General features: G+C 67.2%; 113 protein-coding genes (2 of these 113 cut by a window edge). 54 read left to right on the top strand and 59 right to left on the bottom strand.

Annotated features, from left to right (window positions below; genetic code table 11):
• The 3 genes from FSV73_RS16050 to trmA form a co-directional block, all read left to right on the top strand.
• On the top strand, window positions 1-529 hold the 3' end of the coding sequence (locus FSV73_RS16050) for an MFS transporter (RefSeq protein ID WP_145008841.1). It extends 863 nt beyond the left edge of the window; the window shows 529 of its 1,392 coding nt (coding positions 864-1,392); its start codon lies off the left edge, out of view; its stop codon occupies window positions 527-529.
• Window positions 530-653: 124 nt separating this feature from the next.
• Window positions 654-1,949: an NCS2 family permease gene (locus tag FSV73_RS16045; RefSeq protein WP_145008840.1), complete on the top strand. Its 1,296-nt coding sequence runs from the start codon at window positions 654-656 to the stop codon at window positions 1,947-1,949.
• Window positions 1,950-2,191: 242 nt separating this feature from the next.
• The gene (gene trmA / locus FSV73_RS16040; protein WP_145008839.1) at window positions 2,192-3,280 is read left to right on the top strand and encodes a tRNA (uridine(54)-C5)-methyltransferase TrmA; all 1,089 of its coding nucleotides are present in this window, start codon (window positions 2,192-2,194) and stop codon (window positions 3,278-3,280) included.
• 993 nt (window positions 3,281-4,273) lie between these two features.
• Here trmA and FSV73_RS16035 read toward each other — a convergent pair.
• Both FSV73_RS16035 and ptrR read right to left on the bottom strand, forming a co-directional pair.
• Complete coding sequence (locus FSV73_RS16035) at window positions 4,274-5,194, bottom strand: Gfo/Idh/MocA family protein (RefSeq protein WP_145008838.1); 921 nt, start codon at window positions 5,192-5,194, stop codon at window positions 4,274-4,276.
• A gap of 50 nt (window positions 5,195-5,244) precedes the next feature.
• Complete coding sequence (gene ptrR, locus FSV73_RS16030) at window positions 5,245-6,129, bottom strand: putrescine utilization regulator PtrR (protein WP_145008837.1); 885 nt, start codon at window positions 6,127-6,129, stop codon at window positions 5,245-5,247.
• Between the two features lie 110 nt (window positions 6,130-6,239).
• Between ptrR and FSV73_RS16025 the strand changes: the two genes are divergently transcribed.
• The 3 genes from FSV73_RS16025 to FSV73_RS16015 all read left to right on the top strand — a co-directional run bounded on the left by FSV73_RS16025 (window position 6,240) and on the right by FSV73_RS16015 (window position 10,031).
• Window positions 6,240-7,388, top strand: coding sequence for a YbfB/YjiJ family MFS transporter (locus FSV73_RS16025; RefSeq protein WP_145008836.1), 1,149 nt, complete (start codon window positions 6,240-6,242; stop codon window positions 7,386-7,388).
• A 153-nt stretch (window positions 7,389-7,541) separates the two neighbouring features.
• A complete protein-coding gene (locus tag FSV73_RS16020; protein ID WP_145008835.1) occupies window positions 7,542-9,188 on the top strand; it encodes an acetolactate synthase large subunit in 1,647 nt (548 codons plus the stop codon).
• 282 nt (window positions 9,189-9,470) lie between these two features.
• Complete coding sequence (locus FSV73_RS16015) at window positions 9,471-10,031, top strand: hypothetical protein (protein WP_145008834.1); 561 nt, start codon at window positions 9,471-9,473, stop codon at window positions 10,029-10,031.
• Between the two features lie 125 nt (window positions 10,032-10,156).
• On the opposite strand, the gene FSV73_RS16010 is transcribed toward FSV73_RS16015, so the two are convergent.
• Complete coding sequence (locus FSV73_RS16010) at window positions 10,157-10,582, bottom strand: transcriptional regulator (protein ID WP_145008833.1); 426 nt, start codon at window positions 10,580-10,582, stop codon at window positions 10,157-10,159.
• 169 nt (window positions 10,583-10,751) lie between these two features.
• Here FSV73_RS16010 and FSV73_RS16005 point away from each other — a divergent pair, with 169 nt between their 5' ends.
• The 4 genes from FSV73_RS16005 (at window position 10,752) to FSV73_RS15990 (ending at window position 13,685) form a co-directional block, all read left to right on the top strand.
• Complete coding sequence (locus FSV73_RS16005) at window positions 10,752-11,180, top strand: BRO family protein (protein WP_145008832.1); 429 nt, start codon at window positions 10,752-10,754, stop codon at window positions 11,178-11,180.
• Window positions 11,181-11,518: 338 nt separating this feature from the next.
• Window positions 11,519-12,652, top strand: coding sequence for a GGDEF domain-containing protein (locus FSV73_RS16000; RefSeq protein ID WP_145008831.1), 1,134 nt, complete (start codon window positions 11,519-11,521; stop codon window positions 12,650-12,652).
• Window positions 12,653-12,707: 55 nt separating this feature from the next.
• Complete coding sequence (locus FSV73_RS15995; RefSeq protein ID WP_145008830.1) at window positions 12,708-13,181, top strand: GNAT family N-acetyltransferase; 474 nt, start codon at window positions 12,708-12,710, stop codon at window positions 13,179-13,181.
• An 87-nt stretch (window positions 13,182-13,268) separates the two neighbouring features.
• Window positions 13,269-13,685 carry a hypothetical protein gene (locus FSV73_RS15990; RefSeq protein WP_145008829.1) on the top strand — a complete coding sequence of 139 codons (417 nt, stop codon included), beginning with the start codon at window positions 13,269-13,271 and terminating at the stop codon, window positions 13,683-13,685.
• Between the two features lie 212 nt (window positions 13,686-13,897).
• On the opposite strand, the gene FSV73_RS15985 is transcribed toward FSV73_RS15990, so the two are convergent.
• A complete protein-coding gene (locus FSV73_RS15985; protein ID WP_145008828.1) occupies window positions 13,898-14,782 on the bottom strand; it encodes a LysR family transcriptional regulator in 885 nt (294 codons plus the stop codon).
• A gap of 146 nt (window positions 14,783-14,928) precedes the next feature.
• Between FSV73_RS15985 and FSV73_RS15980 the strand changes: the two genes are divergently transcribed.
• A complete protein-coding gene (locus FSV73_RS15980) occupies window positions 14,929-15,687 on the top strand; it encodes an SDR family NAD(P)-dependent oxidoreductase (protein WP_145008827.1) in 759 nt (252 codons plus the stop codon).
• Here FSV73_RS15980 and FSV73_RS15975 read toward each other — a convergent pair.
• Window positions 15,684-16,427 carry a class I SAM-dependent DNA methyltransferase gene (locus FSV73_RS15975; RefSeq protein WP_145008826.1) on the bottom strand — a complete coding sequence of 248 codons (744 nt, stop codon included), beginning with the start codon at window positions 16,425-16,427 and terminating at the stop codon, window positions 15,684-15,686. The two genes, FSV73_RS15980 and FSV73_RS15975, sit on opposite strands and share 4 nt — an antisense overlap.
• A 95-nt stretch (window positions 16,428-16,522) precedes the next feature.
• Here FSV73_RS15975 and FSV73_RS15970 point away from each other — a divergent pair, with 95 nt between their 5' ends.
• A complete protein-coding gene (locus FSV73_RS15970) occupies window positions 16,523-16,990 on the top strand; it encodes an RNA methyltransferase (RefSeq protein ID WP_007160503.1) in 468 nt (155 codons plus the stop codon).
• Window positions 16,991-16,996: 6 nt separating this feature from the next.
• Here the strand turns inward: FSV73_RS15970 and FSV73_RS15965 are convergent, their stop codons facing one another.
• On the bottom strand, window positions 16,997-17,827 hold the full coding sequence (locus FSV73_RS15965; RefSeq protein WP_145008825.1) for an IclR family transcriptional regulator: 831 nt from the start codon (window positions 17,825-17,827) through the stop codon (window positions 16,997-16,999).
• Between the two features lie 239 nt (window positions 17,828-18,066).
• Between FSV73_RS15965 and FSV73_RS15960 the strand changes: the two genes are divergently transcribed.
• From FSV73_RS15960 to FSV73_RS15920, 9 genes are all read left to right on the top strand, one after another.
• Window positions 18,067-19,086: an ABC transporter ATP-binding protein gene (locus FSV73_RS15960; protein WP_145008824.1), complete on the top strand. Its 1,020-nt coding sequence runs from the start codon at window positions 18,067-18,069 to the stop codon at window positions 19,084-19,086.
• Window positions 19,083-19,949, top strand: a complete 867-nt coding sequence (locus FSV73_RS15955) for an ABC transporter permease (protein WP_145008823.1) — start codon at window positions 19,083-19,085, stop codon at window positions 19,947-19,949. Before FSV73_RS15960 ends, FSV73_RS15955 begins: the two co-directional genes overlap by 4 nt.
• 3 nt (window positions 19,950-19,952) lie before the next feature.
• Window positions 19,953-20,747 carry an ABC transporter permease gene (locus FSV73_RS15950; protein WP_058779017.1) on the top strand — a complete coding sequence of 265 codons (795 nt, stop codon included), beginning with the start codon at window positions 19,953-19,955 and terminating at the stop codon, window positions 20,745-20,747.
• A 17-nt stretch (window positions 20,748-20,764) separates the two neighbouring features.
• The gene (locus FSV73_RS15945) at window positions 20,765-21,055 is read left to right on the top strand and encodes a (2Fe-2S)-binding protein (RefSeq protein ID WP_007160508.1); all 291 of its coding nucleotides are present in this window, start codon (window positions 20,765-20,767) and stop codon (window positions 21,053-21,055) included.
• Window positions 21,052-22,413, top strand: a complete 1,362-nt coding sequence (locus FSV73_RS15940; protein WP_145008822.1) for an NAD(P)/FAD-dependent oxidoreductase — start codon at window positions 21,052-21,054, stop codon at window positions 22,411-22,413. The genes FSV73_RS15945 and FSV73_RS15940 overlap by 4 nt, the downstream gene beginning before the upstream one ends.
• Window positions 22,410-23,546 (top strand): NAD(P)/FAD-dependent oxidoreductase, encoded by a 1,137-nt coding sequence (locus FSV73_RS15935; protein WP_145008821.1) that lies wholly within the window; start codon window positions 22,410-22,412, stop codon window positions 23,544-23,546. The genes FSV73_RS15940 and FSV73_RS15935 overlap by 4 nt, the downstream gene beginning before the upstream one ends.
• On the top strand, window positions 23,537-24,565 hold the full coding sequence (locus tag FSV73_RS15930; RefSeq protein WP_145008820.1) for an ABC transporter substrate-binding protein: 1,029 nt from the start codon (window positions 23,537-23,539) through the stop codon (window positions 24,563-24,565). The genes FSV73_RS15935 and FSV73_RS15930 overlap by 10 nt, the downstream gene beginning before the upstream one ends.
• A 102-nt stretch (window positions 24,566-24,667) precedes the next feature.
• Entirely contained in the window at window positions 24,668-25,015 is a 348-nt protein-coding gene (locus tag FSV73_RS15925) for a cupin domain-containing protein (RefSeq protein WP_145008819.1), read from the top strand.
• A 185-nt stretch (window positions 25,016-25,200) separates the two neighbouring features.
• Window positions 25,201-25,644 carry a DUF2846 domain-containing protein gene (locus tag FSV73_RS15920; RefSeq protein ID WP_145008818.1) on the top strand — a complete coding sequence of 148 codons (444 nt, stop codon included), beginning with the start codon at window positions 25,201-25,203 and terminating at the stop codon, window positions 25,642-25,644.
• A gap of 144 nt (window positions 25,645-25,788) precedes the next feature.
• On the opposite strand, the gene FSV73_RS15915 is transcribed toward FSV73_RS15920, so the two are convergent.
• Together FSV73_RS15915 and FSV73_RS15910 are read right to left on the bottom strand one after the other, a co-directional pair.
• On the bottom strand, window positions 25,789-26,412 hold the full coding sequence (locus FSV73_RS15915; protein ID WP_145008817.1) for a glutathione S-transferase family protein: 624 nt from the start codon (window positions 26,410-26,412) through the stop codon (window positions 25,789-25,791).
• Complete coding sequence (locus FSV73_RS15910; RefSeq protein ID WP_145008816.1) at window positions 26,406-27,038, bottom strand: DJ-1/PfpI family protein; 633 nt, start codon at window positions 27,036-27,038, stop codon at window positions 26,406-26,408. Before FSV73_RS15910 ends, FSV73_RS15915 begins: the two co-directional genes overlap by 7 nt.
• A 246-nt stretch (window positions 27,039-27,284) precedes the next feature.
• On the opposite strand from FSV73_RS15910, the gene FSV73_RS15905 reads away from it, so the two are divergent.
• Window positions 27,285-28,301 carry a GGDEF domain-containing protein gene (locus FSV73_RS15905; RefSeq protein ID WP_145008815.1) on the top strand — a complete coding sequence of 339 codons (1,017 nt, stop codon included), beginning with the start codon at window positions 27,285-27,287 and terminating at the stop codon, window positions 28,299-28,301.
• Window positions 28,302-28,305: 4 nt separating this feature from the next.
• Here FSV73_RS15905 and FSV73_RS15900 read toward each other — a convergent pair whose 3' ends face one another.
• The 3 genes from FSV73_RS15900 to FSV73_RS15890 form a co-directional block, all read right to left on the bottom strand.
• On the bottom strand, window positions 28,306-28,704 hold the full coding sequence (locus tag FSV73_RS15900) for a septal ring lytic transglycosylase RlpA family protein (RefSeq protein WP_145008814.1): 399 nt from the start codon (window positions 28,702-28,704) through the stop codon (window positions 28,306-28,308).
• A gap of 143 nt (window positions 28,705-28,847) precedes the next feature.
• A complete protein-coding gene (trhA, locus tag FSV73_RS15895) occupies window positions 28,848-29,474 on the bottom strand; it encodes a PAQR family membrane homeostasis protein TrhA (RefSeq protein WP_145008813.1) in 627 nt (208 codons plus the stop codon).
• Window positions 29,475-29,670: 196 nt separating this feature from the next.
• On the bottom strand, window positions 29,671-31,032 hold the full coding sequence (locus FSV73_RS15890; RefSeq protein ID WP_186309249.1) for a cation:proton antiporter: 1,362 nt from the start codon (window positions 31,030-31,032) through the stop codon (window positions 29,671-29,673).
• A gap of 183 nt (window positions 31,033-31,215) precedes the next feature.
• Here FSV73_RS15890 and FSV73_RS15885 point away from each other — a divergent pair, with 183 nt between their 5' ends.
• Window positions 31,216-33,609, top strand: coding sequence for a DEAD/DEAH box helicase (locus tag FSV73_RS15885; protein WP_145008812.1), 2,394 nt, complete (start codon window positions 31,216-31,218; stop codon window positions 33,607-33,609).
• A gap of 391 nt (window positions 33,610-34,000) precedes the next feature.
• Here FSV73_RS15885 and FSV73_RS15880 read toward each other — a convergent pair whose 3' ends face one another.
• Entirely contained in the window at window positions 34,001-34,468 is a 468-nt protein-coding gene (locus tag FSV73_RS15880; protein ID WP_145008811.1) for a DUF4442 domain-containing protein, read from the bottom strand.
• Between the two features lie 162 nt (window positions 34,469-34,630).
• Window positions 34,631-35,821 (bottom strand): sugar transporter, encoded by a 1,191-nt coding sequence (locus tag FSV73_RS15875; RefSeq protein ID WP_145008810.1) that lies wholly within the window; start codon window positions 35,819-35,821, stop codon window positions 34,631-34,633.
• Window positions 35,822-36,241: 420 nt separating this feature from the next.
• Between FSV73_RS15875 and copM the strand changes: the two genes are divergently transcribed.
• Both copM and FSV73_RS15865 read left to right on the top strand, forming a co-directional pair.
• Window positions 36,242-36,577 (top strand): CopM family metallochaperone, encoded by a 336-nt coding sequence (gene copM / locus FSV73_RS15870; RefSeq protein WP_145008809.1) that lies wholly within the window; start codon window positions 36,242-36,244, stop codon window positions 36,575-36,577.
• 58 nt (window positions 36,578-36,635) lie between these two features.
• Entirely contained in the window at window positions 36,636-37,019 is a 384-nt protein-coding gene (locus FSV73_RS15865; protein ID WP_145008808.1) for a VOC family protein, read from the top strand.
• A gap of 49 nt (window positions 37,020-37,068) precedes the next feature.
• On the opposite strand, the gene FSV73_RS15860 is transcribed toward FSV73_RS15865, so the two are convergent.
• A complete protein-coding gene (locus FSV73_RS15860) occupies window positions 37,069-37,917 on the bottom strand; it encodes a CAP domain-containing protein (RefSeq protein ID WP_145008807.1) in 849 nt (282 codons plus the stop codon).
• A 153-nt stretch (window positions 37,918-38,070) separates the two neighbouring features.
• Between FSV73_RS15860 and FSV73_RS15855 the strand changes: the two genes are divergently transcribed.
• The 4 genes from FSV73_RS15855 (at window position 38,071) to FSV73_RS15840 (ending at window position 41,507) form a co-directional block, all read left to right on the top strand.
• The gene (locus tag FSV73_RS15855; RefSeq protein ID WP_007160531.1) at window positions 38,071-38,352 is read left to right on the top strand and encodes a peptidylprolyl isomerase; all 282 of its coding nucleotides are present in this window, start codon (window positions 38,071-38,073) and stop codon (window positions 38,350-38,352) included.
• A gap of 97 nt (window positions 38,353-38,449) precedes the next feature.
• Window positions 38,450-38,866 (top strand): GFA family protein, encoded by a 417-nt coding sequence (locus FSV73_RS15850; protein WP_145008806.1) that lies wholly within the window; start codon window positions 38,450-38,452, stop codon window positions 38,864-38,866.
• 690 nt (window positions 38,867-39,556) lie between these two features.
• Window positions 39,557-41,152 (top strand): isocitrate lyase, encoded by a 1,596-nt coding sequence (locus tag FSV73_RS15845; RefSeq protein WP_145008805.1) that lies wholly within the window; start codon window positions 39,557-39,559, stop codon window positions 41,150-41,152.
• Between the two features lie 25 nt (window positions 41,153-41,177).
• On the top strand, window positions 41,178-41,507 hold the full coding sequence (locus tag FSV73_RS15840; protein ID WP_145008804.1) for a hypothetical protein: 330 nt from the start codon (window positions 41,178-41,180) through the stop codon (window positions 41,505-41,507).
• Window positions 41,508-41,620: 113 nt separating this feature from the next.
• Here FSV73_RS15840 and prpD read toward each other — a convergent pair whose 3' ends face one another.
• The 4 genes from prpD to FSV73_RS15820 form a co-directional block, all read right to left on the bottom strand.
• Entirely contained in the window at window positions 41,621-43,105 is a 1,485-nt protein-coding gene (prpD, locus tag FSV73_RS15835) for a 2-methylcitrate dehydratase (RefSeq protein ID WP_145008803.1), read from the bottom strand.
• Between the two features lie 110 nt (window positions 43,106-43,215).
• Complete coding sequence (gene prpC, locus FSV73_RS15830) at window positions 43,216-44,343, bottom strand: bifunctional 2-methylcitrate synthase/citrate synthase (protein WP_145008802.1); 1,128 nt, start codon at window positions 44,341-44,343, stop codon at window positions 43,216-43,218.
• Window positions 44,344-44,398: 55 nt separating this feature from the next.
• A complete protein-coding gene (prpB, locus tag FSV73_RS15825; protein ID WP_145008801.1) occupies window positions 44,399-45,286 on the bottom strand; it encodes a methylisocitrate lyase in 888 nt (295 codons plus the stop codon).
• Between the two features lie 4 nt (window positions 45,287-45,290).
• The gene (locus FSV73_RS15820) at window positions 45,291-45,992 is read right to left on the bottom strand and encodes a GntR family transcriptional regulator (RefSeq protein WP_145008800.1); all 702 of its coding nucleotides are present in this window, start codon (window positions 45,990-45,992) and stop codon (window positions 45,291-45,293) included.
• A 155-nt stretch (window positions 45,993-46,147) separates the two neighbouring features.
• On the opposite strand from FSV73_RS15820, the gene pabB reads away from it, so the two are divergent.
• From pabB to FSV73_RS15805, 3 genes are read left to right on the top strand one after another with little or no spacing between them, the layout of a single operon-like run.
• Window positions 46,148-47,491, top strand: coding sequence for an aminodeoxychorismate synthase component I (pabB, locus tag FSV73_RS15815; RefSeq protein WP_145008799.1), 1,344 nt, complete (start codon window positions 46,148-46,150; stop codon window positions 47,489-47,491).
• 48 nt (window positions 47,492-47,539) lie between these two features.
• Window positions 47,540-48,160 carry a phosphoadenosine phosphosulfate reductase domain-containing protein gene (locus FSV73_RS15810; protein ID WP_017641933.1) on the top strand — a complete coding sequence of 207 codons (621 nt, stop codon included), beginning with the start codon at window positions 47,540-47,542 and terminating at the stop codon, window positions 48,158-48,160.
• Between the two features lie 60 nt (window positions 48,161-48,220).
• Window positions 48,221-49,501 (top strand): MFS transporter, encoded by a 1,281-nt coding sequence (locus FSV73_RS15805; protein WP_145008798.1) that lies wholly within the window; start codon window positions 48,221-48,223, stop codon window positions 49,499-49,501.
• On the opposite strand, the gene FSV73_RS15800 is transcribed toward FSV73_RS15805, so the two are convergent.
• Window positions 49,474-50,784 carry an MFS transporter gene (locus tag FSV73_RS15800; protein ID WP_145008797.1) on the bottom strand — a complete coding sequence of 437 codons (1,311 nt, stop codon included), beginning with the start codon at window positions 50,782-50,784 and terminating at the stop codon, window positions 49,474-49,476. The two genes, FSV73_RS15805 and FSV73_RS15800, sit on opposite strands and share 28 nt — an antisense overlap.
• Window positions 50,785-51,051: 267 nt before the next feature.
• On the opposite strand from FSV73_RS15800, the gene FSV73_RS15795 reads away from it, so the two are divergent.
• From FSV73_RS15795 to FSV73_RS15760, 8 genes are all read left to right on the top strand, one after another.
• Window positions 51,052-51,804 carry a FadR/GntR family transcriptional regulator gene (locus tag FSV73_RS15795; RefSeq protein WP_145008796.1) on the top strand — a complete coding sequence of 251 codons (753 nt, stop codon included), beginning with the start codon at window positions 51,052-51,054 and terminating at the stop codon, window positions 51,802-51,804.
• A 26-nt stretch (window positions 51,805-51,830) separates the two neighbouring features.
• Entirely contained in the window at window positions 51,831-52,517 is a 687-nt protein-coding gene (locus FSV73_RS15790; protein WP_145008795.1) for a FadR/GntR family transcriptional regulator, read from the top strand.
• 82 nt (window positions 52,518-52,599) lie between these two features.
• Window positions 52,600-53,469 (top strand): SMP-30/gluconolactonase/LRE family protein, encoded by an 870-nt coding sequence (locus FSV73_RS15785; protein WP_145008794.1) that lies wholly within the window; start codon window positions 52,600-52,602, stop codon window positions 53,467-53,469.
• Window positions 53,470-53,690: 221 nt separating this feature from the next.
• The gene (locus FSV73_RS15780; protein WP_145008793.1) at window positions 53,691-54,695 is read left to right on the top strand and encodes a substrate-binding domain-containing protein; all 1,005 of its coding nucleotides are present in this window, start codon (window positions 53,691-53,693) and stop codon (window positions 54,693-54,695) included.
• A gap of 59 nt (window positions 54,696-54,754) precedes the next feature.
• On the top strand, window positions 54,755-56,281 hold the full coding sequence (gene araG, locus FSV73_RS15775) for an L-arabinose ABC transporter ATP-binding protein AraG (protein WP_145008792.1): 1,527 nt from the start codon (window positions 54,755-54,757) through the stop codon (window positions 56,279-56,281).
• Window positions 56,282-56,318: 37 nt separating this feature from the next.
• A complete protein-coding gene (gene araH / locus FSV73_RS15770; protein WP_145008791.1) occupies window positions 56,319-57,287 on the top strand; it encodes an L-arabinose ABC transporter permease AraH in 969 nt (322 codons plus the stop codon).
• Window positions 57,288-57,369: 82 nt separating this feature from the next.
• Entirely contained in the window at window positions 57,370-59,109 is a 1,740-nt protein-coding gene (locus FSV73_RS15765) for an IlvD/Edd family dehydratase (RefSeq protein WP_145008790.1), read from the top strand.
• A gap of 121 nt (window positions 59,110-59,230) precedes the next feature.
• Window positions 59,231-60,379, top strand: coding sequence for an aldose epimerase family protein (locus FSV73_RS15760; RefSeq protein ID WP_145008789.1), 1,149 nt, complete (start codon window positions 59,231-59,233; stop codon window positions 60,377-60,379).
• Between the two features lie 249 nt (window positions 60,380-60,628).
• Here FSV73_RS15760 and FSV73_RS15755 read toward each other — a convergent pair whose 3' ends face one another.
• Together FSV73_RS15755 and araD1 are read right to left on the bottom strand one after the other, a co-directional pair.
• Complete coding sequence (locus tag FSV73_RS15755) at window positions 60,629-62,206, bottom strand: aldehyde dehydrogenase (NADP(+)) (RefSeq protein WP_145008788.1); 1,578 nt, start codon at window positions 62,204-62,206, stop codon at window positions 60,629-60,631.
• A 149-nt stretch (window positions 62,207-62,355) separates the two neighbouring features.
• Window positions 62,356-63,351, bottom strand: coding sequence for an AraD1 family protein (araD1, locus tag FSV73_RS15750; protein WP_145008787.1), 996 nt, complete (start codon window positions 63,349-63,351; stop codon window positions 62,356-62,358).
• A 102-nt stretch (window positions 63,352-63,453) separates the two neighbouring features.
• Between araD1 and FSV73_RS15745 the strand changes: the two genes are divergently transcribed.
• The gene (locus FSV73_RS15745; RefSeq protein WP_145008786.1) at window positions 63,454-64,377 is read left to right on the top strand and encodes a LysR family transcriptional regulator; all 924 of its coding nucleotides are present in this window, start codon (window positions 63,454-63,456) and stop codon (window positions 64,375-64,377) included.
• Between the two features lie 232 nt (window positions 64,378-64,609).
• Here the strand turns inward: FSV73_RS15745 and cysB are convergent, their stop codons facing one another.
• The 3 genes from cysB to FSV73_RS15730 all read right to left on the bottom strand — a co-directional run bounded on the left by cysB (window position 64,610) and on the right by FSV73_RS15730 (window position 66,623).
• Window positions 64,610-65,584, bottom strand: a complete 975-nt coding sequence (gene cysB / locus FSV73_RS15740) for an HTH-type transcriptional regulator CysB (RefSeq protein WP_145008785.1) — start codon at window positions 65,582-65,584, stop codon at window positions 64,610-64,612.
• 121 nt (window positions 65,585-65,705) lie between these two features.
• Window positions 65,706-66,188 (bottom strand): universal stress protein, encoded by a 483-nt coding sequence (locus FSV73_RS15735; RefSeq protein ID WP_145008784.1) that lies wholly within the window; start codon window positions 66,186-66,188, stop codon window positions 65,706-65,708.
• A gap of 108 nt (window positions 66,189-66,296) precedes the next feature.
• A complete protein-coding gene (locus FSV73_RS15730) occupies window positions 66,297-66,623 on the bottom strand; it encodes a thioredoxin family protein (protein WP_145008783.1) in 327 nt (108 codons plus the stop codon).
• A 165-nt stretch (window positions 66,624-66,788) separates the two neighbouring features.
• Here FSV73_RS15730 and FSV73_RS15725 point away from each other — a divergent pair, with 165 nt between their 5' ends.
• Complete coding sequence (locus FSV73_RS15725; RefSeq protein ID WP_145008782.1) at window positions 66,789-67,868, top strand: 3-deoxy-7-phosphoheptulonate synthase; 1,080 nt, start codon at window positions 66,789-66,791, stop codon at window positions 67,866-67,868.
• 58 nt (window positions 67,869-67,926) lie between these two features.
• On the opposite strand, the gene FSV73_RS15720 is transcribed toward FSV73_RS15725, so the two are convergent.
• Window positions 67,927-68,208, bottom strand: coding sequence for a GNAT family N-acetyltransferase (locus tag FSV73_RS15720; protein ID WP_058790539.1), 282 nt, complete (start codon window positions 68,206-68,208; stop codon window positions 67,927-67,929).
• A gap of 443 nt (window positions 68,209-68,651) precedes the next feature.
• On the opposite strand from FSV73_RS15720, the gene FSV73_RS15715 reads away from it, so the two are divergent.
• Complete coding sequence (locus FSV73_RS15715; RefSeq protein WP_007160560.1) at window positions 68,652-68,903, top strand: Lpp/OprI family alanine-zipper lipoprotein; 252 nt, start codon at window positions 68,652-68,654, stop codon at window positions 68,901-68,903.
• Between the two features lie 122 nt (window positions 68,904-69,025).
• On the opposite strand, the gene FSV73_RS15710 is transcribed toward FSV73_RS15715, so the two are convergent.
• The 3 genes from FSV73_RS15710 to FSV73_RS15700 all read right to left on the bottom strand — a co-directional run bounded on the left by FSV73_RS15710 (window position 69,026) and on the right by FSV73_RS15700 (window position 71,012).
• A complete protein-coding gene (locus FSV73_RS15710) occupies window positions 69,026-70,003 on the bottom strand; it encodes a L,D-transpeptidase family protein (protein ID WP_145008781.1) in 978 nt (325 codons plus the stop codon).
• A gap of 74 nt (window positions 70,004-70,077) precedes the next feature.
• Complete coding sequence (locus tag FSV73_RS15705; RefSeq protein ID WP_145008780.1) at window positions 70,078-70,359, bottom strand: hypothetical protein; 282 nt, start codon at window positions 70,357-70,359, stop codon at window positions 70,078-70,080.
• Window positions 70,360-70,457: 98 nt separating this feature from the next.
• Window positions 70,458-71,012: an arylesterase gene (locus FSV73_RS15700; RefSeq protein WP_186309256.1), complete on the bottom strand. Its 555-nt coding sequence runs from the start codon at window positions 71,010-71,012 to the stop codon at window positions 70,458-70,460.
• A 148-nt stretch (window positions 71,013-71,160) separates the two neighbouring features.
• Between FSV73_RS15700 and FSV73_RS15695 the strand changes: the two genes are divergently transcribed.
• The 3 genes from FSV73_RS15695 to greB are packed head-to-tail and all read left to right on the top strand — an operon-like array spanning window position 71,161 to window position 74,849.
• The gene (locus FSV73_RS15695; protein WP_145008778.1) at window positions 71,161-71,835 is read left to right on the top strand and encodes an ABC transporter ATP-binding protein; all 675 of its coding nucleotides are present in this window, start codon (window positions 71,161-71,163) and stop codon (window positions 71,833-71,835) included.
• A complete protein-coding gene (locus FSV73_RS15690; RefSeq protein WP_145008777.1) occupies window positions 71,832-74,342 on the top strand; it encodes an ABC transporter permease in 2,511 nt (836 codons plus the stop codon). Before FSV73_RS15695 ends, FSV73_RS15690 begins: the two co-directional genes overlap by 4 nt.
• Window positions 74,343-74,345: 3 nt before the next feature.
• On the top strand, window positions 74,346-74,849 hold the full coding sequence (gene greB, locus FSV73_RS15685) for a transcription elongation factor GreB (RefSeq protein WP_145008776.1): 504 nt from the start codon (window positions 74,346-74,348) through the stop codon (window positions 74,847-74,849).
• Window positions 74,850-74,852: 3 nt separating this feature from the next.
• Here the strand turns inward: greB and FSV73_RS15680 are convergent, their stop codons facing one another.
• Together FSV73_RS15680 and FSV73_RS15675 are read right to left on the bottom strand one after the other, a co-directional pair.
• The gene (locus FSV73_RS15680; protein ID WP_145008775.1) at window positions 74,853-75,158 is read right to left on the bottom strand and encodes a hypothetical protein; all 306 of its coding nucleotides are present in this window, start codon (window positions 75,156-75,158) and stop codon (window positions 74,853-74,855) included.
• Between the two features lie 153 nt (window positions 75,159-75,311).
• The gene (locus tag FSV73_RS15675; RefSeq protein WP_145008774.1) at window positions 75,312-76,742 is read right to left on the bottom strand and encodes a transglycosylase SLT domain-containing protein; all 1,431 of its coding nucleotides are present in this window, start codon (window positions 76,740-76,742) and stop codon (window positions 75,312-75,314) included.
• 89 nt (window positions 76,743-76,831) lie between these two features.
• Here FSV73_RS15675 and FSV73_RS15670 point away from each other — a divergent pair, with 89 nt between their 5' ends.
• The 3 genes from FSV73_RS15670 (at window position 76,832) to FSV73_RS15660 (ending at window position 79,351) form a co-directional block, all read left to right on the top strand.
• Window positions 76,832-77,662: a TatD family hydrolase gene (locus FSV73_RS15670; protein WP_145008773.1), complete on the top strand. Its 831-nt coding sequence runs from the start codon at window positions 76,832-76,834 to the stop codon at window positions 77,660-77,662.
• Window positions 77,663-77,822: 160 nt separating this feature from the next.
• Window positions 77,823-79,097, top strand: coding sequence for a methyl-accepting chemotaxis protein (locus FSV73_RS15665; protein ID WP_145008772.1), 1,275 nt, complete (start codon window positions 77,823-77,825; stop codon window positions 79,095-79,097).
• Between the two features lie 74 nt (window positions 79,098-79,171).
• On the top strand, window positions 79,172-79,351 hold the full coding sequence (locus FSV73_RS15660) for a hypothetical protein (RefSeq protein ID WP_145008771.1): 180 nt from the start codon (window positions 79,172-79,174) through the stop codon (window positions 79,349-79,351).
• Here FSV73_RS15660 and FSV73_RS15655 read toward each other — a convergent pair.
• The 5 genes from FSV73_RS15655 to FSV73_RS15635 form a co-directional block, all read right to left on the bottom strand.
• Complete coding sequence (locus FSV73_RS15655; RefSeq protein ID WP_145008770.1) at window positions 79,333-81,342, bottom strand: transglutaminase TgpA family protein; 2,010 nt, start codon at window positions 81,340-81,342, stop codon at window positions 79,333-79,335. The two genes, FSV73_RS15660 and FSV73_RS15655, sit on opposite strands and share 19 nt — an antisense overlap.
• Entirely contained in the window at window positions 81,339-82,322 is a 984-nt protein-coding gene (locus FSV73_RS15650; RefSeq protein ID WP_260856092.1) for a DUF58 domain-containing protein, read from the bottom strand. Before FSV73_RS15650 ends, FSV73_RS15655 begins: the two co-directional genes overlap by 4 nt.
• Window positions 82,292-83,209 (bottom strand): AAA family ATPase, encoded by a 918-nt coding sequence (locus tag FSV73_RS15645; RefSeq protein WP_145008768.1) that lies wholly within the window; start codon window positions 83,207-83,209, stop codon window positions 82,292-82,294. Before FSV73_RS15645 ends, FSV73_RS15650 begins: the two co-directional genes overlap by 31 nt.
• A gap of 103 nt (window positions 83,210-83,312) precedes the next feature.
• Window positions 83,313-84,011 (bottom strand): orotidine-5'-phosphate decarboxylase, encoded by a 699-nt coding sequence (gene pyrF, locus FSV73_RS15640; RefSeq protein WP_145008767.1) that lies wholly within the window; start codon window positions 84,009-84,011, stop codon window positions 83,313-83,315.
• A gap of 115 nt (window positions 84,012-84,126) precedes the next feature.
• Window positions 84,127-85,002, bottom strand: a complete 876-nt coding sequence (locus tag FSV73_RS15635; protein ID WP_145008766.1) for a LysR family transcriptional regulator — start codon at window positions 85,000-85,002, stop codon at window positions 84,127-84,129.
• 82 nt (window positions 85,003-85,084) lie between these two features.
• Between FSV73_RS15635 and FSV73_RS15630 the strand changes: the two genes are divergently transcribed.
• Together FSV73_RS15630 and FSV73_RS15625 are read left to right on the top strand one after the other, a co-directional pair.
• Window positions 85,085-85,540, top strand: a complete 456-nt coding sequence (locus tag FSV73_RS15630; protein ID WP_145008765.1) for a multidrug/biocide efflux PACE transporter — start codon at window positions 85,085-85,087, stop codon at window positions 85,538-85,540.
• A gap of 48 nt (window positions 85,541-85,588) precedes the next feature.
• Entirely contained in the window at window positions 85,589-85,756 is a 168-nt protein-coding gene (locus FSV73_RS15625) for a DUF2897 family protein (protein ID WP_145008764.1), read from the top strand.
• 63 nt (window positions 85,757-85,819) lie between these two features.
• On the opposite strand, the gene FSV73_RS15620 is transcribed toward FSV73_RS15625, so the two are convergent.
• The 5 genes from FSV73_RS15620 to FSV73_RS15600 form a co-directional block, all read right to left on the bottom strand.
• Complete coding sequence (locus FSV73_RS15620) at window positions 85,820-86,929, bottom strand: Gfo/Idh/MocA family protein (protein WP_145008763.1); 1,110 nt, start codon at window positions 86,927-86,929, stop codon at window positions 85,820-85,822.
• A 115-nt stretch (window positions 86,930-87,044) separates the two neighbouring features.
• Window positions 87,045-87,461 (bottom strand): hypothetical protein, encoded by a 417-nt coding sequence (locus FSV73_RS15615; protein ID WP_145008940.1) that lies wholly within the window; start codon window positions 87,459-87,461, stop codon window positions 87,045-87,047.
• Window positions 87,462-87,674: 213 nt separating this feature from the next.
• Entirely contained in the window at window positions 87,675-89,108 is a 1,434-nt protein-coding gene (locus FSV73_RS15610) for a PLP-dependent aminotransferase family protein (protein ID WP_145008762.1), read from the bottom strand.
• A gap of 217 nt (window positions 89,109-89,325) precedes the next feature.
• Complete coding sequence (locus FSV73_RS15605; RefSeq protein WP_145008761.1) at window positions 89,326-90,255, bottom strand: electron transfer flavoprotein subunit alpha/FixB family protein; 930 nt, start codon at window positions 90,253-90,255, stop codon at window positions 89,326-89,328.
• Complete coding sequence (locus FSV73_RS15600) at window positions 90,255-91,007, bottom strand: electron transfer flavoprotein subunit beta/FixA family protein (protein WP_145008760.1); 753 nt, start codon at window positions 91,005-91,007, stop codon at window positions 90,255-90,257. The genes FSV73_RS15605 and FSV73_RS15600 overlap by 1 nt, the downstream gene beginning before the upstream one ends.
• 292 nt (window positions 91,008-91,299) lie before the next feature.
• Here FSV73_RS15600 and FSV73_RS15595 point away from each other — a divergent pair, with 292 nt between their 5' ends.
• Window positions 91,300-92,949, top strand: a complete 1,650-nt coding sequence (locus tag FSV73_RS15595; protein WP_145008759.1) for an electron transfer flavoprotein-ubiquinone oxidoreductase — start codon at window positions 91,300-91,302, stop codon at window positions 92,947-92,949.
• Window positions 92,950-92,981: 32 nt separating this feature from the next.
• Here FSV73_RS15595 and FSV73_RS15590 read toward each other — a convergent pair whose 3' ends face one another.
• From FSV73_RS15590 to FSV73_RS15575, 4 genes are all read right to left on the bottom strand, one after another.
• Window positions 92,982-93,542 (bottom strand): DUF1285 domain-containing protein, encoded by a 561-nt coding sequence (locus FSV73_RS15590; RefSeq protein ID WP_145008758.1) that lies wholly within the window; start codon window positions 93,540-93,542, stop codon window positions 92,982-92,984.
• A gap of 17 nt (window positions 93,543-93,559) precedes the next feature.
• On the bottom strand, window positions 93,560-94,174 hold the full coding sequence (locus tag FSV73_RS15585; RefSeq protein ID WP_145008757.1) for a DUF4823 domain-containing protein: 615 nt from the start codon (window positions 94,172-94,174) through the stop codon (window positions 93,560-93,562).
• A 69-nt stretch (window positions 94,175-94,243) separates the two neighbouring features.
• Window positions 94,244-95,212: a GTP 3',8-cyclase MoaA gene (locus FSV73_RS15580; RefSeq protein WP_145008756.1), complete on the bottom strand. Its 969-nt coding sequence runs from the start codon at window positions 95,210-95,212 to the stop codon at window positions 94,244-94,246.
• A gap of 65 nt (window positions 95,213-95,277) precedes the next feature.
• Window positions 95,278-95,919 (bottom strand): TetR/AcrR family transcriptional regulator, encoded by a 642-nt coding sequence (locus tag FSV73_RS15575; protein ID WP_007160588.1) that lies wholly within the window; start codon window positions 95,917-95,919, stop codon window positions 95,278-95,280.
• Window positions 95,920-96,090: 171 nt separating this feature from the next.
• Between FSV73_RS15575 and FSV73_RS15570 the strand changes: the two genes are divergently transcribed.
• Complete coding sequence (locus FSV73_RS15570) at window positions 96,091-97,221, top strand: aminotransferase class V-fold PLP-dependent enzyme (protein ID WP_145008755.1); 1,131 nt, start codon at window positions 96,091-96,093, stop codon at window positions 97,219-97,221.
• Between the two features lie 215 nt (window positions 97,222-97,436).
• Here FSV73_RS15570 and FSV73_RS15565 read toward each other — a convergent pair whose 3' ends face one another.
• The 13 genes from FSV73_RS15565 to FSV73_RS15505 all read right to left on the bottom strand — a co-directional run bounded on the left by FSV73_RS15565 (window position 97,437) and on the right by FSV73_RS15505 (window position 107,436).
• Window positions 97,437-98,219, bottom strand: coding sequence for a TatD family hydrolase (locus FSV73_RS15565; RefSeq protein WP_145008754.1), 783 nt, complete (start codon window positions 98,217-98,219; stop codon window positions 97,437-97,439).
• A 57-nt stretch (window positions 98,220-98,276) separates the two neighbouring features.
• Window positions 98,277-98,633, bottom strand: coding sequence for a PilZ domain-containing protein (locus FSV73_RS15560; protein WP_017641886.1), 357 nt, complete (start codon window positions 98,631-98,633; stop codon window positions 98,277-98,279).
• Between the two features lie 39 nt (window positions 98,634-98,672).
• A complete protein-coding gene (locus FSV73_RS15555; RefSeq protein ID WP_145008753.1) occupies window positions 98,673-99,656 on the bottom strand; it encodes a DNA polymerase III subunit delta' in 984 nt (327 codons plus the stop codon).
• Window positions 99,649-100,287: a dTMP kinase gene (gene tmk / locus FSV73_RS15550; RefSeq protein ID WP_145008752.1), complete on the bottom strand. Its 639-nt coding sequence runs from the start codon at window positions 100,285-100,287 to the stop codon at window positions 99,649-99,651. The genes FSV73_RS15555 and tmk overlap by 8 nt, the downstream gene beginning before the upstream one ends.
• A complete protein-coding gene (mltG, locus tag FSV73_RS15545) occupies window positions 100,284-101,342 on the bottom strand; it encodes an endolytic transglycosylase MltG (protein WP_145008751.1) in 1,059 nt (352 codons plus the stop codon). Before mltG ends, tmk begins: the two co-directional genes overlap by 4 nt.
• A gap of 3 nt (window positions 101,343-101,345) precedes the next feature.
• Window positions 101,346-102,158: an aminodeoxychorismate lyase gene (gene pabC / locus FSV73_RS15540; protein ID WP_186309255.1), complete on the bottom strand. Its 813-nt coding sequence runs from the start codon at window positions 102,156-102,158 to the stop codon at window positions 101,346-101,348.
• Window positions 102,158-103,402 (bottom strand): beta-ketoacyl-ACP synthase II, encoded by a 1,245-nt coding sequence (gene fabF, locus FSV73_RS15535; protein ID WP_145008749.1) that lies wholly within the window; start codon window positions 103,400-103,402, stop codon window positions 102,158-102,160. Before fabF ends, pabC begins: the two co-directional genes overlap by 1 nt.
• A 137-nt stretch (window positions 103,403-103,539) precedes the next feature.
• Window positions 103,540-103,776 (bottom strand): acyl carrier protein, encoded by a 237-nt coding sequence (acpP, locus tag FSV73_RS15530; protein WP_007160597.1) that lies wholly within the window; start codon window positions 103,774-103,776, stop codon window positions 103,540-103,542.
• A 166-nt stretch (window positions 103,777-103,942) separates the two neighbouring features.
• Entirely contained in the window at window positions 103,943-104,686 is a 744-nt protein-coding gene (gene fabG, locus FSV73_RS15525) for a 3-oxoacyl-ACP reductase FabG (protein WP_145008748.1), read from the bottom strand.
• Between the two features lie 15 nt (window positions 104,687-104,701).
• Window positions 104,702-105,637 (bottom strand): ACP S-malonyltransferase, encoded by a 936-nt coding sequence (gene fabD / locus FSV73_RS15520; protein ID WP_145008747.1) that lies wholly within the window; start codon window positions 105,635-105,637, stop codon window positions 104,702-104,704.
• Window positions 105,638-105,719: 82 nt separating this feature from the next.
• Window positions 105,720-106,709, bottom strand: a complete 990-nt coding sequence (gene plsX / locus FSV73_RS15515; RefSeq protein ID WP_367575536.1) for a phosphate acyltransferase PlsX — start codon at window positions 106,707-106,709, stop codon at window positions 105,720-105,722.
• A gap of 6 nt (window positions 106,710-106,715) precedes the next feature.
• Window positions 106,716-106,898: a 50S ribosomal protein L32 gene (gene rpmF, locus FSV73_RS15510; protein WP_007160601.1), complete on the bottom strand. Its 183-nt coding sequence runs from the start codon at window positions 106,896-106,898 to the stop codon at window positions 106,716-106,718.
• A gap of 10 nt (window positions 106,899-106,908) precedes the next feature.
• Window positions 106,909-107,436 (bottom strand): YceD family protein, encoded by a 528-nt coding sequence (locus FSV73_RS15505; RefSeq protein ID WP_145008745.1) that lies wholly within the window; start codon window positions 107,434-107,436, stop codon window positions 106,909-106,911.
• Window positions 107,437-107,535: 99 nt separating this feature from the next.
• On the opposite strand from FSV73_RS15505, the gene FSV73_RS15500 reads away from it, so the two are divergent.
• A complete protein-coding gene (locus FSV73_RS15500) occupies window positions 107,536-108,114 on the top strand; it encodes a Maf family protein (RefSeq protein WP_145008744.1) in 579 nt (192 codons plus the stop codon).
• A 21-nt stretch (window positions 108,115-108,135) separates the two neighbouring features.
• Here the strand turns inward: FSV73_RS15500 and sppA are convergent, their stop codons facing one another.
• Window positions 108,136-109,128 (bottom strand): signal peptide peptidase SppA, encoded by a 993-nt coding sequence (gene sppA, locus FSV73_RS15495; RefSeq protein WP_145008743.1) that lies wholly within the window; start codon window positions 109,126-109,128, stop codon window positions 108,136-108,138.
• A protein-coding gene (locus FSV73_RS15490; RefSeq protein WP_145008742.1) for an HAD-IA family hydrolase crosses the window boundary here: on the bottom strand, window positions 109,121-109,658 show its 3' portion. 149 nt of this gene lie beyond the right edge of the window; only the last 538 of its 687 coding nucleotides appear in the window; its start codon lies beyond the right edge, outside the window; it ends in the stop codon at window positions 109,121-109,123. The genes sppA and FSV73_RS15490 overlap by 8 nt, the downstream gene beginning before the upstream one ends.

Here is a 109,658-nt window from a genome sequence, read left to right as displayed (position 1 = left end):
CTTCGGCCTGGACGCCTTCCAGGCCGGACTGCTGCTGCTGGCCCTGTTCGCCGGCAACCTGGCGGCCAAGCCGTTCACCACCGCGGCCATGCGGCGCTTCGGCCTGCGCCGCATCCTGACCCTCAATGGCCTGCTCAGCGCCTTCAGCCTGCTGGCCTGTGGCCTGCTCACGCCGGCCTGGCCCTTGCCGCTGGTGATGCTGCTGCTGTTCGCCAGCGGCGTCTTCCGCTCCATGCAATTCACCGCCAGCAACGCCCTGGCCTTCGCCGATATCCCCAAGACGCGACTGGCCCATGCGTCCACGCTGTTCAGCACCAATTTCCAGCTGGCCATGGGCCTGGGCGTGGCCCTCGCCGCCCTGCTGCTACGGGCTTCCATGGAGTGGCACGGCCACCTCGATCCGCAGCTTTCCGACTTTCGGCTAGCCTTTTGCATAGTGGCCGTGCTCGGCATCCTGAGCACCCTGGATGCCTTCTGCCTGACACGCGATGCAGGCGCCTCGGTCAGCGGCCACAGCCCGAAAAGCTGACCGACCGGACAGTGCTCGATACGATGCCGATTTGGGGGTAAGCCTTAGCGTCTTACCTGTATTAAATGACCTGTTATGATGCGCGCCGCTTTTTCCGATCAGACCGGCGCGCACGAGGCATCCCATGCTGGAAAGACTCTTCCAACTCAAGGCCCACAACACCTCTGTCCGCACCGAGCTGCTGGCAGGCGTGACCACCTTCCTGGCAATGGCCTACATCCTGTTCGTCAACCCGAGCATCCTCGGCGCGACCGGCATGGACAAGGGCGCGATCTTCGTCGCCACCTGTCTCGCCGCGGCCATCGGCTCGGCGCTCATGGGCCTGATCGCCAACTACCCGATCGCCCTGGCCCCCGGCATGGGCCTCAACGCCTTCTTCACCTACACCGTGGTGCTGCACCTGGGCCACAGCTGGCAGGTGGCCCTGGGGGCGGTGTTCCTTTCGGCACTGATGTTCTTCCTGCTGTCGATCTTTCGCATCCGCGAGTGGATCATCAACAGCATCCCGCTGCCGCTGCGCTCGGGTATCGCCGCCGGTATCGGCCTGTTCCTGGCGCTGATCGCGCTGCAGACCGCCGGCATCGTGGTGGGCAACCCGGCGACCCTGGTCGGCCTGGGCGACCTGTCCAAGCCCGGTCCGCTGCTGGCCATCCTCGGCTTCTTCCTGATCGTCGCCCTCGAGGCGCGCAAGGTCACCGGCGCGGTGCTGATCGGCATCCTGGCGGTCACCGTCATCGCCATCGCCCTGCGCGTGACGCCCTTCGGCGGCGTGCTGTCGATGCCGCCGTCGCTGGCACCGACCTTCCTGCAGCTGGACATCAAGGGCGCCCTGGACGTCGGCCTGATCAGCGTGATCTTCGCCTTCCTGTTCGTCGACCTGTTCGACAACTCCGGCACCCTGATCGGCGTGGCCAAGCGCGCCGGCCTGATGGGCAAGGACGGCCACCTGCCGAAGATGGGCCGCGCCCTGATCGCCGACAGCTCCGCCGCCATGTTCGGCTCGCTGCTGGGCACCTCCACCACCACCAGCTACATCGAGTCCGCCGCGGGCGTCTCCGCCGGTGGCCGTACCGGCCTCACCGCCCTGGTGGTCGCCGTGCTGTTCCTGCTGGCGCTGTTCTTCTCGCCCCTGGCGGGCAGCGTACCGGCCTTCGCCACCGCCCCGGCGCTGTTCTTCATCGCCGTGCTGATGACCTCGGGCCTGGCCGAGATCGAATGGGACGACCTGACCACCGCCGCCCCGGTGCTGGTCACCGCCCTGGCCATGCCGCTGACCTACTCCATCGCCAACGGCATCGCCTTCGGCTTCATCGCCTGGACCGTCATCAAGCTGCTCTCCGGCCGCACCCGCGAGCTGAATTCGGCGCTGATCGTCCTGTCGATCCTGTTCGTCATCAAGCTGGGCTGGTTCAACGCCTGACCCCTCGCCTCGGGGCTCCGGCCCCGAGGTCGCTCCGTTTCAGGGCCCACTCGACGTCCGCTGCCCGGCGGCATTGAAAGCCCCTGGCAGGCCAGCCCCGTCGGCATGCCCATCCGCCCCGTGTAAACTTGCACGCGAGCCCGCCCCTCCTCTTCAGCCATTTTCGCGAGGCCGCCCGGGCCTGGTTGGTCTCTCGCTCACGAGACGTTGAACCGGCTCCTGGCGCCCGCCCGGATCTATCCATGTCCCAACCCTCCTTCGTTCCTGCCGACTACCAGACCCAACTCGACGCCAAGGCCGCCCGCCTGCGCGAGTTGCTGGCGCCCTTCCAGGCGCCCGAGCCCGAGGTATTCGCCTCGCCCTTGCAGCACTACCGGCTGCGCGCCGAATTCCGGCTCTGGCGGGAAAACGAGGAACGCCACTACGCCATGTTCGCCCCGGGCGACAAGCACACCCCCATCCTCATCGAGGACTTCCCCATCGCCAGCCAGCGCATCAATGCCTTGATGCCGCGCCTCAAGGCCGGTTGGCAGGCGGACGTCGCGCTGTCGTTCAAGTTGTTCCAGGTGGAATTCCTCACCACCCTGGCCGGCGATGCCCTCATCACCCTGGCCTACCACCGTCCCCTGGACGCCGCCTGGCAGGCCGCTGCCGAGCGCCTGGCCGCCGAACTCGGCGTCAGCCTGATCGGCCGCTCGCGCGGGCAGCGCCTGGTGATAGGTCGCGACCATGTGATCGAAGAACTGGAGGTGGCCGGACGGCGCTACAGCTATCTGCAGCCCGAGGGCGGCTTCACCCAGCCCAATGGCACGGTCAACCAGAAGATGCTGACCTGGGCGCACACCGCCCTGGGCGAGCGGGAAGACGATCTGCTGGAACTCTATTGCGGCAACGGCAACTTCACCCTGCCGCTGGCCAGCCGGGTGCGCCAGGTGCTGGCCACCGAGGTGAGCAAGACCTCGGTCAACGCCGCCCTGCACAACCTGGCCAGCAATGGCGTGGACAACGTCACCCTGGTGCGCCTCTCCGCCGAGGAGCTGACCCAGGCACTCAACGAGGTCCGGCCCTTCCGCCGCCTGGCCGGGGTGGACCTGAAACGCTACGACTTCGGCACCGTCTTCGTCGACCCGCCGCGCGCCGGCATGGACCCGGACACCTGCGAGCTGACCCGGCGTTTCGAGCGCATCCTCTACATCTCCTGCAACCCCGAGACCCTGGCCGAGAACATCGCCCAGCTGCAGGACACCCACCGCATCACCCGCTGCGCCCTGTTCGACCAGTTTCCCTGGACGCACCATATGGAAAGCGGAGTGTTGCTGGAGCGGCGGTGAGGCTGGGGCTATAGGAGCGACCGTCTTTATCGCGGCCATGGCGGTCCGCCGAGGCGGCCGCTCCTACAAGCTATCCGGCTGCTGTAGGAGCGGCCCATGGCCGCGATTGGCGGTCGCATCATCAGGCCGCCAAGGTCGCGACCAACCTACGACGACCATCCGCGTGGAAAAGGCTGCGCCGTAGGTTGGGTTGAGACGGCTCCACCGTCGGAGCCCAACAGGCAAGCCCCGCTGTTGGGCTTCGCTGCGCTCAACCCAACCTAACAGGAGCCCACCGTGGCGCCTCCTCTCCCTTTGGGAGAGAGGCGGCACCGAGCCGTAGGTTGGGTTGAGACGGCTTTACCGTCGAAGCCCAACAGGCAAACCCCGGCTGTTGGGCTTCGCTGCGCTCAACCCAACCTACAAGAGCCCACCGTGATGCCTCCTCTCCCTTTGGGAGAGAGGCGCCACCGAGCCGTAGGTTGGGTTGAGACAGCTTCACCGTCGAAGCCCAACAGGCAAGCCCCGCTGTTGGGCTTCGCTGCGCTCAACCCAACCTACAGGGGCCCACCGTGACGCCCCCTCTCCCTGTGGGAGAGGGCCGGGGTGAGGGGCGCCACCGTGCCGTAGGTTGGGTTGAGACGGCTTTACCGTCGAAGCCCAACAGGCAAGCCCCGCTGTTGGGCTTCGCTGCGCTCAGCCCAACCTACAAGAGCCCACCGTGACGCCCCCTCTCCTCCTGGGAGAGGGCCGGGGTGAGGGGTGCCACGACTCCGCGTGGAAAAGGCTGCGCCGTTTTCCACCCTACGGCGGGGCTGAATGCCCCCTCTCCCTCGGGGAGAGGGTTGGGGTGAGGGAAGCCAACGAGCCGTAGGTTGGGTTGAGACAGCTCTATCGTAGAAGCCCAACAAGCCAAAGCATCCCTGTTGGGCTTCGCTGCGCTCAGCCCAACCTACAGGGGCCCACCATGACGCCCCCTCTCCCTGTGGGAGAGGGCCGGGGTAAGGGCACCCTCTACTCGTGAAACTCCGCCACCGTCTCGCGCCGGCCATAGAGGAAGGCGTCGGCCACGTGCCGTAGCGGGGCCACGTCCACGTCGGAGCGGTTCTGCGCCACCAGCTCGGCGAAGCGGGCATAGAGGCCGGCGTATTCCTGGTCCGGGCCCTGGTGGGTCAGTTCCCCGTCCAGATACAGCTCACTGCCGCCCTTGCTCAGGGTCAGGCGCCCGGCATCGGTGTCGACCTGGATATCCCAGGTCTGGGGCCCGGTCTGCAGGAAGTCGAAGTCGGCGGCGATGGGCACGCCGGCGCTGTCGACGAAGGCCAGTTGCGCGGCCACGGGGGTCTGGCAGTTGGCGGGCACCTGCAGACGCGCTTCCTTGAGGAAGAACGGCCGCGGCAGGATGGCGGTGACGATGGACAGCGCATTGATGCCCGGATCGAAGACGCCCATCCCGCCCGGCTCCCAGATCCAGGCCTGGCCGGGGTGCCAGACACGGACGTCTTCCTTCCACTCGATACGCACCGCCTGGATGCGCTTGCCCTCCAGCCACTCCCGCGCCGGCTGCACACCCTGGGCATGCCGCGAATGCCAGGTGGCGAACAGCGACAACCCCGCCGCCTCGGCCTGGCGGGCCAGGGCCGCCACCTCGCTGAGGGTCGCGCCTGGCGGCTTTTCCAGCATCACGTGCTTGCCGGCGGCCAGGGCCTCGCGGGCCTGTTCGTAGCGCACAGCGGCCGGGGCGCAGAGGGACACGGCATCGATGGCCGGGCCGTCTTCGAGCAGGGCGCTCAGGCTGGGATAATGGGCGATACCGTCGAGCTGGGCGTTGCGGCTGGCCACGGCGACCAGCTCGTACGCGGGATTGGCGGCGAGCGCCGGCAGGTGCTGGTCACGGGCGATCTTGCCCAAACCGACGATGGCTATTCTTATCATGATCGTCCTCGGTAGACGGTGGGAGTCCGCCGCCTAGGATCGGGCAATCATCACACCAAAGCAACAGCTTCCCGGTCAGGCTGGAGGCTCTCGCGCAACTCCAGCCAGCTGCGCAGATTGGCGCCCTCGCGCCCCTTGCGCCACATCAGCCAGGTGGTGGCCCGGGCGAAACGGGCCTGGATCTCGTGGCGTTGCACCCGCTCGCGACCCGGCAGGCTGTCGAGCATGGACTCCGGCATCAAGGCCACCCCACCGGTGATCACGCAGGCCAGCATGCTGTGGTAGGACTCGATCTCCATCACCGGTCCGCTGGGCACCCCGGCGGCGGCGTACCAGGTGTCCAGATAGCGGCGATAGGAACAGCCGGCGCGAAAGCCGAATACCGGCCGCCCCGCCACGTCGGCCGGCGAGCGCACCGGGCCGAGTTCGAGCCCGGTGATCAGCACCAGGCGCTCTTCGAACCAGGGCTGGCCTTCCAGCGCCGCATCGGGCGCCGGGCCGTCCACCAGGGCCGCGTCCAGGCGACCGGCCAGCAGGCCTTCCACCAACTCGCCGCTGGGCCCGCTGTGGACCTGCAGATTCACCTTGGGATGGCGCTGGTGATAGCGCGCCAGCAGTCCCGGCAGGTGGATGGCCGCGGTACTGAACATGGAACCGAGCACGAAGGTGCCGGCCGGCTCGCCGTCCTGTACCGCGCTGCGCGCCTCGTCGGCCAGGGCGAACAGCCGGTGGGCGTAGTCCAGCAGGCGATGGCCGGCGGCGGTCAGGTGCAGCCGCTGGCGCTCGCGCAGGAACAGTGCCACGCCAAGCTTTTCTTCCAGCTGGCGCAGGCGCGTGGAGAGATTGGACGGTACCCGGTTGAGCCGTTCGGCGGCCTTCACCAGGGAACCTTCCTCGGCCACCGCCTGGAAAATGCGTAGCTCAGCGAACTCCATCGATCACCACCTTTCTCTTTGGCTGAACATCTATTTCTCTATTATTCGTTTTTATTGATCAACTTCAAGGCCTAGGCTGTCATCATTCACTCTCGTCCGGAGTCTTTTCGATGACCGCCACCACTCGCCTGCTGGCCTGCCTGCTGGCCCTGGCCACCGCCATGGGGATCGGCCGCTTCGCCCTTACCCCCGCCCTGCCCCACCTGATCGCCGAAGGCCAGATCGACCTCACCGGCGCCAGTCTGCTGGCCGCCGCCAACTATCTGGGCTATCTGCTCGGCGCCCTCGACGCGCTCTTCGCCCGGCGTACCCATGCGCGCCTGGTCGGCGGCCTCTGGCTCTGCGCCGGCCTCACCCTGGCCTCGCTGCTGGCCGATGGCCTGGCGGCCCAGGCGCTGCTGCGCTTTGGCACCGGCCTGGCCAGTGCCTGGGTACTGGTCATGGTCACCGGCCTGAGCCAGCCGTTGGCAGCCGAAGCCGGACGGCCACGCCTGGGCGCCCTGGTCTTCACCGGTCCCGGAGTGGGTATCCTGGTCAGCGGCCTGATGGCCCTGGTCAGCAACCGCCTGGGCGGCGGTTCCAGCCAGCTGTGGCTGAGCTACGGCCTGCTGGCCAGCGTCGCTACCCTGGCGCTGCTGCCCCTGCTGCCGCGCCGGGGTCCCGCCACACCGCTGCCCACCGCCGCTGCCGCACCGGCCAAGCGTTCGCCGGCCTTCAACCGCTTGATCCTGGCCTACGGCCTGGTCGGCGTCGGCTACATCCTGCCGGCCACCTTCCTCTCGCAGATGGCCGCCAGCCGCTTCCATGGCCAGTGGCAGGCCGATCTCTTCTGGCCCGGCTACGGCCTGGCCGCGGCCCTCGGCGTGGTGCTGGTGAGCCTGCGCCGGCCGGGCACCGACACCCGTCGCTGGCTGATCGCCACGCTTTGGCTGCAGGCTGCCGGCGTGCTGCTCTGCCTGCTGCCGGGCAGCCTGGCGCTGTTCCTCGGTGTCCTGCTCTGCGGCGGTCCCTTCCTCGCCTGCATGCAGCTGGTGATGCAATACGGCCGCGAGCTGGCCCCGGCCACCCCGCAACGCAATGCCGGGGTGCTCACCGCCAGCTTCGCCAGCGGCCAGTTGCTCGGTCCGCTGCTCGGCGCGGCCAGCAGCCACTTCGCCGGCGACCTGCAGCCGGCCCTGGTGGTCGCCGCGCTAGGACTGGTGATTGCCGGCCTGCAACTGCGCCGCGCCACCCCGGCCCTGCAACGCTGCCTCGCCTGAATCGTTTCCGCTGTGACCATTCGTCACAGTTGCGAAAGAGCGTCACGCCTTGTTTTGAAATGTTTCGTCATTCCTGAGTACAGTTGCGGCTGCGCCTCATTGAGGAGGCGCTTCAGGCGCTCGCCACCCACCCCTACAAGGAATACAAGACTCATGATGAAGGCCTCCGACCTGGTCGTTCGCTGCCTGGAAAACGAGGGTGTGGAATACATCTTCGGCATCCCCGGCGAAGAGAACCTGGACCTGCTCGAATCCCTGCGCCGCTCTTCGCAGATCAAGCTGATCCTGACTCGCCACGAGCAGTCCGCCGGCTTCATGGCCGCCACCTACGGCCGCTTCACCGGCAAGACCGGCGTCTGCCTCTCCACCCTCGGCCCCGGGGCCACCAACCTGGTCACCGCCGGCGCCTACGCCTACCTCGGCGGCATGCCCATGCTGATGCTGACCGGCCAGAAGCCGATCAAGAAATCCAAGCAGGGTCGGTTCCAGATCCTCGACGTGTGCCGCATGATGGCGCCCCTCACCAAGTACACCCACCAGTTCGCCTCCGCCGACAACATCCCGTCGCGCATCCGCGAGGCCTTCCGCCTCGCCGAGGAAGAAAAGCCCGGCTCCGTGCACCTGGAACTGCCGGAAGACATCGCCGACGAGCACACCGAGAGCCTGCCGGTGCCGCCGAGCCTGAGCCGTCGCCCGGTGGCCGAGGCCAAGGCCATCGCCGCCGCCGTCTCCAAGCTGGAGAACGCCCGCAGCCCGGTGCTGGTGCTGGGCGCCGGCACCAACCGCAAGATGACCGCCCGCGTCCTGCGCCAGCTGATCGAGAAGACCGGCATCCCCTTCGTCACCACCCAGCTCGGCAAGGGCGTGGTCGACGAGCGCCATCCGCGCTTCCTGGGCAACGCCGCCCTCTCCGCCGGTGACTTCGTGCACCGCGCCCTGGAGTCGGCCGACCTCATCGTCAACATCGGCCACGATGTGATCGAGAAGCCGCCGTTCTTCATGACCCGCGGCGGCACCGAGGTCATCCACATCAACTTCCGCTCCGCCGAAGTCGATCCGGTGTACTTCCCCCAGGTCGAGGTGATCGGCGACATCGCCAACGCCATCTGGGAGATCAAGGAGCGCATCGAGGTCCAGCCGACCTGGGACTTCGACCGCCTGCTGAACATCCGTGAGGCCAACGAGGCCCATGTCGCCGAAGGCGCCACCGACGACCGCTTTCCGGTCTACCCGCAGCGCCTGGTGGCCGATCTGCGCCAGGTGCTGCCGTCCGACGGCATCGTCGCCCTGGACAATGGCATCTACAAGATCTGGTTCGCCCGTAACTACAAGGCCTACATGCCCAACACGGTGCTGCTGGACAACGCCCTGGCCACCATGGGCGCCGGCCTGCCCTCGGCCATGGCCGCGCGCCTGGTGCACCCCAACACCCCCATCGTGGCGGTGTGCGGCGACGGCGGCTTCATGATGAACAGCCAGGAGCTGGAAACCGCGGTGCGCCTGAAGATGAACCTTACGGTCATCATCCTGCGCGACGACGGCTACGGCATGATCCGCTGGAAGCAGGCACAGATGGGCTTCGAGGACTTCGGCCTGGACTACGGCAACCCGGACTTCGTCCGCTACGCCGAAAGCTACGGCGCCCAGGGCCACCGCGTGGAGAGCGCGGCGGCCTTCGCCCCGCTGGTGCAGCACTGCCTGGACACCCCTGGCGTGCACGTCATCGACTGCCCGGTGGACTACTCCGAGAACGACCGCATCCTGCACCAGGAGATCAAGGAGCGCAGCGCGGCGGTTTGATTGGGTAGGTTAGGTAGATGAGAAAACGCCCCGGCCGTGAGGTCGGGGCGTTTTTTTAGCTGGCGGCTTATCCGGTGGGCGACTGGCTACGCGGCGAAATGATCCGCCGAACGTGGCAGGGCCATCCGCTCGCTGGTGCACTAGCGCGAGCAGGTCACCCTGACCCAAGCAGCCGCGTCTCCGGCCCGAGGAAGTCGCTTGACTGGCCGCTCACCGTCAGCCTCTACTGATCGCTAGCAAGCAACGAGCCTCCGACGGGCGCCATACAGGGACGTAGAACAGATGCCACTCCATCGCCACGCCATCGAGTCCTACCTCAGGGCAAAGGACGGCAATCGACCCGATCTGCTGCGCCAGGCCTTCACCCCGGAGGCGACGGTGACCATGAGCGTGCTCACCAGCACCATCTCCTTCCCGACCGAGCTCCAGGGCATCGCGGCCATCGCCGAGACGCTGGTGCGCCGCTTCAACCAGACCTACGAAAACATCTACACCTTTTGCATCGGCGAGCCGCCGCAGCAGGCGTCCCTCGCCCATGACTGCAAATGGCTGGTAGGGATGTCGATGAAGGAGACAGGCGAGGTGCGCATCGGCTATGGGGAGTACCGCTGGGCGTTCGATCCCGCCTCGGGCCGGGTGTCTCGGCTGACCATCGTCATCGACCGGATGGACGTCGCGCCAGCGCAGGAGCTGCAACCCCTGATGGATTGGCTGCAAGCCCTGGACTATCCCTGGCTCGATGCGCGAGCCGCCCGTGATCGGGCACCCCGCTCGCCCAGCCTCGGGCCCCTGCTGCAGGCTCTCGAACGACCTGACTGGCAGGTGCTGCAAAAAACCAGCTGACCTTGCAGGGTATCCAGGCGTGTCCTGACCTGCCCGAGCGCAGGGCTGGAGGCAGCTTCCACCCGCAAGGCGCGAAGCCCGACGCGGGCCCGGATAGCGCTCAGTCAGCAGCTATCGAGACACGCTCAAGCCTTCTCTTTGCCACCCTTGACCGTCGGTGGCGTTTCTCCGGCCTTGGCGAAGGCCTGGATGACATCCCGTACGACTTTGCGCTGCTCGTCCGGGAGTTTGAGAAAGGCTTCGATGGCCTCGCGTTCGGGGTAGTGCTCCGGGGCTTCCCAGTTACCCCGGGGTTCGCGGATCGTCGCCAGGGCCTGTTCGCCGTAGCGCAACACCTGGGGATCGATCTGCAGCCATTGGGCGATGGTCTGGAGTTTGTCCTGGGTGGGAATGGACTTGCCGCCCAGCCAGCGCGATACCGCCTGGAAGGTCACGGAGCGGCCCCAGTAGCGCGAGTTGAATTCCCGCTCCAGCACGGCGGGACGGTCGGGATAGCCAGCGGCGAGCAGGGCGGCACGCAGGCGCTGGGCGAAGTCGGATTTATCGTTCATGGAGGTGGACGTTAAAGTCCGCCCCCGTCCTGCTTTGAACTTTCATTTTCTGAAAAAATGAGAATCATGATTTCATTCACATTCTCGAGGGCGGTACCGGTGCTTCGGTCACGGGCGCCCTTGGTCAGCGGATAGCCTTCCGCGCGGCTTCAGGTACGGAGGTAATGGAATGCCTACCCCTCATCTCATGCACTACGCCGGTCGCCCCCTGCGTATCTATCAATTCTTCGATGGCCAGCTCTGGTTCGATTGCCGCGACGTGGCCCGGCTGCTGGGCTATGCCGATGCCCAGGAGGCCGTACGCAGCTACTGCCGCGGCAGTGGCCTGCGCCCGGGAGTCGAGGAAGGTACGGTGCGGCTCATCGACCTGACCGACACCCTGCGGCTGCTGATCCATAGCCCCAGCGAGAAGGCGGCTGCCTTCGAGGAATGGCTACGCGGCGACTGCCTGAAGCTGTTCTTCTGCCGCATCGTGCCCGCCCGCGAGGGGCAGGTACGGGTCGATAGCAAGCCGCTGGCCCGGCTGCACTGGCGGGACCAGTACTGGGTGAAACTGGTCGATGTCGCCGAGGCCCTCGGGCCGCGCCTGCGCTGCTGAACGACCGGCTACAGGCCTCGGCGAAGAGGCTGCCGGGCTGCCCCCCCTTCACCGGCGCACGGCCCGTCGCGCGGGCCGTCGTTCCGGCCGCGGCGCGACGCCTTCGCCGCGGGCCCGCCCCCATCAAGACCCGAGCGTTGCGGCCGATAACCCCGTGGATTGCCGCCGCTGATCCAGGGGTTTCACGGTTCGTTGCCATGACTGCCTATCATCCGGCAAGCGCAGCGGCCGATCAGGATAAACTGGCGACCCTCACCCGCCCCGCGCGCCTGGACGTCGTCCGGCGACGCTGCGGCACACCCGACCTTCAACACCCGTCACCAAGGTTCGTCTCGCCCATGGCACTCGATGCCCCTACCATGCTGACCCTCACCATCGCCCTGGCGGCTGCAGCGGCGGGCTATCTAGCCATCGAGTGGCGATCGGTACGCGAATCGGCGCTGCTATACTGGAGCGCGGGCTTCGCGCTGATCAGCCTGGGCTGCATCCTCGCCCTCCTGCGCAGCCAGGGGCTGCTGCTGGTGGGCATCTGGTACGCCAATGGTCAGCTGATCCTGGTGCACGGCCTCTTCCTGATCGGCGTGGCGCGCTTCGTCGGGCACCGCCCGAGCCTGGGCTGGTGGGCCTTTGCGATCATCTGGCTGGGGCTGTTGCTGCTGCCCAACGAGCCCTGGTGGTCCAAGGTGATGCTGGTGGTGCAATCGCTGCTGATCGGCATCCTGGCGGTGCGGGCGAGCCTGCTGCTGCGGCGGCGCAACGCGGGTGAGCGGCAACTGCACGTCGTGCTGCTGGTGCACGGACTCTTCTACTTCGCCAAGATGATCCCGCCGCTCACCCCGGGCACCCTGATCGACCTGACGGTGTATCGCGGCGCCATCATCCAGATTTCGCTGGTGGAAGGGGTGGTCGCCGTGATGCTGATCGCCCTGTCCATGACCGGTACGGTGCGTTATCGGCGCGAAGAGCACATCGAACGCCTGGCCGGCAGCGATCCCCTCACCGGGCTCTACAACCGCCGCGCCCTGGAAGCGGAGGCCCCGCACCTGCTGGTCCAGGCGACCGTGGAGCGTCCGGGTGCCTTGCTGCTGATCGATCTGGACAACTTCAAGCTGGTCAACGACCTCCATGGCCACGCCGCCGGCGACGGCCTCCTGATCGCCCTGAGCGACCTGCTGCGCAGCACCCTGCCCCGCCAGGCCCTGGCGGCGCGCTTGGGCGGCGACGAGTTCGTCGTCTTGCTGGGCGAGGCGACCCAGTTCGAGGTCGTGCGCCTGGCCGAAACCCTGCGCCAGCGCTTCAACCAGCTGGCCATACAACGCCTGAACACGCCCGAACCGGTCACCCTGAGCCTGGGCGCCGTGCTCTTCGAGCGCCCGCCGGCCAGCCTGGCGGCCTTGCTGGAACAAGGCGACAGCGCGCTCTACGAGGCCAAACGCGGCGGGCGCGATGGTCTACGGGTGAGCCTGGGATGATGGGCTGCCGGGGGATTATGGCTTAGGCTCGAGCGATTGCCTGATAGGAGCCGCCATGCCCATCACCCTCGAATCGCCCGACCAACCCGAGGTGATCGCCCTGATCGCCGAGCTGGATGCCTACCAGGACGGCCTCTATCCACCCGAGAGTCGCTACGCCCTCGATCTCACGTCCCTCCTGCAGCCGAACGTACTGTTCCTGGTCGCCCGCGATGACAGCGGCAGTGCCCTGGGCTGTGGGGCCATGGTGCTGTATGAAGGCTATGGCGAGATCAAGCGGATGTATGTGAAGCCGGCAGCGCGCGGCCAAGGCCTTGCTAAACGTCTGCTCGCTCAGTTGGAAGCCACAGCGCTGACTACGGGATGCGAGTGGGCAAGGCTGGAAACCGGTCCTTACCAACCCGAGGCGCTGTCGTTGTATTCGGCAGTGGGCTACCAACGGCGTGGTCCTTTTGGGGCGTATCGGGATGGTCCGTTGAGTGTGTTTATGGAGAAATGTCTATTCACAGCGACTTATCGGATTAAATAGCCGTTAGTCTTGCACACATGGAATTAGTCTAAAAAGGTCCATAATCTGGCCTTGCCAGATCTCACACCTTCCTTGCTAGGACTAATCATGACACGGAACGTACTAATTCTCCTATTAGCCTTTACCATCTCTCGAACTGCCTACTCTTCTCCGCAAGATTTTTCTGGCATACCTGACAAGTTCTTTGACTTGCTAAAGCAAGGACAGACAATTGAGGCATTTTCTTTCATCGGAAAAGGGGCAGGAAAGACGGAAGAAATTCCAAGCGACTTGATACTGAAGGTCGTGGAAGGAAATGGAGGCTATAAATTTCACGAACTAATAAAACAAGTCGACTATGGCAAAAGCTATATCGCACAAGCTTATATAGTTGGATTAAAGACCGGCCCAGCACTGCTCACCTGGAAACTCTATTACAATGGAGAAAAATGGATAGTAAAATACTTTAACTTCACATCGGATATAGACGATATCCAAATGCAAAAAATAGCAGAAAAACTATAATCTCGGCCCATTGGTTCAACATAGGCGATTGATGAGTGCCAACATAGCCTCGCGCAGATCTTTGAGTGTCGACGCGGAAAATCCGCACAACGCCCTTCACTGCCGTAGTTCAAACTCCATAGGGTGAACAACACGACGCCTGTCCAAGCGGCCTCTGGATGTAGGTCATATGGCCATGGCTAGAGAAGGCTGTGCTCGGCTCGCTTTCCTCGCTATGAAGACTTTCCGCCGAACTCCGTTAACAGAAATTCCACGAAGCTCCTCACCGTCACCGAGCGCCATCTCGTCTGGGGATAGAGCGCAGTCAGCGGGCGGGTGAGTTCATGGCCCTGGAAGAGCCGGACCAGCCGGCCGGTGGCGACGTCGTCCTGCAGCAGGAAGGCTGGCTGGAGGATCACACCAAGGCCTTGCAGGGCGGCCAGGCGTAACGCGGGGCCGTTGCTGAGGTGCAGGCGGCCGGGTGGCAATGGGCCGAAGGTGGCGCCGGTCTGGGTGCGCCATTGGGCCAGGGCGCGGGCGTCCATGCCGAGGCAGTCGTGAGTTTCCAGATCGGCCAGGCGCTCCGGCGTACCGCGGCGCGCCAGGTAGGCCGGTGCAGCGCAGCACCACACTACGTAGGGCGCCAAAGATCGCGCCACCAGGGAGGAGTCGGCCAGCTCGCCGATACGGATAGCGACGTCTATGCCCTCCTCCACCAGGTCCTGCACCCGGTCGCTCAGCACTAGATCGAGGGTGACCTGGGCATGGCGCTCGAAGTAATCGCCGAGTCGTGGCGTGAGGCCGTAAGTGCCGAAGGACACCGGTGCGGAGACACGCAGGATGCCAGCGGGTGCCAGGCGTTGGGTTTCGGCCTGGCGGTCGGTGTCGGCGACCAGGGCAAGGATCTCGCGGCAGCGGGCGTAGTAGCCCTCGCCGAAGGCGGTCAGCCGCTGGCGCCGGGTGGTGCGCACCAGTAGTTGCACACCGAGGCGCTTTTCCAGGGCGCGCAGATGATTGCCGGCCATGGTCGGCGAGATGCCCTGCGCCTGGGCCGCCGCGGCCAGGCTGCCGCGCTCCACCACGGCGACGAACACCTGCATGCTGTCGAGCAGATCCATTCCACACTCCTGATAAGGAATCCTCGCACTCAAACGGCGTTTATCTCATTTGGGTGGTGGGTGAGGCTAGCGATGTGGGTGAGGCAGAGGAGTGTTGGGCTTCGCTGCGCTCAACCCAACCTACAGCTGCTACTGGAGAATCGATCATGGATCTGCAACTACACGAGCGTACCGCCCTGGTCACCGGCGCCAGCATGGGCATAGGCGTGGGCATCGCCCGCGTCCTGGCGGCCGAAGGCGTTCGGCTGGCGATCACCGCGCGGCGACGAGACGCCCTGGAGGGCCTGGCCGAGGAGATCGTGGCGGCGGGTCATGTCCGGCCGCTGGTGATCGCCGCGGATATAACCGATGCCGAGGACGTCCAGCGCCTGGCGCGGGAAGCCGAGGAAGGACTGGGCCGCGTGGATATTCTGGTCAACAACGCCGGCGGCACAAGACCGATTTCGATAACGGCAGACGATGCGGCCTGGGAAGAAGCCTGGGCGCTCAACTTCACCGCCACCCGCCGCCTGACCCAGGCGCTGCTGGGCGGGATGCGCGAAAGACGCTGGGGGCGGATCGTCAATTTCAGCGGCAGCATGGAGCCGCGGGACGTGAACGGCGCCGGGGCGGCCAAGGCGGCGATCCAGTTCTGGTCCAAGGGGCTGGCGAGCCAGCTGGCGGCCGAGGGCATCACGGTCAACACCATCGCCCCGGGGCGGATCAATTCCGAGCAGATCCTGCAGCGGCTGCATCCGACGCCCGAGGCGCGCCAGGCCTTTATCGCCCGGCACATTCCCATCGGCTATTTCGGCGAGCCGGAAGACGTCGGGCAGGTGGTGGCCTTTCTCGCCTCACCGCTGGCGCGCTACCTCACCGGCGACGTGATCGCGGTGGATGGCGGGATGCATGCCCATGCCCACTAGCGCTTGACGCAGACGAACAGCGCATTGCCCGCCTCGCCGGCCCAGGGCTCGATGCGCTGGTAGTCGTGCTCCAGCACCTGGACCTCGAACTGCGGCTCCAGCAGGGCCAGCAATTCGGGGAAGGCCACCGCCACCATGGGGTGCTCGTCCTGCCAGGTCTGCTGCTGGCCGGCGTGGCGGCGTTCGATGCGCAGGCGCAGTTGCTGGTGCTCGCCCTCGCCCGGATAGTGCCAGGCGGAGGCGAAGCTGAAGTGGCCATCGGCCCGCGCGAGGCTGTGGCCGACGCTGGAGCCATTGTCGATGCGGCGCTTGTCGACGGCGTTGAAGCAGAACAGACCACCGGGGGTCAGGGCCGTGTGGACCTGCGCCAGGCATTGCCGGAGCCGTGCGCGGCTGCCGCTGTAGTGCAGGGAGTAGAGAAAGCAGGTGATCAGATCGACCGGCTGCTCCAGCTCGAAGGCGCACATGTCCTGGCAGGAGAACTCGGCCTCGGGGCAACGCAGCGCGGCCTGGGCAAGCATTGGCGGATTGAGGTCCAGCCCCCTGCTCCGGAAGCCGGCATCGAGGAAATGCCGCACATGGGGACCGGTGCCGCAAGCGAGGTCCAGATGGCGGGTGCCGCCGTTGCCGAACAGGCGCTGCAAGCGCAAGACCGCCTCGCTCTGGGCCCGGTAATCGATGTCGGCGCAGAGCAGGTCGTAGTAGGCCGACAGGTCGGTGTAGAGGGCGGTGGCGGACATCGTGGGGCTCGGGGCGGGAGACGCGGGCGCGCATCTTAGTCGGTTTTAGCCGTGATCGAGCCTTTATACTGGCGTTTTCCCCAGAGTCCTTTGACGTGAGTAACAAGAGATACGCCTGCATCGGCCTGAGCAACCCTAAGTCGCCGTCCAACGTCGGCTCCATCATGAGGGCGGCGGGCTGCTACGGAGTGGCCTCGGTGTTCTATACCGGTACCCGCTATGACCGCGCCAAGGATTTCGTCACCGACACCAAGAAGGTCCACCAGGACATTCCGTTGATCAACATCGACGACCTGCGCCGTATCCTGCCGCTGGGCTGCGTGCCGGTGGCGGTGGAGCTGGTGGACGGCGCCCGGCCGCTGCCCGAGTACACCCATCCCGATCGTGCGCTCTATCTGTTCGGTGCCGAGGACGGTTCGCTGAGCCAGGAGCTGCGCGACTGGTGCGAAGACGTGGTGTACATCCCCACCCAGGGCTGCATGAATCTGGCGGCCACGGTCAACGTGGTGCTCTACGACCGGCTGGCGAAGGGCAATAACACCCGCTCTGGCCCCCTTTTCTAACCCCTTTCAACCAAACCCCTGGGTCGGTCGGCGCAGCACCGGATCGAAGGGATTGATGCGTGCGGAGATTACTCCGGCCTCGCGCTTGAGCAATTCGATCACCGTGGGCAGGCGCTGGGCGTTTAGGCGTTCGCTCAGGGTGCCCACGCTCAGGGCCGCCACCGCCCGGCCATTGCGGTCGAGGATGGGGACGGCAAGGCCCGCCATGCCGGCCAGCACCCCGGTGTTGCGCGCGGCGTAGCCCTGCTGGCGGACGTTGTCGATCTCGGCGCGTAGCAGCACCTCGTCGTAGTGGTGGGCGTCACGCAGCCGCGGCAGGTTGTAGCGGATCACCTCTTCGCGTTCTTCCTCGGGTAGGAAGGCCAGGATCGCTAGGGCGCCCTGGCCACCACCGAGGGGCACGCGACCGCCGATATCGCCGGTGAAGGTGCGGATCGGATAGGGCCCTTCGCTGCGATCCAGGCACATGGCGTCGAAGCCGCTGCGCGCCAGCAGGAACAGCGAATCGCCCAGGGACGCCGACAGCCGCAGCAGACTCGGCCGCGCCAGGTCGCGCAGGTTGCCGACCTGGCCAGCGCGGGCCGCCAGGGCGAAGAAGTCCAGGCTCAGGCGGTATCTCTTGCTGCGGGCGCACTGCTCGACCATGCCCTCTTCCACCAGGCCGCGCAGCAGCCGGTGGGTGGTGGGTTGCGACAGGCCCACGCGTTCGGCCAGGCGGGTGACCTTCTCGCCCTCGGGATCACCCTCACCCAGGGCGCGCACCACGGCGAACACCCGGCTGATGGCGCCCACGCCAACCTCACCGGCCGCCGCCTTTCTTTCACTGGAATCTTCCATCTTCGGCACTCCGAAATATTTCACTGAATGAATAAATCCGAAAAAAGAGTTCATTCAGTGAAAAACCTGCTTGTCCTGCATCCTAGGTCGCCTTTACCTTCAGGTCCATAGGGCGATACTCACAATCACCGGACGCCGCCAGTCGAGCGAGCGCCAACGTCCCCGATCCAGGCTGTCTTTCGCCCTGCCCACACCTTGCCCACCGTCCCCGTGGGCGCGACCGGAGGAGCATTGCGGCCATGGCTTTCCTGACTCTCGACACTCTCAGCAAGCGCTACGGCGACAGCTACGCGGTGGCCGGTTCGACCCTGGCCATCGAGCGCGGCGAATTCGTCTCCCTGCTCGGCCCCTCCGGCTGCGGCAAGACCACCACCCTGCAGATGATCGCCGGCTTCGTCGAGGTCAGCAGCGGACGCATCCTGCTCGACGGCCAGGACATCACCCACGCCAAGCCGGCCAGTCGCGGCCTCGGGGTGGTCTTCCAGAGCTATGCGCTGTTCCCGCACATGACGGTGCGCGACAACGTCGCCTTCGGCCTGCGCATGCGCAAGGTGGCGGGCGCCGAGCTGGCGCGCCGCGTCGAGGAGGCCCTGGGCCTGGTGCACCTGGGCCAGCACGCCGAGCGCTATCCCCGCGAACTCTCCGGTGGCCAGCGCCAGCGGGTGGCCCTGGCGCGGGCACTGGTGATAGCCCCGCCGGTGCTGCTACTGGACGAGCCGCTGTCCAACCTGGACGCCCACCTGCGCGAAGAGATGCAATTCGAGATCCGCCGCATCCAGCGCGAGGTCGGTATCACCACCCTGATGGTGACCCACGACCAGTCCGAGGCGCTGTCGATCAGCGACCGGGTGGTGGTGATGGAGGCCGGGCGCATCACCCAGGTGGATGCGCCCTATCGGCTCTACGAACATCCGCGCAACAGATTCATCTCCGATTTCGTCGGCAAGGCCAACCTGCTGCCCGGCAGCCTGGATGCCCAGGGTCGGCCGCAGATCGCCGCCGGTGGCACCCTGGCGATCTCGCTGCGGCCGGAAAAGATCGAGCTGCGTCCCGCCGGCGAGGGGCGTCTGCAAGGGCGGGTGCTGACTCGCTTCTTCCTTGGCAGCCAGTGGCTGTACCGCCTGGAGACGGCGCTGGGCGAGGTGTCGGTGCTGCGCAGCAACGATGGACTGCCGCCGCTGGACGAGGACCAGCGCGTCGGGCTGCACTGGGACGACAGTCTGCTGCGCCGCCTGGAAGCCGCGGAGGCCGCGGCATGAGCAGCCTGCTGCGCGGCACCGGTCGCGCCTATCTGCTCAGCGCCCCGGCCCTGGTGCTGTTCGCCGGACTGCTGCTGGCGCCCCTGGCGCTGACCCTGGCGCTGTCGTTCAACGTCTTCGACTACGAGACCGGGATCAAGGAAGGCAGCTACACCCTGGCCCACTACCTGGGCCTGCTGGGCGACCCCTATTTCTACGAGATCTTCCTGCGCACCTTCTGGATCAGCGCCCTGGTCACCCTGCTCTGCGTGCTGATCGGGGTACCGGAAGCCATCGTCCTCAGTCGCATGGGCGCGCCCTGGCGCTCGATCTTCCTGATCCTGGTACTGACGCCGCTGCTGATCTCGGTGGTGGTGCGCGCCTTTGGCTGGAGTCTGCTGCTGGGCGCCGACGGCCTGGTCAACCAGGCCATCGTGGCGCTGGGCGGGCGCCCGCTGAAGCTGCTCTATACCCCCTTCGCGGTAGTCGTCGGCCTGGTCCACGTGATGTTGCCCTTCATGATCATCCCGGTGTGGACCTCGCTGCAGAAGCTCGACCCCGCCGCCGAACAGGCCGCACTGTCGCTGGGCGCCAGTCACCTGACGGTGCTGCGCCGCATCGTGCTGCCCCAGGTGCTGCCCGGGGTGCTCTCCGGAACGCTGATCGTCTTCGGCCTGGCCGCCAGTTCCTTCGCCATCCCCGGCCTGCTTGGCGGACGCCGGCTGAAGATGGTCGCCACCCTGATCTACGACCAGTACCTGGCCGAACTCAACTGGCCGATGGGCGCCACCCTGGCGGTGGCCCTGCTGCTGCTCAACCTGCTGGTGATGCTGGGCTGGAATCGCCTGGTGGAACGCCGCTACAAACGTGCCCTGGGAGTCTGACCCATGACCCGCAACGGCCCGCTCGGGCTCGCCTTCCATACCCTGGTGATGGTCTTCATGCTGGCGCCGCTGGTGGTGGTCTGCCTGGTGGCCTTCACCCCCGAGAACACCCTCAGCCTGCCCACCGCCGGCTTCTCGCTGCGCTGGTTCGCCGCCGTGTTCGAGCGGGCGGACTTCCTCACCGCCTTCTACAACAGCCTGCAGCTGGCGGCGCTGTCGGCCACCCTGGCGACGCTGATCGCGGTGCCGGCGGGGCTGGCCATCACCCGCTACCGCTTTCCCGGCCAGGGCTTGCTCAACGGCCTGTTCCTCTCGCCGATCATCATCCCGCACCTGGTGCTGGGCGTGGCCATGCTGCGGCTGTTCGCCCTGCTGGGGGTGAACGGCAGCTTCAGCTGGCTGGTGCTGGCCCACGTGGTGGTGATCACCCCCTATGTGCTGCGCCTGGTGATCGCCGCCGCCATCGGCATCGATCGCAGCGCCGAGCAGGCCGCCGAGAGCCTGGGCGCCAGCCGCACTACGCTGTTCTGCCGCATCACCCTGCCGATGATCCTGCCCGGCGTCGCCGGCGGCTGGCTGCTGGCCTTCATCAACAGTTTCGACGAGGTGACCCTGTCGATCTTCGTCACCTCCCCGGCGACCCAGACCCTGCCGGTGCGGATGTACGTCTACGCCACCGAATCCATCGACCCGATGATGGCGGCGGTGTCGGCCCTGGTGATCGCCCTCACCGCGGCCACCATGATCCTGCTCGACCGCATCTATGGCCTGGATCGCGTGCTGGTGGGCAAACAATGAACAGCCGAGACCCCTCCATGGCACTGCTCAAGCGGGTGGCCGAACGCGACCGCCCGACCCTGGCCTTCACCCTCGACGGCCAGCCGGCCGAGGGCCTGCAGGGCGATACCCTGCTCACCGCCATCCTGACCCAGAGCGATCACCTGCGCGGCAGCGACTTCGGCGGCGAACCCCGTGCCGGCTTCTGCCTGATGGGCGCCTGCCAGGACTGCTGGGTGCGCCTGGCCGATGGTCGCCGGGTGCGCGCCTGCGCCACCTTTCTCGAGGCGGGCCAGCAGGTCAGCCGCGATCCGGGGCGGCCGCTGTGAGCGCCGTGGTGGTGGTGGGCGCCGGCCCAGCGGGCATTCGCGCGGCCCAGACCCTGGTCGCCCATGGCCTCGAGCCGGTGCTGCTGGACGAAAGCGCCCGCGGTGGCGGCCAGATCTATCGCCAGCAACCGGCCAATTTCCGGCGGCCGAGGAAGGCGCTGTACGGCTTCGAAGCCGGCAAGGCCCAGGCGCTGCACGGCGCGCTGGAAGCCGCGCAGGCGAAACTGGACTATCGACCCGACACCCTGGTGTGGAATGCCGAAGCACACGCCCTGGATACCCTCAGTCAGGGCCGCTATGTCGATCGCCTGGCCTTCGACCAGGTGATCGTCGCCACTGGCGCCACCGACCGCATCCTGCCGGTGCCGGGCTGGACGCTGCCTGGCGTCTACAGCCTGGGCGCCGCCCAGGTGGCGCTCAAGTTCCAGGGCTGCGCCATCGGCAGCCGCCCGGTGCTGGCTGGTACCGGCCCGCTGCTCTATCTCGTCGCCTATCAATACGCCAAGGCCGGGGCCACGCCGCTGGCGGTGCTGGACAGCGCGCCCTTCCGCGACCAGGCCGCGGCCAGCCCAGCCCTGCTCGGCCAGCCGGCCACCTTCGCCAAGGGCCTCTACTACCGCAGCTGGCTGGCGCTGCACGGCGTACCCGTGCACCAGGGTGCCGAACTCCTGGCCGTCGAAGGCGAACGCCGGGTGGCTGCCGTGCGCTGGCGCGCCGCCGATGGCGAGGCGCACCGGCTGGCGTGCGACGCGTTGGGCTTCGGCCAGACGCTGCGCAGCGAGACCCAGCTGGCCGATCTGCTGGGCTGCGACTTCGCCTGGAGCGCTCTCAATCGTGCCTGGTTGCCGGTGCGGGATCCGGGCGGGCGCAGCAGTCAGACCGGGGTCTACCTGGCCGGCGACGGCGCCGGTATCCAGGGCGCCGATGCCGCCGAACTGGCGGGCGAACTGGCGGCCCTGAGTCTGCTGGACGATCGCGGCGTAGCGGTGGACAGGGCGCGCATCCAGGTCCTGCAGGCACGCCTGGCGCGCTTCGAGGTCTTTCGCCAGGGCCTGGAGCGGGCCTTTCCCTTCCCCGCGGACTGGGCGGCCAAGGCGCCGGACGAAGTCACGGTCTGCCGTTGCGAGCAGGTCAGCGCCGGCGAGATCCGCGCCGCCGTGGCCCAGGGCCATTGGGAGATCAACAGAGTCAAGGCCACCTGCCGGGTCGGCATGGGCCGCTGTCAGGGGCGTATCTGCGGCGCCGCGGCGGCCGAGCTGATCGCCTGCGCCAGTGGTCGCCCGCTGGAGCAGATCGGCCGGTTGCGCGCCCAGGCGCCGATCAAGCCGCTGCCCTTTGGCGTGGAGTTGGCACCATGAGCCGGCTGGACGTGGATGTCCTGATCATCGGCGGCGGCATCGTCGGCAGCAGCGCGGCGCTGTTCCTGGCCCAGGGCGGCCAGCGCGTCGCCCTGCTGGAACGCAACTTCTGCGGCGCCCAGGCCAGTGGCGTCAACTATGGCGGGGTACGCCGCCAGGGCCGCCCGCTGGTGCAGTTGCCGCTATCCAGTCGCGCCCATCAGCTTTGGGGCGGGCTGCGGGACCTGCTGGGTACCGATGGCGAATACCTCAGATCCGGCCACCTCAAGCTGGCCCGCAGCGACACCGACTTCGCCTCCCTGCAGGCCTATGCCCAGGCCAGCCAGGGCTTCGACCTCGATCTGCAACTGCTCGACCGGGGCGAATTGCGCCGGCGCTTTCCCTGGGTCGGCGACATCGCGGTGGGCGCCTCCTTCTGCCCGGAGGACGGCCACGCCAATCCGCGCCTGGTCTCCCCGGCCTTCGCCCAGGCGGCTGCCCGCGCCGGCGCCCGCATCCTCGAACGGACCGCCGTGACCGCGGTCGAGCACGACGGCCAGCGCTTCCAGCTCCGTACCGACAGCGGCCTGACCCTGAGCGCGCCCTGGCTGCTCAATTGCGCGGGTGCCTGGGCGGCGGCGCTGGCCGCCCGCTTTGGCGAGCCGGTGCCTCTCACCGCGGCCCATCCGGCCATGCTGGTGACCGAACCGCTGCCGCCGTTCATGACCGCCAGTACCGGCGTGGAAGGCGGCGGCATCTATGCCCGCCAGGTGGCGCGCGGCAATTGCGTGCTGGGCGGCGGGCGCGGTTTCGCCCTCGACGCCGATCGCGCGCGCCCCGGCCAGCTCGCCATCCTCGACATCCTCAGAAACGCCGCCGAACTCTATCCGGCCCTCAGCGGTGCCCAGGCGATCCGCACCTGGAGCGGCGTCGAGGGCTATCTGCCGGATCACCAGCCGGTGCTCGGCCCCAGTCTCACCACCCCCGGCCTACTACACGGCTTCGGCTTTGCCGGCGCGGGCTTTCAGATCGGGCCGGCGGCTGGCGAAGCCCTGGCCGAGTGCATCCTGCAGGGTGCCCCCCGGCACAGCCTGCAGGCCTTTTCCATCGCCCGTTTCCCTCACCAGCCCAGGAGTTCCCAATCATGCGCCTGACCCCTGTCCTGCTCGTGGCCCTCGCCGGCCTGCCCCTGGCCGCCGTGGCCGAACCGACGCTCTACCTCGGCATGAATGGCGGCACCATGGAGCGCCTCTACGCCGACAGCGTGCTGCCCGCCTTCGAGAAGGCGCACAACGTCAAGGTGGTGATCGTGCCAGGCACCTCGGCGGACATCCTCGCCAAGGTCCAGGCCAGTCCGCAGAAGCCGCCGATCCATGTGATGTTTCTCGATGACGGCATCATGTACCGCGCCATCGGCATGAATCTGTGCAGCCCGCTCAAGCCCAGCGCGAGCCTGGCGCAGATCCCCGACAAGGCCAAGATCAAGGACCAGGCGGCCGCCGTCAGCCTGGGCGTGACGGGTCTCGCCTACAACAGCCGGCTGTTCAAGGACCAGGGCTGGGCCGCGCCGACCTCCTGGGCGGACCTTGCCGATCCCAAGTACAAGGGCAAGGTGGTGTTCCAGTCGCTGTCCTCTTCCACCTTCGGCCTGCACGGCTTCCTGATGTTCAACCGCCTCAAGGGCGGCACCGAGCAGGACGTCGATCCGGGCTTCAAGGCCTGGTCCAGCACCGTCGGCCCCAATGTGCTGGAGTACATTCCCAGCTCGGCCAAGCTCTCGGAGATGGTGCAGACCGACGAGGCGGCGCTGTTCCCGCTCACGCCCACCCAGGTCACCGCACTCAAGCTCAAGGGCATCCCGGTGGAATACGCGCCGCCCAAGGAAGGCGCCGTGGTGCTCAACGTCGCCGAATGCGTGACCGCCAACAACGACCAGCCGGAGCTGGCCCAGCAACTGGCGGAATACCTGCTGACCCCCGAGGCCCAGGCCCCGGCGCTGGAACTGGGCGACCAGATCCCGTCAAACCCCAACACCCCCACCACCGACAAGACCCGCGGCCAGGTGGAAGCCATGCAGAACTACCTGAAGACCGCCGTGACCATCGACTGGGACGAGGTCAACAAGGTACGGCCGCAGTGGAACGCCCGCTGGAATCGGCAGGTGGAGCGCTAGTCGCTCGAACAGCGCAAACACACCGGTGGGTGTCGACCCTGGACAACTCAGCTTCGGGGCGACCCTTCACCCTTGGCGGCTTCCATCACCAGGAGAGCCGCCATGGCCAACCCGCCCATCACCGTTCTGCGCGACACCCACCCCCTGCCCGTGGTCGATGCCTGCAAATGGGAGCGCATCGAAGGCGAGCCCCATACCGTGAACCTCAATGCCTACACCTCCGATGACGGCAGCAAGATCATGGGTACCTGGATCTGCACCCCCGGCAAATGGCGCGTCGACTACGTGAAGTGGGAGTACTGCCACTTCCAGGAGGGCTACTGCATCATCACTCCCGATGGCCAGGAGCCCATTCACCTGAAAGCCGGCGACATCTTCGTCGTCGAACCCGGCATGAAGGGCACCTGGGAAGTGGTCGAGACGGTGCGCAAGTACTTCGTCTTCGCCTGACCTCTCACGTCGCTGCAAAGCCCTGACTAGAGCGCTTTGCGGTGACCTATGCGTAATGATCTACCGTTCGTCATCCAGATGGCGCCGGCATTCCGACGCCTGCTTGTCCGCTACTCAGCAGGGAGGCTAAAACTTGGCCTGACACTCACGCGGTGTCGCCACGTTCATACTCAGGAAGAGTAGTCATGTTGAAAAAACTCATGCTGTGCTCCGCGGCCTTGGGCCTGGTGCTTCTGACCGGTTGTGCATCCGTTCCGATGGAGTCTCCGGAAAAAGATCAGGCGCTGAAAACCTTCGCCGCTCCGCCACAGAACCAAGCCGGCCTGTATATATTTCGCGATTCCTCGCTCGGTCCCACACTGAAGAAGACGGTGAAGATCGATGGCCAGACGATTGGCGAAACCGCCGCCCATACCTACTTCTATCGCCTTATCACCCCGGGTCACCATGTATTGGCCACCGAATCCGAATTTGGGGACAACACCCTCGATTTGGATGCCAAAGCAGGCCAGAACTACTATGTCCGGCAATCGATCAAGCTGGGCGTTTTCGTAGGCGGCGCCAAGCTGACCCTGGTACCGGAAAGCGAAGGCAAGGAAGGCGTGCGGGATTGCAAGCTCGCGCATTAGAGGTAAGCGCTGCTACTGCCGGAGCCTGCATAGGACTCCGGCAGTATCGGTCGGGAACCACGTTGGAGGCGGCACCTCCTAACCGCCCCAATGGGAGCGTCGCGAAGCTCTCTACCGCTCCCTCAACCCAATTGCGCACCCTGCTCAGGGCGTCGCAGCGCTCCCATAATCTGCCCAGGCCGGTCGCGTAGCCAGGCGTTCGAGATAGGCATCCACCGCCGGCGCCGCGATCCGCTCCATCGGGGTGGAACGCCAGCGGTGCAGCGACAGGCCAAGGACGATGTCGGCCAGGCTGAAGGTGGCGCCCGCCACATAGGGGCCGTGCTGCGCCAGCTGGGCGTCGAGCACCGCGACCCGGCCGTTCCAGGCGGCGACGCCCTCCGCCAGCCGCTGCGGATCGGGCTCCGCTGGCTGCTGCTTGACCAGCGCCAGGTAGGCGTAGCTCCAGGCCGGATTGAGCTCGCTGGCCTGCCAGTCCAGCCACTGGTCGACCCGTGCCCGCGCCCTGGCCTCAGGCGGATACAGCGCTTCACCACCGTGGGCGTTGGCCAGGTAGCGCAGGATGCTGTTGGACTCCCAGAGCACGAAGTCGCCATCCAGCAACACCGGAATCTGGCCGTTGGGGTTCCACTGCAGGTATTCGGCGGACTGCGCCGAGCGAAAGCCGGCGCCCCAGTCCTCCCGCTCGTAGGGGAGGCCCAGTTCGTCGAGGCACCAGAGCACCTTGCGGACATTGATCGAAGAAACGCGGCCAAGAACTTTCAGCATGCGGAAGCGACCTCCAGGGAATGGTGGCTGAGATAGGGCTCGATGTTGCCGAGCGCCCGCGCCACATAGTCTTCCTTCTCCCCCACCGGCGCCACATAGTGCAGCACCTCGGCCGCCGCCTCGCGCCCCAGCAACCGGGCGATGGCCCAGGCCGCCAGGTAGCTGGAGGCCAGGCAACCGCCGGCGGTGGCCAGGTTGCCGCGGGCGAAGAAGGGCTGATTCAGCACCTCGATGCCGGCCTCCTGCACCCAGGGCTTGGTGGTCAGGTCGGTGCAGCCGGGTACTCCGTCCAGCAACCCGAGCCGCGCCAGCAACAGGGTGCCGGAACACTGGGCGCCGATCAGTTGGCGCGTGGGATCCAGTACCGCCAGCTGTTCCAGCAGCGCCCTGTCCCGGGCCAGTTCACGGGTGCGGCTGCCACTGCCCACCAGCACGGCGGTGCAATCCGCCAGTTCGTCGAAGCCGGCCTGGCGCTCCAGGCGCACGCCGTTCATGGAGGTCACCCAAGGCGTGGGCGCCATGAGCGAAACCCGCCAGTCCGGGCGCTTGATGCGATTGAGCAGGCCCAGCGCGATCAGGGAGTCCAGCTCGTTGAAACCGTCGAAGGTGAGGATGGCGAGGTGCATGGCGCGGCCCTATGGCGGGAAGGAGACCTTGGCATTCTCGACCGCATGGCCGAATCCGGACCAGATACAGCGCGCCGACAAGCCAGCCATACAGTCCGACCAACGCCAACGAACCGCTCTAGCACGCGGCTTTTTTATCGCGATAATGGCCCGGTGCCAGCAACGTATCGGTGAGCCACGTCGATACGTCTTCGATGGTCTCCCACGACGCCTTCACCGACGGACCGCGAGCAGTTCAGAAATCAGATGAACGATGAAATTCGTTACGAGCGTCATGTCCGACAGATATTCCGAGTTTCCCGGCTGGTCCTGCAGCCCCTCATCCTGGTGATCTGGCCCCTGAGCCTGCTGAACAACCCCCTCATCGGCAATCCCTACAAACCCCGCTATTTCGCCGTGATGCTGCTGTTGCTGGGGGTCACCGCGCTGCTGAGCCTGGCCCGCAGCGCGCGCCTGATGAACCTCGCCTTCATCGGCAATATCTGGGCGCTCACCTTCGCCCTGCGCATAGAGATCGACGACGGCGGGGCACTGGGTCATTACTGGAACCTGCCAGTCGCCATCCTGGTCGCCCTGGGTACCTGTGGCCTGACGTACCGGCTGAGGGACTACCTCGTCACCCTCACCGGCGCCTGGTTCATTCTCTTCGTCGGTCAGGACTACCTGGCACCGGCTACCATGCCCAGCCAACTCGTCTGGATGCTGGCCGGCACGACCCTGGCCATCGGCATTTGCTACAACCACCTCAACAGCAACTGGATGCGCCGCACCTTCCTCCTCAAGGAGCGCTATCGCATCCTGGCGGAGACCGACGCCCTGACCGGCATCGCCAGTCGTCGCAAGCTGCTGGAGCAGCTGAATACCCTTCTCGGCGCCCGCGGTGATCAGCCCGCGCACTTCGTCATGCTGGATGTCGACGACTTCAAGGGCATCAATGACCGCCTTGGCCACCAGGGGGGCGACGAAGCCCTGATCGTCCTGGCACAGGAGATGCGCAGCCTGCACCCGGCGCTCGCGATCGGTCGCCTCGGTGGCGAGGAATTCGGCATCCTCGCCGATGGCCTGGACGCCACCCGCCTGGCCGAACTCCTGGCACGGCTGCGGACGGCGCTGGCGCGACGCGAGCACCACCCCCTCACCTTCAGCGCCGGCGCGGTGCGGTTGCAGCGCGAGGAATCCCTGAGCGACCTGCTGCGCCGGGCGGACGAGGCCCTCTATCGCGCCAAGCGCCAGGGCAAGGACCAGGTGGTCTGGGCCGACTGAGGCGCTACTCCAGCTTTTCCACCTTCACCGCAGTGGTGCCGTCGTCGACCATGTCCACCCGCCGCGCCGCGGCGCGCGAGAGGTCGATGATGCGCCCGCGGATGTAGGGCCCGCGGTCGTTGATGCGCACGATGACGGCGCGGTCGTTCTCGAGGTTGGTTACCTTTACCCGGGTGCCGAGCGGCAGGGTCTTGTGCGCAGCGACCAGTTCGTTGTTGTTGAAGGTCTCGCCACTGGCGGTTTCCTTGCCATGGAACTTGCGCGAATAAAAAGAGGCCTTGCCGCGCTGTTCGAAGCTGGCTTCCTTCTTGGCCGGCGCCGCGACGACCTTGGCGTCCTTGTCCTGGCAGGCGGTGCAGGCGAGCGCCAGCAGTAATAAGAGAACTCTGGGACGGATGAACACGTTTCACCTTCCTGTTTTTCTTCGTTCTGTGGAAAGCGGTGCACGGGGGGCGATTCAGCTAGCTCTGAACCGCCCCTGCGCCAGGAGGTTCGCCCGGGCTGGCGATAGGCCGCCATAACTGTGACGAGCCCCGCAGGCCGCCACTAGCGCAGCGGCAGCACGTAGCCGAGGATGGCGACGAAGTGCAGCGCACTGCCGGCCATGACGAAGCCGTGCCAGATGCCGTGCCAGTGGCGGAAGCGATCGTCGAAGACGAAGAAGAGGATACCGACGGTATAGAGCACCCCGCCCGCCACCAGCCAAGCGAATCCTTCGCGGCCCAGGCGCTCCAGCAGCGGCCCCACCGCCACCAGCACGATCCAGCCCATGGTGGCGTAGATCACCAGCGACAGGATGCGCGCTTCCGAGCGTGGCTTGATTTCCTGCAGCATGCCTACCAGGGCCAGGCCCCAGACGATGCCGAACAGCGTCCAGCCCCAGGGACCGCGCAGGGTCACCAGGCAGAACGGTGTGTAGCTGCCGGCGATGAGCAGGTAGATCGACAGGTGATCGAGCTTCTGCAGCAGGCGTTTCGCCCGCCCCTTCACGCTGTGGTAGAGGGTCGAGACGCTGTAGAGGATCACCAGGGCCACCCCGTAGATGGCCACGCTGACGATGCGCCAGGGGTCGCCCCCCAGGCTGGCCAGCACCACCAGGGTGATGGCCCCGGCCAGCGCCAGCAGAGCACCGACCAGATGGGTCCAGGCATTCAGCCGTTCGCCGTGATACATGCGTCCTCCTTGGGTTCTAGGGAAGGGTCACCGTGCATGGGCCAGCGGGAGCACGACCCGTGCCGAGGGGAGCCTGGCCGGGACGCCAGGCGCTAGGGAACGGGGCCGGGCGCGCTGGCGCCGCTCGCAGTCTACGAGCGGTAGATGACCATTGCGATCGCTCTTCCCGCGGTGGACCGCTGCGCCGCGCCGCGCCTCAAGGCTTGGCCGCGGCCGCGCGTCGGGCCGTCAGGCGCTCGTAGCGGTCGAGCAGCGGCTGGATGGACACCCCATGCACCGCGATGCTCAGCGCCACCACCGACAGCGTCAGGTCGACGATGGTCCCGGCCCAGTCCGCCGTGACGTGGTGGGTGAGCGCGTAGCACAGATAATACAGGCTGCCGATGCCACGGATGCCGAACCAGCCGATCAGCGCGCCCTGGAAGCGGTCGATGCGGGTGAAGGGCAGCATGGTCGCCACCCCCAGCGGGCGGATCACGGCGAACAGCAAGGCGCCCAGCAACAGGGCGCGACTGTCCCAGTGGGTGATGAGCACCACGCCGAGCAGGGTCACCAGCAGCACCTCGAAGGAACGCTCCACCAGGCTGCCGAAGGCGAGCATGTCGCCCATCATCACCCCGGCGGCCATCCTGGGTTCTTCGAGGTCCTCCGCCCGCGCCACCGTGGCGTGTTCGGGGGCCCCGGTGAGATGGCCGATCACCGGCTGCGCAAGCTGCTCGGAGGGGGTTTCCGCATGGCCCGACGTCTGGACTTCCGCCTGGCGCAGCCCGAGGCCGGCGGCGAACACCGCCAGGAAGCCGAAGGCGCCGATCTCGTCGGCCAGCACATAGGACAGGGCGATCAGCGCCAGGGCGAGGAAATCGTTGGGGGAGATCGTACTGTCACCGTGGCGAATGCGCAGGTAGATCATCAGCTGCCCCACGCCCTTGCCCATGACGTAGCCCAGCAGCAGGCCCGCCGGCACGCCCCAGACCACGCTCTTCAGGAACCACTCCAGGGTCCAGCCCCACTGCAGTTCGCCGTGCTGCAGGAGCAGCAGGCCGAGCAGGACGAAGGGAAAGGCGGTGCCATCGTTGAGCCCCGCCTCGCCGGAGAGGCCGAAGCGCACCCGGTCGAAATCCTGGGCGTGGTTGACCTGCACCAGTCCAGCCAGCACCGGGTCGGTGGGCGCGAGGATGGCACCGATCAGCAGGGCCACGCCCCAGGGCAGGCCGAGCAGGTAATGCGCCACCAGGCAGGCCCCGGCGATGCTCAGGATCATCACCGGGCCGGCCAGCAGGTAGGCGCCGTGCCAGGCGGAGCGGTGGAAGGACAGGCGCAGCTTGAGGCCGCTGACGAACAGCGAGAAGAGCACCGCCACCTCGGTGAGGTGGCCGATCCAGGTGGCCGATTGCTGGAAGTCGACCTCGGCCAGGCCCAGGCCGATGGGACTGATGAGCATGCCGAACACCAGACAGACGGCCGAGGTGGTCACCGGCAGCCAACGCAGATAGGCGGAGGTCAGGGCGAGGATCATCAACAATGATCCCAATACCCCGACCCAGACGAGAAAAGTCATGTGGGTAGCGTGATCCAAGGCGAGAGGAGCGTCAGGCGGTGGCGAGCGCCACCGTCTTCATGGAGACTACCCGGAGCCCGCCGCGGTGCCCGCCGTCTGCCGAATGGCGCGGCCTGGAGTGACCCCGGACGCCCGAATGGGGTCCATGTCTCATCGTCCCACCACAGGAAGCCGTCTTCTCGCATGAGCGATCACCGCCTACGCAAGCAACGCCGTCTCGAACGCCTCGGGCGTTTCCTCGACTGGGCCGGCCGCACCCATCCGGACTTCGTCGCCAAGCAACAGCACCAGGAACTCTGGTTCAAGCCCTATGGGGGCTATCCCCTGCCGCACCTCGGCCGGATCGCCAAGGCCTTCTGGCTGGGCCTCGACGAGGCGGCGGCCGTCAGCGCCGGCAGCGCCCCCGCTGCCGAGACGCTGCTGGGCCAGGCGCTGCTGAGTGCCAGCAAGACCTTCGGCTACCCGGTGGACGTCTTCGGCAGCGAGAAGCTTTTCACCGCGGGCGCGGCGAGCGAATTGCTCGAACCCCACTGGGCCCTCAACCTGGCCGACAGCGCTTCGGCCGAGGCCTTCGCCGCCGCGGTGAGCGAGCGCCTGGGCGATGCCGTGCGCGAGCGCCTCGGCATCCTCGCGGCACCCTTCGCCGAGATGGCGGAGGAAGATCGCCAGCGCGTGCTGGAGCGGGTGCCCCAGGCGCTGATCCGCCTGGACGACTTCCTGCCGCGGGCGGTGGAGGTGCTCAACGAGACGCGCCACGAGCTGAGGTTCAACGTGGTGCTCAGCCATGACGACATCCGCCTGGAGATCCCCCGGCGGCTGGCGGCCAACCAGGGCCGCCTGCTCAGTGACGCCGATGTCGCCGCGCTCAAGGCCGAGGTGGCGGGCGACCTGCGCCAGCGCTTCGCGGTGCTGGTGAACGAGGCCGATGCCCTGGATTTCGATCTGCACCAGCTCGGCCTGCCGCGGCTGCAGGAGCTGATGCGCCTGGAGACCGACAAGCTGCGCCGGGCGCTGCGCCATGCCGTGGAACAGCAGCGCGAGAAGATGGCCTTCGCCGTGCTGCTGGAACACAACCCGCGCTTCGCCCAGTACCACCAGAATTATCCGGCGCGGCGCCTGACCCGCACCTGGACCGCCCTGCTCGGCCCCACCAACAGCGGCAAGACCCACAGGTCCATCGAGGCCATGGCGGCGGTGACCCACGCCATCTACCTCTCGCCGCTACGGCTGATGGCCCTGGAAAACCAGGAACGCCTGGAGTCCCTCGGCGTGCCCTGCTCGCTGGTCACCGGCGAGGAAGAGATCATCCGTCCGGGCGCCACCCACTTCTGCTGCACCGTGGAGGAGTTCGCCCGTTTCCGCCGCCAGCAGTGGGAGGTGGTGGTGGTCGACGAGGTGCAGATGCTGGCCGATCCGCAACGCGGCTGGGCCTGGGTGGATGCCCTGGTCAGCGCCCATACCAAACGCCTGCTGATGACCGGCCCGGCGCTGATCGAACCCTCGCTGCGCACCCTCTGCGCGCTGTGCGAGGATCGCCTGGAAATCAAGCCCACCAAGCGGCTGTCGCCGGTCACGGTGGCGCGCCACGCCACCAGCCTGGAACGGCTGGAGCCGGGCTCGCTGCTGGTGGCCTTCAGTCGCCGGGTGGTGCTGGAGCTCAAGGGCCTGCTGGAAATGGCCGGCCGCCGCGTCTCGGTGGTCTACGGCGCCCTCTCGCCGGAGGTGCGGCGGGAACAGGCGCGACGCTTCCGCGAAGGCGAGACCGAGATCATGGTCGCCACCGACGCCGTGGGCATGGGCCTCAACCTGCCCGCCCACACCCTGTGCTTCTACACCGACGAGAAATTCGACGGGGTGCAGAATCGGCCGCTGCGGGTGCAGGAGGTCAAGCAGATCGGCGGCCGCGCCGGGCGCTTCGGTCACCATGCCGAGGGCGAGATCACCGCGCTGGAGCCCCATGTGCTGCGCAACATCAAGCGGCTGTTCCACAGCCCGGACGACCCGGTGGACCTGCACCAGTTCCAGGTCCGACCGAGCCTCGAACACCTGCGCGCCCTGTCGGAGTTCATGCAGGAGCCCAGCCTGCTGCGCACCTGGCTGACCTTCAACCGCAACATCAACTACGGCGACGCCTTCGTCTCGGTGTTGCCCGACGAACTGGCCGAGTGGATCAAGCTGATCGACCTGCCCGGTATCGACTTCCACCTGCGCTGGATCTTCGCCTGCACACCGATCCGCGGCGGCCTGGAGGGTCCGGCCAGCGGCCAGGCCCAGCGCTGGCTCCGCAGTGTCGCCCGGGGCGAGCCGGTGGATCTGCCGCGCATCCCCCTGGGCACCGACCTCGCCGGGCTGGAAAGCGCCCTGCATGTGGTGGAGACCTACCTGCACCTGGCCCGCAGCCTGCCCGAGCTGTTTCCCGCCCTGGAACGGGGCGAGGACCACCGCGACCTGCTCAACGAAGCCATCACCCGCGAGCTGTCCCGTCGCCGCCGGCCGCGGGGCCAGGAGAAAGGCCACGGCAAGGGTGGCCGCCGCCAGGGACGTGGCGAGCGCCGGGGTGGGCGCTTCGGGCGTTGAGCGGATCGGGAGTCGCCAATGGTCACGCTATCGATCGCGGCCATGTAGCGTGGATAACGGCGAAGCCTTATCCACTCTTCGCAGCGCCCTATCCGTGGATCATGCTGCGCGGTTTCCACGTTGTTGATCGCGGCCATGGGCCGCTCCTACAGGGAGTAATGCTCTTGTAGGAGCGGCCCATGGCCGCGATAGTCCAAGCTAGAGCGGCCGCATCGGCGAACCGCCATGGCCGCGATAAAGACAGTCGCTCCTACCGGCCGCGGTAGGTTGGGTTGAGCGCAGCGAAGCCCAACATCATGTTGGGAGCCGGCAATGTTGGGCTTCGACGATGCAGCCGTCTCAACCCAACCTACGCTTTACCTCGGCCCTGGCCGCGATCAGCCAGTTGCTCCTACCGGGATGTCCCTAGCGGCATCCGCGCCTTGAAGCTCCAGGTGAAGCAGAATTCCGCCACCTGCTCGCCGCTCTCGTCGGTGCCGACACTACGCAGTTGCACCACCTGGGGCACGCCCGTCTCCCGCGCCAGCCGCAGCGCCGCGGCGATGGCCGCGCCCTGGTCGCAGCGAAAGACGATGGTGCCCACCGCCTTCTTGGTGAAGGTCGCGTTGAGCGCCACCACCAGCATGGCGAAGCGACTGCCGGAGCGACGGATGTGCAGGTCGGCGAGGATACCGGTGGAAAATTCCGCCGCCATGCCCTCCACCGCCCAGAACATGCTCTTGAAGGGATTCTGGTTCAGCCAGCCATGGGTGACCTGCATCTGGCAGCCGCTGGCGTCCAACTGACGCAGGCGCAGCCCGGCGATCTTGGCGATGGGCACCTTGGCCCAGACGAAGAGATTGAACAGCAGTCGATTCATGACGGGCGCATCCGACGCCCTGGCCGAAGCGCCAGGTGACCCGCAGCTTAGCGCGTCGTCCCGGGCCGCTCCACGGCAGCGGGGAGCGGCCGAGCAGACAGTTCGCGACCCCTGGGTCGCGCGGCCCGGGGCGCCGCGACCAGGCCGCGACGCCCCGGGGGATCACAGCGGATTGGCGTTGAGTTGCTCGGCGTAGCGCCGGGTCATGAACACCGCGAACAGCAGGCCGGCCACCGCCAGCCCCCCACCCACCAGGCCAATGTAGGGCATGCCGACCTGGGTGCCCACCACGCTGCCCAGCAGGGCGCCGCCGCCGATGCCGACGTTGTAGATGCCCGAGAACAGCGCCATGGCCACATCGGTGGCGTCCTTGGCCAGCGCCAGCACCTTGGATTGCAGCGCCAGGCCGAAGCTCATGATGGCGATGCCCCAGACCACGCTCAGCCCTTCCAGCAGGTAGCCCTTCCAGGCGAAGGGCAGCAGCAGGAGCAGCGACAGGGCGATGCCGCCGATGGCGATGATCAGGAAGCCGTTGGGGAATCTCAGGCTGTAGCGACTGAACAGTAGCGAGCCGATCACCCCGGAGCCACCGAACAGCAGCAGCAAGGCGGTGATCTGCATACCGGCCATGCCCGCCACCTCCACGGCGAAGGGCTCGATATAGCTGTAGCCGGTGAAGTGGGCGGTCACCACCAGCACCGTGAGCAGGTAGATGCACAGCAGCGCCGGGCGCTTGAACAGCACCGGCAGGCTGGCCAGGGAGCCGGAGTTCTCGCTGGGCAGCAGCGGCAGGTTGCGCGCCAGCCAGAGCACCGTGCCCACGGCAACGGCGGCAATGGCGAGGAAGGTATAGCGCCAGCCGAGCAGCTCACCGAGCACCCGGCCCAGCGGGATGCCCAGCACCATGGCCAGGCAGGTGCCGGTGGCCAGCAGGCCAAGGGCCTGGGTCTGCTTGCCGGGCGGGGCGATGCGCACGGCCAGCGACGCGGTGATCGACCAGAACACCGCATGGGCGAAGGCGATACCGACCCGACTGGCCACCAGCACCTCGAAGCTCCAGGCCACCCCGGACAACCCATGGCAGGCGATGAACACCACGAAGACGAACACCAGCAGGCGACGCCGCTCGATGGCGCGGGTGACGAGCATCATCGGCAGGGACATCAGGGCGACCACCCAGGCATAGATGGTCAGCATCAGCCCGACCTGCGACGGACGCAGGTCGAAGCTGCGGCCGATGTCGCTGAGCAGCGCCACCGGCACGAATTCCGTGGTGTTGAAGATGAAGGCGGCCAGGGCCAGGGCGATGACGCCGGACCAACTGGGTGTCCGGGCTTCGGCGGTAGCATCCATGGAAGGTCTTCTACTCCAGAGCGGGATGGATAGGCAGCGACTTCGCAGGACGAAGTCGACGACGAAAACCCACGAGCAAAGACTTGGCCCGCCTGCGACGGGAAGATCGCGAGCGAGAAGGCTGCCGTAGGTCGGGATTGGTTTTGGATGTAGTAAAAATTCTACGCTGACGATTCGGACCACTACAACCGCCGCGCGGTGCCCCTTAGTCGATCAGGATTTCACAATCGTCGGCCAAGCGACTGACCAGCCACGCTTTTTCGGTCAACCAAAGGCCATGCCAGGCCCTTCCAGCTGCGACAAAACATCGCGAAACCTTTTACCCGTCACAGCCTCGGACAGGAACCAGCGTAGCGGTTGACCTTGCCCCAGGGGCAAGCTCTAGCCTCGCTATCGTCAGCTAATTCCAGGAGCCTCCCCATGCGTATCGTCCTCCCCACCACCCTGCTCGCCCTCACCCTGCTGGCGAGCGGTGTCGCGACCGCCGCCGAGGATACCCACCAGGCCCACCAGGACATGCAGAAGAGCATGGACGCCATGCACCAGGGCATGGAAGAGGGGCTTAAGGCCAAGGACCCGGATCTGGGCTTCGCCAAGGGCATGCTGGCCCACCACGAGGGCGCCCTCGACATGGCTCGCTACGAGCTCCAGCACGGCAAGGACCCGGAGCTGCGCCAGCTGGCCGAGACCATCATCCAGGCCCAGCAAAAGGAGATCGACCAGCTCAAGCGCTGGATCAAGGCCCACGGCAAGTGATGGCCGCGGGCGCGGGCGACTGGCACAGTGAGGGTCCCGCCCCGTCCCGGAGATCGTCATGCTCATCGACCATCTGGATCACCTGGTGCTGACCACCGTCGACCTCGCCGCCTGCGAGGATTTCTATACCCGGGTGCTGGGCATGCGCCTGGAGGTGTTCGGCGCCGGGCGCAAGGCGCTGAGCTACGGCAACCAGAAGATCAACCTGCACGAGCGCGGTCGGGAATTCGAGCCCAAGGCGCACCTGCCGGTGCCGGGCGCGCTCGACCTCTGCTTCATCGCCCGCCAGCCGCTCGACGCGGTGATCGCCCATCTGCAGCGGGAAGGCTGGCCGATCGTGGAAGGCCCGGTGGACCGCACCGGTGCGACCGGGCCGATCCGTTCGGTCTATGTGCGGGATCCCGATCTCAACCTGATCGAGATCTCGGAGTACCCGACCTGATCCGCCCGCGGCTTCGCCGGGCGCAGGGCGGGCAGGCTTCGGCCACCCCCTAGCGCGGCCGGCCGAACACCTGGGTCCAGTAGAGGCTGTGGGTGCTGCGCGGATTCAGCGCATAGGCCGCGCCCATCTCGGTGAAGTCGGGACTCATGAGGTTGGCGCAATGCCCGGGGCTGGCCAGCCAACCCTGCATGGCCTGGGCGACCGAGCCGGCGCCCGCGGCGATGTTCTCGCCGATGCGCGTCCAGCCATAGCCCTGCCTGGCCACCCGCTCGGCGACGCTGCCGCCGTCCGGCGCGGTATGGGAAAAGTAGTCGCGCCCGGCCATGTCCTGGCTGTGCGCCAGGGCGGCATTGGCCAGCGCCGGATTCCAGCGCAGTGGCGTGGTGGCGGCGAAGCGCCGGGTACCGCAGGTACGGGCCTGGGCCCGGGCCCGGTTGACCTCGGCCAGGACCGCCTTGCCAGCGGTCTGCCAATCGCCCAGGCCGGCGCTCACCACCGGACGGGCCAGCACAAGCTGCCAGCGGGGTCCCTGCTGGCTGACACCGATCTGGGCATAGTCGCTACTCGCCAGCGGCCGGCAATACTGCTGGCGCAGTCCGGCCATGGCCGCCTGGGCGGTAGGGGCACCGGCCAGCATGATCACCTGCACCGCCGCGGCCTGGTAGCCGGCGGCGCGCAGGTCGCCCTGCAGGCGCTCGCGACCGGTCAGGCGCACCGCCGCCAGGCGACTGTCCGCGGCGAGCGGCGCGGCGGCGCGCATCCCGGCACAGCCCTGGGGCGCCGCGCGATAGGCATTGATCAGGCTGACCAGCCGCGCCTCTTCGGGCGTCGCCGTCAGGGCGGCCTGGGTCAGCAGGGTCGTGGTCAGCAGCAGGGACAAGGCAGGCAAAGGGGACATGCGTGAGCGGATCCGGAAAAGAGGGAAGCGCTATGTACCCGGCCTGCATCCAGGGCGCAAGCCAGGCGGCTCGCCAACCGAGGAACGGATGGCAGTTTGCTTGCAAGGGTGATTGGGGTAGGCTCGCCGGCTCAATCAACAGGAGTCTCTCCCATGGCCAAAGCCTCTGCCCGCCACATCCTGGTTTCCAGCGAAGCCAAGTGCAACGAACTCAAAGCCGCCATCGAAGGGGGTGCCGACTTCGCCCAGGTGGCCAAGGACAACTCCAGCTGCCCGTCCAGCCGCCAGGGCGGTGACCTGGGTACCTTCCGCCCGGGCCAGATGGTCAAGGAATTCGACACCGTGGTGTTCAGCGCCCCGCTGCACCAGGTCCAGGGTCCGGTGAAGACCCAGTTCGGCTACCACCTGGTGGAAGTCACCAGCCGCGAGGATTGATCTCGCCGACGCTTTCGCCTGCCGCGGGAGCGTCACCCCTCCCCCCTTCCGCACGACCGACTATCCTGCAGAGACCCCGTCTCGCGAGGCCAGTCCCTTGTCCAGTCCCCGCTTCCATCATGGCCAGTGCCTTTGTGGCGCCGTCCAGCTCGACTGCCCGCTCACCACCACCCAGGTCTCGGCCTGTCATTGCCGCACCTGCCGGCGCTGGGGCGGAGGTCCGCTGCTGGCGGTGGAATGCGCCCTGCCGCCGACCATTCGGGGTAGCGAGGCCCTCGGCATCCACCGTTCGTCCAGCTGGGCGGAGCGCGGCTTCTGCACCCGCTGCGGCACCCACCTCTTCTACCGCCTCACGGCCCGGCCGCACTACGCCATTCCGGTCGGCCTACTGGACACCTCGTCGGACTGGATCCTGGATGACGAGATCTTCATCGAGGAAAAGCCCGCCTGGTACTGCTTCGCCCATTCCCTGCGCCAGCGGACCGGCGCCGAAGCGCTCGCCGACCAGGACTAGCCGGCCGCGGCGATTGGCGGTGGCGCCCTGACCGTGTCGCGCACCCAGACAGCGCCGATACCCTCACCAGTCTCACCGCCACCACGGCTTCCTGAGCTGCAGGGACTTACCGTTCGTCGGCACTGACCGGCAAGTCCCGCCCGCCGCTCGGGTATCTGTCCCTCATCAGGGGCAGATACCGGTAAACGTCGGCCCACCTTCCGAGTGACCACAGGGTCACGGCCAGCGCCGTGGCTTGCGGCCCGGTTTTGCCCTCATCGGCGACCCATGAGTCAGCAATAGACGCCCCAAACCCGCTCCCCGCCGCGTCTACGACTTTTGTAGTGACTATACGAAAGCACTACAAAACTTGGTTGACGACGCCCTGATCTCCTGCAAATCTCTAGTTGCACCGGACGCGAACCCCCTATCCATGCGGGTCGCGCCTGGGCTCCGGGTGACCCTCGGGCCGTCTTGCGTAGTGATGCTCAAGAGGCACTACAAAAGAAGACGACTGGAACGCCACGCTGCTCGAGGCAGCGTCGCCAGAGGTGACGTCCGGATCCATGCAGGCACGCACGGCGACATGACTCGACAGCTGGGCCCACCGCTCGCCTTCGCGACCGGCAGCCAGGTGGCAACCGCCATCCCGCTGCCGGACGTTGGGAAAAGACTGGTACCCAAGCCCACCTCATCGAGAAGGATCGACTCATGTCCGCTTACCAGAACGACGTTCAGGCCATCGCCGCCCTCAAGACCACCGCCGGCAATCACTGGAGCGCCATCAATCCGGAGTACGCCGCACGGATGCGCTTGCAGAATCGCTTCAAGACCGGTCTCGACATCGCCCGCCACTGCGCGGCCATCATGCGCCGGGACATGGCCGACTACGACGCCGACAGCAGCGCCTACACCCAGTCGCTGGGCTGCTGGCACGGCTTCATCGGCCAGCAGAAGCTGATCGCCATCAAGAAGCACCTGGGCAGCACCCAGGGCCGCTACCTCTACCTGTCCGGCTGGATGATCGCCGCGCTGCGCTCGGAATTCGGCCCGCTGCCGGATCAATCCATGCACGAGAAGACCAGCGTGCCGGCGCTGATCGAGGAGCTCTACACCTTCCTGCGCCAGGCCGATGCCCGCGAACTGGCCATGCTGTTCCGCGAGCTGGACGCCGCCCGCGCCGCCGACGAGAACGCCAAGGCCGCCGCCCTCCAGGCCAGGATCGACAATTATGAGACCCATGTGGTACCGATCATCGCCGACATCGACGCCGGGTTCGGCAACGCCGAGGCCACCTACCTCTTGGCCAAGAAGATGATCGAAGCCGGGGCCTGCTGCATCCAGCTGGAAAACCAGGTCTCCGACGAGAAGCAGTGCGGCCATCAGGACGGCAAGGTCACGGTGCCCCACGAGGACTTCCTGGCCAAGATCAATGCCGTGCGCTACGCCTTCCTCGAACTGGGCGTGGACAAGGGCGTCATCGTCGCCCGCACCGACTCCCTGGGCGCCGGCCTGACCAAGCAGATCGCCGTGAGCAAGCAGCCGGGCGACCTGGGCGACCAGTACAACGGCTTCCTCGACTGCGACGAGGTGGACGCCAGCCAGCTGGGCAACGGTGATGTCCTGATCAGCCGCGGCGGCAAGTTGCTCAAACCCAAGCGCCTGGCCAGTGGCCTGTTCCAGTTCCGTGCCGGCAGCGGCGTGGACCGGGTGGTGCTGGACTGCATCACCTCGCTGCAGAACGGCGCCGACCTGCTGTGGATCGAGACCGAGAAGCCCCACGTCGGCCAGATCAAGGCCATGGTCGACCGCATCCGCGAAGTCGTGCCCAACGCCAAGCTGGTCTACAACAACAGCCCCTCCTTCAACTGGACCCTGAGCTTCCGCCAGCAGGTGTTCGACGCCCTGCAGGCCGAGGGCAAGGACGTCTCCGCCTACGACCGCGCCAAGCTGATGAGCGTGGACTACGACGACACCGAACTGGGGCGCCTGGCCGATGCGCGGATCCAGAGCTTCCAGCGCGATGCGGCGCGAGAAGCGGGCATCTTCCACCACCTGATTACCCTGCCCACCTACCACACCGCGGCGCTGTCCACCGACAACCTGGCCAAGGGCTACTTCGCCGAGGAAGGCATGCTGGCCTACGTCAAGGGCGTGCAGCGCCAGGAGATCCGCCAGGGCATCGCCTGCGTCAAGCACCAGAACATGGCCGGCTCGGACATGGGCGACGACCACAAGGAATACTTCGCCGGCGAGGCCGCGCTCAAGGCCGCGGGCAAGGACAACACCATGAACCAGTTCCATTGATCACGGCCCTGTGGAGGACACACTCATGAACCTGAACGACAACCCCAGCCTGGACGATCTCAAGCAGCTGTTCGGCCGGCTCAAGGACAAGAACCACAATCACATCCTCTGGGTCTGCGAGAGCGGCGCGGTGCATGTCGACCGCCTGCCCGGCGGCGAGACGCCCGAGCAGTTCGAGGAGCGCCATCCCAGCCTGCGCATCCGCTTCAAGACCTACAACAAGGGCGGCGGCTACGTCGGCAAGTCGGCGGCAGCGGACGACAACTTCATCAGGAGCGTCCACGCCGCCCTGCAGGAACACTGGCGCCTGGCCGGTCGGCAGCAGCAGCCGGCCTATGTGGATCGCTACTACTGAGATGAAAAAGGGCGCGTCGGATGGTTGAACACCGGTCGCGCCCTGCCCCACCTCTGAGGCGACTCCCCTGATCCGGGATGGCCCTCCCGGCTCGCGCGAGTCGCCTCTTCCGTTTACAGCACGAACAGATCGACGAAGCGATGCACCGGCGTGGCTTCCAGCCCTGCCTGGTCCTTGCAGAGGTCGAAGATCTGGGCGCAGCGACCGGCCGGGAAGCGCGTGGCCAGGTTGCTCTGGAATTTGCGCTCCAAGAGCGGGATGCCCTCTTCGCGGCGTCGGCGATGGCCGATGGGGTATTCCACGGCGATCTTCTCGGTGCTGCTGCCGTCGGTGAAGAACACCTGCAGGGCGTTGGCGATGGATCTCTTGTCGGCTTCCAGGTACTCGCGGCTGTAGCGCTCGTCCTCGACGATCTCCATCTTCTCGCGCAGCTGGTCGATGCGTGGATGGGCCTGGTGGAAGGCGTCTTCGTAGTGCTCGGCGACCAGGTCGCCGAACAGCAGCGGCACGGCGATCATGTACTGGAGGCAGTGGTCGCGGTCGGCGGCATTGGCCATGGGGCCCTGCTTGGAGATGATGCGGATGGCCGATTCGTGGGTGGTCACCACGATCTTCTCGATCTGATCCACCCGGTCCCGCACCTGGGGATGCAGGATCACCGCGGCCTCGGCGGCGGTCTGGGCATGGAATTCCGCCGGGAAGCTGATCTTGAACAGCACGTTTTCCATCACGTAGCTGCCGAAGCCCTGGGGGAAGCGGAACTGGCGCTGGTCGGCCGGCTTGGTGGCCAGGTCCTTGTTGGTGTGGCTGAACAGCACGTCGTAGAAGCCCCACTGGGGCGCGCTGAGTACGCCCGGGATGCCCATCTCGCCGCGCAGGGCGATGTCGGCCAGGCGCACGCCGCGGCTGGAGGCGTCACCGGCGGCCCAGGACTTGCGGCTGCCGGCATTGGGTGCATGGCGATAGGTGCGCAGCGCCTGGCCATCGACGAAGGCGTGGGAGAGCGCCGCCAGCAGTTGCTCGCGGTTGGCGCCCATCAGCTTGGCGCTGACCGCGGTGGAGGCCAGCTTGACCAGGAAGACGTGGTCCAGGCCGACGCGGTTGAAGGAGTTCTCCAGGGCGAAGACGCCCTGGATCTCGTGGGCCATGACCATGGCCTCCAGCACCTCGCGCATGGTCAGGGGCGCTTCGCCCTGGGCCACGCGGCGCTGGGAGAGGTGGTCGGCCACCGCCAGGATGGCACCCAGGTTGTCGGAGGGGTGGCCCCATTCGGCGGCCAGCCAGGTGTCGTTGTAGTCCAGCCAGCGAATGATGCAGCCGATGTCCCAGGCCGCCTTGACCGGGTCCAGGCGATAGCTGGTGCCCGGCACCCGCGCGCCCTGGGGCACCACGGTGCCCTCCACCTGGGGGCCGAGCAGCTTGGTGCACTCGGGGAAACGCAGGGACAGCAGGCCGCAGCCGAGGGTGTCCATCAGGCAGTTGCGGGCGGTGTCCAGGGCCTCGCGGGAGCTGACCTGGTAGGTCAGCACGTAGTCGGCCAGGTCCTGGATGACGGGGTCGTAGTCGGGTCGGTTGTTGAGATCGACGTTGGCGCTCATGGGATTTCCTTTATATCGTGGCCGTGGCGGTCCGCCGATGCGGCCGCTCCTACGGGGGTTGGCTGCCGAGGCCGCTCCCGTAGGAGCGGCCCATGGCCGCGATCAAACAATCAACGATTGGCGATGGGCGTGAAGGCCCGCTGCTCGACCCCGATGTAGTCCGCGCTGGGCCGGATGATGCGGTTGTCGGCGCGCTGCTCGAAGACGTGGGCGCACCAGCCGGCCGTGCGCGAGCAGACGAAGATCGGGGTGAACAGCGGCGTCGGGATGCCGAGGAAGTGATAGGCCGAGGCGTGGTAGAAGTCGGCATTGGGGAACAGCCCCTTCTCTTCCTTCATGGTGCGGTCGATGGCTTCCGAGACCGGGAACAGCACCCTGTCGCCCACCTCCGCCGCCAGTTGCCGGGCGTAGTCCTTGATCACCTCGTTGCGTGGATCGCTGTCGCGGTAGATGGCGTGGCCGAAGCCCATCACCTTTTCCTTGCGTTCGAGCAACTGCTTGAGGCCAGTGACCGCCTCTTCCGGCGAGGCGAAGCGCTCGATCAGCGCCATGGCCGCCTCGTTGGCGCCGCCGTGCAGCGGCCCGCGCAGGGAGCCGATGGCACCGGTGACGCAGGAATAGAGATCCGACAGCGTCGAGGCGCAGACCCGGGCGGTGAAGGTGGAGGCGTTGAATTCGTGCTCGGCATAGAGGATCAGCGAGACGTTCATTACTCGCGCGTGCAATTCGCTGGGCGCCTGGCCGTGCAACAGGGTGAGGAAGTGGCTGGCGATGTCCGGGGCGTTACTGCTGCACTCGATGCGGATGCCGCGCTGGCTGAAGTGGTGCCAGTAGAGCAGGATCGCCGGAAAGGCGCCGAGCAGGCGGTCGGCTACCAGTTGCTGGTCGGCGAAGCTGCGCTCCGGCTCCAGGGTGCCGAGCAGCGAGGCGCCGGTGCGCATCACATCCATGGGGTGGGCGCTGGCGGGAATGCGCTCCAGGCCTTCCTTGAGCGGCTGCGGCAGGTCGCGCAGTGCCGCCAGGCGCTGGCGATAGGCGTCCAGTTGCGCCTGGGTCGGCAGCTCGCCATAGAGCAGCAGGTGGGCCACTTCCTCGAAGTCGGCCTCGGCCGCCAGTTCACGGATGTCATAGCCCCGGTAGGTGAGGCCGGCGCCGGTCTTGCCGACGGTGCAAAGCGCGGTGCGGCCGGCGACCTGGCCACGCAGGCCGGCACCGCCGAGGGTTTTGCTGTCTGCCATCGTCTCGCTCCTCTTGGATTTATTAGGCGAAAAAGCGGGCGTTCAGGGTGGGGCTTCAGGGTTTGTGCTGCTGGAACAGGCGGTCCAGCTGGTCTTCGTACCTGTGGTAATCGATGCGGTCGTAGAGTTCGGCGCGGGTCTGCATGGTGTCGACCACCGCTTGCTGGCTGCCGTCGCGGCGGATCGCCGTGTAGACGTTTTCCGCCGCGCGATTGGCCGCGCGGAAGGCCGACAGCGGATAGAGCACCAGGCCGACGTCGGCGCCGGCCAGCTCCTCGGTGGTGAACAGCGGCGTGGCGCCGAACTCGGTGATGTTGGCCAGGATCGGCACCTGCACCGCCTGGGCGAACTGGCGGTACATGGGCAATTCGGTCATGGCCTCGGGAAAGATCATGTCGGCGCCGGCCTCGACGCAGGCGCAGGCGCGGTCGATGGCGGCCTGCAGGCCCTCCACCGCCAGGGCGTCGGTGCGGGCCATGATGACGAAGTCCGGGTCGGTGCGGCCATCCACCGCCGCCTTGATGCGGTCGACCATCTCCTGCTGGCTGACGATCTCCTTGCCCGGCCGGTGGCCACAGCGCTTGGCGCCCACCTGATCCTCGATGTGCATGGCCGCCGCGCCGGCCTTGATCAACGAGCGCACGGTGCGCGCCACGTTGAAGGCCGAGGCGCCGAAGCCGGTGTCGACATCCACCAGCAGCGGCAGGTCGCAGACGTCGGTGATACGACGGACGTCGATCAGCACGTCCTCCAGGCCGCTGATGCCCAAGTCCGGCAGCCCCAGGGAGCCGGCCGCGACGCCGCCACCGGACAGGTAGATGGCCTGGAAGCCGGCCCGCTTGGCCAGCAGCGCATGATTGGCATTGAGGGTGCCGACCACCTGCAGCGGGCGTGCGGCGGCGACAGCGGCACGGAATTTCTGGCCGGGACTGACGGCAGGCATGGTGTTACCTCGACTGGGCTTGGACTAGGGGGTGGCTCTGCAGATTGCGCTTGGAGGCGGCGATGTGCCGGCGCATCAGTAGCTCGGCCAGTTCGCCATCGCCCTCGGCCAGGGCATCGAGGATGCGATGGTGTTCGGCGAAGGCTTGGCGCGGCCGATTGGGGGTGGCGGAGACCTTGAGGCGGTACATGCGCACCAGGTGATAGAGCTCGCCGCAGAGCAGGCGCACCAGCATGCCGTTGCCGCTGGCCTGGATGATGCGGTAGTGGAAGTCGTGGTCGCCTTCCTGCAGGTAGTAGCCGGTGCCGGCCTGGAACGCCGGGTCGCGCTCGTGGGTATCCAGCAGCTGGCGCAATTCGGCGATGCCCTGGGGCGTGAGGCGCTCGGCGGCCAGGCGGCAGGCCATGCCTTCGAGGGATTCGCGGATTTCGTAGAGTTCGACCAGCTCGGCCAGGCTCAGGGCGGCGACCCGGGCCCCGGCATGGGGCACCCGCACCACCAGGCGCTGGCCTTCCAGCCGGTGGATGGCTTCGCGCAGCGGGCCACGGCTGATGCCATAGGTACGGGCCAGCTCCGGTTCGGAGATCTTGCTGCCCGGCGCCACGTCGCCGCGCACGATGGCTTCGCGAATGCGCCGGAAGACCTGTTCGGAAAGGGTTCCGCTGTCGGTCTCGGGCGCCTCGGTCACGAGGGGGCTATCGATCATTGTCGACACCTTTTGTGTTTATGGGCTGAATAACTACGCCTGAACGCCTTTCCAGTCAATCTTTGTCGACAATCCTGCTGTGACAGTCTGTATCTCCCATGCCCGCCCGGCGGTTCGCTACACTAGCGCGCCGTCCAGCCCCAACCGACCTCGCCATGCCCCTCTGCCACCTGCATCCGCTGCCCTATCACGCCGAACCTACGGCGCGTTTCGCCCTGTTGCACGGCGAGCCCGGCGCGGTGCTGCTGGATTCCGGGCGACCGGTGGCCGAGCGCGGTCGCTACGACCTCATGGCGGCCTGGCCGCTGGCGGTGCTGCAACCGGCAGCCGGCGAGGATGGCCGCACCTTCTGTGCCCGGGCGCGTACCGCCCTGGCCAACCTGGGCCGGGCGGAATTGCCAGACGAGGTGGAGCTGCCTTTCGCCGGTGGCCTGCTGGGCTATCTCGGCTACGACTTCGGCCGGCGCCTGGAGCGGCTGCCGGAGGGTGCCCGCGCCGATCTGCAACTGCCCGATGCGCGCCTGGGGCTCTATGCCTGGGCGCTGATCACCGATCACCAGGCGCGGACCAGCCAGCTGGTCTGCCATCCGGCGCTGGCGGCCGGGGAACGGCAGCGGCTGATCGCCCTGTTCGACGCGGGGGAAACGTCCGAGACCGAGGCCTTCGGCCTCACCGCGCCCTTCGCCGCCGACATCGACGAGGGCACCTATCGCCAGCGCATCGAGGCCATCCAGGCCTATATCGCCGCCGGCGATTGCTACCAGGTCAACTTCGCCCAGCGCTTTCGCGCGCCCTTCCAGGGTTCGCCCTGGACCGCCTACCTCGCCTTGCGCGCGGCCTGCCCGACGCCCTTCTCCGGCTACCTGGCGCTGGCGCGTGGCGCCCTGCTCAGCCATTCGCCCGAGCGCTTCCTGCGGGTGAGCCGTGGCCAGGTGGAAACCCGGCCGATCAAGGGCACCCGGCCACGCCGCGCCGATCCCGCCGCCGATGCCGCCGAAGCCAGCGCCCTGCTGGCCAGCCCCAAGGATCGCGCCGAGAACCTGATGATCGTCGACCTGCTGCGCAACGACCTGGGCCGTAGCTGCCGGATCGGCTCGGTGCGGGTGCCCGAATTGTTCGCCTTGGAGAGCTATCCCAACGTCCATCACCTGGTCAGCGCGGTGACCGGCGAACTGGCCGCGGGCCTGGACGCCCTGGACCTGCTGGCCGGCAGCTTTCCGGGTGGCTCCATCACCGGGGCGCCGAAGATCCGCGCCATGCAGATCATCGACGAACTGGAAGAGACCCGCCGCGGCCCCTATTGCGGCTCGCTGCTCTATCTGGACGTGCGTGGCGAGAGCGACAGCTCCATCCTCATCCGCAGCCTGCTGGCCGAAGACGGCGTGCTCACCTGCTGGGGCGGCGGCGGCATCGTCATGGATTCCCACTGGGCCGACGAATACGCCGAATCCCTGGCCAAGGTGCGGGTGCTGCTGGAAACGCTGGAAGCCCATAGCTGATCCGGCTTTGCTACCATGGCGTCATCTTCTCCCTGGCTGGAGCCCGCCATGTCTCTCGATCTCGCCCGCATCAACGCCGACCTCGGCCGCGACCCCGAAAAGCTCGTCGCCTGGGCCCTGGGGCTGGGTAAAAGCGCCATCGTCACCACCAACTTCCGTCCCTTCGAGGCGGTGATCCTGCACCTGGTCAGCCAGGTCAAGCCGGACATCCCGGTGGTCTGGATGGACAGTGGCTACAACACCCCCGCCACCTACCGCTGCGCCGACGAGATCGTACGCAAGCTGAATCTCAACCTGGTGACCTACCTGCCCAAGCGCTCGCGCGCCCACCGCGAGGCCATCGACGGCCCGGTGCCGGGGCTGGACGATCCGCGCCACGCCGCCTTCACCGAAGAGGTCAAGCTGGAACCCTTCGCCCGGGCCCTGCGCGAGACCGCGCCCGAGGTCTGGTTCACCGCCCTGCGCGCCACCGACACCGCCGTGCGCGCCCAGATGGATCCGGTCAGCGTCAACCCGGACGGCCTGATCAAGGTGGCGCCGCTGCTGCACTGGACCTCCAAGGATCTGTACCAGTACCTCACCGCCCACGACCTGCCCAACGAGTTCGACTACTTCGACCCCACCAAGGGTGACGAGAACCGCGAGTGCGGCCTGCACCTCGCCCACTGAGTCCGTGCCTTTCGCGCGCCCGGCCCCGGGCGCGCGCCCTGCTCTGCTGAACTGCCGCCCATGACCGCTTCCCGCCCTACCCACTCCCGCAAGGGCGTCTTCGCCGTGGTGCTCGGCAACGCCGTGGAATTCTTCGACTTCGGCGTCTACGCCACCTTCGCCGTGCTCATCGGCCAGGTGTTCTTTCCGTCGACGAATGCCTTCGCCAGCCTGATGGCCAGCGTCATCACCTTCGGCGTCGGCTTCGTCGTCCGGCCACTCGGTGCCATCCTCATCGGCGCCTGGGCCGATCGCGTCGGGCGCAAGCCGGCCATGCTGCTGACCATGGTGCTGATGGCCCTGGGCACCGGTGGCATCGCCGTGCTGCCGGGCTACGACCAGATCGGCATGGCCGCACCCATCCTGCTGGTGCTGACGCGCCTGCTGCAGGGCCTGGCCTGGGGTGGCGAGGCGGGGCCGGCGACCACCTACATCCTCGAAGCGGCGCCGCTGCACCAGCGCGGCACCTACGCCTGCTGGCAGGTGGTGGCCCAGGGCCTGGCCGCGGTGGCGGCCGGGCTGATCGGCTATGGCCTGACCCTCTGGCTGACACCGGAGCAACTGCTGGCCTGGGGCTGGCGCCTGCCCTTCCTGCTCGGCCTGGCGATCCTGCCCATCGGCCTCTACATCCGCCGCGGCCTGGTGGATACCCATGCGGGTGAGACGCGGGGTACCGGCGCGGTACTGCACGAGGTGCTGACCACCCAGCGCCGACCGCTGCTGCTGGGGCTGTTGATCCTCTCCGGCAGCACCATCACCCAGTATTTCCTCAACTACATGACCACCTTCGCCCTGGTGGAGCTCAAGCTGCCCACCGGCATCGCCATGCTCGCCACCCTGGTGATGGGCGCGGCCATGGCGGTCTGCTCGATCCTCGGCGGCATCCTCAGCGATCGCTATGGCCGGCGCATCATCCTGATCCTGCCGCGCCTGCTGTTGCTGGTGCTGCTCTATCCGGCGCTGGAACTCATCACCCAGGCGCCCGGCCCGGGCACCTTCCTGCTGACCCTGGCGGTGCTCTCCGGCCTGCACGGCATGAGTGGCGCCGCGCTGATCGTGCTGCTGGTGGAGAGCTTCCCGCAACGGGTGCGGGCCACCGGCTTCTCGCTGGTCTATGCGGTCGGCGTCGCAGCCTTCGGTGGCACCGCCCAGATCGTGGTGACCTGGCTGCTCGGCGCCACCGGGGATCGCATGGCGCCAGCCGTCTACCTGCTGGTGGCCAACCTGGTCTGCCTCGGCGCCGCCTGGTTCGCCGCCGAGACCTGTCCGGGGCGTCAGCCGGCGGAGCGCTCCGCGACGTAGACCTCTTCGCGGCGGTGCTTGCGTTCCAGCTGGCGGTAGACCACCCCGGTGAGCAACAGACCGAACAGCAGCACCCCGGCCAGCAGATAGAGGCCCGAGGCCAGGGTGCCGGTGGCTGCCTTGAGCGCCCCTATGCCATAGGGGCCGAGATAGCCGCCCAGGTTGCCCACCGAGTTGATCAGGGCGATGCCCGCCGCGGCGCTGGCCCCAGCGAAGAAGCGCCCGGGCAGGGTCCAGAACAGCGCGGTGAGGGAAAACAGGCAGAAGGCCACGACCGACAGCGCCGCCAGTTGCAGCACGGCGGTGCCGAACCAGGCACTGCCCGCCATGGCCAGGGCGCCCACCGCATAGAGCACCGCCAGGTGCCCATAACGATCACCCAGGCGATCCGAACTGCGCGGCACGATGAGCAGGCCGAGGATGCCGAAGGCATAGGGAATGGCGGAAATGAAGCCGGTACTCAGGTCGCTGCCGCCGAACTGGTGGATCAGCGTCGGCAGCCACAGCCCCAGGCCATAGATGCTCAGGGTCACCGGCAGGTAGAACAGCGCCAGCAGCAGCACCCGGTGATCCTTGAGCGCATGCAGGGGGTTGCCATGGCGGGTCTGGTCGAAGAGGTGCAGGTCCTTTTCCAGCTCCGTGGCCAGCCAGCGCTTTTCCTCGGCGTCCAGCCAGGCGACCTGCCGGGGCCCGTCCGGCAGCCGGGTCAGGGTCGGCCAGGCCAGCAGCACCGCCGGCGCGCCGATGCAGAGGAACAGCCACTGCCAGCCATGCAGGCCAAGGGTGCCATCCAGCTGCAGCAACAGGCCCGATAGCGGCCCCGTCACCAGCATGGCGATGGGTTGGGAAAGGATGAACAGCCCCATGATCTTGCCGCGATGGCGCACCGGGAACCACTGGGTGAGGTAGTAGAGCACCCCGGGGAAGAAGCCGGCCTCGGCCACCCCCAGCAGGAAGCGCATGACGTAGAAGCTGTTAGGTCCCTGGACCAGGGCCATGCCCATGGTGATGGCGCCCCAGGTCACCAGGATGCGGGCGAACCAGCGGCGCGCGCCGAAGCGTTCCAGCAGCAGGTTGCTGGGCACCTCGAAGAGGAAATAACCGATGAAGAACAGCCCAGCGCCAAGACCATAGGCGGCGTCGCCGATGCCGACGTCGGCGCCCATGTGCAGCTTGGCGAAACCCACCGCGGAGCGGTCGATGTAGGCCACGAGATAGAGCAGTACGAGAAAGGGGACGAGCTTGAAAGTGATCCGGCGGATGAGGGCGGATTCGGGGTTCATGGCGTTCTCCGACTTGTTGTTTTTGTGCGGCTGGAGCGCAAATCAGGCAAAAGTCTAACGTAATATCATTGAATCGTTAAATAGCCATAAATAGCCACCTATCGCCTTCTATAGCTATTTTGGTACTATTAAAATAAAGATACGAAGTGAGAAATCATATATCTTGATTTCCGCTGATCCCGATTCCAGAGCCGTCGAGCCCGTCATTACGATGGTTATCGCACTGACAGTGTTATAGTGATGGCACGACGACTCGGATGCCTTTCGATGAATTACAAGACACCGCTGCCGCGCAAAAGCAGACATGCTCGCATCGTCCACGAGCTCGGGACGCAGATCGTGTCCGGGCACTTCTTGCCCGAACAGCGCCTGCCCCCCGAGGCGCAACTGTGCGAAGACTACGAGGTGAGTCGCCCCGTCCTGCGCGAGGCGACGCGGGTACTGGTCGCCAAGGGCCTGGTCAGGTCCAAGCCCAAGGTCGGGACGGTGGTCAAGCCGCGTAGCGAGTGGCATCTGCTCGATCCCGACGTCCTGCACTGGCTGTTGCAGAGCGATTCCCGGCACACCTTCTACGAGACGCTGGTCAAGGTGCGCAACATCATCGAGCCGGAGATCGCGGCCATGGCCGCGGCCAATGCCCGCCCCGACGACGTGACCGCGATCGAGGAAGCCTACCTGCGGATGGAGCGCTCGGAAGACATCGCGACCATGGCCGAGCCGGACATGGCCTTCCACCTGTCCATCGCCAACGCCACCCACAACGAGTTGCTGACCCACCTCTACAGCATCATGCTGTTGCCGGTACGCGACTACCTGGAACGCTCCTCGGCGCTGTTCCCGGGCGAAGGGCTGGGGTTGCTGGTATCGCGGCACAAGGCGATCCTCACCGCGATCCAGCACCGCGACCCGCTCAGCGCCCGCCATGCGTCCATCGCCCAGCTGGCCGGTGTAGACGACATGATCACCGAGGCCTTCCGGACGGAACCCTTGTCCGAGCGCGACGTTTCGTATGATCATTGAGGCAAACCCCGTCGCGGTATGCCTCCATGTCCAGCAGCTACCATGCCTCCACCGTAGAACAGCTCGGCCAGCGCCTCGCCGCTGGCCAGTTTCCCCCCGGTAGCTCACTCAAGGTCGAAGCCGATCTCTGCCAGGAGCTGGGCGTCAGCCGGACCATCCTGCGCGAGGCGATCAAGACCCTGGCAGCCAAGGGCATGCTGGAAGTCGGCCCCAAGGTCGGCACCCGGGTGCTGCCGCTCAGCCGCTGGAATCTCTTCGACACCCAGGTGGTGGGCTGGCTGGCCACCGGCGGCCTGCCCGCCCACTTCGTCAAGGACCTGCTCGACCTGCGCCACGCCATTGAGCCGGCTGCCGTGCGCTGGGCCTGCGAAAGGGCCACCCCCGAGCAGGTCCAGGCGATCCAGGTCGCCTACCAGCACCTGGAGGCGTCGCTCAACGGCGGCGACTACAATACCGCCGACCAGCGCTTCCACGAGTGCGTGCTGGCCGCCAGCCACAATCAGTTCATCGAGCAGATGGTGCCCGCCCTGGGCGCCCTGCTGGCCGCCTCCTTCACCCTGTCGTCGGCCGATCCCGACGAGTTGCGGCGGACCCTCCCCCTGCACAAGACCCTCGCCGACGGCATCGCCTCCCGCGACGCCGCCCGCGCCGTCTGGGCCTGCATGATGCTCATCGACAGCGCCGCCGTGACCCTGGCGCGCTACGCCGACTGACATCCCCGCCCGCGTAACCTCCCCGTCCTGCCAGGTTCCTATGCCTGGAATTCCCGTCCTGCCACAACAAGAGAGGTGAACGATGGATTGGCAGCCGCTGCTTCCCCAGCGCTTCAAGCTGGCCGAGGGCCCCTTCTGGGATCAACAGACCAAGGCGCTCTACTGGGTCGACATCGCCGGCTTCAAGGCCTGCCGCCTGCATGGCGAGCGCTACCAGGAATGGCAACTGGATCGCCCCTGCTCGGCCTTCGTGCCCACGGTCCGCGGTGACGCCCTGGTGACCCTGCCGGATGGTGTCTTCCGCCTGGACCTCGACTCCCCTGCCGACCGCCCGGCCCTGAAGCTGTTCTGCGTCGCCGACCCGGACCCGGGCAATCGTGGCAACGAAGCCCGCTGCGATGCCCGCGGCCGGCTGTGGCTGGGGACCATGCAGAACAACCTCGATGCCCAGGGTGGCGACGTCGCCATCGACCGGCACTCGGGCGGCCTGTTCCGCATCGATCCGGACGGCAGCGTCACCCGCCACGCCAGCAATCTGGGCATCGCCAATACCCTGGTGTGGAGCGCGGCGGAAAACCATGTGATCAGCGCCGATACCCTGAAGGACACCCTCTATCGCTATCCGCTGGATGCCGCCGGCAACCTCGGCGAACCCGTGGTCTGGGCCGGCCCCCACGAACGCGGCTCGCCGGACGGCTCGGCCATCGACAGCGAAGGCTGCGTGTGGAACGCGCGCTGGGATGGCAACTGCCTGTTGCGCTTCGCGCCGGAGGGCGACCTGCTGGAGATCGTCGAGCTGCCGGTCCAGCGCCCCACCAGCTGCGTCTTCGGTGGCCCGGACCTGCGCACCCTGTTCGTCACCAGCGCGGCCGCCGACGGCGCCCTCGACGGCGCCATCCTGCAGGCGACCGCGCCGGTTTCCGGCATGCCCTGCCACCGCTTCGCCGGCTGATTCATCCTACCGATCCGGGGGCCGCGCGGCGGCCCTTCCGGGCGCAAGGCCCTTTGTAACGGAGTGGTGACAGAGCGCCGCAAAACTTCGTCACCTTTTCCTTGCGCCCGCCTCCTTCCAATCATACTATCAATGGACAGCGGCGTTGTCTGACCTCCACTGACGACGATCCGCCGCCTCGCATTGCCTGGCCACACCAATAAAAACAAGGAGTTCCAGCTATGTTCCGTGTCCCGGGAGTTCGTTCCCTGCTGCGCGCCGCCCTCGCTGCCGGTGCCGTCAGCCTGTCGCTATCCGCCTTCGCCGCCGATCCGGTCAAGATCGGTTTCCTGGTCAAGCAACCCGAGGAACCCTGGTTCCAGACCGAGTGGGCCTTCGCCGAGAAGGCGGCCAAGGACAAGGGCTTCACCCTGCTCAAGATCGCCGTACCCGACGGTGAAAAAACGCTCGCCGCCATCGACAGCCTGGCCGCCAACGGCGCCAAGGGCTTCGTCATCTGCCCGCCCGACGTCTCCCTCGGCCCGGCCATCGTCGCCAAGGCCAAGCTCAACGACCTCAAGGTGATGGCGGTGGACGACCGCTTCGTCGATGCCAAGGGCAAGTTCATGGAAGACGTGCCCTACCTGGGCATGGCGGCCTTCGAAGTGGGCCAGCAACAGGGCGCCGCCATGGCCGCCGAAGCCGAGAAGCGGGGCTGGAAGTGGGATGACACCTATGCGGTGATCAATACCTACAACGAGCTGGACACCGGCAAGAAGCGCACCGACGGCTCGGTGGAGGCTCTGAAGAAGGCCGGCCTGCCCGCCGACCACATCGTCTTCGCGCCGCAGAAGACCCTGGACGTGCCCGGCAGCATGGATGCCACCAACTCGGCCCTGGTCAAGCTGCCCTCGGCAGCCAAGCACCTGATCATCGGCGGCATGAACGACAACACCGTGCTGGGCGGCGTCCGCGCCACCGAAAGCGCCGGCTTCAAGGCCGAGCAGGTGATCGGCATCGGCATCAACGGCACCGATGCCATCGGCGAACTGAAGAAACCCAACAGCGGCTTCTTCGGCTCCATGCTGCCCAGCCCCCACGAAGAGGGCTACCAGACCGCCAGCATGATGTACGAGTGGGTCACCACCGGTAAGGAACCGCCCAAGTACACCGCGATGGACAAGGTCACCCTCATCACCCGCGCCAACTTCCAGCAAGAGCTGGAAAAGATCGGCCTCTGGAAGTGATGACCCCGGCGGCGCCGGTCCTGGCGCCGCCGCCCTCTTCTTTCTGACAGGAGTGCCCCATGGCAGCCCTGGAACACACCACCGCACGCAGCGCCGACCGCCTCGGCTTCGTCGGCATCGGCAAGACCTTCCCGGGCGTCAAGGCGCTCGCCGACATCTCCTTCGACGTGCGTCCCGGCTCGGTCCATGCCCTCATGGGCGAGAACGGCGCGGGCAAGTCGACCCTGCTGAAGATCCTCAGCGGCTACCACGCCCCCACCACCGGCCACCTCAACGTCGATGGCCAGGAACTGGTGTTCAAGAGCACCGCCGAAGCCATTCGCGCCGGCGTCGCCGTCATCCAGCAGGAATTGCAGCTGGTGCCGGAAATGACCGTCGCCGAAAACCTCTTTCTCGGCCACCTGCCGGCCCGCTACGGCATCGTCAATCGCGGCCACCTGCGCCGCCAGGCGCTGGACCTGCTCAAGGGCCTGGCCGAAGAGATCGACCCCCATACCAAGGTCGGGCGCCTGTCGCTCGGCCAGCGCCAGCTGGTGGAGATCGCCAAGGCGCTCTCCCGGGGCGCCCGCGTCATCGCCTTCGACGAGCCGACCAGCTCGCTGTCCGCCCGCGAGACCGATCGGCTGATGACCATCATCGCCCGGCTGCGCGACGAAGGCCGGGTGGTGCTCTATGTCTCCCACCGCATGGAAGAAGTCTTCCGCATCTGCGACGCGGTCACGGTGTTCAAGGACGGCCGCCACGTGCGCACCATCGAGCGCCTGGCCGACATCACCCCCGACCAGCTGATCACCCTGATGGTCGGCCGGGATCTCGCCGACATCTACGACTACCGCCCGCGCGCGATCGGTGGCGGCTGCCTCAAGGTCGAGGGCCTGCTCGGCCAGGGCCTGCAGCAGCCGGTGGGCTTCGAGGTGTGCCAGGGCGAGATTCTCGGCCTGTTCGGCCTGGTCGGTGCCGGTCGCACCGAGCTCTTGCGCCTGCTGGCGGGGCTGGAAAAGCACAAGGCCGGCAGCCTGAGTCTCAAGGGCGCCCCGGTCAGCCTCAGGTCGCCGCGTGACGCCATCGCCGCCGGCATCCTGCTCTGCCCGGAAGATCGCAAGAAGGAAGGTATCGTGCCCCTGGCCAGCGTGGCCGAGAACATCAACATTAGCGCCCGCGCCCACCACGCCAGCCTCGGCTGCCTGATCCAGGGGCGCTGGGAAAAGGCCAACGCCGAGAAGCAGATTCGTGCGCTGAACGTGAAGACGCCCCACGCCGGGCAGAAGATCAAGAATCTCTCCGGCGGCAACCAGCAGAAGGCCATCCTCGGGCGCTGGCTGTCGATGCCGATGCAGGTGCTGCTGCTCGACGAACCCACCCGCGGCATCGACGTGGGCGCCAAGTCGGAGATCTACGCCATCATCCACGACCTCGCCGCCCGCGGCATCGCCGTGGTGGTGGTGTCCAGCGACCTGATGGAAGTCATGGGCGTGGCCGACCGCATCCTGGTGATGAGCGAAGGCGCCATCACCGGCGAGGTGGCCCGCGCCGACTTCAACGACGAGCGCCTGCTGCAGCTCGCCCTGCCCCGTACCCGTGCCTGAACGGCCTGCCAACAAGACAAGAACAGAGGTCCAGTCCATGTCCGCCCAACCCCACAGCCTGACCCCACCGCGCCGCGGCTTCGACAGCCGGCGCTTCCTCGACGACTGGGCCATGATGCTGGCCGCCGTGGTCATCTTCGTCCTCTGCGCGCTGTTCGTGCAGAACTTCCTCTCGCCGCTGAACATGCGCGGCCTGGGCCTGGCGATCTCCACCGTAGGGATCGCCGCCTGCACCATGCTGTTCTGCCTGGCGTCCGGCCACTTCGACCTCTCGGTGGGCTCGGTCATCGCCTGCGCCGGCGTCGTGGCGGCGGTGGTGATGCGCGACTTCGACAGCGTCTTCCTCGGCGTCGCCGCCGCCCTGGCCATGGGCCTGGTGGTGGGCCTGATCAACGGCCTGGTGATCGCCAAGCTGAAGATCAACGCCCTGATCACCACGCTCGCGACCATGCAGATCGTGCGCGGCCTGGGCTACATCTTCTCCGACGGCAAGGCCGTGGGCGTCTCCCAGGAGCAGTTCTTCGTGTTCGGCAACGGCCAGCTGTTCGGCCTGCCGGTACCCATCGTCATCACCCTGCTGTGCATCCTGTTCTTCGGCTGGCTGCTCAACTACACCACCTTCGGCCGCAACACCATGGCCATCGGCGGCAACGAGGAAGCGGCGCTGCTGGCCGGCGTCCACGTCGACCGCACCAAGATCGTCATCTTCGCCATGCACGGGGTCATCGGCGCCCTGGCCGGCGTGGTGCTGGCCTCGCGCATGACCTCCGGCCAGCCGATGATCGGCCAGGGCTTCGAACTGACGGTGATCTCCGCCTGCGTGCTGGGCGGGGTCTCCCTGGCCGGCGGCATCGGCATGATCCGCCACGTGATCGCCGGCGTGCTGATCCTGGCGATCATCGAGAACGCCATGAACCTGAAGAACATCGACACCTTCTACCAGTACGTCATCCGCGGAACCATCCTGCTGCTGGCGGTGGTGATCGACCGCTTCAAGCAGCGCTAAACCCAGACTCTGCCCTCCCCCGCGGCGCCAGGCGCGCCGTGCCGGGGACCGCTTTGCCCGTGAAATGCCCGAGGACCAAACAATGACCACGCCCAGACGCCCGCTCCGCTCCGCCCAGTGGTTTGGCAGCAACGACAAGAACGGCTTCATGTACCGCAGCTGGATGAAGAACCAGGGCATCCCGGACCATGAATTCCAGGGCAAGCCGGTCATCGGCATCTGCAACACCTGGTCCGAGCTGACCCCCTGCAACGCCCACTTCCGCAAGATCGCCGAGCACGTCAAGCGCGGCATCTACGAAGCCGGTGGCTTCCCGGTGGAATTCCCGGTGTTCTCCAACGGCGAGTCCAACCTCAGGCCCACCGCCATGCTGACCCGCAACCTGGCCAGCATGGACGTCGAAGAAGCCATCCGCGGCAACCCGGTGGACGCCGTGGTGCTGCTCACCGGCTGCGACAAGACCACGCCGGCGCTGCTGATGGGCGCCGCCAGCTGCGACGTGCCGGCCATCGTCGTCACCGGTGGCCCCATGCTCAACGGCAAGCACCACGGCCGCGACATCGGCGCCGGCACCATCGTCTGGCAGATGCACGAGGCCTACAAGGCGGGCGCCATCGACCTCAACGAATTCCTCTCCGCCGAGGCCGGGATGTCGCGTTCGGCCGGGACCTGCAACACCATGGGCACCGCCTCCACCATGGCCTGCATGGCCGAAGCCCTGGGCACCTCGCTGCCGCACAACGCCGCCATCCCGGCGGTGGATTCGCGCCGCTACGTACTGGCCCACCTGTCCGGCATGCGCATCGTTGAGATGGTGGAGGAAGACCTGCGGCTGTCGAAGATCCTCACCAAGGAGGCCTTCGAGAACGCCATCCGCGTCAACGCCGCCATCGGCGGTTCCACCAACGCGGTGATCCACCTCAAGGCCATCGCCGGACGCATCGGCGTGGACCTGGAGTTGGACGACTGGACCCGGGTCGGCCGCGGCACCCCCACCCTCGTCGACCTGCAGCCTTCCGGGCGCTTCCTGATGGAAGAGTTCTACTATGCCGGCGGCCTGCCGGCGGTGATCAGGCGGATGGGCGAGGCCAAGCTGCTGCCACACCCCGAGGCCCTGACCGCCAACGGCAAGAGTATCTGGGCCAACTGCGCCGAGGCGCCCATCTACGGTGACGACGAGGTCATCCGCGCCCTGGACAACCCCCTGCGCGCCGACGGTGGCATCTGCGTGCTGCGCGGCAACCTGGCGCCCAAGGGCGCGGTACTCAAGCCCTCCGCGGCCACGGCGGCGCTGATGCAGCATCGCGGTCGCGCGGTGGTGTTCGAGAATCTGGAAGACTACAAGGCCCGCATCGTCGACCCGGACCTGGACATCGACGAGACCTGCGTGATGGTGCTGAAGAACTGCGGACCCAAGGGTTATCCGGGCATGGCCGAGGTGGGCAACATGGGCCTGCCGCCCAAGCTGCTGGCCAAGGGCATCACCGACATGGTGCGCATCTCCGACGCCCGCATGAGCGGCACCGCCTATGGCACCGTGGTGCTGCACGTGGCACCCGAGGCCTCGGCCGGTGGCCCGCTGGCGGTGGTCCGCGAAGGCGACATGATCGAACTGGACTGCGCCTCGGGCCGCCTGCACCTGGACATCCCCGACGAGGAACTGGCCGCGCGCCTGGCCGACTGGCAACCGCCGGCCGATCAGCTGCTGGCCGGCGGTTATCGCCGCCTCTACGTCAACCATGTCCTCCAGGCCGACGAAGGCTGCGACTTCGACTTCCTGGTCGGCTGCCGCGGCGCCGAGGTACCCCGCCACTCGCACTGATCGGCGTCTACTCCCTCTCCCTCCGGGAGAGGGTTGGGGTGAGGGGCTTCACCGCCCCTCCTCCGGCTCCCGGGTCGCCTGACCCACCCCTGCACAACAACAAACCGAAAAGGTGGTCGAGATGAAACGCACGTTAGCCCTTACCGGACTTGGACTGTCACTCATGATCAGCACCCTCACCGCCCAGGCAGCCGGCCTCAGCAGCCAGCAGTCGAGCTTTGGCAAGCTGCCCGACGGCACGCCCATCGAGAAATACGTCCTCACCAACAGCCACGGCATGCAGGCCACCGTTATCACCTACGGCGGCGTGCTGCAGGCGCTCAAGGTGCCCGACCGCAAGGGCCACGGCGAAGACGTGGTACTGGGCTTCGACGACGTCCAGGGCTATCTCGACAACCCCACGGTGTTCTTTGGCGCCACCATCGGCCGCTTCGGCAACCGCATCGCCGAGGGCCGCTTCAGCCTCGACGGCAAGAGCTACCAGATCCCGCAGAACGACAAGACCAACGCCCTGCACGGCGGGCCCCAGGGCTTCAACACCAAGGTGTGGAAGGCCGAGCCGGCCAAAGGCGACGGCTGGGTCGGCGTGACCCTGAGCTATGTCTCTCCCGATGGCGAGATGGGCTTTCCCGGCACCCTCACCACCCAGGTGACCTACCAGTTGGACGAACACAACCAGCTGACCCTGAAGTACCGCGCCACCACCGACAAGCCGACGGTGCTCAACCTGACCAACCACAGCTACTTCAACCTGGCCGGCGCCGGCAGCGGCACCGTGCTCAAGCAGGTGGCGATGCTCAACGCCGACACCTACACCCCGGTGACCGCCAAGCTGATCCCCACCGGCGAACTGCCCCCGGTGGCCGGCACCCCGCTTGACTTCCGCAAGCCGACCGCCATCGGCAAGCACATCGCCGACGACAACCAGCAGCTGAAATTCGCCGAACCCAAGCAGGGTGGCTATGACTTCAACTGGGTGCTCAACACCGCTGGCGACCTGCAGAAGGCCGCCGCCGTGGTGAGCGATCCGGCCTCGGGACGCACCCTGACCCTCTACACCACCGAGCCCGGCGTGCAGTTCTATACCGGCAACTTCCTGGAAGGAAACATCAAGGGCAAGGCCGGCAAGACCTACGGCCACTGGGGCGCCTTCACCCTGGAAACCCAGCACTACCCGGACGCCCCCAACCAGCCGAACTTCCCCACCACCCGCCTGGACCCCGGCCAGACCTACACCCAGACGACGATCTTCAAGTTCGCCGCCAAGTAGGGCTGCTTCTAGTGCAAGCAAGGCCGCTCTCGGGAGCGGCCTTTCTTTTGGACGGGTGCATGGCGGTTCCCTCACCCCAGCCCTCTCCCAGAGGGAGAGGGGGTTGTTCCGGTACGCGCTCTTAGCTCTTCAGTAGCGTGGAAAACGGCGCAGCCTTTTCCACTGGCCTCCCATCCTCCCCATCCACCACCCAATAAAAGACCCGGCGCCTCACGACGCCGGGTCTTTCACCACCTCAAGGCAGCGCGATCAGATCGCGGCCTTGGTGTTCTCGCCGTTCACCAGGCGCTGGATACCCAGCGGGTTGGCGTTCTGCAGGGCTTCCGGGAGGAAGGCGTCCGGGTAGTTCTGGTAGCACACCGGGCGCAGGAAGCGGTCGATGGCCAGGGTACCGACCGAGGTGCCGCGGGCGTCGGAGGTCGCCGGATAGGGACCGCCGTGGACCATGGCGTCGCAGACTTCCACGCCAGTGGGATAGCCGTTGAGCAACAGGCGCCCGGCCTTCTGCTCCAGCAGGCCGATGATGGCCTCGAAGCGTTGCAGATCGGCCGGCTCGGCCAGCAGGGTCGCGGTCAGCTGGCCGTGCAGGCCTTGCAGCGCCTGGTGCAGCTGGGCTTCGTCGGCCACCTCGACCACCACGGTGGTGGGGCCGAAGACCTCTTCCTGCAGCAGCTCGTCGTTTTCCAGCAGCAGACTCACGTCAGCCTTGAACAACTGCGGACGCGCCTGGTTGCCTTCCTGGTTGGCACCCGCCAGGTGTTGCACGCCGGAATGGGCCAGCAGCCCCGCGACGCCCTTCTCGTAGCTCTTCAGGGTCCCGGGGTTGAGCATGGTCTGCGGACCCTGCTCGTTCATGGCCCGCGCCAGGCGCTCGAGGAAGGCACTGAACTCGGGCGAACGCAGGCCGATGACCAGGCCCGGATTGGTGCAGAACTGGCCGCAACCCAGGACCACGGAGGCCGCGAGTTCGCCGGTGATGGCGTCGCCACGGGCCTTCAGCGCCTCGGGCAGGACCACCACCGGGTTGATGCTGGACATCTCAGCGAACACCGGGATGGGCTGCGGACGGGCCGCGGCCATGTCGCACAGGGCGCGACCGCCGCGCAGCGAGCCGGTGAAGCCCACCGCCTGGATGGCCGGGTGCTTGACCAGCTGCTCACCGACGCCACCGCCATAGATCATGTTGAACACGCCCTTGGGCATGCCGGTCTTCTCGGCGGCGCGGATCACCGCGTCGGCCACGTATTCGGCGGTGACCATGTGGCCGCTGTGGGCCTTGAACACCACCGGGCAACCGGCGGCCAGCGCCGCGGCGGTGTCGCCACCGGCGGTGGAGAAGGCCAGCGGGAAGTTGCTGGCACCGAACACCGCGACCGGACCCAGGCCGATGCGGTACTGACGCAGGTCGGGACGCGGCAGCGGCTTGCGCTCGGGCAGCGCGGTATCGATGCGCGCCCCGTGGAAGTCTCCACGGCGCAGCACCTTGGCGAACAGGCGCATCTGGCCGCTGGTACGGCCGCGCTCACCCTGGATCCGGCCAGCCGGCAGCGCGGTTTCCTGGCAGACCAGCTGGACGAAGTCGTCGCCCAGGGCATCCAGCTCGTCGGCGATGGCGTCGAGGAAGGTGGCGCGTTTTTCGGCGCTCAGCTTGCGGTACAGCGGCGCAGCCTGCTCGGCGGCGCGGGCGGCGGCATCGACCTCGGCCGGGGATGCCTGGAAGAATTCGTAGGGCAGCTGTTCGCCGGTGGTGGCGTCGATGCTGTAGACCCGCACCTCACCCTCGCCACTGCGAGTGCCACCGATGTAGTTCTTGCCTTGGATCTGCATTGTTCGCGACTCCTTATACCTAGGGGTTCGGGGAAGACCGCCCTATTAGGGGTCTTCGAAAGGGTGGGACGCTCGGCAGGCGAGCGTCCGGACCGGCATCTGCGACACCCACTCTAGCACCGGCATAGTCAGCAGTCATCATACAACTATCAGAGCTGCCGGACCTGCCCGGGCTGGAAGGCCGCCGTAGTGGCCTTGACGCCATTGCTCAGGGGTTCGCCGAATTCGGGTACCGCGATCTCGAATCGATCGCCCGGCGCGACGCGCACGCCATCGGCGAAGGACAGCGTCGCCGTGCCGAAGAAATGTACATGGACATCGCCCGGCCGCAGGAACTGCGCGTACTTGAAGTGGTGGAACTCCAGGTTCTCCAGGCTGTGGCACATGTTGTCTTCGCCAGACAGGAATTCCTTCTCCCAGACCACCTCGCCGCCGCGCCGGATCCGGCTGGTGCCCACCAGATGGCGCGGCAGTTCACCGGTGCGCAGTGCCGGGCCGAAGCTGCAGTAGCGTAGCTTGGAATGGGCCAGGTAGAGATAGTTCTTGCGCTCCATCACGTGGTCGGAGAATTCGTTGCCCACCGCGTAACCCAGGCGATAGGGCTGGCCGTCGTCGCCAATGACATAGAGACCGGTCAGCTCGGGCTCTTCACCGGCATCCTCGGCGAATTCGGGCAGCGGGATGTCGGCACCCGGACGCACCAGGATGCCGCCATCGCCCTTGTAGAACCACTCCGGCTGGGCGCCGGCGGTACCCGCTGCGGGTCGCCCGCCCTCCACGCCCCATTTGAACATGCGCATGGAGTCGGTCAGCTTGGCCTCTTCCTGGCTGTTCTGCTGGTGCATCTTGTCGCGGGTAGCGGCGCTGCCCAGATGGGTCAGCCCGGTCCCGGTGACCAGGCAGTGGGCCGGATCCTCGTGATCCAGCGGCGGCAACAGGCGGCCGCTGGCCAGCAGCTCGCGGTAGGCCGGGCCCGGCTCCAGGCCCAGCGACTGCACCTGGGACTCCAGCGAAACGCCAGCGCGGATGGCCGCCAGCGCCAGGGTACGGGTGCTGGTGGCGCCGCGGACCAACTGGACCTCACCGCGCTCGACCACGCCGACGCGGCGCTGGCCCTGTTGGTCTTCGAACTGAATCAGGTGCATGGCATTCTCCTTGTTGGTTATCGCCTGGAGCGGACTTTACTCGGCGCCACGGGGCCTGCCTAATGAGAGCTCCCTATCCCGCGATAACCAACGGTTATTCCCATGCTGCCATCCCTGGGCTCCATCGCCTCCCGCCTGCGGCTGCGCCAACTGCGCCTGCTGATCGCCCTCGACGAAGAGGGCTCGCTGCACAAGGCCGCCGAGCGCATCGCCATCTCCCAGCCCGGCGCCACCAAGGCGCTGCACGAGATCGAGAGCACGCTTGGCGCCACCCTCTTCCTGCGCACCCACCAGGGCCTGCAACCCAACGACCTGGGCCGCTGCGTGATCCGCTATGCGCGGCTGATCGAGAGCGACCTGGCCCATCTGCGCGAGGAGATGCTCGGTATCCTCCAGGGCGAAGGGGGACGCCTGGCGGTGGGGGTGATCATGGGCGCCGTGCCCCGGCTGATCGCCGCGGTGTCCCGCCTGGGCGCGGCGCAACCCCAGCTCGGCATCGAGATCATCGAAGACACCAGCGTCCGCTTGCTCGACCTGCTCGACGCCGGCCGCATCGAACTGGCCATCTGCCGCAGCAGCGTCAGCCGCCGGCCGGATGCCTACGATTGCCTGGAAGTACGCGAGGAACGGCTGGAGATCGTCTGTCATCCGCAGCATCCCCTGGCGCACGCCGCGGCAGTCAGCCTGGCCGACCTGGCTGATAGCCGCTGGATCGTCTATCCGGCCAACCTGCCCATGCGCCTGACCCTGGAACGGGAATTCCGCGCGGCGGACCTGGAGTTCCCCCGCTACCCGGTGGAAACCTCCTCGACCTTCACCCTGCTCGGGCTGCTGCAGGAAGACGCCAACCAGGTCGCCATGCTGCCCAGCGACATCGCCCAATTCGGTGAAAGACACGGCTTGCTCAGGCGCCTGCCGGTGGCGCAACGCACCCGCAACGAACCCTATTCATTGCTGGTCCGCCAGGGCGCGGGGCTGTCGGCCGCGGCGCAGCTGTTGCTGGAGCAGTGGCGGTTGGCGGGGTAAAACCTCTATCGCGGCCATGGCGGTCCGCCGATGCGGCCGCTCCTGTACGACGGCTTGTTGCGATTTCGCCGAGGCTGACGTGACTGAATGCCTGCTCGGATAGCCCCCTCTCCCCTCGGGAGAGGGTTGGGGTGAGGGTGTCCCCTTCAGCGCAGTCTCCAGTGGAAAAGGCTACGCCGTTTTCCACGCTACGTGCTACTGCGGCCGCGATGATTTCGGCGAGAGGAAAACCTCAATACGTCGGCAGCGTCACCCCATGGAACAGCGTCTCCAGCTCCTGGCGGGTCGGCGTCTGCATGGCTTCGGTGAGGACATCGCGGGTCAGGTGCGGGGCGAAGCGGCCGATGAAGTCGCACATGAAACCGCGCAGGAAGGTACCGCGGCGCAGGCCGATCTTGGTCACGCTGGCTTCGAAGAGGTGGCTGGCATCCAGGCAGACCAGGTCGGCGTCGGCCTTGAGGTCCACCGCCATGTCGGCGACGATGCCCACGCCCAGGCCCAGGCGCACATAGGTCTTGATGACGTCGGCATCCGCCGCGGTCAGCACCACGTTGGGCTCCAGGCCATGGCGGGCGAAGGCCTCGTCGAGCTTGGAACGGCCGGTGAAGCCGAACACGTAGGTCACCAGCGGCTGCTCCGCCAGCTGTTCCAGGGTCAGGTGCTCGACCTTGGCCAGGGGGTGGCCCTGGGGCACGATGACGCAGCGGTTCCAGCGGTAGCAGGGCATCATCACCAGGTCGTTGAAGCGTTCCAGGCCCTCGGTGGCGATGGCGAAGTCGACGGTACCATCGGCAGCCATCTCGGCGATCTGGGTCGGCGAGCCCTGGTGCATGTGCAGCGCCACGTCCGGGTATTGCTTGATGAATTCGCTGATCACGTCCGGCAGCGCGTAGCGCGCCTGGGTGTGAGTGGTGGCGATGGACAGGGTGCCCTTGCGCTCGTTGGAGAACTCCTGGGCGATCTGCTTGATGCTCTCGCACTTGCGCAGGATCTCGCCGGCGGTCTGGATGATCCGCTCGCCGGCCGGGGTCACCCGGGTCAGGTGCTTGCCGCTGCGGGCGAACACCTCGACGCCCAGCTCGTCCTCGAGCAGGCGGATCTGCTTGCTGATGCCGGGCTGAGAGGTATAGAGACTCTGGGCAGTGGCGGAAACGTTCAGATCGTGGTGGGCGACTTCCCAGATGTATCGCAACTGTTGCAGTTTCATGCCGGCTCCTAGGCGTTATCTGACCCCGTGCGCAAGCATATAACAGTAAAGCAGCCCTTAAGCTTTTTCTAGACCAAAATCGAATTAAGTCGTGCAGGGGTACGCCCTGACGCTTTCCACTTCAGCCTTGGTGCAGGGGCACCAGATAAACCGGGATGCGGGCGGTCTGCAGCAGACGACTGGCGGTGCGTCCCAGCGGGGCCACCTGGGCGTCGCCCTGGCTGCGGCTGCCGATCACCAGCAGATCCGCGGCGAACTCCTGGGCCTGCTTCAGGATGACCGCGGGCGGATCGCCCTGCACCACCCGCACGGCGCGCACCAGGCCGACCGTGGCCGGACTTTCCAGCAGGTCTTCGCGCAGCGATTCGAACACCTGCTGCTCGATGGTTTCCAGGACGAGCTCCAGCCCGCCGTTGCGCAGGCGATCCAGGGATTCACCATCCAGGTGCTGTTGCAACAGGGTCGAGGCCAGCAAGCCCAGCGGCTCCACCACATGGACGACGTACAGGCGGGCCTGGTGGATACGGGCGAGGTTCAAGGCATGCTGGAAGACATAGGATGAACACAGGCCCAGGTCCGTGGCATAGAGCAAGGAGCGGATCACGATTCCTCCTGACCGGGTCAGCCGACCCGGCCGGTCCAACGCGGGATGGCCTTCTCCAGCGTAGCAGGGGATCGCGCCTCGCGCTGGGAACCGCGCCTTAGAGCCTGCTCAGGGCAGTTCGTCCGGCGCGCGCCCGTCCGCCGCCAGGATCGCCGCCGCCAGCGGCGCCTCCCGTAGCGGCGCGTGCACGGCGCCGAGGAACGCCCCGTCCCGTACCAGGAACAGCGCCGGCAGGTGGAAGACGCCATAGCGTTGCACCAGGCCGCCGCTGCGTTCGGCATCCACCCAGTACAGCCGGTCGACCGGCAGCGCCGCCGCGGGCAGCACCTGGCGCGCCAGGCGGCAGCTGGCGCAGCCGACGCTGGTGAAGATCAGCAGGGAGCGCCCGGGCGCTTCCAGCAGGACGGCATCCGCCGTCCCATCGTCCAATTCCATCGATTCCTCGTCGCGATCATCGCCAAAGCCTGCCTTCGGGCCGGTCGAGCGGCGCGTGGCCATTGTGAGCGGGCGGTACAAGCGTTAAGGTGCCCCACCCTCTCCACCGTATTTTGCCTGCACGGGCCCCGACCTGTCGCAGCGCCGTGACCGACGAGTAGCACCATGGCCGCACAGCCCCGCCTTAACGACCTCAACATCGAAGCCAACGAGCCGCTCATCACCCCCGAGCAGCTCAAGCAGGAGATCCCGCTGAGCGATCTCGCCGCCGACACCGTCGCCCACGGCCGTCAGGTCATCCGCGACATCCTCGACGGCAAGGACCACCGCCTGTTCGTGGTGATCGGCCCCTGCTCCATCCATGACATCAAGGCCGCCCACGAATACGCCGAGCGCCTCAAGGCCCTGGCCGCCCGGGTCAGCGACAGCCTCTATCTGGTCATGCGCGTCTACTTCGAGAAGCCCCGCACCACCGTGGGCTGGAAGGGCCTGATCAACGATCCCTACCTGGACGACTCCTTCAAGATCCAGGACGGCCTGCACATCGGTCGCCAGCTGCTGCTGGACCTGGCGGAAAAGGGCCTGCCCACCGCCACCGAGGCGCTGGACCCGATTTCCCCGCAGTACCTGCAGGACCTGATCAGTTGGTCGGCCATCGGCGCCCGCACCACCGAATCCCAGACCCACCGCGAAATGGCCTCCGGCCTCTCCTCCGCGGTCGGCTTCAAGAACGGCACCGATGGCAGCCTGACCGTGGCCATCAACGCTCTGCAGTCGGTCTCCAGCCCGCACCGCTTCCTGGGTATCGACCAGCGCGGCCAGGTCTCGGTGGTGATGACCAAGGGCAATGCCTACGGCCATGTGGTCCTGCGCGGCGGCAACGGCAAGCCCAACTACGATTCGGTCAGCGTCACCCTGTGCGAGCAGGCGCTGGTCAAGGCCAAGGTCAAGCCGAACATCATGGTCGACTGCAGCCACGCCAACTCCAACAAGGACGCCGCCCTGCAACCGCTGGTGATGGACAACGTCGCCAACCAGATCGTCGAGGGCAACACCTCCATCGTCGGCCTGATGGTGGAAAGCCACCTGGGCTTCGGTAGCCAGCCGATTCCGGCGGACCTGTCGCAGCTGGAGTACGGCGTCTCGGTGACCGATGCCTGCATCGACTGGGCGATGACCGAGAAGAGCATTCTCGACATGCACCGCAAGCTCAAGGACGTGTTGCCGCGGCGCAATCGCGACTGAGCGTCACGCACTCACGAAAACGCCGGGCTCAGCCCGGCGTTTTTCTTGGCGCGGCCATTCAGGCCAGCGGCGTCACCTGGCCGCGACGCTCCAGGTAGTGTTCCACATAGGAGCAGGAGGGAATGACGCTGTACCCACGGCTCTCGGCGTAGTTCAGCGCATGCTCGGTGAGCCGCGCCGCCAGGCCACGCCCGCGCAGGGCATCGGGGACGAAGGTGCGATAGAAATCCATCGTCTGCTTGCCCAGATCCATGTAGGCGAGGTAGGCGCGCTGGCCGTCGACGGAAAGGTGGAATTGATGATTGGCCTCATCGTGTTCCACGTGCAGGGACTCGTTCATGACTACTCCTTGGCGGTTTGGCTCCGCCTTATCCATTGTTATCGATGACACCCGAAGACGAGAACGCACCTTTCCTGTGCAGGACTGAGCTACAGCGCGTCAGACTCCTGCGGAGGCAGCAGGTTCTAACCAGCCGTCGCACTGAGAAATCACACTATATCAGGGCCGCTCTCGCGGCAGCAGCCGCCGCTGTCGCCTTGACAACTTTCGACCTTCCTCTAACGTCTTGAAACGTTCGCGGCTTTCGGCTATCCAAGCAGGTGCTGACACCGGCCGCAGGCAATCGTGAAGGAACCTGGGGAGCGAACAGGAATTTCTGCAAAAAATTCTTCTTCGACAGGTTCGTTTAGTTTACTTACGACCGGTAATGAGTAGTATGTAGCCGCAATTTTCCACCTGGAAAATTGATCTTAAAACAGGATGTCTACCTCAAGGGGTTTACGATGAACAACGCTCTGAAATTCGCCGCCCTGGCTCTGGCCGCTGCTCTGGCCACTGGTTGCAGCACCGCTAACAAGGAAAGCGAAGCTCGCCTGACCGCTACCGAAGACGCCGCTGCCCGCGCCCAGGCTCGTGCTGACGAAGCCTACCGTCACGCTGACGAGGCCCTGGCCGCCGCTCAGAAAGCTCAGCAGACCGCTGACGAAGCCAACGAGCGCGCCCTGCGTATGCTGGAAAAAGCCAGCCGCAAGTAAGCGCCTCGGCTGGAAGGGCGAGTGGCAACAGTCGCCTTTCCCGGAGCAAACAAAAAGCCCGCCATCTGAGATGGCGGGCTTTTTGTTTGTCTGGCCGGCCGAGCGCGCTCGGCCGATCGCGATCACAGGGTCTTGGCAGGCGCCTTGGCCACGGTACCGGGCACCACGCCGGCCGGCAGATCGGCGATCTCCACCGGCAGGCCGTCCTGGCCCTGCACCACATCACGCACCGTGTTCCAGTTCACCGCGGAGTTGGCCTGCAGCAGGTCGTCGCGCTTGATCAGCGCATTGACCACCGCGGCCTGGCGGTCGATCTCGGTCGGATCACCCTTGAGGTTGACCGGCTGGTGGGCCTCCAGGTAGAGCTTGCCCTGACTCACGCCGAACTTGTAGGGCTCGTCGATGATGCGCACCGGGGTCCCGATCGGCAGCATGCCGACCAGCTCGGTGACGTTGAAGTTGTACATGCGGAAGCAGCCATGGCTGGTCTGGGTGCCGATACCGAACTTGCGGTCCGAACCATGGATCAGGTAACCGGGCATGGTCAGGCGGATCTTGTAGGGCCCCAGGGGGTTGTCCGGACCGGGCGGTACCACCTTGGGCAGCGGATCGCCTTCGGCGGCATGCTCGGCGCGAATCGACTCCGGCGGATACCAGGCCGGGTCCTTGATCTTGTCCACCACCTTGGCCACGCCGACCGGCGAGCCCCAGCCTTCGCGACCGATGCCCAGCGGGTAGGTGAACACCGTATGGCCACCCTTGGGGTAGTAGTACATGCGGTATTCGGCGATGTTGATGACGATGCCTTCCCGCGGCCCGGGCGGCAGGATGAAGCGCGTCGGCAGCACGATCTCGGTACCGGCGCCCGGCAGCCAGGCGTCGACGCCCGGGTTGGCCGCGACCATCTCGTTGTAGCCCAGATCGTACTTCTGGCCGAGGTCGGCGAAGGTGTCTTCGTAGGCGGCCTTGATGACCTGGACCTCGCCGACCACGTCTTCACCGGGTGGCGGCAGCGGCAACTCCAGTGCCTGCGCCGTACCCGCGCACAACAGTCCTAACAGCGAGAGGGAACCGACCAGGGTCGAAACGCGCGCGGGCATGGGATGAATCCTTGCAAGGAGCAGTGAGATGACGGCGCGAATTGTACACGCCTCTCTCCCGCTCCGGCAGGGCCTCAAAAGACCTGTAACGGATTGGGCAGGCCCCGCTTGGCGCCTTGCAGCCGTTGCCGGCAGGCCGGACAGAGGGTCTTGAGGCCGAGCGCCCGGCGCTGCAGCGGGTGCATCCGCGGCCGCGCCGGCAGCAGGGTGCCGCACAGGGTGCGGTCAGTGGGCGAACCCAGCTCCAGCTGCCGGGCGACGATATGGACCCGCCCCTCGCGGCAGGCGAACAGGTCGAGCTGGGCATCGGGCTGAATCAGCTGATAGCCATGCATGGACCGGGAAAGGCGGGACATCGGGATACTCCAGGGGCGGTTCCGCCGGGCGGTCAATTGGCCGGACCGGCGGGGCGCGCAACCTTAGCGGAAAGCCCTGCCGGGGAAAAGTCCGGCGTTCAGTCGCGCAGCAACGGCTGCAGCTGCGGCCAGGCATTGTCCAGCAGGCGCTGCTGGGCATTGGCCTGGGGGTGGATGCCGTCCGGCTGCATGAAGGCCGGATCGCCGCCGACGCCTTCGAGCAGGAAGGGCACCAGGGCCACCCGCTGCGCCTTGGCCACGTCCACATAGACCTGGGCGAAGCCGTCGGTATAGCGCGGTCCATAGTTGGGCGGCAGGCGCATGCCCAGCAGCAGCACCCGCGCGCCCTTGGCCTTGGCCTGCTCCACCAGGGCGGTGAGGTTGCGCTGGAACTGGGCCAGCGGCTGGCCACGCAGGCCGTCGTTGCCGCCCAGCTCGATGGCCACCACCGCAGGCCGGTGGTCCGCCAGCAAGCGTGGCAAGCGCGCCAGGCCGCCGGCCGTGGTGTCGCCGCTGATGGAGGCGTTCACCACCTGGTAGTCGCTCTTTTGCTCCTGCAAGCGCCGTTCGAGCAAGCGCACCCAGCCCTGGCCCTCGGCCAGGCCATAGCCGGCACTGATGCTGTCGCCCACCACCAGCAGGGTGCGCGCCATCGCCAGCGGTGTCAGGGTCAGGCACGCCAAGGCCAGCAGCCAGGCAATGCCTTGCCGCAAAGGCGCTCTGGACTTCGCTCGGCTTTTCGACTCTAACTCGCCACAGCCGCCCGCCTGCGGGCCCCTCGAATACGGCATCGGATACCTCATGAGCGAAGTCATTTTGCTGGCACGGAACCTTAGCAAGGTCGTCACGGGCGCGGAAGGCGCGCTGCCGATCCTCCAGGCGCTGGACCTGCAACTGCAGGCCGGCGACAGTTTGGCCATCGTCGGCGCCTCGGGTTCCGGCAAGTCCACCCTGCTCGGCCTGCTGGCCGGGCTCGACCTGCCCAGCGCCGGCGAGGTACACCTGGTCGGCCAGCGCCTGGACACCCTCGACGAGGATGCCCGTGCCCGCCTGCGCGCGGAGCGGGTGGGCTTCGTCTTCCAGTCCTTCCAGTTGCTCGACAGCCTCACGGCGCTGGAGAACGTGATGCTGCCGCTGGAGCTGGAAGGCGCGCGCCAGGCCCGTGAACAGGCGATGGCGCTGCTGGAGCGGGTCGGGCTGGGTGAGCGGCTACGCCACTATCCGCGCCAGCTGTCCGGCGGCGAGCAGCAACGGGTGGCCCTGGCGCGGGCCTTCGCCCCGCGGCCGAGCATCCTCTTCGCCGACGAGCCCACCGGCAATCTCGACAGCCGCACCGGCGCCCACATCAGCGACCTGCTGTTCGAGCTCAATCGGGAAAGGGGCACCACGCTGGTGCTGGTGACCCATGACGAGCGCCTGGCCGTGCGCTGCGCCCGGCAGCTGCGGCTGGAAGCCGGTCGGCAGGTCGCGGCATGAAGGGCGCCGGCCTACCCTTCGCGCGGCTGTTCCTGCTGGCCTGGCGGCAGAGCCTGCGCGAGCTGCGCGCCGGGGAGATCCGCATGCTCTGCCTGGCCCTGGTGGTCGCGGTGGCGGCCAGTGTCGCCATCGGCTATTTCACCGCCCGCCTGGGCGCCGGTATGGAAGATCGCGCCAGCGAATTCCTCGCCGCCGACCTGGTCCTGGTGGGCAGCGAGCCGGCGCGCCCGGAGCAGGTGGAGGCCGGCCAGCGTCTGGGCCTCGCCCACAGCCGGACGCTGACCTTCAGCAGCATGGCGGCCGGCGCCGAAGCCCTGCAGCTGGCCAGCGTCAAGGCGGTGGAGGCGAACTTCCCGCTGCGCGGCGAGGTACGCAGCGCGGCCGCGCCGGAGGCGCCCGACCAGCCGGGCGGCGCCCCCGCCCCCGGCGAAGCCTGGGTCGAGCCGCGCCTGCTGCTGGCGCTGGACGCCCGGGTCGGTGATCGCCTGGACATCGGTCGCAAGCCACTCACCATCACCCGGGTGCTCACCTACGAACCGGATCGCGCCGGCGATTTCTACAGCCTGACGCCGCGGGTGCTGATCAATCTCGCCGACGTCACCGCCACCGGGGTCATCCAGCCCGGCAGCCGGGTGCGTTACCGCGAACTCTGGCGCGGCGAACCCCAGGCTCTGGCCGCCTATCGGCAGGCGCTCACCCCGGCCCTGGCTGCCAACCAGCGCTTCGAAGGGCCGGGCGATGGCAATCGCCAGCTGGGCAATGCCCTGGAACGGGCCCAGCGCTATCTGGGGCTGGCCAGCCTGGTGGCGGTGGTGCTGGCCGGGGTGGCGGTCGCGCTGTCGGCCAATCGCTTCGCCACGCGCCGCTTCGATGCCAGCGCCCTACTGCGTTGCCTGGGCCTGACCCGGCGCGATGCCCTGCTGCTCTATGGCCTGCAACTGGGGCTGCTGGGGCTGGCCGCCAGCCTGGTGGGCGCCCTGCTCGGCTGGATGGCGCAACTGGTGCTGTTCGAACTGCTGCATGGCCTGCTGCCGGCCCGGCTGCCGCCAGCCGGTATCGGCCCGGCGCTGGCGGGCATGGGCACCGGCCTGGTCGCCCTGGTCGGCTTCGCCCTGCCGCCGCTGGCCGCCCTGGGCCGGGTGCCGCCGCTGCGGGTGCTGCGCAGCGACCTGCAACCCGTGCCGCTGCGCACCTGGCTGGTCTATGGCTGCGCCCTGCTCGCCCTCGGGCTGATCATGTGGCGACTGTCGCTGGACCTGCGCCTGACCCTGGCGCTGCTGATGGGCGGCCTGGTCGCCGGGCTGCTGTTCGGCAGCCTGCTCTACCTGGCGCTGCGCCTGCTGCGGCGTGGCCTGCAGAATGCGCCCCTGGCCTGGCGGCTGGGGCTCGGCCAGCTGCTGCGCCATCCGCTGGCGGCGGTGGGCCAGACCCTGGCCTTCGGCCTGATCCTGCTGGCGATGAGCCTGGTGGTGCTGCTGCGCGGCGAGCTGCTGGAACGCTGGCAGGCGCAGCTGCCGGCCGAGGCGCCCAACCATTTCGCCCTCAATGTGCTGCCGGACGAGCGCCAGGCCTTCGCCAGCGCCGTCGCCGGTCTTTCGCCCCACGCCAGCCCGCTCTACCCCATCGTCCAGGGCCGCCTGGTCAGTGTGAAGGGCCATCCGGCCCAGGAAGGCCTGGAGGACGACTCCCGCGGTGGACGGGCGACCCGGCGCGATCTCAACCTGACCTGGTCGGCCCGCTTGCCGGACGGCAATCGCCTGGAAGCCGGCCAATGGTGGGACACCCTGCCCGCCGGCGACCTGCCGGGCGTCTCGCTGGAAAGCGAGCTGGCGCGCAGCCTCGACGTCGGCCTGGGCGACACCCTGGGCTTCGTCATCGGCGAGCACCAGGTCGAGGCGCGGGTCACCAGCCTGCGCCAGGTAGGCTGGGACAACTTCCAGCCCAACTTCTTCGTCATCTTCGCGCCCGGTGCCCTGGAGGGCGTGCCCTTCACCTACCTCGGCAGCTTCTACCTGCCGCCCGGGCACGACCGCGAGCTGCTGGCCCTGGCCCGGCAATTCCCGGCGGTGACCCTGCTGCCCATCGACGCCCTGCTCGATCAGCTGCGCAGCATCCTGCGCCAGGTCAGCGTGGCGGTGGAATTCGTGCTGCTGTTCGTGCTGGCCGCCGGCATCGCCGTGCTGCTGGCCGGCCTGCAGGCGACCCTCGACGAACGCATCCGCCAGGGCGCGCTACTGCGTGCCCTGGGCGCCCGGCGGCAACTGTTGCAACGGGCACGGCGGACCGAATTCATCCTGCTCGGGGGTGCCAGCGGCTTGCTCGCGGCGCTCGGTTGCGAGATCGTCAGCGCCCTGCTCTACCGGCTGGCCTTCGACCTGGACTGGCAACCCCACCCCTGGCTGCTCCTGCTGCCGGTGCTGGGCGCCCTGCTGGTCGGCGCGGCCGGGCTGCTGGGCACGCGGCGGGCCCTCACCGCCAGTCCGTTACTGATCCTGAGAGAAAGCTGATCCATGAGTCGTTACCGTCCGCCGCGCACCGCCGGCACGCCCCTGATCACCGCCGCCGGCGAAGCCCGGCTACGCGCCGAACTCCACGAGCTGTGGAACGTCCGCCGGCCCCAGGTCACCCAGGCGGTGAGCGAGGCGGCGGCCCTGGGCGACCGTTCGGAAAACGCCGAATACATCTACGGCAAGAAGATGCTGCGCGAGATCGACAGCCGGGTGCGCTTCCTGCGCAAGCGCCTGGAGAATCTCAAGGTGATCCGCGAGCGACCAGCCGATCCGGGCAAGGTCTATTTCGGCGCCTGGGTCACCCTGGAAGACGACGACGGCGCCGAGAAGCGCTACCGCATCGTCGGCCCGGACGAACTGGACCTCCGGCAGAACCTCATCAGCATCGACTCGCCGCTGGCACGGGCGCTGGTCGGCAAGGCGCTGGACGCGGAAGTCCGTCTGCAGACGCCGGCTGGCGAGCAGCGCTGGTACATCGTCGAGATCGCCTATCCCGAGGAGTGACGGCTAGCGGCGGCGGGTGATCACGCCCTGCCGCGCCACGCGGGTCAGTTCTCGCACCAGGGGTTCGAGACCGGCACGGCCCGGCGATTGCACCACGGCGAAGTCGAAGCTGTCGTCCGCGAAGCCGCGCAGCTGCTCAGCCTGGTTGGCGAAACGGATCTGCAGGGTACGGCTGTGCGGCCAGCGCTGGGGCCAGCCTTCGAGATAGCGCAGCAGGGTGGGCTGGTCGGGGCCGCCGAGCAGGATGGCCGGGTGACAGGCGAGCTTGCCCTGGGTAAGGGGAGTAAGGCGTAGCGGGAGAGGTAGCATGGACGACATTCCGCCTCGTAGGTCCAGCTGGGCGGTAGTACGAGGCCTGTTCCGTCCAGCGCTTTAGCGGTATTTGAAAGCGCCCCGCAAGTTGCTGTTTAAATCGGCGCGGGATCATCCTAGGGAGGCCCCAGTCCCCCTGTCAAGCGGGTCTCACCCGTCTTCCTGGCTGGCAGCCTCGGGGGTCGCCGCCGCCACGGCCGGCGCCTCGAGGCGCGCCCGTTCGCGACTGAAGGCCACCCGGTACTTGTTGACGCTGGCCACGTAGTTGACCACCCCGATACCCACCTCCTCGGCGGCGATGCGCTCGACCTGGAAGAACCAGCGATCACCGTCCAGGCCCTGCTTGCGCGCCTTGGCCCGCAAGGCCTGGACGCGTTCCGGCCCGAGGTTGTAGGCCGCCAGGGTGAAGGCGCGGCGCTCGCGTTCGGCCAGCCGCGGACTGGAGAAGAACTCCCGGCGCAGCCGGGCCAGGTAGCGGGTGGCGGCCTTGACGTTGGCGTCGGCCGAGTGGAGGTCGCGCACCCCGACGCTGCGCGCCGCCCGCGGTGTGATCTGCAGCAGCCCCGCCGCTCGTCCGGCGCCGCGGGCCTGGGGATCGAGCCCGGACTCCTTGTAGGCCATGGCGGCCAGGGTCAGCCAGTCGAAGTCGTAGGCCTTGGCGTAGCGCTGCAGCAGCGGCCGCACCCGGGCCAGGCGCTGGCGATCTTGGGCCTGCAGCGGATCGCGCACCTGGTAGCGGCGCCCATAGGCCTGGCGAAAGGCCTGGTCATCGTCGCGCGCCCGGGGTTGCCGGGCGAAGGCCCTTATCCGTTCGGCAAGCTGCTGCGCCGGGGCGCGCAGGTACCAGAGCTGCGCCTGGTCATGGGCCACCACCACCCGGTCGGCCACCCGCAACCGTGGCAGTACCCGGGCCCAGCGATGAGCGAGGCCGGACTCGACGACGCTGAGCGGATAGATGCCGGCCTGGGTCAGCTCCAGCACGTCTTCCACCGCCAGGCTCGGATCGGCCCACTCGACCTGCACTGGCCGCAGCCTGCGTCTTTCCAGCTGGGCATTGAGTCGCGCCAGGGCCGGGCCGGCCGCGCTACCCGCAGGCAGCACCACTCGCCGCCCCGCCAGTTGCTCCAACTGCCGCGGCAGGCGCTGGCCGCGACCGCCGACCACCACCAGGTTGGCCGGCGCCGCCACCGCGGCGGCGATGAATGCGGAGTGGGCAGGCGGCAGCAGGGTTTCCCCCGGCGCAACCAGGTCGCCCTCGCCTCGTTGCAGGGCCGCCAGCAGGTCGTCCTTGGCCTTGGGGACGAACACCAGCCGCAGCTGCCGTCCGCCCGGCTGGTGCTGCAGATAACGGACGAAGGCCTGCAGCCGGCGATATTCGACGCCCAGTGCCTGGCCATTCCATTCGCCCGAGCTGTGGCGACTCTGGTTGACCAGCACACGCAACTCGCCGGCCCGCTCGACGGCGGCCAGGTCGCGCGCCGCGACGTGGCGCGGTGCCTCGGGTGGCAAGGCACCCAGGCGCGCCTGGACGGAGCCGGCGAGCAGGCAGGCGAGGACGGCAAGGGTGAATCGAAACGGCATCCAGGACTCCTGACCTGGCCGGGACGACGCCGATAGCACCCGGACTACGGATAGAATGAAAGGATTAGAGTTCGTAGAAGGTCCGCACCATGCAATTGATCGACATCGGCGTCAACCTCACCCATCCCAGTCTGCTCAAGGAGGTGGACGCGGTGATCGAGCGGGCCCAGGCCGCCGGTGTGATGCAACTGGTGCTGACCGGCACCACCCTCGACGACAGCGAGAACGCCCTCAATCTCTGCCTGCGCCTGGATGCGGGTGAAGCCCTGTTCAGCACCGCGGGCGTCCATCCCCACGAAGCCTCGACCTGGGACGCGGCCGCTGCCAGGACCCTGCGTGACCTGGCCAGCCAGCCCAAGGTCCGCGCCCTGGGCGAGTGCGGCCTGGACTTCAATCGCGACTTCACCCCGCGGCCGCAACAGGAACGCTGCTTCGAGGAGCAATTGGCGCTGGCCGCCGAGTTGCGCCGCCCGGTGTTCCTCCACGAGCGCGACGCCAGCGAACGGATGCTGGCGATCCTGCGCGACTACCGCGACCACCTGCCGGCCGCCGTGGTGCATTGCTTCACCGGCGAGCGCAAGGCGCTCTATGGCTACCTGGATCTGGACCTGCACCTGGGTATCACCGGCTGGATCTGCGACGAACGCCGCGGCCTGCACCTGCACGAGCTGGTCGGCCAGATCCCGGTCGGCCGGCTGATGCTGGAGACCGATGCGCCTTATCTGCTGCCGCGCACCCTCAGGCCCAAGCCGCGCCATGGCCACAACGAGCCGGCCTTCCTGCCGGAGATCCTGCGCACCGTGGCGCGCCTGCGCAACGAAACGCCCGAGCAGACCGCGCTGCACACCACCGCCACCGCCCGCGCCTTCTTCAACCTGCCGCCCGTGGCCGCGCCAGAGCGGGTCGAGGCAGTCGAGTAAGCCGGTGGCGCCGCTGCGCTAAAGTCGAGACGGCGCGCGCCGTTAACCTCTGGGCTCGTTCCGCGGCGTCGCGCCCCTCCCTGCAGGACGTTGACGCCAGTCAAGATCCGGGTTGCCTCGGCCTGTCAGGCTGGACGGCCCCGCCGACTGGATGCCCCCTATGTTCGCCTGGCTGCGCGATATCTCCCTCAAGTACAAATTCTGGGCGGTCAATGCCGTCGCCTTCGTCACCAGCCTCTTGCTGGTGCTGTTCGCCATGCAGCTGGAGGTCGCCGGTCGCGCCGAGCAGCTCAAGGCAGTCAAGGCCGTCGTGGGTGAGGCGGCTGCCACCCTGAGCGCGCCGACCTTCGGCGAAGTCTTCCTCGCCCGCGCCCCGGAATACGCCCTGGCCGTGGGCGTGCTGATGCTGGTGCTGCTGGTGGCCTCGCAGCTGCTGATCCGCTTCATCCTTGGCAACCTGCAACGGCTCAAGGACACCATGCTGCGGGTGGAGCGCGACGGCGACCTCACCGCTCGGGTCGAGGTACGTGGCCGCGACGAGGTCGGGCAGATGACCCAGGCCTTCAACGCCATGCAGGACAGCTACACCCGCGTGGTCGGCACCGTGGCCGCCAGCGCCGCGCGCCTGGACGAAGGCGCCGGGCGCCTGGCCAGCGGCATGCAGGGCGTCCGCGGCGGCATGCACGATCAACAGCACGAGACCGACCAGGCCGCCACGGCGATCAACGAGATGAGCGCCACCGTGCAGCAGATCGCCGAGCACGCCGCCGGTACCCGCGACCAGTCCCAGGAAGCCGACCGCCTGGCCGGCGCCGGTCAGCAGGCGGTGGACCTCGTCAGCCACTCCATCGCCGACCTGTCGCAAGGGGTGCAGCAGACCGCGGTGATGATCCAGGAGCTGGCCGAGAACAGCGAGCGCATCACCAGCGTGGTCAACGTCATCCACGGTATCGCCGAGCAGACCAATCTGCTGGCGCTCAACGCCGCCATCGAGGCCGCCCGCGCCGGTGAGGCCGGGCGTGGCTTCGCCGTGGTGGCCGACGAGGTGCGCAACCTGGCCAAGCGCGTCCAGGGCTCCACCGACGAGATCACCCGCATGGTCGACAGCCTCCAGGCCGGTACCCGCGATGCGGTGGAATTCATGCGCGAGAGTTCGCTCAAGGCCGACGACTGCGTGGTCCAGGCCGGCGCCGCCGGACAGGCCCTGGCCGACATCACCGCCGCCGTGACCCTGATGCGCGACAGCAACACCCAGATCGCCGTGGCCGCGGAACAGCAGGCCCAGGTGGCGGAAGAGATGAGCAGGTCGGTGGTAGGCATCCGCGACGTCACGGAAAGGACCATGCTGCTCACGCAGGACTCGGCCAGCACCAGCACCGAACTCGCCGCCCTGGCCGGCACCCTGAACCAGGCCATCCGCCAGCTGCGCCTATAGGCTCCATAGCGAGAGCGCATTCGCGCGGTAGCCCGACAGGCGGCAAGATGCCCGCACCTTTTCGGAGACCCGTCATGCGCTCGGTCACTCGCCTCACCTCCACCGTCCTGCTGCTGCTCGGCCTCGGCTGCATCGCCCAGGCCCTGGGCAGCCCTCATCCCCAGGCGTCGATCCTCGGCGCCCTGGCCTGCCTGGTGGCCTTCGCCCTGCAGGAACCCGAGGCACTCCCCGCGCCTCAGTCGCTGCGCGCCTGACGATCCCGCAGGCGGCTGCCCAGCGCCCTGAGCAGACGCGCCAGGGCCGCTGGATCCTGGGGTCGACCGGCATAGCGTTGCGCCTGGAATTCCCGGGAAAAGGCTGCGATCGCCGCGCGCGCCGCGGGTAGTTCGGTCATGGCCCGTCCGGCGAAGGCGCCGGCCGCCTCGCCCTGGCCGCGAGTCACCCCCTGGCGCGCCAGCAGGCGTTCGAATTGAGCGAAGCGCGCCAGCAGTGGATCCCGTTGCCGCTGCCAGGGCTTGAGCACCAGCAGCGCCATCACCCCAAGCACCGCCAGCACCACCCCAGCCAAGACCAGCCCCAGGCGTTGCAGCGAGCCCTCCCCCAGCAGGCGCTTGAACACCTCGCCCTGGGTATCCTCCTGGTAGTTGAGCACCCAGCGCTGCCAGCCGTAGTTGACCCTGTCCCAGCCCAGCCGCAGGCTGTTGAGCCAGGCTAGATTGCGGTAGCGATTGGCGGCGAAGGGATCGCCGCCGAGAAACTCATTGGCCGTGCCCTGGGCCGCCAGGGCTTCCTGCAGCCCGCGCTCGACCCGCTCGGGCGCCACCTGGGCGGTGGGATCGGCGCTGACCCAGCCGCGCCCTGGCAGCCAGTATTCCACCCAGGCATGGGCATCGAATTGCTGCACCAGCAGGTAGCCGCCGGCCGCGTTGAATTCACCGCCCTGGTAGCCCGCCACCACTCGCGCGGGTATGCCCGCCACCCGCAACGCGAAGGTCATGGCGCCGGCATAGTGGGCACAGAAGCCGCGGTGGTTGTCGAAGAGGAAGGCGTCGATGGCATCGACGCCTGCCGTGGGCGGTTGCAGCGTATAGACGAAGGGCTGCTGGCGAAAATAGGCCAGGATCGCCTCGGCCAGGGCCGCGGGCGCCGGATGGCGCATCTTCAGCTGGGCGACCCAGCCGCGGGTACGGGGTTCGCCGCCACTGGGGAGTTGCAGGGCGCGACGCTGGCTGGAGGCGGACAGCCGCTCCGGCTCGCGGGTGGCCTGCGGCCAGCTGGATACCCGGTAGCGCAGCGCCTGGTCCACCGGCCGCCGACGCTGCAGGTGGAAGTCACTGGCCAGGCGCACGTCGCGCTGGTCGCTGCGCGCCACGTCCAGCCCATAGAGCCAGGGTCGCCCGCTCGGCTCCATGATCACCTGGTAGTCCAGCCGGGGTCCGCTCGGCGTCCAGGCGGGCTCCGGACTCCAGGCCGTGTCCGGATCCACCGACCAGCGCGCGCCATCGAAGCGCTCGTAGGTGGTGGCGCGCCAGTAGAGGTCGCGCTGGCCTGGCCGTTCGCCATCGAAGCTGACGCGGAACACCCGCTCGGCGGACTGCGAAAGCCGCGCGATCTCGCCCGGCGCCATGCTCTCGCCCAGGCCGGTGCGCGCCTGGTCGCCCGGCTGGGGCAGCGACCACAGCGGACCGATGCGCGGGAAGACCAGGAACAGCAGCAGCATCAGGGGTACCGCCTGCAGCAGCAGGGTACCGGCGACCTTCAGGGTGGCCAGCGGGCGGCTGGCCAAGGTGCTCTGCTGCAGGCCGATCAGCGCCGCCACCAGGGCGGTCACCGGCAACAGGCTGTAGAGCGCGGCGAGCAGGCCGTCCTCAAACAGGTAGGCGATCACCACGGCGAAGAAACCCAGGTAGATCACCACCAGGGCGTCGCGCCGGCTGTGCATCTCGATCAGCTTGAGGGCGAAGGTCACCAGCAGCAGCACGGCGCCGGCATCCAGGCCGATGAAGGAGCCGCGTGACAGCCAGATGCCGCCCATGGTCAGCAGCAGCAGGCCGCCCTTCTCGATCCGCGTCGGTGCCCGCACCCGCATGCGGAACAGCAAGACCCGCCAGCCGGCGCAGAAGGCCCAGAGCAGGCCGACCCAGGGTGGCAGGTGGGTGAGGTGCGGCAGGATCACCAGGGCCTGGGCCACCAGCAGCCAGATCAGGGCGATGCGCGGAATGGGGTGCGGCACGGCGGTGCTCATGACGGCCGCCCGAACAGGGCCAGGGCCTGCAACGCCGCGTCGCGCTGGCTTTCGCCACTGGCCGGCGCCAGCTCCACCCCGGGCAGTCTCAGGCCGAAGCGCAGCTGGCGGGCACTGCAGTCCAGCACCGCCTGGCACAGCCAAGACAGCCGCGTCTCGGTGTCGCCATCGAGCACGCTGAAATCCAGCCAGAGTTCGCTACCGGCCAGGGCGGTGAACTCCTTCACCAGCAGCCCCTGACCCCGGGAAAAGGCCTTCCAGTCCAGCCGCCGACGCGAGTCGCCGGGCTGATAGGCGCGCAATCCCTGGAAGTCGTCGGCGCCCTGCCCCGTCTGGCGCTGGCCGTCCTCGCTCCCGGCATCCTGGCCACTGCGCAGCGGCGTCGCGCTCACCAGTGGCGGCGGATAGACCAGGGCGCGCACGTCCAGGTCCAGCCAGCTCCAGGCGACGAACAGGCCCAGCGGAAAGCGGCTCTCCACCCGCAGCCGCTCGGGCCTGAGCCAGCCCCGGGTCGGTGCGGGATGGAAGACCTGCAGGGCGACGGTCTCGCCCGCGGGGACATCGCTGACCACCAGGGGCTCGCCGCGCCAACCCAGGGCGATGGCCTGGTGCGCGCGCCGGTCGCTTTCCAGGCGCAGGCGAAAACCGGCCACCTCCCCGGCGAATACCGGGCTGGCGCCGCCACCGGCCAGTTGCAGGCCGGCCAGGTTGCGATAGGTGTGCAGCATGGCCACCAGCGCCAGGGAGAACAGCAGGAAGGTCAGGCCATAGGCCAGGCTGTTCTGGTAGTTGATGCCGGCCAGCAGCATCAGCAGCAGGGCGACGGCGAAGGCCGCGCCCTGGCGGGTGGGCAGGATGAAGATGCGGCGCTGATCGAGGGTGATGCGCGTGGCCGGCGGTATCCGTCGCGCCAGCCAGCCGTCTCGATAGCGCTGCCAGGCGCTGGCGGTCACAGCGCCTGGACTTCGCGCAACAGCCATTGCACCAGGGCGCCGCCACCATGGCCAGCGGGATCGGCGATGTCGCGCAGGCGATGCCCGGCCACCGCCGGCAAGACCGTCTGGACATCCTCCGGTAGCACGTGGTCGCGCCCGGCCAGCAGCGCCCAGGCCCGCGCCGCGGCCAGCAGCGCCAGGCTGCCGCGGGGCGACAGGCCGAGGGCGAAGGAGGCCTGGGTGCGGGTCGCCTCCACCAGGCGCAGCACATAGTCCACCACCGCGTCGCTGGCATGGATGCGCGGTACCTCGGCCTGGATCAGCCGCAGCTGGCTGTGATCCAGCAGCGGCTCCAGGCGCGGCAACTGCTCGCGGCCGGAACCGCCGAGCAACAGGGCACGCTCGGCGGCGCGGCCGGGATAGCCGAGCGACAGGCGCATCAGGAAGCGGTCGAGCTGGGATTCCGGCAGGGCGAAGGTGCCGCCCTGGGACACCGGATTCTGGGTGGCGATGACGAAGAAGGGCTCGGGCAAGGGCCGGGTGGCACCCTCGATGGTCACCTGGCCCTCCTCCATGGCTTCGAGCAGCGCACTCTGGCTCTTGGGCGTGGCGCGGTTGATCTCGTCGGCCAGCAGCAGCTCGGCGAACACCGGCCCGGGATGGAAGACGAACTGGCCGCTGTCGCGGTCGAACACCGAGGTACCGAGGATGTCACCGGGCAAGAGGTCCGAGGTGAACTGGATACGCTGGAAGGACAGCCCCAGCACCCGGGCCAGAGCATGGCTGAGGGTGGTCTTGCCCATGCCGGGCAGGTCCTCGATCAGCAGGTGCCCGCGTGCCAGCAGGCAGGCCAGCGCCAGCCTGACCTGGGTTTCCTTGCCCAACAAAACGCCATCTACCGCCTTGAGACAGGCGTTCAACCTATCGTGCATGCCCTGGAGTCTCTCGCCTTGCGCCGGCGCGAGGAGACGCCGGCCTGCAGACCGAGAATAGCAGCACCTTTGGCCGGCAAGCGCCGCCCGAGAGGTTTGCCGCTTATTTCAGGGTGGCGAGAATCTCTTCCACGGCGCGCGCCGGATCGGCCGCGCGGGCGATGGGGCGACCGATCACCAGGTAGTCGGAACCGGCATCCAGGGCTTCGCGCGGGGTGAGGATGCGGCGCTGGTCGTCCAGGGCACTGCCAGCCGGACGGATACCGGGGGTGACCAGTTGCAGCGCCGGCTGCGCGGCCTTGAGCGCTGCCGCCTCCTGGGCCGAGCACACCAGGCCGTCCATACCAGCGCGGGCGGCCAGGCCGGCCAGGCGCAGGACCTGCTCCTGGGGATCCACGTCCAGGCCGATGTCGGCCAGGTCCTCGCGCTCCATGCTGGTCAGCACGGTCACGCCGATCAGCAGCGGCTTGGGTCCGTTGAAGGCCTCCAGGGTCTCGCGACAGGCGGTCATCATGCGCAGGCCGCCCGAGCAGTGGACGTTGACCATCCAGACGCCCATTTCCGCCGCGGCCTTGACCGCCATGGCGGTGGTGTTGGGGATGTCGTGGAATTTCAGGTCGAGGAACACCTCGAAGCCGCGCGTGCGCAGCGCCTCCACCACCCCGGCGGCGCTGGCGGTGAACAGCTCCTTGCCGACCTTGACCCGGCAGGTGGCGGGGTCGAGCCGGTCGGCCAGCGCCAGGGCGGCGGACGACGAGGGGAAATCCAGGGCGACGATGATGGGAGACTGGCAGGCGGACATGGGGACTCTCGGCAAAACGGCAAAGGCCGGCATTTTCGCAGAAAAGCGCCGCGCGGGCACTCGTCGACTGTCCGGCAGGGCCTCGGCGCGGAAGCTCGACCGGCGCGGCGCCGCCTCAACGCGGTTTCAGCAGTTGCTCGCGGAGCCAGTTGCCCGCCGGCCCGAGGGGCTGCCGGCGTGACCAGATCACATCCACCGCCACCCGCCGCGGCCAGCCCGGCACGGCCAGCTCCACCAGGCGGTCCTGGCCGAAGGTCGCCACCAGCCAGAGCGGCAACTCGGCCCAGCCGAAGCCCTGCACGGCCATGTCCAGCAGCAGCAGATAATCCGGTGCCGACCAGCAACGGCCGCGGGTATCCGGCAGGCGGCAAACCTGCTGCGAGGCTTCGGTCACGGTGCTCAGGCGCAGCAGCCGGTGGGGCGCGAGGTCGGCAGGAGTCACGCCAGGCAGGCCCGCCAGGGGATGATCGGTGGCGACATAGAGCCCGAAGGTCACCAGGCCATCCAGGGTCGCCGCCTCGATGCCGGCGGGATAGGGCGGCTGCCCCGCCAGCAGGCCCAGGTCCGCGCGGCCCTGCACCAGGCTGAGCACATCGGCGTCCTCGGCGATCAGGCATTCGAATTCGAGATCCGGATAGCGCTGGTCCAGCTCCGTCAGCAAGGCTTCGTAGCGGGTGGGCTGATAGGTGTCGGAGATGACCAGGGTCAACCGGGGTTCCACGCCCGCGGCCAGCTGGGTCGCGCGGTTGGCCAGCCGGTCGTGGGCCGACAGCACGGCGCGCGCCTGATCGAGCAGCTGTTCGCCCGCCGCCGTGAGCTGCGGATAGCGGCCCCCGCGGTCGAACAGCACCACACCCAGGTCGTCTTCGAGTCGGGAGATGCTCTCGCTGATGCTGGACTGGCGTTTGCCCAGGGTCCGTGCCGCGGCGCTGAAGGAACCGGCAGCGGCGGCCTCGACGAAGGCTTCCAGGGCCTCGGCATTGGGATACATATCGGCTCAGCCTATGGATTCCACTTTGATCTCCCAAGCTTAGCCGATGAAGCTGGAGGCCTGTCCATCACGGAGACGCCTCATGTCCCTCTCGCTCACCCAGCGTTCCGTCCGAGCGCGCGTGCTGCACGCCCTGCTCTTCGAGGGGATCGCCATAGTGCTCGCCACCCCGACCCTGGCCTGGCTGCTGGACCGCTCCCTTGGAAGCATGGGCCTGCTCACCGCGGCCTTTTCCGCCATCGCCATGCTCTGGAACCTGGTCTTCAACCTGGGCTTCGATCGGCTGCAGCAACGCCTGGACTTCACGCGCGGCCTGGGCATCCGCCTGTTGCATGCCCTCGGCTTCGAAGGCGGGCTGATCCTCGTGCTGGTGCCACTGGCCGCCTGGTGGCTGTCCATTGGCCTCTGGCAGGCGCTGCTGCTGGACCTGGGGCTGATCCTGTTCTTCCTGCCCTACACCCTGGCCTTCAACTGGCTCTATGATCTGGGGTACACCGCCTGGCTAAAGCGCACGAATAACCCGTGCCAGGCGCACTGATAAGCGCACGCGTGGTCGAATGAGCAGAGCCACTCAAGGAGAAGACAGATGCCCTGGTACGCCTGGTTGATCCTGCTGATCGCCGTAGGCTCCGTGGTCGGCAGCCTACTCATGCTCAAGGACACGGCCCGCAAGGTGCCCCTGACCGACGAGCAGAAAGACAAGATCCGGCAACGCAATGCCGAGATGGACGCCAAGGAAGCCCAGGACCGCTGACGGCGCGTCTGGGCTCCAGTGACAGAGGCCCTGCCGCACCTCGTGCGGCGGGGCCTCCTGCTGTCAGGACTCCAGCGGTTCCTTGGTGTTGACGTACTCCGGCACCTTGGCCAGCGGCAGGCTGCGCACCTGCTCGCGGGTCGGTCCCTGGCGCTTGGGCAGCGGCTCCAGGCGTTGCGGCTGACCGCTTTGCAGAGCTCGTTCGATGGCTGCCAGCACGCGCACGTCGCGCCAGCCCTCCTCCCCGTCCATTTCCGGTTGCCGATCCTTGAGGATGCAGTCGGAAAAATAGGCCGTCTCGCCGCCGAAGTGATCGACCACCGGCGCCTTGAATTCCTGGGTCTCGCCAGCCACCGTGAGGCGATAGCCAATGGCGACGCCTTCCCCGAAACCGAAGCACGGCGAGGCCTCGATCTCACCCTTGCTGCCCACCAGCTGGAAGCGTTCGGTATTGGGGCCGCTGAAGCTGACGGTGAAACTGGCCAGGCGCTCCTCGGGGAAGCGCAGGGTCACGCTCACGGCGTCCCAGGTAGTGATGTCGCGCCCGGGCGTCTGCACCCCGACGGCACTGACTTCGATGGGCTCGTCAGCAAAGAGCGCCCGCACGGCATTGAGGGGATAGGGTCCCATGTCGGTGACGGGACCCGCCCAGAAGCCGCTCTGGGCGCGGTGGTTGGCCGTGTCGACCGGCTGGGTGAAGGTCGAGGTGAACAGCCGCGGAGCACCGATCTCGCCGTTGCGCACCCGCTCGATCATCTCCACCGTGCCCGGCTCGCAATGCAGCCGATAGGCGATCATCAACTTGGCCCCGGAACGCTCGGCTGCGGCCTTGATCGCCTGGCACTCTTCCTCGCTGATCGCCATCGGCTTTTCCAGCAACACATGGATACCGGCTTCCAGCGCCGGCACGGCGAATTCCAGATGGCGGAAATTGGGCGTCGCCAGGTAGATGGCATCGATCTCCCCGGACGTCAGCAGGGTCGGGAATTCCTCGTAGCTGTAGCTCTTGAGGCCATACTTGGCCGCCAGGTCCCGCGCCTTGATCGGATCGCCGGTGACCAGCACGGTCATCTCGGAATTGTCGGTCTGGCCGATCCCGGGCATGAAGGCGCCCTGGGAAATCCAGCCACCCCCTACCACCGCATAACGAATCTTGCCTGTCGCACTGGGCATGGAACACTCCCGAAGTCAGGCAGACGACACGTCCGCCACCTGAACTGTCGGCAAGCGCCGAGGGCGTGAAGTTCCGGACCCGACAATCCGACTCGGACTTCTCACGCCCTTGGGACTAGCGGCGAAAGCGCAGCTCGACTTCCGCGCCCTCGAAGTCATCGCTGCGATCCCGGCTGATCACCCGCCCGCCCAGCTGGAAACGCCCGGGGTCGTCTTCCTTGCGGAACAGCTCGGGCAGCAGGTTGGCGTCGGCGACGGCGTTCTCGGCTTTCCCAGGTGCGGCATGGCGAGACACCAGCGCCCGGGGTGTGGTGGCCTCACCGGGCACGCTGAGATCGAGCGGATGAGCAGCCGCCGGCGGCGCCTTGGTCGCTGCCGGTTTCCGGAGCTGGCCGTTCTTGGCCAGGTCCTGCTTCTTCGGCGACGGCGCGGGCAGTACGAAGGCCTTGGCCGGCAAGGGCTCCAGGCGCAGGGCACGCAACTCGGCGGCGCTGCCTTGGGCGGCACTGGCGACTGGCGGGGCCGGGGTCACAGGGGCAGGTACAGGATTCGCCTGGGTCGTCTTCGGTGGTGCGTCCTGGTCGCACCCCGCCAGCAACAGGAGGGTTGCCGTCGCCCACACCGCCAGGTATCCACGCATAGGTCACCACCCCGCAAGGCACCGCGCCGGCAAAGCACCGCCGGCGCGGCAGGATCTGTCCCTACAACCGACCCGTCCGTGCTGAAGTGGGTTCCGGAGGTGCCGCTAGGCGGCCAGGGTTTCCTGGCAGAGCTGACGAGCGAGCAGGCCGAGGGTCATCAGCGCTCGCTGGGCATCGCGGCCCCAGGGCAGGCCGCAATTGAGGCGGATGCAGTGGTTGAACTGGTCGGTGTTGCTGAAGATCATGCCTGGCGCGATGCTCACCCCCTGATCCAGCGCTCGCTGGTGCAGCAGGCGCGTATCCACCCGCACCGGCAGGCTGACCCAGAGGATGAAGCCGCCGTTGGGCCGACTCATCTGGGTACCCTCGGGGAAGTGCTCCTGGATCGCCAGCTGGAAGGCGGTCATGTTGCGCCGGTACTCCTGGCGGATGGCGCGCAGGTGGCGGTCGTAACCACCGTTCTCGAGGTAGGCGGACACCCCCATCTGGGTCACGCTGCAGGCGGAATGGGTGGTGAAGGTCTGCAACCGGCAGATGTCGTCCTGGTAGGGACCGGCCACCACCCAGCCGATGCGCACCCCCGGCGAGATGGTCTTGGAAAAGCTCGAGCAGTAGATGACCCGCCCCTGCTTGTCGAGCGCCTTGAGCGCCTTGGAGCCGCTGTCGTAGGTCAACTCGCCGTAGATGTCGTCCTCGACGATGGCGATGTTGCGCTCCGCCGCCAGCCTGAGCAGCTGCTTCTGCCGCGCCTCCGGCATGCTGCCACCCAGGGGGTTGCTCAGGCGCGCGGCGACCACCAGGGCCTTGACCGGCCACTGGCTCGCCGCCAGTTGCAGGGCCTCGACGCTAAGCCCGGTCTCGGGATCGCAGGGGATCTCGATCACCTTGAGCCCCAGCACCTCGGCCAGTTGCAACAGCCCATAGTAAGACGGCGACTCGGTGGCGATCAGGTCGCCGGGCTTGGTCAGCACCCGCAGCGACATCTGCAGGGCATCCACGCAGCCATGGGTGATCACCACCTCTTCCGGGCCCACCACCACCCCGGCATCGCGCAGGCGGATGGCCACCTGGCGGCGCAGCGGCTCGAAACCCGGACTGTGCAGGTAGGAAAAGGCCGCCCGGGCCTGAAAGCGGGTCACCTTGGACAGCTGCTGGTGCAGCGCCCGCAGCGGCAGATAGTCGGGCTGGGGGACCGCCATGCCGAGGGGCACCACGCCTTCGCGGCGCGATTCGGCCAGCACCTGGTTGATGATGCCGGCGCGGGTCACCAGGCTGGGCCGTTCCACCGTGGCGATGTCCGGCGTCGGCGCGGTCAGCGCCGGCGTCTGGTGGACGTAGAAGCCGGACTGCGGTCGCGCGCGGATCAGCCCCTGGTCTTCCAGGGTGGCATAGGCCTGCAGGACGCTGGCATGGCTGACGCCCAGCTGCTGGCTCAGCTTGCGCACCGAGGGCACCCGCTCGCCGGGCTTGTAGACCCCCGTGCGGATGTCGTTCGCCAATTGCTGGGCGATGCGCTGATAGAGCAACAGATTGGTCATGGCGTCTTCCTGGACGAAAGCGGAACAGTAGCAGGCTACCCTGAAGGTATACCGGTACAGCTGGTACTGACCTTAACCCCTACCCTCCCAGAGCGGCAATGCCCAAAAACGACAAAGAATCGGCGCACCCCTATTTGACACCAGGGGCTCTGCGATAAGGATTTCCACGCTCATGAAAAAGCCCGCCAGAGGGCGGGCTTTTCGGAGCGAAAAGGCCTTAGATGGCTTTTTCCAGCTCGGGTACCAGCTCGAATAGATCACCCACCAGGCCGTAGTCGGCCACCTGGAAGATCGGCGCCTCCTCGTCCTTGTTGATGGCGACGATCACCTTGGAATCCTTCATGCCCGCCAGGTGCTGGATGGCACCGGAGATGCCCACGGCGATGTACAGCTGCGGCGCAACGATCTTGCCGGTCTGGCCGACCTGCATGTCGTTGGGCACGAAGCCGGCGTCCACCGCGGCACGCGAGGCACCCACCGCCGCGCCCAGCTTGTCGGCCAGGGCGTAGAGGATCTTGAAGTTGTCGCCGTTCTGCAGACCGCGACCACCGGAGACCACCACCTTGGCGGCGCCCAGCTCGGGGCGGTCGGACTTGGCCAGCTCTTCGCCGACGAAGCTGGAGAGGCCGGCGTCCTTGACCACACCGACAGCTTCGATGGCGGCGGAACCGCCCTCGGCGGCGACCGGATCGAAACCCGTGGCGCGCACGGTGATCACCTTGATCGGCGCGGTGGAACGCACGGTGGCGATAGCGTTGCCGGCGTAGATCGGCCGCTTGAAGGTGTCGGCGGATTCGACGGCGATGATCTCGGAGATCTGGTCGACGTCCAGCAGGGCGGCGACGCGGGGCAGGAAGTTCTTGCCATTGGTGCTGGCGGCGGCCAGGACATGGCTGTAATTGGCGGCCAGCTCGACCACCAGCGGCGCGACGTTTTCCGGCAGCTGGTGGGCATAGGCGGCGTTGTCGGCCAGCAGCACCTTGCTGACGCCCGCCACCTTGGCGGCGGCGTCGGCGACCGGCTGGGCGTTCTGGCCGGCGACCAGCACGTGGATGTCGCCACCGATGGCCTGGGCCGCGGCGACGGTATTCAGGGTGGCGCCGAAGAGGCTGGCGTTGTCGTGGTCGGCAATGACGAGAATGGCCATCAGATCACCTTAGCTTCGTTCTTGAGTTTTTCGACCAGTTCGGCCACGGACTTGACCTTGATGCCCGCCTGGCGACCGGCCGGGGCTTCCACCTTGACCACCTCGTAGGAGGCTTGGACCGCCACGCCCAGGGCGTCGGGAGTCAGGGTTTCCAGCGGCTTCTTCTTGGCCTTCATAATGTTGGGCAGCGAAGCGTAGCGCGGCTCGTTCAGGCGCAGGTCGGTGGTCACCACCGCCGGCAGCTTGAGCGCCACGGTCTGCAGACCGCCATCGATCTCGCGGGTCACGTTGAGGCCGTCACCGGCCTGCTCCACCTTGGAGGCGAAGGTGCCCTGGGCGAAGCCGGTCAGGGCCGCCAGCATCTGGCCGGTCTGGTTGTTGTCGCTGTCGATGGCCTGCTTGCCGAGGATCACCAGCTGCGGCTGTTCCTTGTCCACCACTGCCTTGAGCAGCTTGGCGGTGGTCAGCGACGACAGCTCGGCGCTGCCGGTGTCGATCAGCACGGCGCGATCGGCACCCAGGGCCAGGGCGGTACGCAGTTGCTCCTGCGCCTGGGCGGGACCGGCGGTCACCACCACGATCTCGCTGGCGATGCCCTTTTCCTTCAGGCGCACCGCTTCTTCCACGGCGATTTCGCAGAAGGGGTTCATGGACATCTTGACGTTGGCCAGGTCGACCCCGGTCTGGTCGGCCTTGACGCGGACCTTGACGTTGTAGTCCACCACGCGTTTGACAGCTACGAGAACCTTCATGAATCCCTCGATTTATTCTGGTGAATAAACAGGACGCCAAGGCGGCCTTGCGTTGACACGACCCCTGTCGGCCAACACCCAGTTGCAAATTCTTCCTATGTTGCCGTCCACGGCAGCAGGGGTCAACGCGACAGTCCGTCAGGGGCCACTGACACCCGAGTCTAACAGGCTTGCAGAAAATTTAAACAAACGTTTGAATGGGTGCCAGGGAGCGTCCCGGATATAATGAAGTCTTTTGTTGTACCCCCACATAAATAACCAGATCGTGAGTTTTGCCTGAGGAGAGTGAGCCGTGGAACGCGAATACATGGAATTCGACGTGGTGATCGTCGGGGCCGGCCCCGCGGGCCTGTCCGCGGCCTGTCGCCTCAAGCAGCAGGCCGCCGAACAGGGCCAGGAAATCAGCGTGTGCGTGGTCGAGAAAGGCTCCGAGGTCGGTGCCCACATCCTCTCCGGCGCAGTCTTCGAACCCCGGGCGCTGGACGAGCTCTTCCCCAACTGGAAGGAGCTGGGCGCACCCCTGAACACCCCGGTCAAGCGCGACGACATCTACCTGCTCAAGGACGAGCGCCAGGCCACCAAGGTGCCCAACTTCTTCGTGCCCAAGCCGATGCACAACGAGGGCAACTACATCATTTCCCTGGGCAACCTCTGCCGCTGGCTGGGCCAGCAGGCCGAAGCCCTGGGCGTGGAGATCTATCCCGGCTTCGCCGCCCAGGAACCACTGATCGATGAGCAGGGCGTGGTGCGCGGCATCATCACCGGCGACCTTGGCGTGGATCGCGAAGGCCAGCCCAAGGAAGGCGTTTACACCCCCGGCATGGAACTGCGCGGCAAGTACACCCTGTTCGCCGAAGGCTGCCGTGGCCACCTGGGCAAGCAGCTCGGCCAGAGATTCAAGCTCGGCGAAGGCGCCGATCCGCAGCACTACGGCATCGGCATCAAGGAGCTGTGGGAGATCGATCCGACCAAGCACGAGCAGGGCCTGGTGATCCACACCTCCGGCTGGCCGCTGGACAAGGAGAACCCGGGCGGTTCCTTCCTCTATCACCTGGAAGATAACCAGGTGGTGGTCGGCCTGATCGTGGACCTGGCCTACAGCAATCCGCACCTGTCGCCCTACGACGAATTCCAGCGCTACAAGCATCACCCGGTGGTGGCCCAGTACCTGGAAGGCGGCAAGCGCGTCTCCTACGGTGCCCGCGCCCTGGTCAAGGGTGGCCTCAATTCCCTGCCGAAGATGGTCTTCCCCGGTGGCGCCCTGATCGGTTGCGACCTGGGCACCCTCAACCCGGCCAAGATCAAGGGCAGCCACACCGCCATGAAGTCCGGCATGCTCGCCGCCGACGCCATCGTCGCCGCCCTGGCCGCCGGTCGCGAGGGTGACGAGCTGCAGGGCTACGTGGACGGCTTCAAGGGCAGCTGGCTGCAGGAAGAACTCCATGCCAGCCGCAACTTCGGCCCGGCGATGCACAAGTTCGGTCCGCTGCTCGGCCCGGCCTTCGCCTTCGTCGAGCACAACCTGCTGGGTGGCGCCCTGCCCTTCACCCTGCACGACCGGCGCATGGACCACACCTGCCTGAAGAAGGCCGACGAGGCGCCGCGCATCAGCTATCCCAAGCCGGATGGCAAGCTGAGCTTCGACAAGCTGTCCTCGGTGTTCCTCTCCAACACCAACCACGAGGAAGACCAGCCGGTTCACCTGAAGCTCAGGGACCCGTCGATTCCCATCGCCCAGAACCTGCCGCTGTATGACGAACCCGCCCAGCGCTACTGCCCGGCCGGGGTCTACGAGGTGGTCCGCGATGGCGGCGAACCGCGCTTCCAGATCAACGCCCAGAACTGCGTGCACTGCAAGACCTGCGACATCAAGGACCCGGCGCAGAACATCACCTGGGTGGCGCCGGAAGGCAGTGGCGGCCCCAACTACCCCAATATGTAAGTCACGAAAAAGGGCCCCTCGGGGCCCTTTCTTCATTCGGCGGGGGCGACGGGAAAGAAGACCCCGCGACTCCAGAGGCCGAGCCAGGCCTGCCCCTCGTGTGTTCCCTGCTCGACCCGCTCCATCAACTGGTAGAACACCGTTCGATTGAGCCGCGCTTCCAGGCCTCCGCGCACCCGCACATAGGGCGCCGGCTGGCCGTCCTGCTCGGCGAAGCGCAACGGGTGCTCGGCGCCCGCGGCGACCCTGTCGCCCACGTTGGTGAGGAAATCCAGCGCCTGGCCTGCGCCGTCGCCACGCCATTCGACGTCCACGGCGAGAAAGGGCACGTCCTCCACCTGGATGCCCACGCACTCCACCGGCGTCACCAGCACATAGCGCTCCGGATCGCGGCGCAGGATGGTGGAGAAGAGGCGCACCATGGCCGGCCGGCCAATGGGCGTACCCTGGTGGTACCAGGTGCCATCCCGGGCGATACGCATGTCGATGTCGCCGCAGAAAGGCGGATGCCAGAGTTCCACCGGCGGCAGACGGCCGTCTCCGCTGGCCGGCAATTGCGCCAGCAGATTGCGCGTCACGTCACCTGGCTGCACAGCCCCCTCCTCTAGCTCTAGCGTGGGCCCAACCCCAGGAGGCGTTGGGCGTATTCGTTCAGTGCCGGGCCGAGCAGGTCTTCCGGGCGTTCGTCGTAGAACGTCAAGAAGCCGCCACGGCTGCGGATCCGCGCCGTATCCACCAGGCGGAAGGTGGCGACCTCCACCAGCATCATCTGCACCACGCTACGGTCGCGACCGACCCGCCCGATGTCGTCCTGGTCTTCCCACTCCTCCCAGGTACCGATGCGATCGTCCGCCCCGGCGAAACGGGTATAGAGCACATAGTGGGCACCGAGCTGCCGCGCCTTGGCCATGGCCTCGTCGAAGCCCTCGGGCTTGTCCGCCCGCCTGACCCGCGGGAAGTACTCGACGAAGCCCTTGAAAGCCTCCTCGGCCACCACGTTGGGCCGCGCATAGGGGTGGCCGATGGGGACGAAGGCGCCCTGGGCGATGTAGATATAGGAGTCGGCCTGCAGCCGAAAGTTGTTCAGCCGCTGGGTCTTGCTGTAGTCGAGCAGTCCCGCATCGCGCAGGTGATACTCGACGCCGGACGCCATGTCGCTGACGTTCATGCAGCCGCCCAGGCCGGCGAGCAGGAGGGAAAGCACCAGTAATCGCAGTCGTACCATGGAAAAGAAGCCCCTGTCCGGCGCCAAGATGCCGTCGATACAGGAGCCATAGCAGCTTTCGCGCCAGCTCTAGCCGCCGATGATCTTCATCACCGTCACGCCACCCGAGAAGGCCACGTCCTGCTTGTCACCCAGGGCCTTGACCAGCAGCCGCTGCAAGGCGGGCAGCGCCAGGTGGCGGGGCTTGTCCAGCAGATCGCCGACATAGTGACGATTGCTCGACGACAGGCAGCCGTGCAGCCAGCCGGTGGACGACAGGCGCAGGCGCGAGCAGGTCCGGCAGAAGGGCACGCTTTCGTTGGCGATGATGCCGAAGTGGCCCCCGGATTCGACGCGATAGCGCAGGGCCGTGGAATCCACCGGCGCATTGGCCTGCACATAGGCGTGGCGGGAACCGATGATCTCCAGCAATTCGGCCAGGGGCACCAGCTGGTTGTTGAAGGTCACCGGATCCTTGGCCAGGTGGCCCATGCGCATCAGCTCGATGAACCTGAGTTCGAAGCCACGCTCCAGGCAGTAGTCCAGCAGCGGCAGCACCTGGTCGAGGTTCTGCCCACGCAGCGGCACCATGTTGACCTTGATCTTGAGGCCGGCCGCATGGGCCGCTTCGAGTCCGGCCAGCACCGTGGCCAGGTCGCCCCCGCGCGCCAGGCGCGGAAAGGCCTCGGCGTCGAGGGTATCGAGGGAGACGTTCAGCCGCCGGATGCCATGGTCGATGAGGAAATCCAGCTTGCGCGGCAGCAACTGGCCATTGGTGGTCAGGCTGATGTCCTTGAGACCCAGCGTGGCGACCCGCGCGAGAAAGGGCTCCAGCCGCGGCGTGACCAGCGGCTCGCCGCCGGTGATGCGCAGCCGCTCGATACCGGCGGCATCGATGAGGTATTCCACCCCGCGCGCCATGGTCTCGGCACTGAGTTCGTCCTGCGCAGCCACGAGTCGCTTGCCGTTGGGCACGCAATACGTACAGGCATAGTTGCAGGCCGCCGTGAGGCTGATCCGCAAGTTGCGAAACGCCCTACCCTGGCGGTCGACGATCATCGTTGGGGTACTCCACTAAGACAAGAGAAAAGGGATGGCACGGCATCCCTTGCCTCTATCGGACCCTAGGATCGGACAGGCGTTTCGACGTCCCGCTTGCGGCGATTGCCCATGCGGACACCGATCTCCATGAGGAACTGGAAGAAACCCTCCTGATCCTCCAGCACGTCGCGCCAGAACGGCGAATGGTAAAGGGCCACGGCCCCGTGCACCAGCGCCCAGGCGGCGCAGTAATGGAAGTAGGGCGGCACGTCCTCGAGCTTGCCCTCATCGATCCGGCCTTCGATCAGGCTGGTCAGTCGCTGGAAGTTCGAGGTGCGGATGCTGTGCAGCTGCTCGACCAGTTCGGGCACCTGCCGGGTCTTGACCACCTTTTCCTCGAGCCGATCGAACAGCCGATAGCGCTGCGGATCGCTCATGCGAAACTCGAAATAGGCGCGGGAGAGCGCCTCGCGATCACGGGCGACGTTGTCCGACTGGAACAGCTCGGCCAGGTCGCGTTCGTAATCCAGCATCAACCGCAGATAGATCTCCGCCTTGGAATTGAAATGCTTGTAGATGGTGCCTTTGCCGATACCGACCGCCTCGGCGATCATCTCGACGGTGACGCTGTCTTCTCCTTCGGAGAGGAAGAGTTGCAGTGCGGTGTCGAGGATTTCCTGTTCGCGGCGACGGAACTCGCGGACTTTGCGGGATTCTTTCTGCATGGCAGCCCACTTGTTGTTTTGAAAAGGGATAGGGCCTGCGAATCGCCGGTCGCCCCTCGGCTTACCGGCACTTCGTCACACCTTGGGCGAGCTCCACCGACAGCATCGGTGAACCGCGCGGGCGCGCCCCTTATTATGCCCCATCACACCCAGATTGTACGGATCGAGTCAATGTCTTCCTGGAAGCACGAATTCCCTCAGGCCTACGCCATGCGGTATCTCAACCATGCGGCCGTGGCCCCCTGGCCCAAGCGCGCCGCGCAGGCCGTCACCGAATTCGCCGCCGAGAACTGCCAATACGGCGCGCGCAACTATCCGACCTGGCTGGGCCTGGAGCAGCGCCTGCGTGAGCGCCTGACCCGGCTGCTCAACGCACCCGCGAGCAGCGACATCGCCCTGGTGAAGAACACTTCCGAGGCGCTGTCCTTCGTCGCCTTCGGCCTGGACTGGCAGAGCGGCGACCAGGTGGTGATCAGCGACGAGGAGTTCCCGTCCAACCGGGTGGTCTGGGAAGCCCTGGCGCGCTTCGGCGTCGAGGTGGTGGAAGTCGGCCTGGGCGAGACCCCCGAGGCCAATCTGCTCGCTGCCTGTGGTCCGCGCACTCGGTTGATGGCCATCAGCGCCGTGCAGTACGCCAGCGGGCTGCGTCTCGATCTCCCCGCACTGGGCCAGGGCTGCGAGGCCAGGGGCGTGCTGCTGTGCGTCGACGCCATCCAGCAGCTGGGCGCCCTGCCCTTCGATGTCCAGGCCTGCAACTGCGCCTTCGCCATGGCCGACGGCCACAAGTGGCTGCTCGGCCCGGAAGGCCTCGGGGTCTTCTACTGCCGGGCCGACCTGCGCGAGCAGCTCAAGCTGCACGAATACGGCTGGCACATGCTGGATAACGCCGGCGACTACAGCCAGCGCGAATGGCAACCGGCGCAGACGGCCGTGAGATTCGAGTGTGGCAGTCCGAACATGCTCGGCGCAGTGGCGCTGGAAGCCAGCCTGTCGCTGCTGGAGGATGCCGGCATGGCCCAGGTGGGCCAGGACGTGCTGGCGCGGATCGAATTGCTGGACAGCCAGATCCGCCAGCTGCCCGGTGCCGTCCTGCATTCACCACTCGATCCGCAGCGCCGCTCCGGCATCCTCACCTTCTCGCTCGACGGCTGGGACAACCGCCAGCTGTTCGAGCGCCTCAAGACCGCCGACGTGATCTGCGCCCAGCGCGGACCGGGCATCCGACTGTCGCCGCACTTCTACACCAGCGAGCACGTGCTGGAGCAGACGCTGGATCTGGTCCGGGCACTGGCCCGCTTCTAATCACCTGACCTTTCACTTCACCTAGTGCCAGAGCGGCGCTATTCCAAAACTGTTTAAAAAATGTCCAGTTGCGGCTGGACCTTTGCCCGGGCTGACCAATACTCAAGGGACTGGTCGCGCCGACCCCCGCGGCGAGATCCAGGCAGGCAGTCCGCCGACCCGGCGAACCGCTGGTCCGGCCCGGGTATCCCAGGATACCCGGGCCATTTTTTTGCCTAGCCGGTGGCGCGAGGGAACAGCCGTTGGAAATTGGCGGTGGTCTGTGCGGCGAGGGTTGCCAGGCTGACCCCGCGGACGTCGGCCAGGCACTGGGCGACCTCCACTACGAATTGCGGCAGGTTGGCCTTGCCCCGGTGGGGCACCGGCGCCAGATAGGGCGAGTCGGTCTCCACCAGCAGGCGGTCGGCCGGCACCTGGCGGGCCACCTCGCGCAGCTTGGCGGCGTTGCGGAAGGTCAGGATGCCGGAAAAGGAGATGTAGAAGCCCAGGTCCAGGGCGGCCTTGGCCGTCGCCCAGTCCTCGGTGAAGCAGTGCAGCACGCCAGCGCCGGGCAGGTCCGCGGCGGCCAGCATGGCCAGGGTATCGGCCCGCGCCTCGCGGGTATGGATCACCAGCGGCAGTCCCGTGCGCCGAGCCGCTTCGAGGTGCAGGGCGAAGGAGCGCTGCTGGATCTCGGCAGTATCCGGCTGGTAGTGATAGTCGAGGCCGGTCTCGCCGATGGCGGCGACGCGGGGATGAGCCAGCCGCTCCAGCAGCCAGTCGAGGTCGATGGCGTTGCCCTGGGCGGCATCCAGCGGGTGGATGCCCACCGCGCAGTGGACGTCGGCATAGCGCTCGGCCAGGGCCTGCACCGTAGGGGCGTTGCCGGCATCGACGCCGATGCAGAGGAACTGGCTGACGCCGCGGGCGCGCGCGGCGTCCAGCGCTGCATCCAGGGAGCCGTCATGGAGGGAAAGATCGAGTCGATCCAGGTGACAGTGGGAGTCGACGAAGTGCACGAGAGATAGCCTTGAATCAGCCGCGACGCCCCGCCCCCGAGCGGGACGGCGCAGGCATCACATGGTATGGGTGGGACGGTCCGACTTCAGCGAGCCGGCCAGGTAGGTTTCGATCTTGTTGCGCGCCGTGTTGTCGCCTTCGTTGAACTGCACGCCGACCCCGGCGGCGCGGTTGCCCTGGGCACCCTTGGGGGTGATCCAGACCACCTTGCCGGCGACCGGGATCTTGTCCGGCTCGTCCATCAGGTTCAGCAGCATGAAGACCTCATCACCGAGCTTGTAGGTCTTGCCGGTGGGGATGAACAGCCCGCCATTGCGGATGAAGGGCATGTAGGCGGCATAGAGTACCGACTTGTCCTTGATGGTCAGGGACAGGATGCCATTACGGGGGCCCAGGTTCTGCGGCAAACTCATGAGATTCTCTCGTGACAGGCAAGACGGACGCGCGGCTCGCTAGCGTCCGGGCACCAGGCCGGCCCAACGGATCAGCAGCGATTCCAGCAACAATACGCGGTTGAGGTTGGCTTTGCCCAGCACCTTCTGCCGCTCGGCATGCAGCCATTCCTGCAGGGCCAGCACCTCGTGCGGCGCGCTCTTCTCGGCCAGGTAGCCGAGCACCTTGGCCATGTCCGGCGCGGCTTCGCCGTCGGCGCCGCCCCACTGCTGGCGGAGCAGGCCGTGGGTCCACTCGCAGAACCAGTCGAGCAACAGCGGCAAGGGCACGGCGTTCCAGCTCTCGGCCAGCTGGCTGGGGGCGGCCTGGCGCTTGAGCAGGCGTTTCACCCCGTCCACCACCAGGGCCCGGCGGGCGAGCACGTCCTCGCCGTGCAGGCGCAGGGCCGCCAGTGGCGAGCCTCCGGCCAGCACCAGCAGTTGCAGGCGGATGTCCGCGTCGAGCTCCGGCAGGCGCTCGCCCAGCCAGGCGAGACTGGCGGCCCGCGAGGGTACCGGGCAGGCCTGCTGCACGCAGCGGCTGCGCACGGTCGGCAGCAGGCGACTCGGCTGGTGGCTCACCAGCAGCAGCACGGTCGCGCCCGAGGGCTCTTCCAGGCTCTTGAGCAGGGCGTTGGCGGCATTGAGGTTCATCGCCTCCACCGGCTCCAGCAGGATCAGCTTGCGTCCACCGAGCTGGGCGGTCTGGGTGACGAAGTCCACCAGGGCACGGATCTGGTCGACCCGAATGGGCTTCTCGGGCTCGTCCGGCTGGATCACGCAGTAGTCGGGGTGGGTACCGGCCTTCAGCAGCGCGCAGGCCTTGCACTGGCCGCAGGCGGCAGCGCCCTGGGGCGCCTGGCACAGCAGCAGCGCGGCCAGGCGCTCGGCCAGGTCGCGCTTGCCGATGCCACGCGGGCCATGCAGCAGATAGGCATGGGGATGCTGTCGCCGGGGCCAGATCCGCGCCCAGAGTTCCTGCTGCCAGGGATAGACGTCAGCCACCGAACGCCGGCTCCAGGCGGGCGACCAGGGCACGCAGGTCGGCTTGCACCTCGGCCAGGCTGCGGGAGGCATCGATGATCCGATAGCGCTCGGGCACGGCCTGGGCACGCTGCAGATAGGTCTGGCGAACCGCTTCGAAGAAGGCGCGCTGCTCCTGCTCGAAGCGATCCAGGGCGCCACGCCGGGCGGCGCGGGCCAGGCCGATCTCCACCGGCAGGTCGAACACCAGGGTCAGGTCGGGTTGCAGGTCGCCGAGCACGAAGGTCTCCAGGGTGGCGATGCGGTCCACGGGCACACCGCGGCCGCCGCCCTGGTAGGCGTAGGTGGCATCGACGAAACGATCGCAGAGCACCAGGGCACCGCGCGCCAGGGCGGGCCGGACCACCTGGGCCAGGTGCTGGGCACGTGCCGCGAACATCAGCAGCAATTCGGTATCCACGGCCATGGGCTCGGCGGCCGGTGCCAGCAGGATCTCGCGGATCCGTTCGGCCAGCGGCGTGCCACCCGGCTCGCGGGTCAGCACCACCTCGCGGCCGGCAGCGCCCAGCAACTCGGCCAGATAGTCGCGGTTGGTGCTCTTGCCGGCGCCCTCGGGGCCTTCGAGGGTGATGAACAGGCCTGTTCCGGTCATGGTGTTTCCTTGCTGTCCGGCGTCTGGGGGGCAGGGCTCGAACGGTAGTCGGCGCGCCGCTTGAGCTGGAAGTCCTTCACCGCCTGGTTGTGCGCGTCGAGATCCTTGGAGAAGACGTGGCTGCCATCGCCGCGGGCGACGAAATAGAGGCTGTCGCCGTCCTTGGGATGCAGCGCCGCATGGATGGCCTCGCGGCCGGGCATGGCGATGGGCGTGGGCGGCAGCCCTGCATTGAGGTAGGTATTGTAGGGCGACGGCTCGCGCAGATCGGCGCGGGTGATGCGCCCGGCATAGCGTTCGCCCATGCCGTAGATCACCGTCGGATCGGTCTGCAGCAGCATGTTGGCGGCCAGGCGGCGGACGAAGACCCCGGCGATCTCGTCGCGCTCGCTGGGTACGCCGGTTTCCTTCTCCACCAGCGAGGCCATGATCAGCGCCTGGTAGGCATCCTGATAAGGTACGGTGGGATCGCGCTCCTGCCATTCCTGGTCGAGTACCGCCTGCAGGCGCTGGTTCGCCTGGCGCAGCAGATCCGACTCCCGCTGTCCCTTCACATAGCGATAGGTATCGGGAAAGAAGCGACCCTCGGGGTGCTGGCCGTCCAGGCCCAGGCGTTTCATCAGGGCGGTATCGTCCAGCGCGGCGGTGTCGTGCTCGAGCTTGGGCTGCCGCGCCAGGGCGGCGCGGACCTGGCGGAAGTTCCAGCCTTCCACCAGGGTGAGGCCGTACTGCACCACCTCGCCCTTGCGCCAGAGGGTGAACAGCTCCTGAACCGTCATGCCGGGGGTCAGGCGATACTCGCCGCTGTGCAGCGTCTGGTCGGCCAGGTTGAAGCGCCAGTACAGGCGCAGCCAGAAGGCCCCCGTGAGCACGCCTTCGTCTTCCAGGCGCAGCAGGCTGCCGCCCGGGGTGGCGCCCTTGGGGATCTCGATCAGTTGCTCGCTTGCGACCTTCAGCGGCTGAATCAGCGCCTGGTGCTGGCGCCAGCCGGCCAGGACCAGCAGCAGGCCGGCGGTGGCCAGCAGCGCCGTAAGCAGAGCTCTCGCCTTGCGCATCGGCTATTCCAGAATCTCGTTTATCGAACCTTGCAGTTTACGGGTCAGCGGCCCTACCGACCAGTTCGCCGCTGCGTACCGGCGCACGGGCCAGATACCGTACTGGCTGTTGCAGAGGAAGACTTCGTCGGCGCCGATGAGCTCGGCGAGGGACAGCGGCCGGATCTCGGTCGCGAGCCCCTGTTGGCTGGCGACGTCGAGCAGCAGGCCGCGCAGCACCCCGGCGACCCCGCAGCGCTCCAGCGCCGGCGTCAGCAACCGACCCTTGCGGACCAGGAACAGATTGCTGAATACCCCTTCGATGGGGCGCTCGTCCTGGTCGAGCATCAGGCCCTCGGCGTACTCCGCACCGTGCCACTCGTCACGGGCGAGCACCTGTTCGAGGCGATTGAGATGCTTGAGTCCGGCCAGCAGCGGCTGGCTGGCCAGGCGCGTCTGGCAGGGATAGAGGGCGATCCCCTCGGTCGCATGGGCCGCCGGATAGGCGGGTACCGGAGCGCCCAGCAACAGCCGCCGCACCTCGGGTGCCGCGGGCGGGGCGTAGCCCCGCAGGCCATCGCCGCGGGTGACCAGCAACTTGGCGACGCCTTCGCCCAGCTGCGCCGCGAAGGCCTGGACCTCGGCGCCCACCTGGGCAATGTCGCAAGGAATCCGCAGTCGCTGGCAACTCGTGGCCAGCCGCTGCAGATGCCGCTCCAGCAGACGCGGCTGGCCGCGGCGCACGGCGATGGTCTCGAACAGTCCATCACCGTAGGCCAGGCCCCGGTCGCGCTGCAGGCCGGCGCCCAGGGGTTGACCGTTGAGCCAGTCCTGGATCAAGCGGTGAAGCGCCGGAACACCAGGCTGCCGTTGGTGCCACCGAAGCCGAACGAATTGGACAGGGCCACTTCGATGGGCCGCTGCCGCGCCTCGTGGGGCACGAAGTCCAGGTCGCACCCGTCGCTGGGGTTGTCCAGGTTGATGGTCGGCGGCGCCACCTGGTCGCGCAGGGCGAGCACCGTGAAGATGGCTTCCACCGCGCCAGCGGCACCCAGCAGGTGACCGGTCATGGACTTGGTGGAGCTGACGCTCAGGCGCCTGGCCTGCTCGCCGAACACCTGCTTGAGCGCCGCCACTTCGGCCAGGTCGCCGGCCGGGGTGGAGGTGCCGTGGGCGTTGACGTAGTCGACCGCTTCCGGCGCGATACCGGCGTCCTTGAGGGTGGCCCGCATGCAGCGGGCGGCGCCGGCGCCGTCTTCCGGCGGGGCGGTCATGTGGAAGGCGTCCGCGCTCATGCCGAAGCCGATCAGCTCGGCATAGATGCGCGCGCCCCGTGCCTTGGCGTGCTCGTATTCCTCGAGGACCAGGGCGCCGGCACCATCGGACAGCACGAAGCCGTCGCGGTCGCGATCCCAGGGTCGGCTGGCACGGGTCGGATCGTCATTGCGGGTCGACAGGGCGCGGGCGGCACCGAAGCCACCCAGGCCCAGACCCGAGGTCGCCATCTCCGCACCACCGGCGACCATGACATCGGCCTCATCGTAGGCGATGTTGCGCGCGGCCATGCCGATGCAGTGCGTCGCCGTGGTACAGGCGGTGGCGATGGCATAGTTGGGACCCTGCAGACCCAGGTGGATCGACAGGAAGCCGGACACCATGTTGATGATGGAGCCCGGTACGAAAAAGGGGGAGATACGGCGCGGGCCCTGCTCGTGCAGCGACTGGCAATTGGCCTCGATGTTGGTCAGGCCACCGATGCCGGAACCCATGGCGACACCCATCCGCTCGCGGTTGCCATCGTTGACTTCGATGCCGCTGTCGCGCATGGCCTGGAAGCTGGCAGCGAGACCGTATTGGATGAACAGATCCAGCTTGCGGGCTTCCTTCGCGGACAGGTACTGCTCCACGTCGAATCCCTTGACCGATCCGCCGATCCGCGTGCTGAAGGCAGAGACGTCCATATGCTCGATCGGCGCGATACCGCTGCGACCGGCCAGGATGCCTTCCCAGCTGCTCGCGACATCGGCGCCAAGCGGCGATACCATGCCCATACCCGTGATCACGACACGTCTACGCGACACACCCAACTCCTCTTGTCCTTCCGGGGCGGCCACCCCACCTAGAAAAAGCCGATTTCAACGAGCTAGACCCTGGACCTAAAGAAAAGCCGCACGCCCTGCAGGACGTGCGGCTTTTGATGTCCGAAACGAGCGGCTACTTATTGCTGGTGAGCAACGATGTAGTCGATAGCTTCCTGGACGGTGGTGATCTTCTCAGCCTGCTCGTCCGGGATTTCGGTCTCGAATTCCTCTTCCAGAGCCATCACCAGTTCGACGGTGTCAAGGGAGTCGGCGCCCAGATCCTCGACGAAGGAAGCGCTGTTGGTAACTTCCTCTTCCTTCACGCCGAGCTGCTCAGCGACGATCTTCTTAACGCGTTCTTCGATGGTGCTCATACCGTGTTCTCACTCCTAAAGGAAAAATCCGCACAACGGATTGCGCGTAAGTGTATAGAAAGGGATTTCCGTATTTCAAGCTGACGCGACATTAAGACGTACGCGCGGCCATTGCTGGTCCGACAGTTTACCAGCTTAGCGCAATAGCCGCGCGGGGTAACGCCGGTCAGCTCATGTACATTCCGCCGTTCACGGGGATCGTGGCGCCGGTCACATAGGCCGCGCCCTCGCCCGCCAGGAAACCCACCACCTTGGCGATTTCGTCGGCCTGGCCGAGGCGGCCCGCCGGGATCTGGGTCAGCAGCGCGGTGCGCTGGGCTTCCGGCAGTTCGCGGGTCATGTCGGTATCGATGAAGCCGGGGGCGACCGCGTTGACGGTGATGTTGCGCGAACCCACCTCGCGGGCCAGCGCCCGGGTGAAGCCCTCGAGACCGGCCTTGGCCGCGGCGTAGTTGGCCTGGCCGGCGTTGCCCATGGCACCGACCACCGAGCCGATGCTGACGATGCGACCCCAGCGGCCCTTGGTCATGCCCTTGAGCACGGCCTTGGACAGGCGGAACAGGCTGTTGAGGTTGGTATCGATCACGTCGAACCACTCCTCGTCCTTCATCCGCAGCATCAGGTTGTCGCGGGTGATGCCGGCGTTGTTGACCAGGATCGACGGGGCGCCGAACTGGGTCTGGACCTGCTCGAGGGCGGCCGCGACGGAGGCGTTGTCGGAGACGTTGAGCACCAGGCCGGTGCCTTCGATACCGTTGGCCTTGAGCGACTCGGCGATGCGCTGGGCGCCCGCCTCGCTGGTCGCGGTGCCGATCACGGTGGCGCCCAGCCGACCCAGTTCCAGGGCGATGGCTTGACCGATGCCACGCGTGGCGCCCGTGACCAGGGCGACCTTACCTTGCAGACTCATCTCGTGTTCCTCGATTCAAAAAGCCGCGCGGGCGGCGGCGAAGGCGTCGGGGGTATCCAGGGGCAGCGTTTCCACGCCCTTGACGCATCTCTTGTTCAGGCCGGCCAGGACCTTGCCCGGGCCGCACTCCACCAGGTGAGTGATGCCCTGGGCGGCCAGGTACTGGACGGACTCGACCCAGCGTACCGGGCTGTACAGCTGGGCCAGCAGGTCCTGCTGGAGGCTGGCCAGCTCGGTGTTGACGCCGGCATTGACGTTCTGCACCACCGGGATCTCGGGCTGGCTCCAGGTGCAGCCACGCACGTCCTCGGCGAAGCGCTCGGCCGCCGGGCGCATGAGTTCGCAGTGCGACGGCACGCTGACCGGCAGGGCCACGGCGCGCTTGGCGCCCAGCGCCTTGCAGGCCTCGATGGCGCGTTCCACGGCGGCCGCGGCACCGGCGATCACCACCTGACCCGGGGCGTTGAAGTTGACGGCACTGACCACCTCACCCTGGGCCGCCTCGGCGCAGGCGGTCAGCACCTGGGCGTCTTCCAGACCGAGGATGGCGGCCATGCCGCCCTGCCCGGCCGGCACGGCTTGCTGCATCAGCTCGCCGCGACGCGCCACCAGGCGGACCGCCTCGGCGAACGGCAGGCTACCGGCAGCGACCAGCGCCGAGTACTCGCCCAGGCTGTGCCCGGCGACATAGGTCGGCTTGGCGCCGCCTTCGGCCAGCCACAGCCGCCACAGCGCGATGGAGGCGGTCAGGATGGCGGGCTGGGTACGGTCGGTCTGGTTGAGCGACTCCTGCGGGCCCTGCTGGGTCAGCGCCCAGAGGTCGTAGCCGAGCACGGCGGAGGCTTCCGCGAAGGTTTCACCGATCAGCGCATGGTGCGTGGCCAGCTCGCCCAGCATGCCCAAGGCTTGGGAACCCTGGCCGGGAAAGACGAAAGCGAGAGAGGCAGACATAGGCAGGTCTCTTGTGGGTCCATTGCGGGCGAACACGCTGTTTCGCCACTGACAGACTGAGATGTCGGTGTCGACCGGTCGGTCACACCGCTTTCAGAGCCGCCAAGTTTAACCGGATCCGGCCGGGGAGATCAGTCTCCACGTCGCGCAGGGCGCGCTCGATGGCCTGAACGAGACCGACTTCGCCTGCCGCGCCATGGCTCTTCACCACCACCGCATTGAGGCCGAGGAAGCTCGCGCCATTGCGCAGCTCCGGATCCCAGTGGCGGAAGCGCCGAGCCAGCCAGGGCTGCAGCAGCCAGCGCTCGAGCCGCGAGGTCGTGCCGCTGCGCTCGACCAGCAGGCGCAGCAGCGCCTCGCCGGACTTGAGCACGGCGTTGCCGGTGAAGCCATCGCAGACCACCACGTCCGCTGCCGCGGCGTAGAGATCGCTGCCCTCGACGAAGCCGATGAAGTCGAAGGTGCGACTCTCGGCGAGCCGGCGCGCGGCCTCCTGGATCACCGGCGTTCCTTTGCCCGGCTCGCGCCCGACGTTGAGCAGGGCCACCCGCGGCCGCGCCAGGCCACGCGCCTGGGCCGCGCCCGCGCCCAGATAGGCGAACTGCAGCAGTTGTTCGGCCGAGCTATCGAGATTGGCACCGAGATCGAGCAGCAGCGTCTGGTGCTCGCCCCGGCCGGGCAGCGCCGACATCATGGCGGGCCGGTCGATCTCCGGCAGCGTGCCGAGCAGGGATCGGGCGAGCGCCATCCAGGCCCCGGTATTGCCGGCGCTCAGGCAGCCCTGGGCACGCCCCTGCCGGACCGCGTCCAGGGCGGCATGCATGGAGGTGCGGGCACGGCTGCGCACGACGCTGGCGGGGCGCTCATCGGGCCCTACGGCGGAGTCGACGTAGTCGAAATGCAGGCGGTTGGCGAGTGAAGCGGGCGGTGACCAGGCCGACAGGGCGTCGCGCTGACCACAGAGGAGAAGACTTAGGGCGGGGAAACGCGCGAGCGCGCGGAGTGAAGCAGGAACAATGCAGCGGGGACCGAAGTCCCCGCCCATTGCATCGATCGCGATGACGGTTTCGATCGAGGATTACTCGTCGGAACCCTTGTCGATCACTTTGCGACCGCGGTAGAAACCGTCGGGCGACACGTGGTGGCGCAGGTGAACTTCACCGGTGCTCTTTTCCACGGACAGGGCGTTCGCTTCGAGGGCGTCGTGCGAACGACGCATGTCGCGAGCGGAACGGGATTTTTTGTTCTGCTGAACAGCCATGATTTAACTCCTAAACGTTTGGGTCACGCTTCAACTGCGCAAGTACACTGAACGGGTTGGGTCGCTTTTCCTCGTCCGCCGGCTCTTCGGGCGCCTCGAAACCTTCCGGATGCTGGCAAGCCCCTTCTGGGTGCACGGGAATGATCGGCAGCGCGAGCAACAGCTCCTCTTCGACCAGGCTATGCAGATCCAGGGGATCTTCGCCAACCTCCAGGGCATCGTAACCCTGTGGCAAGGCATCGGCCGACTGCCCTTCCCAGAGCACGGCGAAATCGAATTCGCTGTGGATGGGAAGCACTGCCGGCTCCAGACAACGCTGGCAGATCATCTCGACCTCGGTATCCAGGACACCGTGGATGACGAACTGCCGCTGTTGATCACGCCCGAAGTCGAGGACGACGGCTACCGCGCCTTCGGACTTCACGAGCTGCTCGCCGACACGCCGCATGTTCGCGAGAGGCAGCTCACCCTTGAGGGTGACGCCGCGATCCGCCAATTTGCGAGGATCGACCTGAGGTGGAATTGGCCCATTCAACATAAGCGCGCCATTATAGGGACGGCCTTACGGCTGTCAAAGGAAATTAACCCCGAAGCGACGCCGACCGACCTCTGGTCGACCTCGCCCGAGAACAAACTGATGCCTCTTATTCTACTCGCTTCCAGCTCACCTTACCGCCGCCAATTGCTGGAAAGGCTGTACCTGCCCTTCACCCACCAGTCGCCCGATATCGATGAAACGCCGCTGCCGGGCGAAAGTCCCCGGGCGCTGGTGGAGCGCCTGGCCCGGGCCAAGGCCGCTGCCCTGGCGGACCAACCGGCACGGACCCTGATCATCGGCTCGGACCAGGCCACCGCCATCGACGGCGAGATTCTCGGCAAACCCCTGACTCATGAGCGGGCACAGGAGCAACTGGCCCGCGCCAGCGGTCGCACCCTGGTGTTCCACACCGGTTTGGCGCTGCTGGATAGCCACACCGGCGAATGCCGCAGCGAGGTGGTGGATTTCCAGGTGCGGTTTCGTCGACTGGACACGGCGACCATCGACCGCTACCTGCGGACCGAGCAACCCTATAATTGCGCGGGCAGCTTCAAGGCCGAGGGCTTGGGCATCGCCCTGTTCGAGGCCATGCACGGGGAGGATCCGACCAGCCTGATCGGCCTCCCCCTCATCCGCCTGGCCGCGCTGCTGCGCGAGGCGGGACTGCCGGTGCCCTAGGTCACCGGCCGCGACGACCCGTCAGCGCAGGGTCGGCCCCTGCCACCCCATGTAGAGGGCGAGGCGCTCGGCGACGCTGGCACCGAGGCGCTTGGCGAAGCGATCGAAGGGTGAGTCTTCCTGGGTGTAGTCCACCAGGCGCTCTTCCTTGATCACCTCGCGGGCGACATAGCTGGTACTGCCGAGACCGTCGATCAGCCCCAGCCCCAGGGCCTGTTCGCCGGACCAGACCAGCCCGGAGAACAACTCCGGATGGCCCTCGACCTTCAGCCGGTCGCCGCGACCCTTCTTGACGCTGTCGATGAACTGCTGGTGGGTGGTGTCCAGCACCTGCTGCCAGAAGCGGGTTTCCTCGGGCTTCTGCGGCTGGAAGGGATCGAGGAAGGCCTTGTGCTCGCCGGAGGTATAGACCCGCCGCTCCACGCCCAGCTTGTCCATGGTGCCAACGAAGCCGAAGGAGGCCGCCGTGACGCCGATGGAGCCCACCAGGCTGGCCTTGTCGGCATAGATGGCATCGGCTGCGCTCGCCACGTAGTAGGCGCCGGAGGCGCCCAGGTCGGCGATCACCGCATACAACTTGATGTCCGGATGCAGGCCACGCAGGCGCTTGATCTCGTCATAGATGTAGCCGGACTGCACCGGGCTGCCACCCGGACTGTTGATGCGCAGCACTACGCCGCGGGTATTGCTGTCGTCGAAGGCCTTGCGCAGCGCCGTGACCACATTGTCGGCACTGGCCTTCTCGTCGTCGGCGATCACGCCCTTGAGTTCGATCAGCGCGGTATGGGCGCCGGACTCGGTCACCCCACCCTTCTTGCCCAGCGACAGCAGGGGCGTGAACAGCACCAGCATCACGATCAGGTAGGCGAAGGTCAGCAGCTTGAAAAAGATGCCCCAGCGCCGCGCCCGCCGCTGCTCGCGCACACTGGCGAGCATGGTCTTCTCGATCAGGGCCCAGGTCTTGTCGTCCGCCGGGCGCGCACGCCCGCTGTCTTCCTTCCACTCGTCAGCCATGCCCTGCCTCACTCCTGACCACATCATTGTCACCCAGCCACAGCGCCAGGTCCGTGAACGCTTCGATCATCAGGCGCGGCCCGAAATCCCTGAGGACCTCCGCCGGCTGGGCACCGTAGGCTGCGCCCACCGCCGCGACCCCCGCCCGCCGCGCCATTTCCAGGTCGAACACCGCGTCGCCCACCAGCAGCGCCCGCGCCGGCGTCACGCCGCAATGGGCGAGGATCTCCTGCACCATCTGCGGATCCGGCTTGCCGGCCGTCTCGTCGGCGCAGCGGGTGATATCGAAGAAGTCGCCCAGGCCATGCTGCTGCAGCGAGCGGGCGAGACCCCGGCGGCTCTTGCCGGTCGCCACGGCCAGCTGATAGCCCTGGGCGCGAAAGCGCTGCAGGCCTTCGAGCACGCCGGGAAACAAGGGCGACGCCTCCTGCTCGCGGCGCACGAATTCGGCGCTGTAGGCGTCGCGAAAGCCTTCGATCTGGGCCGGGGTCACCAGGTGCGGATAGAGGGTCTGGATCGCCGCGACCAGC

It is taken from the genome of Pseudomonas oryzihabitans, from assembly GCF_007665395.1.
Classification (GTDB): Bacteria; Pseudomonadota; Gammaproteobacteria; order Pseudomonadales; family Pseudomonadaceae; genus Chryseomonas; species Chryseomonas psychrotolerans_C.
The sequence above is the reverse complement of the archived record's forward strand: the minus strand, read 5'-3'. Positions and strand labels throughout refer to the sequence as shown.

What these genes read in the sequence shown, in the direction of transcription:
- FSV73_RS16020 (WP_145008835.1), top strand. Translation starts at nt 7,542, where the DNA reads ATGATGAAGGCCTCCGACCTGGTCGTTCGCTGCCTGGAAAACGAGGGT.
- FSV73_RS15945 (WP_007160508.1), top strand. Translation starts at nt 20,765, where the DNA reads ATGGCACTGCTCAAGCGGGTGGCCGAACGCGACCGCCCGACCCTGGCC.
- prpD (WP_145008803.1), bottom strand. Translation starts at nt 43,105, where the DNA reads ATGAGCGCCAACGTCGATCTCAACAACCGACCCGACTACGACCCCGTC.
- FSV73_RS15800 (WP_145008797.1), bottom strand. Translation starts at nt 50,784, where the DNA reads ATGAACCCCGAATCCGCCCTCATCCGCCGGATCACTTTCAAGCTCGTC.
- FSV73_RS16035 (WP_145008838.1), bottom strand. Translation starts at nt 5,194, where the DNA reads ATGATAAGAATAGCCATCGTCGGTTTGGGCAAGATCGCCCGTGACCAG.
- araG (WP_145008792.1), top strand. Translation starts at nt 54,755, where the DNA reads ATGGCAGCCCTGGAACACACCACCGCACGCAGCGCCGACCGCCTCGGC.
- FSV73_RS15725 (WP_145008782.1), top strand. Translation starts at nt 66,789, where the DNA reads ATGGCCGCACAGCCCCGCCTTAACGACCTCAACATCGAAGCCAACGAG.
- FSV73_RS15655 (WP_145008770.1), bottom strand. Translation starts at nt 81,342, where the DNA reads ATGAGCACCGCCGTGCCGCACCCCATTCCGCGCATCGCCCTGATCTGG.
- rpmF (WP_007160601.1), bottom strand. Translation starts at nt 106,898, where the DNA reads ATGGCTGTTCAGCAGAACAAAAAATCCCGTTCCGCTCGCGACATGCGT.
- FSV73_RS15575 (WP_007160588.1), bottom strand. Translation starts at nt 95,919, where the DNA reads ATGCAGAAAGAATCCCGCAAAGTCCGCGAGTTCCGTCGCCGCGAACAG.
- mltG (WP_145008751.1), bottom strand. Translation starts at nt 101,342, where the DNA reads ATGCGCAAGGCGAGAGCTCTGCTTACGGCGCTGCTGGCCACCGCCGGC.
- FSV73_RS15985 (WP_145008828.1), bottom strand. Translation starts at nt 14,782, where the DNA reads ATGGATCTGCTCGACAGCATGCAGGTGTTCGTCGCCGTGGTGGAGCGC.
- FSV73_RS15780 (WP_145008793.1), top strand. Translation starts at nt 53,691, where the DNA reads ATGTTCCGTGTCCCGGGAGTTCGTTCCCTGCTGCGCGCCGCCCTCGCT.
- FSV73_RS15570 (WP_145008755.1), top strand. Translation starts at nt 96,091, where the DNA reads ATGTCTTCCTGGAAGCACGAATTCCCTCAGGCCTACGCCATGCGGTAT.
- FSV73_RS15920 (WP_145008818.1), top strand. Translation starts at nt 25,201, where the DNA reads ATGTTGAAAAAACTCATGCTGTGCTCCGCGGCCTTGGGCCTGGTGCTT.
- prpC (WP_145008802.1), bottom strand. Translation starts at nt 44,343, where the DNA reads ATGGCAGACAGCAAAACCCTCGGCGGTGCCGGCCTGCGTGGCCAGGTC.
- FSV73_RS15605 (WP_145008761.1), bottom strand. Translation starts at nt 90,255, where the DNA reads ATGGCCATTCTCGTCATTGCCGACCACGACAACGCCAGCCTCTTCGGC.
- FSV73_RS15620 (WP_145008763.1), bottom strand. Translation starts at nt 86,929, where the DNA reads ATGCCCAGTGCGACAGGCAAGATTCGTTATGCGGTGGTAGGGGGTGGC.
- araD1 (WP_145008787.1), bottom strand. Translation starts at nt 63,351, where the DNA reads ATGCACCTGATTCAGTTCGAAGACCAACAGGGCCAGCGCCGCGTCGGC.
- FSV73_RS15820 (WP_145008800.1), bottom strand. Translation starts at nt 45,992, where the DNA reads ATGATCGATAGCCCCCTCGTGACCGAGGCGCCCGAGACCGACAGCGGA.
- FSV73_RS15745 (WP_145008786.1), top strand. Translation starts at nt 63,454, where the DNA reads ATGCTGCCATCCCTGGGCTCCATCGCCTCCCGCCTGCGGCTGCGCCAA.
- FSV73_RS16000 (WP_145008831.1), top strand. Translation starts at nt 11,519, where the DNA reads ATGGCACTCGATGCCCCTACCATGCTGACCCTCACCATCGCCCTGGCG.
- FSV73_RS15630 (WP_145008765.1), top strand. Translation starts at nt 85,085, where the DNA reads ATGTCCCTCTCGCTCACCCAGCGTTCCGTCCGAGCGCGCGTGCTGCAC.
- copM (WP_145008809.1), top strand. Translation starts at nt 36,242, where the DNA reads ATGCGTATCGTCCTCCCCACCACCCTGCTCGCCCTCACCCTGCTGGCG.
- FSV73_RS15885 (WP_145008812.1), top strand. Translation starts at nt 31,216, where the DNA reads ATGAGCGATCACCGCCTACGCAAGCAACGCCGTCTCGAACGCCTCGGG.
- FSV73_RS15865 (WP_145008808.1), top strand. Translation starts at nt 36,636, where the DNA reads ATGCTCATCGACCATCTGGATCACCTGGTGCTGACCACCGTCGACCTC.
- trhA (WP_145008813.1), bottom strand. Translation starts at nt 29,474, where the DNA reads ATGTATCACGGCGAACGGCTGAATGCCTGGACCCATCTGGTCGGTGCT.
- FSV73_RS15700 (WP_186309256.1), bottom strand. Translation starts at nt 71,012, where the DNA reads ATGGCGCGCACCCTGCTGGTGGTGGGCGACAGCATCAGTGCCGGCTAT.
- FSV73_RS15810 (WP_017641933.1), top strand. Translation starts at nt 47,540, where the DNA reads ATGTCTCTCGATCTCGCCCGCATCAACGCCGACCTCGGCCGCGACCCC.
- sppA (WP_145008743.1), bottom strand. Translation starts at nt 109,128, where the DNA reads ATGGCTGACGAGTGGAAGGAAGACAGCGGGCGTGCGCGCCCGGCGGAC.
- FSV73_RS15705 (WP_145008780.1), bottom strand. Translation starts at nt 70,359, where the DNA reads ATGTCCCGCCTTTCCCGGTCCATGCATGGCTATCAGCTGATTCAGCCC.
- FSV73_RS15925 (WP_145008819.1), top strand. Translation starts at nt 24,668, where the DNA reads ATGGCCAACCCGCCCATCACCGTTCTGCGCGACACCCACCCCCTGCCC.
- FSV73_RS15805 (WP_145008798.1), top strand. Translation starts at nt 48,221, where the DNA reads ATGACCGCTTCCCGCCCTACCCACTCCCGCAAGGGCGTCTTCGCCGTG.
- FSV73_RS15935 (WP_145008821.1), top strand. Translation starts at nt 22,410, where the DNA reads ATGAGCCGGCTGGACGTGGATGTCCTGATCATCGGCGGCGGCATCGTC.
- FSV73_RS15905 (WP_145008815.1), top strand. Translation starts at nt 27,285, where the DNA reads ATGAACGATGAAATTCGTTACGAGCGTCATGTCCGACAGATATTCCGA.
- FSV73_RS15785 (WP_145008794.1), top strand. Translation starts at nt 52,600, where the DNA reads ATGGATTGGCAGCCGCTGCTTCCCCAGCGCTTCAAGCTGGCCGAGGGC.
- FSV73_RS15500 (WP_145008744.1), top strand. Translation starts at nt 107,536, where the DNA reads ATGCCTCTTATTCTACTCGCTTCCAGCTCACCTTACCGCCGCCAATTG.
- FSV73_RS15710 (WP_145008781.1), bottom strand. Translation starts at nt 70,003, where the DNA reads ATGCCCGCGCGCGTTTCGACCCTGGTCGGTTCCCTCTCGCTGTTAGGA.
- FSV73_RS15680 (WP_145008775.1), bottom strand. Translation starts at nt 75,158, where the DNA reads ATGCTACCTCTCCCGCTACGCCTTACTCCCCTTACCCAGGGCAAGCTC.
- FSV73_RS15760 (WP_145008789.1), top strand. Translation starts at nt 59,231, where the DNA reads ATGAAACGCACGTTAGCCCTTACCGGACTTGGACTGTCACTCATGATC.
- FSV73_RS15765 (WP_145008790.1), top strand. Translation starts at nt 57,370, where the DNA reads ATGACCACGCCCAGACGCCCGCTCCGCTCCGCCCAGTGGTTTGGCAGC.
- FSV73_RS15930 (WP_145008820.1), top strand. Translation starts at nt 23,537, where the DNA reads ATGCGCCTGACCCCTGTCCTGCTCGTGGCCCTCGCCGGCCTGCCCCTG.
- FSV73_RS15915 (WP_145008817.1), bottom strand. Translation starts at nt 26,412, where the DNA reads ATGCTGAAAGTTCTTGGCCGCGTTTCTTCGATCAATGTCCGCAAGGTG.
- FSV73_RS15790 (WP_145008795.1), top strand. Translation starts at nt 51,831, where the DNA reads ATGTCCAGCAGCTACCATGCCTCCACCGTAGAACAGCTCGGCCAGCGC.
- FSV73_RS15690 (WP_145008777.1), top strand. Translation starts at nt 71,832, where the DNA reads ATGAAGGGCGCCGGCCTACCCTTCGCGCGGCTGTTCCTGCTGGCCTGG.
- trmA (WP_145008839.1), top strand. Translation starts at nt 2,192, where the DNA reads ATGTCCCAACCCTCCTTCGTTCCTGCCGACTACCAGACCCAACTCGAC.
- FSV73_RS15910 (WP_145008816.1), bottom strand. Translation starts at nt 27,038, where the DNA reads ATGCACCTCGCCATCCTCACCTTCGACGGTTTCAACGAGCTGGACTCC.
- fabG (WP_145008748.1), bottom strand. Translation starts at nt 104,686, where the DNA reads ATGAGTCTGCAAGGTAAGGTCGCCCTGGTCACGGGCGCCACGCGTGGC.
- FSV73_RS15610 (WP_145008762.1), bottom strand. Translation starts at nt 89,108, where the DNA reads ATGACCAATCTGTTGCTCTATCAGCGCATCGCCCAGCAATTGGCGAAC.
- FSV73_RS15560 (WP_017641886.1), bottom strand. Translation starts at nt 98,633, where the DNA reads ATGAGTTTGCCGCAGAACCTGGGCCCCCGTAATGGCATCCTGTCCCTG.
- FSV73_RS15625 (WP_145008764.1), top strand. Translation starts at nt 85,589, where the DNA reads ATGCCCTGGTACGCCTGGTTGATCCTGCTGATCGCCGTAGGCTCCGTG.
- FSV73_RS15990 (WP_145008829.1), top strand. Translation starts at nt 13,269, where the DNA reads ATGACACGGAACGTACTAATTCTCCTATTAGCCTTTACCATCTCTCGA.
- FSV73_RS15965 (WP_145008825.1), bottom strand. Translation starts at nt 17,827, where the DNA reads ATGGAAGATTCCAGTGAAAGAAAGGCGGCGGCCGGTGAGGTTGGCGTG.
- FSV73_RS15980 (WP_145008827.1), top strand. Translation starts at nt 14,929, where the DNA reads ATGGATCTGCAACTACACGAGCGTACCGCCCTGGTCACCGGCGCCAGC.
- FSV73_RS15890 (WP_186309249.1), bottom strand. Translation starts at nt 31,032, where the DNA reads ATGACTTTTCTCGTCTGGGTCGGGGTATTGGGATCATTGTTGATGATC.
- FSV73_RS15645 (WP_145008768.1), bottom strand. Translation starts at nt 83,209, where the DNA reads ATGCACGATAGGTTGAACGCCTGTCTCAAGGCGGTAGATGGCGTTTTG.
- FSV73_RS15695 (WP_145008778.1), top strand. Translation starts at nt 71,161, where the DNA reads ATGAGCGAAGTCATTTTGCTGGCACGGAACCTTAGCAAGGTCGTCACG.
- FSV73_RS15840 (WP_145008804.1), top strand. Translation starts at nt 41,178, where the DNA reads ATGAACCTGAACGACAACCCCAGCCTGGACGATCTCAAGCAGCTGTTC.
- FSV73_RS16015 (WP_145008834.1), top strand. Translation starts at nt 9,471, where the DNA reads ATGCCACTCCATCGCCACGCCATCGAGTCCTACCTCAGGGCAAAGGAC.
- prpB (WP_145008801.1), bottom strand. Translation starts at nt 45,286, where the DNA reads ATGCCTGCCGTCAGTCCCGGCCAGAAATTCCGTGCCGCTGTCGCCGCC.
- FSV73_RS15950 (WP_058779017.1), top strand. Translation starts at nt 19,953, where the DNA reads ATGACCCGCAACGGCCCGCTCGGGCTCGCCTTCCATACCCTGGTGATG.
- pyrF (WP_145008767.1), bottom strand. Translation starts at nt 84,011, where the DNA reads ATGTCCGCCTGCCAGTCTCCCATCATCGTCGCCCTGGATTTCCCCTCG.
- FSV73_RS15600 (WP_145008760.1), bottom strand. Translation starts at nt 91,007, where the DNA reads ATGAAGGTTCTCGTAGCTGTCAAACGCGTGGTGGACTACAACGTCAAG.
- FSV73_RS15880 (WP_145008811.1), bottom strand. Translation starts at nt 34,468, where the DNA reads ATGAATCGACTGCTGTTCAATCTCTTCGTCTGGGCCAAGGTGCCCATC.
- FSV73_RS15660 (WP_145008771.1), top strand. Translation starts at nt 79,172, where the DNA reads ATGCGCTCGGTCACTCGCCTCACCTCCACCGTCCTGCTGCTGCTCGGC.
- fabD (WP_145008747.1), bottom strand. Translation starts at nt 105,637, where the DNA reads ATGTCTGCCTCTCTCGCTTTCGTCTTTCCCGGCCAGGGTTCCCAAGCC.
- araH (WP_145008791.1), top strand. Translation starts at nt 56,319, where the DNA reads ATGTCCGCCCAACCCCACAGCCTGACCCCACCGCGCCGCGGCTTCGAC.
- FSV73_RS15675 (WP_145008774.1), bottom strand. Translation starts at nt 76,742, where the DNA reads ATGCCGTTTCGATTCACCCTTGCCGTCCTCGCCTGCCTGCTCGCCGGC.
- pabB (WP_145008799.1), top strand. Translation starts at nt 46,148, where the DNA reads ATGCCCCTCTGCCACCTGCATCCGCTGCCCTATCACGCCGAACCTACG.
- greB (WP_145008776.1), top strand. Translation starts at nt 74,346, where the DNA reads ATGAGTCGTTACCGTCCGCCGCGCACCGCCGGCACGCCCCTGATCACC.
- FSV73_RS15960 (WP_145008824.1), top strand. Translation starts at nt 18,067, where the DNA reads ATGGCTTTCCTGACTCTCGACACTCTCAGCAAGCGCTACGGCGACAGC.
- ptrR (WP_145008837.1), bottom strand. Translation starts at nt 6,129, where the DNA reads ATGGAGTTCGCTGAGCTACGCATTTTCCAGGCGGTGGCCGAGGAAGGT.
- FSV73_RS15715 (WP_007160560.1), top strand. Translation starts at nt 68,652, where the DNA reads ATGAACAACGCTCTGAAATTCGCCGCCCTGGCTCTGGCCGCTGCTCTG.
- FSV73_RS15730 (WP_145008783.1), bottom strand. Translation starts at nt 66,623, where the DNA reads ATGGAATTGGACGATGGGACGGCGGATGCCGTCCTGCTGGAAGCGCCC.
- FSV73_RS15665 (WP_145008772.1), top strand. Translation starts at nt 77,823, where the DNA reads ATGTTCGCCTGGCTGCGCGATATCTCCCTCAAGTACAAATTCTGGGCG.
- FSV73_RS15975 (WP_145008826.1), bottom strand. Translation starts at nt 16,427, where the DNA reads ATGTCCGCCACCGCCCTCTACACCGACCTGTCGGCCTACTACGACCTG.
- FSV73_RS15580 (WP_145008756.1), bottom strand. Translation starts at nt 95,212, where the DNA reads ATGATCGTCGACCGCCAGGGTAGGGCGTTTCGCAACTTGCGGATCAGC.
- FSV73_RS15995 (WP_145008830.1), top strand. Translation starts at nt 12,708, where the DNA reads ATGCCCATCACCCTCGAATCGCCCGACCAACCCGAGGTGATCGCCCTG.
- FSV73_RS15955 (WP_145008823.1), top strand. Translation starts at nt 19,083, where the DNA reads ATGAGCAGCCTGCTGCGCGGCACCGGTCGCGCCTATCTGCTCAGCGCC.
- FSV73_RS15585 (WP_145008757.1), bottom strand. Translation starts at nt 94,174, where the DNA reads ATGGTACGACTGCGATTACTGGTGCTTTCCCTCCTGCTCGCCGGCCTG.
- acpP (WP_007160597.1), bottom strand. Translation starts at nt 103,776, where the DNA reads ATGAGCACCATCGAAGAACGCGTTAAGAAGATCGTCGCTGAGCAGCTC.
- FSV73_RS16005 (WP_145008832.1), top strand. Translation starts at nt 10,752, where the DNA reads ATGCCTACCCCTCATCTCATGCACTACGCCGGTCGCCCCCTGCGTATC.
- FSV73_RS15635 (WP_145008766.1), bottom strand. Translation starts at nt 85,002, where the DNA reads ATGTATCCCAATGCCGAGGCCCTGGAAGCCTTCGTCGAGGCCGCCGCT.
- FSV73_RS15670 (WP_145008773.1), top strand. Translation starts at nt 76,832, where the DNA reads ATGCAATTGATCGACATCGGCGTCAACCTCACCCATCCCAGTCTGCTC.
- cysB (WP_145008785.1), bottom strand. Translation starts at nt 65,584, where the DNA reads ATGAAACTGCAACAGTTGCGATACATCTGGGAAGTCGCCCACCACGAT.
- FSV73_RS15860 (WP_145008807.1), bottom strand. Translation starts at nt 37,917, where the DNA reads ATGTCCCCTTTGCCTGCCTTGTCCCTGCTGCTGACCACGACCCTGCTG.
- FSV73_RS15755 (WP_145008788.1), bottom strand. Translation starts at nt 62,206, where the DNA reads ATGCAGATCCAAGGCAAGAACTACATCGGTGGCACTCGCAGTGGCGAG.
- FSV73_RS15720 (WP_058790539.1), bottom strand. Translation starts at nt 68,208, where the DNA reads ATGAACGAGTCCCTGCACGTGGAACACGATGAGGCCAATCATCAATTC.
- FSV73_RS16025 (WP_145008836.1), top strand. Translation starts at nt 6,240, where the DNA reads ATGACCGCCACCACTCGCCTGCTGGCCTGCCTGCTGGCCCTGGCCACC.
- FSV73_RS15855 (WP_007160531.1), top strand. Translation starts at nt 38,071, where the DNA reads ATGGCCAAAGCCTCTGCCCGCCACATCCTGGTTTCCAGCGAAGCCAAG.
- FSV73_RS16045 (WP_145008840.1), top strand. Translation starts at nt 654, where the DNA reads ATGCTGGAAAGACTCTTCCAACTCAAGGCCCACAACACCTCTGTCCGC.
- FSV73_RS15650 (WP_260856092.1), bottom strand. Translation starts at nt 82,322, where the DNA reads ATGGCTGTTGCGCGAAGTCCAGGCGCTGTGACCGCCAGCGCCTGGCAG.
- FSV73_RS15795 (WP_145008796.1), top strand. Translation starts at nt 51,052, where the DNA reads ATGAATTACAAGACACCGCTGCCGCGCAAAAGCAGACATGCTCGCATC.
- FSV73_RS16010 (WP_145008833.1), bottom strand. Translation starts at nt 10,582, where the DNA reads ATGAACGATAAATCCGACTTCGCCCAGCGCCTGCGTGCCGCCCTGCTC.
- FSV73_RS15875 (WP_145008810.1), bottom strand. Translation starts at nt 35,821, where the DNA reads ATGGATGCTACCGCCGAAGCCCGGACACCCAGTTGGTCCGGCGTCATC.
- FSV73_RS15845 (WP_145008805.1), top strand. Translation starts at nt 39,557, where the DNA reads ATGTCCGCTTACCAGAACGACGTTCAGGCCATCGCCGCCCTCAAGACC.
- tmk (WP_145008752.1), bottom strand. Translation starts at nt 100,287, where the DNA reads ATGACCGGAACAGGCCTGTTCATCACCCTCGAAGGCCCCGAGGGCGCC.
- FSV73_RS15505 (WP_145008745.1), bottom strand. Translation starts at nt 107,436, where the DNA reads ATGTTGAATGGGCCAATTCCACCTCAGGTCGATCCTCGCAAATTGGCG.